Consider the following 114,785-nt stretch of genomic DNA (forward strand, 5'->3'; position numbering starts at 1 on the left):
GCTGAGCCCGTAGTGACGGGCCAGCTCGCTTTTGGAGTAGCTGCCTTGCAGCCAGTCGCCTATGAGTTTGATTCGTTGATCCATTGGGGACTCTCGATTCCAGGGCATGGTCAGGCACCTCCTGACCGTATTTCATACCTGTAAACGATGTCTCCGGTTTAAAACGTAAAGGATGTCTCCGGTTTCTACCCGAGCAAGCCCGCTCCCGCAGGGTTTTTGGTTTGCCTGAAAGAGGGTTATTGACCTCAAACCCTTGTCTCTTCAAGTAATCTCTTCTGGTTATATAAACATTCTTAAATAGTCTTTTTAAGAATATCCACACCTCTCTAGTATTGCTCCCAAGCCGCAAGCAGTGCCGACACTGCGAGGCAACCTCTTAGTTGAAGGAGCAGCAATATGAGCGCATCCCTGCGTAGCGTCGACGGTCAAGACGAAGCCACCATCCTGCGGGAAATCCAGAGTGCCCTGCGCGACCTGCGCTTTGGTGCCGTGGAAATCACCGTGCACAACGCCCAGGTGGTGCAGATCGAACGTAAAGAAAAATTCCGTTTGCAGCAGCCGGGCAACAAGCCGGGCTGAGGCGAAACAGGCATCGCGGTTCCCGTTATCCATAAGAAAAGCCAACACACCAAGAATTCCAGGAGCTTTCATCATGTCGTCGATTCGCCACTTCGCTTTGGCCGCCCTGGCCAGCGCCCTTTTTGCCGGTTCCGCGGTAGCCAAGGATTACGAGCTGCTCAACGTGTCGTATGACCCGACCCGCGAGCTGTACCAGGACTACAACGCCGAATTCATCAAGTTCTGGCAGAAGGATCATGCCGGCGACACCGTGAAAGTCCAGCAATCCCACGGCGGCTCGGGCAAGCAAGGTAGGGCAGTGATCGATGGCCTGCGCGCCGATGTCGTGACCCTGGCCCTGGCCGGTGACATCGACGAAATCGCCAAGCTCGGCAAGACCCTGCCGGCGGACTGGCAAAAGCGCCTGCCGGAAGCGAGCACTCCCTACACCTCGACCATCGTGTTCCTGGTGCGCAAGGGCAACCCTAAAGGCATCAAGGACTGGGGCGACCTGGTCAAGAATGACGTCTCGGTGATCACGCCGAACCCGAAAACCTCCGGCGGTGCGCGCTGGAACTTCCTCGCAGCCTGGGCCTATGGCCTCAAAGCCAACGGCGGTGATGAAGCCAAGGCCAAGGAGTACGTACAAACCCTGTTCAAGCACGTGCCAGTGCTGGACACCGGCGCTCGTGGCTCGACCATTACCTTCGTCAACAACGGTCAGGGCGACGTGTTGCTGGCCTGGGAAAACGAAGCCTTCCTGGCGCTGAAAGAAGAGGGCGGCGCCGACAAGTTCGAGATCGTCGTGCCTTCGCTGTCGATCCTCGCTGAACCGCCAGTGGCTGTGGTCGACAAAAACGCCGAGAAAAAGGGCAACGAGCAGATCGCCGAAGCCTACCTCAAGCACCTGTACAGCCCGGCTGGCCAGGAAATCGCGGCGAAGAACTTCTATCGTCCACGTGACAAGGACGTGGCCGCCAAGTACGCCCAACAGTTCCCGAAACTGGAACTGGTGAGCATCGACAAGGACTTCGGCGGCTGGAAAACCGCACAGCCAAAATTCTTCAATGACGGGGGTGTGTTCGATCAGATCTACCAGGCGCAATAACCTGGCTTAAGCTGCATAACATGTGGGAGCGGGCTTGCTCGCGAAGGCGGTGCGTCAGACGACATCAATGTTGACTGATGCACCCTCTTCGCGAGCAAGCCCGCTCCCACAAGGATGGGTTTAGTTGATCGCTTTTTAACCAAGGACTTTTATGTCGCGTCGTATCTCCCCCGTCATACCCGGCTTCGGGCTGACGCTGGGCTACACCTTGGTGTACCTCAGCCTGATTGTGCTCATACCACTGGCGGCGATGTTCGTGCATGCCGCTCAACTCACCTGGGATCAGTTCTGGGCAATCATCTCGGCGCCACGGGTGCTTGCGGCGTTGAAGCTCAGCTTCGGCACCGCCCTGTGTGCCGCGATCATCAACGGCATCATCGGCACGCTGCTGGCCTGGGTATTGGTGCGCTATACCTTCCCTGGACGAAAAGTGATCGATGCAATGATCGACTTGCCGTTCGCATTGCCCACGGCGGTGGCCGGTATTGCGCTGACAGCGTTGTACACCCCTACCGGCCTGGTCGGTCAGTTTGCAGCGGATCTGGGTTTCAAAATCGCCTACACCCCCTTGGGCATCACCCTTGCCCTCACTTTTGTGACACTTCCATTCGTAGTACGTACCGTACAGCCAGTATTGGCCGATATCCCTCGTGAAGTCGAAGAAGCGGCAGCGTGCCTGGGTGCAAAACCATTACAGGTTTTCCGCCATATCCTGCTGCCGGCACTGTTGCCAGCATGGCTGACCGGCTTCGCACTGGCCTTTGCCCGCGGGGTCGGCGAGTACGGTTCGGTGATTTTCATCGCCGGCAACATGCCGATGAAAACCGAGATCCTGCCGCTGCTGATCATGGTCAAGCTCGACCAATACGATTACACCGGCGCCACGTCCATTGGTGTACTGATGCTGGTGGTTTCCTTCGTCCTGTTGCTGCTGATCAACTTGTTGCAGCGACGCATCGAAACCCCATAAGGAGGCGCACCCATGTCCCAATCGTCTATTGCTGCCGCTTCCTCGAACGCTGCCCGCCGTGGCAGTGCGACTTCGCGGCGAGTCCTGATCGGCCTTGGCTGGCTGATTTTTGCCCTGTTCCTGCTGCTGCCGCTGTTCATCGTGGTGTCCCAGGGCCTGAAGCTCGGCCTCGGTGCGTTTTTCACCGCGATCTTTGAGCCGGACGCGCTGTCGGCGCTGAAGCTCACGGTCATCGCCGTACTGATTTCGGTGCCGCTGAACCTGGTGTTCGGTGTCAGCGCCGCCTGGTGCGTGAGCAAATACTCGTTCCGCGGCAAGAGCATGCTGGTGACACTGATCGACCTGCCGTTCTCGGTGTCGCCGGTGATCGCCGGTCTGGTCTATGTGTTGATGTTCGGTGCCCAGGGCCTGTTTGGCCCGTGGCTGCAGGATCACGACATTCAGATCGTCTTCGCCCTGCCGGGCATCGTGCTGGCGACGATTTTCGTCACGGTGCCGTTCGTGGCCCGAGAGCTGATCCCGCTGATGCAGGAACAAGGCACTCAGGAAGAGGAGGCTGCACGTCTGCTCGGGGCCAACGGCTGGCAGATGTTCTGGCACGTCACCGTACCCAACATCAAATGGGGCCTGATCTACGGCGTGGTGCTGTGCACCGCGCGGGCCATGGGTGAATTCGGTGCGGTATCGGTGGTTTCCGGGCACATTCGCGGGGTGACCAACACCCTGCCGCTGCACGTCGAGATCCTCTACAACGAATACAACCACGTGGCCGCGTTCGCCGTGGCGAGCCTGTTGCTGATCCTGGCGCTCTTCATCCTGCTGCTCAAGCAGTGGAGCGAAAACCGTATTAACCGCCTGCGCGCCAGCGCCGCGGAGGAATAATTCATGTCGATCGAAGTGCGTAACGTCAGCAAGAATTTCAACGCGTTCAAGGCGCTGGACAACATCAGCCTGGACATCCACAGCGGCGAACTCGTCGCGTTGCTCGGTCCGTCGGGCTGCGGCAAGACCACGCTGCTGCGGATCATCGCCGGCCTGGAGACTCCGGACCAGGGCAACATCGTATTCCACGGTGAAGACGTTTCCGGCCACGACGTGCGCGATCGCAACGTCGGTTTCGTGTTCCAGCACTACGCTTTGTTCCGCCACATGACGGTGTTCGACAACGTCGCGTTCGGCCTGCGCATGAAGCCGAAAAACCAGCGCCCGAGCGAAAGCCAGATCGCCACCAAAGTCCACGAACTGCTGAACATGGTGCAACTGGACTGGCTGTCGGACCGCTACCCGGAACAACTCTCTGGTGGTCAGCGTCAACGCATTGCCTTGGCCCGGGCGCTGGCGGTGGAACCGAAAGTGTTGCTGCTCGACGAACCCTTCGGCGCTCTCGACGCCAAGGTCCGTAAAGAACTGCGCCGGTGGCTGGCGCGTCTGCACGAAGACATCAACCTGACCTCGGTGTTCGTGACCCACGACCAGGAAGAAGCGATGGAAGTCGCCGACCGCATCGTGGTGATGAACAAGGGTGTGATCGAGCAGATCGGTTCACCGGGCGACGTCTACGAAAACCCGGCCAGCGATTTCGTCTATCACTTCCTCGGTGATTCGAACCGTCTGCATTTGGGGGAGGACAACCACGTGCTGTTCCGCCCGCACGAGGTGTCGCTGTCGCGCCATGAACTGGACGACCATCACGCGGCTGAGGTGCGCGATATTCGTCCGCTGGGGGCGACGACGCGAGTGACGCTGAAGGTAGAGGGCCAGACTGATTTGATCGAGGCCGAAGTGGTCAAGGATCACGACAGCCTGGTTGGTTTGGCGAAGGGTGAGACGCTGTTCTTCAAGCCGAAGGTCTGGCAGAAGGTCGCCAATATTTAAAGTCAAAAGCTTCGCGAGCAAGCCCGCTCCCACAGGTTTCGGGGTGATCACAACTTTTGTGTTCGGCGCCAATCCACTGTGGGAGCGGGCTTGCCCGCGAATGCGATCTAGACAGCTGCACGCTTCGGATTGACCCGCACACCCCCCGCTCGCGCCTCGATCTGCTCCTTGAGGTCATGGCGCATCCCCAGCATGAACGCCAGTTCAGCCACCACAAACAACGGCCCGATAATCAACCCGGTCACGTCATCGACAAATGCCGGCTTGCGTCCTTCGTAGTGATGGCCGACAAACTGGATCGCCCAGCCGATCACAAACATCGCCACGCCACTGCCCAGCCAGACCAGCGTGTTTTGCTGCGCCAGCGCATGGCCTGCCCACACGGACAGCCCGAGCAATACCGTCATCAGCACGCCAAGACGCAACTCCAGGCGCAGGTAAAACCACGCCGATGCCAGCGAGACGAGCACCGCCGGTGACAGCCACACGCCGCACAGCGACCATTCAGGCCGGGACAACAACACCGCGACGGCCACCACGATCAGCGGAATGCCGATAAAGTGCGAGGCGATGTTGCGCGGGTCACGGTGGTAAGCGGCGTATTGACTGAGGTGGTCGACGAGGCTTTTCATTGTTGTTCTCCTGTGGGGTGGTTGATCATGCCCCGGGGCCACTTCTCGCTCTGTCAGCCAGGCGACAATCTCTAGGAGTTTTCATGGATATGCAGGTCTGGCGTCCACGCCTGATGAGCGGTCAGTGGTTCAGCCATTTGCCTGTTTCCCTACAGGATAGCCTGCTGTCGACGGCCAGGCTGCGGCGCTTGACCCCGGGCCAGCGGCTGTTCAAACGCGGCGATCCGCCCTGTGGCCTGTACGCGGTACTGGAAGGCGCGGTGCGCGTCGGTGCCGTGAGCGAGCAGGGCAAGGAAGCGTTGCTGAGCCTGGTGGAGCCGCCGCACTGGTTCGGCGAAATCTGCCTGTTCGACGGTCAGCCGCGCACCCACGATGCCTACGGCGTGGGCCAGTGCACGCTGTTGCACATCCCCCAGAACACCTTGCTGGCGCTGCTCGACGAGCATCCGCAGCACTGGCGGCAATTGGCGTTGCTGATGAGCCAGAAACTGCGCATGACCTTCATCAACCTCGAACAACTGAGCCTGTTACCGGCCCCGGCACGGCTGGCGCACCGCTTGTTGATGATCGCCGAAGGCTATGGCGAACTCGACGAGCCACGCCGCGTCCTGCAACTGCCCCAGGAGCAGCTTGCCGCCATGTTGTCGCTGTCGCGCCAGACCACCAACCAGATTCTCAAGGAGTTGCAGGGGCAGGGGATCATCGGGCTGAGTTACGGCGAAATTGAAATCCTCGATGCTGCCCGATTGCGGGAACTGGCCACGATCTGACGGCGCTGACACGAACCAATGTGGGAGCGGGCTTGCTCGCGAACGCGTCAGGTCAGGTCAATCAATTTCAACTGACACACCGCTTTCGCGAGCAAGCCCGCTCCCACAGGGGATCTGCGTAAATCAGAGATTTGTGGTCACCGAAAAACCTGTAGGAGCGGGCTTGCCCGCGATGGGGCCAACTCACCATCTGGATCAATCAGCGCAACCCATCCCGAAACTGCCCAGGCGTCATCCCCGTCCAGCGTTTGAACGCGCGACTGAAGCTGCTGGTATCGGCAAACCCGAGCAGATAACTGATTTCGCTCAGCGACACCTGCGGGTCTCGCAGGTGTAGCAGCGCGAGGTTTTCGCGGCTTTCGTTGAGCAGCGTATCGAATCGGTAGCCTTCATCGGCCAGGTGCCGTTGCAGGCTGCGCAGGCTCAGGTGCAGGGCCTTGGCGATGTGTTCGGCGCTGGGTTCGCCTTCGGGCAGTTGTTCTTCAATGGCGTCGCGGACCTTGCGCTCCCACGTCAGCGGTTTGAGTTGCGCCAGGGTGCGCTTGAGCACGGTTTCGTTGTGTTCGGCCAGTTCCGGGTTGGCGTCGTCCAGATGGCTGTCGAAGTCGATGAGGGCGAACTCCAGTCGGTCTTCGTCGGTGCCGAAGTGCACGGGCGAGCGAAAAACTTTATGCCATTGGTGCGCGTCTTCCGGTTCCGGGCGGCGCAGGTAGGTCGCCAGCGGCGCATAGTCGCGACCCAGGCGATTGCGGCAAGTGCGCACGTAGATCGCCATGAAGGCATCGATGGCCTCGAAGGCCGGGGCCGGGTTGCTGGCGGGAATTTTCAGGCGGAAACAGTAGCGATCATCGGTGCGGGTCAGTTCCAGTTCCAGGGCATCGCTGACCACCTGGTGATAGCGCACGATGCGTTCGAACACTTCCCGCAGGCTGCCGCTGGCCACCAGCGCATAACCCAGCGCATGGAAGGTGGTCGGGCTGACGAAGCGCGAAACCCGTAAGCCAATTGCCGGGTCGCCGCTGGCCTGCACCGCCAGATTCCACAGGTGCGTGGTGCCCGACAACGGGTAGCGCGCATTCGGGTCGTCCATCAGTTGTGGGTCGAGCCCCGCTTGCTGGCACAGGGCGGTGCTGTCGATGCCCAGGGCATCGAGTTGCTTGCGCAGGGCGCGGGTCCAGCTGGCGAGGGAGGTCGGTTCAGTCATGCTGATTGGCGCTTCCGGTCAACAGGTTGGCGTTCTCGGCTACCGCGTTGCGAGGGTCCGCAAGGCAGGATGCAACCATCAATAACCAGAGGATGGAAGCATGAGCGGTACTTCTGCAAGCCCCCAGCGACTGAATGCATCACAGCGATCAGCCCATATCCGTGAAGTGGTACTGGCCAAAGGCGTCGAGTTGCGTGAGCGCTACCCGATTCTCAAGCGTCAGGACGCCATCGGCGCGGGTATTCTGACCTTCGCCATCGCCGGTATGGTCGGCTCGGCCGCGCTCTACATGACCGGGCACATGGTCTGGTGGGCATGCCTGCTGCTTAACGCATTTTTCGCCTCGCTGACCCATGAGCTGGAACACGACCTGATCCACAGCATGTACTTCCGCAAGCAGAAAGTGCCGCACAACCTGATGATGGGCCTGGTATGGCTGGCGCGGCCAAGCACCATCAATCCGTGGATTCGCCGTCACCTGCACCTCAACCACCATAAGGTCTCCGGCTCCGAAGCCGACATGGAAGAGCGCGCCATCACCAATGGCGAGCCATGGGGGTTCGCGCGATTGCTGATGATTGGCGACAACATGATGTCGTCGTTCATCCGCATGCTGCGGGCCAAGACCTGGGCCATGAAGTTCAGCATCATTTACCGCACGCTCAAGGTCTACGCACCGCTGGCGCTGATGCATTGGGGCGCGTGGTACGTGTTTCTCGGCTTCCACGCAGCGAACGGCGTTGCGCATCTGCTGGGCGCACCGATCGAGTGGTCGGCGACGACGTTGTCGGTGATGCAGGTGATCGACATCGCGGCAGTCGTGATCATCGGCCCGAACGTGTTGCGCACGTTCTGCCTGCACTTCATCAGCTCGAACATGCACTACTACGGTGACGTGGAACCGGGCAACGTGATGCAGCAGTGCCAGGTGCTCAACGCGTGGTGGCTGTGGCCGTTGCAGGCGTTCTGCTTCAATTTCGGCAGTAGTCACGGGATCCATCACTTCGTGGTGAAGGAACCGTTCTACATCCGCCAGTTGACCGTGCCGGTCGGGCACAGGGTGATGCGCGAGATGGGTGTGCGGTTCAATGATTTCGGCACGTTTGCGCGGGCTAACAGGTTTGTGCGCAAGGACGAGGCGGTAGGTATTAGGACACAAACCGCTCAAGTCTGACGCGTACTTGTGGCGAGGGAGCTTGCTCCCGTTGGGCTGCGCAGCAGTCCCCTTCGTTTTCGGGATAAGGGGGTCGCTTCGCGACCCAGCGGGAGCAAGCTCCCTCGCCACGGGGGGTAATGTTTAATCCGGCTGAAACGGCGACTCGCTCAAGATCACCCCGGTCTCATCCACATACTTCTGCCAATGCTCGATCAAGGCATTCAGCTTCTGCGGTTGGCTCAACGCCAGGTCATGAATCTCCCCCGGATCACTGCCCAGGTCATACAGCTGCCAGGTCGCCGGCCCTACCGGCCCCGGGATGTACACCGCCTTCCATTGCCCCTGCCGAATCGCCCGGCGTCCGAACAATTCCCACCCGGTGACGGTGTGCTCGTCATGCACCTGCGCCGTCTCGCCTGACAGGAACCCCAGCCACGATTTCCCGCGGACTTCCGCCACGGGTTTGCCATGCCATTGCTTGCCCGGGTGGCGCACGCCGGCAAGATCCAGAATGGTCGGCGTGATGTCCATCACCGTGCCGAAACCGTGGCTGATCTGTCCCTTGAGCGACAGCTGCGGGTAATGCACCAGCGCCGGCACGCGAATCCCGCCTTCGGTGGTGAAGGCCTTGAACAGCCGCGACGGCGCGGTCGCCACTTGCGCCCAGTTCGGCCCGTACCAGACGTAGGAATTGGCGCGGCCGATGTTGTCCAGGCTGTTGTCGTAATGCTGGTTGAGATAGGTCAGCAACTGCGGGCCGAATTTCGGAAAGGCCTCCAGCAGCGCCCCTTCGGCACCGTTATCGGACATGAACAGGATAAACGTGTTGTCCAGTTGCCCTTGCTGGCGCAGGTAGTCGACGACGCGGCCGATGTTCCAGTCCATGCGCTCGACCATCGCCGCATACACCTCCATGGCCCGTGCGGAAATCTGCCGCTGTTCGTCGCTCAAGGCATCCCATTGTGCGGTCAGCTGGATCAGTGGATGCGGCTCGACATCGGCTTCGATCAATCCCAGCGACTTGAGCTTTTCCAGGCGCTCAAGTCGCAGCACCTCCGGGCCTGCGTCATAGCGGCCACGGTATTTCTCGACCACATCGGCGGGTGCCTGCAACGGCCAGTGTGGCGCGGAAAAAGGCAGGTACGCGAAGAACGGCCGGGTCTGGTCGCGCTCCTTGAGGTATTGCAGCAGCTTGTCGCCAAAGGCATCGGAAGAATAGAAATCCTTGGGCAGTTCGTCGATGAACTGGTCGTCTTCGATGTACAGCGCAGGGGTGGATTTGAGCAGTCGTGGCGTCGTTTCATCGTAGGTCGGCTCGAAGCCGTAATGGTTGGCTGCGCCGGGCAACAGCGAAAACGAGCGCTCGAAACCCCGGGCGTGGGGCGCCAGTTCCGCGGTCAGGCCCAGGTGCCATTTGCCGCTCATCAATGTCTGGTAACCGGCCTCGCGCAGCAGTTCGGGCAGGGCGACCACACGGTCGTTCAAATGTCCTTCGTAACCCGGTTTGCCGATCAGGTCCGGGGTCAGTGCTTCGGCCATGGTGCCGATGCCGGCGATGTGGTGGTCGGTGCCGGTGAGCAGCATCGAACGGGTCGGCGAGCAGGTCGGTGCGGTGTGAAAATCGGTCAGGCGCAGGCCATTGTTGGCCAGGGCATCGAGGTTCGGCGTATTGATTTCGCCACCGAAGGCGCCGAGGTCGGAAAAGCCCAGGTCGTCGGCCAGGATCACGAGAAAGTTGGGACGTTGCGGCATCAATGATTTCCTTTTTCAGTAGGCAATGAAGGACAGCGGGAGATCGCGGACCTGCACCGGCACGGGGGGCTGGTAGTGATCGTCGCTGGTGAGTTCGTGAAGCAGTTCTTCGCGCAATTGGTGGAAGTCGAAACTGCTGCGCTGGCGTGGATGGGGCAGGGCGATGTCGACCACTTGCTTGATCCGACCCGGACGCGGCTCCATCACCACCACGCGGTCGGCGAGGAAGATCGCTTCCTCGACATCGTGGGTGACCAGCACGGTGGTGATTTTGGCCCGGGCGCGGATCGCCAACAGTTCGTCCTGCATCTGCTGGCGGGTCAGTGCATCGAGGGCGCCGAAGGGCTCGTCCAGCAGCAGAATCCGTGGGCTGGCCACCAGGCCGCGAGCGATGGCCACGCGCTGCGCCATGCCGCCGGAGAGCTGGTGTGGATAGGCGCGGGCGAAATCACCGAGGCCCACCAGTTCGATGAAGTCATGGATGCGCTTGTGCTTTTGCGCAGCGCTCAACGGCTCGTTGACCAGGCCTAGGCCGATGTTGTCGGCGACGCTCAGCCATGGGAACAAGCGGTGTTCCTGAAAGACGATGCCGCGCTCGCCGCCGATGCCGGTGACGGCTTTTCCGTCCACGCTGATCTGTCCACGAAACTGTGTATCGAGGCCCACCAGCAGCCGCAGTAAAGTGGATTTGCCGCAACCGCTGGAGCCGACGATGGCGACGAACTCGCCCTCAACGATGTCCAGGTTGAATTCGCGAATGGCCTCGAGTGTGAAGCCGTCGACGTCGAAGGTTTTGCCTACGTGATTGAAGCTGACAATGGGTGCGTTCATGCGTGTCTCCAGCGGGTGGCGCGGATTTCCAGGCGTTGGCCAATGAGGTTGAGCAGGGCGCCGGTCAGGCCCACCAGCAGCATGCCGGCCATGATCAGGTCCATGCGCAGCAGTTGCTGGGCGCCGATCATCTGGCTGCCGATGCCACCGTTGGACGGCATGAAATATTCAGCGCCGATGGTGCCGAGCCAGGCGTAGATCAGGCTCAGGCGAAGTCCTGCAAAAATCCCTGGTGCGGCCCCCGGCAACACCAGTCGACCGAGGCGCTGGCGCAGATTCAGGCGCAGCACCTGCGCGGCCTCGTTCAGTTGCGGCGACAGGTGGGCGACGCTGCGTTGGGTGGCGATGAACAGCGGGAAAAAGGCGGCGAGGGCAATGAACACCCACTTGGCCAGTTCACCCAGGCCGAACCACGCGGTGAGCAGTGGCACCCAGGCAAAAATGGCGATCTGGCGGATGGCGGCGAGGGTCGGGCCGAGCACGCGTTCACTGGTGCGCGACAACCCCAGCAGCAGGCCCAAGGCAAACCCGAGCCCGCCACCGAGCAGCAATCCGCCAAGGGTTCGGCCCAGGCTCAGGGCCATGCCGCCAAGCAGTGTGCCGTCGAGCAAGCCATCCCGGGTGGTCTGCAGGACGGCCAGCGGGCTGACCAGAATGTTCGCGTCAACCCACTGCTGATCCGAGGCCAGTTGCCACAACGCCAGCAGCGCCAACGGCAGCAGCCACGGTTGCACGCGCTGCCAACCTTGATAACGCGGCCCGCGACGGATTTCGGCGGTGGCCGGGTGCGGCCAGTGCACCAGTTTCCTGTCCAGAAGACCGATGCCGCGATCCATCGCCACGCCGATCAAGCCAATCACCACAATGCACACGAACACAATGTCTAGCATGAACAACTGCCGCGCCCAGACCATCAGGTAACCGATGCCTTCGCTCGATGCGAGCAGCTCGACAGCCAGCAGCGAGGTCCAGCCGGCGGCCAGCGCGAGGCGCACGCCGGCCATGAACGCCGGCAGCGCGGCTGGCAGCACCAGGCGGCGGATCAACAGGTGCCTGGGCAGGCGCAATACAGCGGCGGCTTCGCGCAGCCTGGGTTGTGCATCGCGTACACCGACCAGCGTATGCAGGGTCACCGGCACCACGATGGCCTTGATCAGCACCACCAGCTTCAGCACTTCACCGATGCCGAAAAACACCATGAACAATGGAATCCAGGCCAGGGTCGGGACTTGCGCCAATCCGGCGAAAGTTGGAAACACCAGGCGCTCCAGGCGACGACTGAAACCCAGTGCCGCCCCCAAGACAGCACCTGCGCTGATCCCGGCCAGCAGTCCCCAGAACAGGCGTTGCAGGCTGATCCACAAGTGGCTCCACAACTCGCCCTGGGACAGTTCGACCGCGCTGTTCCAGACCAGGCTCGGCGCCGGCAGGATCTGCTCGCTCATCCAGTGATTGCGGCTGGCGAGCCACCACAGCGCAAACAGGCCGACGGGTAAAAGCCAGGGCAAGAGCCGCTGGCTCAGCGTCGGCCAATGCCGTCGACCATCAAGCCGAGGTGCGGACAGCGGCAGGCTCAGAAGGGAAACACGGGCCATGGGTGACCTCCGTTGTCAGGTTGCAATACAGGCCTGCCTTTTGTGGGAGCGGGCTTGCTCGCGAAGAGGGCGTCACAGTCACTTCATCGTTGCCTGACACGCCGCTTTCGCGAGCAAGCCCGCTCCCACAGGGGGTTAAGGTGTATGCGAAATTGATCTATAAAAATTAAGATCAATGCTATTGGGAGATAAGCGAGACCATTTAAGGCCGCCATCCGCCGCTGTATCCAATGCATTCGAAGAATATTTTCGATGCTGCCAAGGCATACCTGGCGGAGAGGCCCGCCCGTGTTGATATAGATCCAAATGATCTAAAAATGTGAATTTATAGTATTTAAGTGCTGGTTCTACTTCAGCCTACTTTCGGCTCCTCAACGCCCGTTGCCCCAAGGAGCCGCACCCATGAACCTTCCCTTCAAACGTGTCATCAGCTTGTTCGCCGCACCGGCCCTGGCGGGCCTGTTGGCCTTCACGGCCAACGCTGGTGAGCTCAAGGAAATCCGCATCGCCGTGCCGGACCTGAGTGCCGGGACCCAGCACAGTGGTGGCGGTGTGGTGGATGTGCTGCGTGATCAACAGATCTTCGAAAAGGCGTTCGCCGATCAAGGCATCAAGATTCAGTGGAGCTTCTTCAAGGGCGCAGGCCCGGTGATCAACGAGGCGTTCGCCAACGGTCAGGTTGACCTGGCCTACTTGGGTGATCTGGCGGCCATCATCGGCAAGTCCAATGGCCTGGATACGCGGTTGCTCAGCGCTTCGGCGCGCGGGGTCAAGCATTACCTCGGTGTGGTGCCGGGTTCGGGGATCAAGACCCTGCAGGACCTCAAGGGCAAACGCGTGGCCATCTTCCGTGGCACCGCCAGCCAGTTGTCCTTCGACGCGGCGCTGGCCAGCCAGGGGTTGAGCGAGAAGGATGTGAAAGTCATCAACCTGGACTTCAACGCGGCGGTCGCGGCACTGGCGGCGAAGCAGATCGATGCTTCGTGGGGCGGTTCCGGGCTCACGGGCTTGCAGGCCAAAGGGTTGGCCGAGTTGCCACTGAGTACCAAGGACCTGAACGGCGCCGGTAGCGTGCAGGCGGTGTTGGTGGGGACCGGGAAGTTTGTCGACGAGCACCCCGAGGCCGTGGCGACATTGCTCAAGGCTCAGCAGCAGGCGGTGACCTGGCTGACCCAGGACAGCAACAAGGACGCCTACGTTCAGCTGGTATCGGGACTGGCGAGTTATCCGCCGGTGATTCTCAGCCAGGATTTGAAGGATCAGAAATTGAGCGAGGTGTTCCCTTCGACGCTTGATCCGGTGTTCCTGGGTAAATTGCAGGATGCGGTCGACCTGGCTTCGCAGCAGAAGCTGATTCGCAAGTCGTTCAAAGTCAGTGATTGGGTGGCGCCGGAATTGGCAGCGGCGAAGCTCTGAATTGTCGGCGCCTGAGCGGCGCCTCATCGCTGGTAAGCCAGCTCCTACAATGGTTCTGCGTCGTACACAAATTTTGTGTTCGCTGGAAATCAAATGTGGGAGCGGGCTTGCTCGCGAAGAGGCCCTAAACCGCGACGCTGACCTGCTGCCCGTCCACCGCCACCAACGTCTCGATCATCGCCCGCGCTGCCGGTGACAGCCGGAACCCGGTGCGGCTGACGATCCCGCACCGCGCATTCATGCTCTCGATGTTCTGCGGCAGATTGCGCCAGTGCAGCAGCACCAGCGAACCCTGGGCAATGTCCTCGATGAACGCCTCCTCCGTGCCCACGCCGATGGCGTTGGATTGCAGCACCACCTTCACCAGCGCCGGGAAATGTTCGGTCTGGATGCTCGGCGAAAAATCCACCCGGCCGCTGAGGTTTGCCAGCAGCTTGCGAATGCCTGGCGGGATCATCGTGGTCGCCAGCGGGTAATCGAACATGTCGTTGGTCGACAGGCTCTCCTTGGCCAGCAGCGGATGCCCGGGGCGGCAGAAAAACACGCCGCGCTTGGGCGTCAGGGCCTGGGTCTGGAAATTCGGGTCGGACTCGAAATGGCGGATGTCGGCGATGAAGAATTCGATCTCTTCACGGTTCAGGGCGCGGCTGAGTTTTTCCCAGTTATCCACCTCGAAGCAGGTGCGCACTTTCGGGTGCGCGTTGATGAATTGCGCCACCGCATCCGGCACCAGTTTCACTGCCGGGGCCGGGCCACAGCCGAAGCGCAGCTCACCGGCATCGAGCTTGGTCATCTGCGTCACTTCACTGCTGAGCAACGCCGCACCCTGCACCAGGCTGCGGGCATGTTGCAGCACCACCAGGCCTTCGGGGGTGGGGCGCAAATCCTTGTTGCCACGGTCCACCAGGACGCAGCCAAACTCGTGCTCAAGCCCCTGAATGCTGCGGCTGAAGGCAGGCTGGGTAATGCCCATGGCCTCGGCCGCGCGCACGAAACTGCGGTGTTCGTCGAGGGCGATGAAGTAACGCAACTGGCGAAGATCCATATGCTTTTCCGGCATCCTAAAAATAGCTCGAAGGCATTTGCGACGAGGGTTGACTGAGGTTTTAAATGCAACCTCTTATTCCGTCAACGAAGCATGTAGATATCTATTAGATCTAAATAGAATATAGATAGAGCAGTGTTTCGCGGCCGGTTCAACCGCAAGCAGTCTGATGAGGGTCTACCCATGAGCAATGCCGCTATCGCTGTAAAACCCGCTGTCCATGCGCTTGAAATCCACCCGGTGGCCGGTCGCATTGGTGCCGAAATCCGTGGTGTAGAGCTTTCCGGCGAGCTGGATGCCGCCACTGTTGAAGCCATTCAACAGGCACTGCTGCAATACAAAGTGATCTTCTTCCGCGAGCAGACCCAGCTCGACGATCAGCGCCAGGAAGCGTTCGCCCACCTGCTCGGCGAACCGGTGGCGCACCCGACCGTACCGGTGCGCGAAGGCACGCGTTTTCTGCTGGAACTGGACGGTGCCGAGGGCCAGCGCGCCAGCTCGTGGCACACCGACGTGACCTTCGTCGAGGCCTACCCGAAAGCCTCGATCCTGCGCTCGGTGGTGGCCCCGGCTTTCGGCGGCGACACCCTGTGGGCCAACACCGCCACCGCTTACAGCGGCTTATCCGAGGAGCTGCGCGAGCTGGCCGACAAACTGGTCGCGGTGCACAGCAACGAATACGACTACGCCGGCACCCGGCCTGACGTCTCGGCCGAGAAGCTGGAGCGCTATCGCAAGATCTTCACCTCGACCGTCTACGAGACCGAACACCCGGTGGTCCGCGTGCACCCGATCAGCGGCGAGAAGAGCCTGTTGCTGGGGCATTTCGTCAAGCGCATCAAGGGCTATTCCCAGGCCGATTCGGCGCACCTGTTCGGCTTGCTGCAAAGCCATGTGATCCGCCAGGAAAACATCGTGCGCTGGCGCTGGAAGGCTGGTGATGTGGCGATCTGGGACAACCGCTCCACCCAACATTACGCGGTGGATGACTACGGCACTCAGGACCGGATCGTGCGGCGGGTGACGCTCAAGGGCGAAGTGCCGGTGGGTGTGAATGGGCAGGTCAGCCGGACCGTGAAAGGGCCGGATATCGGCGGCGTCTGAGGCGACGCCTTCGCGAGCAAGCCCGCTCCCACACAGGTGGAGATCCCCTGTGGGAGCGGGCTTGCTCGCGAAGGCGGCCTGACAAGCAATAAAGAACTTCTTCTGATCGGGAACCCCGCCTTATGAGTCCGTTGCACCTTGCTCAAACCTCGTCACCCCAACGGCTCAAACGCCTGCCTCTGGCCCTGTTACTGGCAGGAAGCGCCGGTTGGACCCAAGGCTATGCAGCCGACAGCGCCACCCCTGCAACCACCCCCGTGAAATCCGCCACGGCCGACAGTGCGCAACTGGAAACCGTGACCGTGACCACCCGCCGCCGCGAAGAAAGTTCGCAGGACGTACCGACGCCCATGAGCGTGGTCAGTGGCCAGACCCTGGAAGCCCAGCGGGTTTATCGCATTCAGGATCTGCAGCAACTGGTGCCCAGCGTCAACGTCGCCTACATGCATGCGCGCCAGTCCAGCGTGTCGATTCGTGGCCTGGGCAACAACCCGGCCAGCGATGGCCTGGAAGGCAGTGTCGGCCTGTACATCGACAACGTTTACCTCGGCCGGCCGGGCATGGCCGTGTTCGACCTGATGGACATCGAGCAGCTCGAAGTGCTGCGCGGTCCGCAAGGCACCCTGTTCGGTAAAAATACCACCGCCGGTGTGATCAACATCAGCACGCGTGCGCCAACCTTTACCCCGGAACGCAGCATCGAATCTTCGGTAGGCGAGGACGGTTATTTCCAGACCAAGGGCACGATTTCCGGCCCGCTGAATGACGAACTGGCCGGGCGCTTTTCTGCGTATCGCACCCGCAGCGACGGTGACATCAAGAACGAATTCGACGGCCACGATTTGAACGGCGGCTCGCGCGATGGCTTCCGTGGCCAGTTGCTGTTCAAGCCCAACGAGTCATTCAACCTGCGCTGGATCGGCGACTACAACGAGGAGGATTCCAGCGCCGGCACCCGGGTGTTGTTCAACACCGGGCCGACCATCAATGGCACCAACCTTTACCAGGCCCGGGCCAATGCGGCTGGCGCAACCCTGGTTGACGGCACGCACCGCAAGGTCAACCTGAACAACGACCAGCACGTCACCGTGCATCAGGGCGGTACGTCAGTCGAGGCCAACTGGACGCTGCCGAGCGACTTCACCCTGACGTCCATCAGCTCCTATCGCTGGTGGAATTTCACCCCGCGCAATGATGACGGCCTGAACGCAACCGCCTTCTACAACGCCGGCGTTTCGGTGGAGGATAAGCAGTATTCCCAGGAGTTTCGCCTGGCGTCGCCTACCGGCGGATTCTTCGATTACGTGCTGGGCGCCTACTACTTCGGCTCCAACCTGGACAACAAATCCTTCACCTTCTACGGCCCGCAAGCGGACATCTGGAGTGGCACGCCCACCGGTGCGCTGAACAACATCGACAGTGTCGGCAACGGTCATATCGAAACCAACAGCTTCGCGCTGTTCGCCCAGGGCACCTGGCACCTGACCGAGCGCCTGGATTTCACCGCCGGCCTGCGGGGCACCTATGAAGAGAAAAACGCCTGGGTGACCCGCAATGCACCCGCCGGTGGTGTCGCGGTCACCGGTGCGGCGGCCGCGTCACGACGTGCGCGCGCGGGGGCCTACGATTCCGGCGATCTGAACCAGTACAGCTCCAGTCCCTCGGGCCTGCTGAACCTCAGCTACCGCCTCACCGACGACCTGCTCACCTACGCTACGTTGTCCCATGGCGAAAAATCAGGCGGGGTCAACCTGGCGGTCGGTACGGCGCCGGTGGCGGGTGCCGACTCACTGCTGATCGGCACCGAGCGCGCCAACAACGCCGAGCTCGGTTTCAAGAGCACCCTGTGGGACCGCCGCCTGCAACTCAACGCCAACGTCTTCTGGACCCAGGTCAACGGCTATCAGACCAACGCCTACGACGACGTCAACCGCGTGCAGTACCTGACCAACGCCGGCTCGGTGCGCTCCCGTGGCGTGGAGTTCGAAAGCACCCTGATCCCGCTGCGCGGCCTGACGCTGAACATCAACGGCTCGTACAACGATGTCAGCTACCTCTCGTACAAGGATGCGCCGTGCCCGCCGGAAGTCAGCCTGGCGCCGGGCGCTCCGGCGTCTTGCGACCTCAGTGGCCATCAAGTGGTCGGCGCCTCGAAATGGATCGGCAACGCCAACGGCGAATACAAGTGGAACCTGAGCAACGGCTTCGAGGAATACGTCACTGCCAGCTATGCGTTCCGCTCCAAAGCGGTGGGCACGGTGGAAGACTCCGACTTCGGGCAGATCCCGAGTTATGCGGTGGTCAACCTGTCCACCGGTTTGCGCGGCGACTTCAACCAGGGGCAGTGGGACGTTTCGCTGTGGCTGAAAAACGCCTTCGACAAAACCTACTACACGACGCTGTGGACGGCTGCCAACGGTGGTTATGAAGGCCTGCTCGGCACCCCCCGGACGCTGGGCGTGACCGGTCGATATGACTTCTGACGGCGAAAAAGCATGCCTCGAATGAATACTTTCAATGCAGGCAAGGCATTGGTTTTTCGCCATCGGGCCAGAGCCCTTGTATTGCGGGCTCTGGCGGTAGACGAAGGTTTCGCATATGCATTTATGGTCTAAGCATTAGATTAAAAATTACTTTAAGAACTAAGCGTTCCGGCCAATGATTTCTCCACCGCGATGTCGTCGGGGGGATGTTCAAGACGACGTTTCGGGTTATCCGCTAAGAGACCGCAGGGAGTGAAGCAATGGGCAATGTCCAGACCGTCGTCAGTGCACATGAAGTGCTGTGGCGCCAGGCACCCGGTGGCGAGTTGGTCGACCTCGGCCGACCGCACCGGTTGCCCTTGGGCCAGTTGCGTTTGCAGCGTGCACCCAAGGGCGTCCTGCGCCGACGGGAAGCGATCGTGCTCGGCGTGCTGGCGTTGCTGGTGCATGGCGCGGTGATTTATTGGGTCAATCAGCAACCGACCCCGGTGCTGCCGATCGTGCCGCCGGAAGTCCCGCCGATGACCATCGAGTTCTCGCGTCCGGCGCCACCGGTGGTCGAGCCGCCGCCACCGCAACCTGTCCAGCCTGTGGTGGAGCCACCACCGCCCGTGGAAGACGAACTGGCCGTGAAGCCGCCTCCACCGAAGCCGGTGCCCAAGCCCAAACCGGTCGCCAAACCGCAACCGAAACCGGCGCCAAAAGCAGTTGAGCAACCCCCTGCGCCAGCGAAACCGGCAGCACCCGTCGCGGCCCCGGCAGCACCTGCACCGCCGGCGCCCGCACCTGTGACACCGGCCTCCGCCACGGCCGGCTATTTGAAAAACCCGGCGCCGGAATACCCGTCGCTGGCCCAGCGTCGCGGCTGGGAAGGCACGGTGTTGTTGCGCGTGCATGTGTTGGCCAGCGGCAAGCCCGGTGAGATCCAGATCCAGAAAAGCAGCGGTCGCGATGCGCTCGACGAAGCAGCGCTGAACGCGGTGAAACGCTGGAGTTTCGTGCCAGCCAAGCAAGGCGATGTGGCCCAGGACGGCTGGGTCAGCGTGCCTATCGATTTCAAGATTCATTAAACCGAAACCAATTTCGCGCGAAACGTTTACACGAGGAATACACCATGACGTTACTGGCATCTCCACTTGAATCCATCGAAAGCGCGGTGATCTGGCTGCTGGTGGTTTTTTCCGTCGCGACCTGGGGTTTGGCATTGCTCAAGGGCGTGCAGTTCGGGCGCCTCAAGGCACAGGATCGAAAGTTTCATCAACAGTTCTGGGCCGCTTCGAGTCTCGATTCGGCGGCCGAACTGAGCGAAACCCGGCCCGGCGCGGCCGCCCGGGTTGCCCAGGCCGGTTACGCGGCCATCCAGGTGGGCGAGGCGCCGCAGGCGGCGGACTTGAGCCAGGCGATCAACCATCAGGATCGTCTGGAGCGGGCTTTGCGTCAGCAGATCGTGCGTGAGCGGCGGTCACTGGAAACCGGCTTGGCGGTGCTCGCGAGCATTGGCAGCACCTCGCCGTTCATTGGTTTGTTCGGCACGGTGTGGGGAATCATGGAGGCGTTGAAAGGCATCAGCGCGGCGGGCTCGGCAAGCCTGGAAACGGTCGCCGGGCCGATTGGCGCGGCACTGGTCGCCACGGGCGTAGGGATCGCTGTCGCGGTGCCGGCGGTACTGGTTTACAACTACTTTTTGCGCCGTTTGAAACTGACGGCGGCGGACCTGGATGACTTCGCCCACGACTTCTACAGCCTGGCGCAGAAGAGTTCGTTCCGCGTGCTGATCCACCCGACGGCGCACAAGGCAGCGGCCCAGGGCAGCGCGCCGAAAGTGAAGGAGGCGTCCTGATATGGCCTTCTCCACGCAAGACACCGATGAGGTGCTCAGTGAGATCAACGTGACGCCGTTGGTGGATGTGATGCTGGTGTTGCTGGTGGTGTTCATCGTCACCGCACCGCTGCTGACCAACGCCATTCCGATCAACCTGCCCAAGACCGAAGCGGTGGCGCCGGTGGAGCAGAAAGACCCGTTGGTGGTGAGCATCGACGGGGCCGGCAAACTGTTTATCAACAAGGACGAGATACAGCCGGACTTGCTGGAGTTCAACCTCAAGTCGGCGAAGGCCAAGGACCCCGAGGTGCGTGTGCAGCTGCAGGCAGACGATGGGGTGAATTACGGCGAAGTGGCGCGGGCCATGGCGTCGATCGAGCGGGCAGGGATTACCAAGCTGTCGGTGATTACTGCGCGTTAACAGATTTTCGTTTTCCGGGGCCGTCTCCTTGGCAGGGTGCGGCCCTTTTTTTTGCCTCGAATTCAGCAGCACCACAAACCCCCTGTGGGAGCGGGCTTGCCAGCGATAGCGGTGGGACAGGCAACATCTTCATCGACTGGAAGGGCGCCTTCGCTGGCAAGCCAGCTCCTACAGGTCGAAATTTGTTATTCGATGTAGATCTTAATAAATAGCTTCTTATTCCTTAACGAATATAAATCCTCTCCCTATACTCGACCGGGAACAGACACGCAGCAGGAGAGCTCCCCCATGCGCAACGAATCAATTCGCTACCTGATTGTGCCGGGCTGGCAAGGATCGCCGGAAGATCATTGGCAAAGCCACTGGCAGAACAGCCTGCCGAACAGTGCGCGGGTGGAGCAGGCCGATTGGCTGACGCCACGTCGAGAGGACTGGGTCGCAGCGCTGGCCGAGGCGATTGCCGCCGACAGCACGCCGGTCATCCTGATCGCCCACAGCCTGGGTTGCATTACCGTCGCCCATTGGGCAGCGACCGCTCCCGTGCAGTTTTTGCGGCAAGTGCGCGGCGCCCTGCTGGTCGCGCCGGCGGATGTCGAACGCCCGGCCTGCGCGCCGGCCCTGCGCAATTTCGCGCCAATCCCGACGGACCTGCTGCCATTCCCGAGTCAGGTCGTCAGCTCCGACAACGACAGCGCCGTCAGTGCACCGCGGGCCCTGGAACTGGCGCGCAACTGGGGTGCCGAAGCGGGGATCCTGGCGGGGGCGGGGCATATCAACGTGAAGTCCGGCCACCAGCGTTGGGAGCAGGGTTTTGCCTATCTCTATCGCTTGCAGAACCGCATGGAACACCACGCCCTGCGCCGCGCTTGAACACTTTCTTTATTTAACGCCCCCGTCTCCCGGCGGTTCTGGGCGGGAGTCTGCCATGAGCTTTGAAACCTTCGGCCAGCCGCTGCTGACCTTTCCCGATGCCGACAAAAGTCCCCTGAGCATCCGCGCCAAGGCGCTGGTGTTTGTCGATCCGCGTTCACGGCAATTACGTGAAGACCTTGAGCAACTGGCCACGCGTTCGGTGTCAGTGCTTATCCGAGGCGAAACCGGCACCGGCAAGGAATTGCTGGCGCGCCACATCCACCGCGCCAGTGATCGCGGCGGGTTATTCGTGTCGGTCAACTGCGGCGCGATCAGCCCGACTTACGCCGATGCCGAGTTGTTTGGCTATGCGGCGGGCAGCTACAGCGGCTCGGCGAGCAGTCGTGCCGGGTGGTTCGGCTCGGCCAACGGCGGCACGTTGTACCTGGACGAAATCGGCGACCTGCCGCTGCCGATCCAGATCAAACTGCTCGCCGCCCTGGAGAACCACGAAGTCATCCGCGTCGGTGCCCAGCAGCCGAGCCCGGTGGATGTGCGGCTGGTGGCGGCCACCAGCATCGATCTGGCCCAGGCGGTTGCCGCCGGGAAATTCCATGAGCGGCTTTATCACTACCTCAGCGAAGGCCCGCTCGAACTGCCGGCGCTGCGCGAGCGCCCGGGTGACATCCTGTCGCTGGCCGAATACTTCCTCGGCATCTACAGCCAGCGCCTCGACTTGCCGGTACCGCTGATCAGTGAAGCGGCGCAGCTTGTCCTGGAAGGTCACAGTTGGCCGGGCAATACCCGCGAGCTGGAGAACATCATTCACTTTGCGCTGCTGGTGAGCACGGGCGCCGAGATTCTGCCGGAGCATCTGAACCTGCCGGATTCGCTCACGCAAATTGCGCATCAGGTAACGCAGATTCTTGGCAGCGGATCTGCGAAGGAAAAAGACGCCTTGAAGCAACTCCTCAAAAACGCGGGAATCCTGTAGGAGCGAGCTCGCTCGCGAAGAACGTCAACGATGACACGGTTTTCCTGAATGTACGCGTTGCCCTTACGTCCATCGCGAGCGAGCTCGCTCCTACATAAAGGGAATGTACGAGTTAGAGCTGTATGAACAAAATGGAATATGAAGCTGAATAAAGGTTATTGTTCGGGAATAAAAAATCCCGGTATTGTCCGCTTCACGCCAGCGATAGCACTTCACTGGCACTCTCGTTTTCAAGCCGTCGCCACAAGCGACTGTGATTTTCGATAAGGACACTGCATGAAAAAGGTTCTGTTGTTCACCGCACTGGCGGCTGCCCTCTCCGCGGGCCTGGCCCAGGCTGGCGAAAAACTCGTGGTTGCGGCAACCCCGGTTCCACACGCCGAGATCCTTGAGCTGATCAAGCCAACCCTCGCCAAAGAAGGTGTGGACCTGGAAATCAAAGTCTTCACCGACTACGTTCAGCCGAACGTGCAGGTCGACCAGAAGCGCCTGGACGCCAACTACTTCCAGACCCTGCCGTACCTGAAAAGCTTCAACGAAGGCAAAGGTACCAACCTGGTCACCGTGATCGGCGTACACGTTGAACCTTTCGGCGGCTACTCGAAGAAAGTCAAAACCCTGGCTGAACTGAAAGACGGCGCGACCATCGCCATCCCGAACGAAGGCAGCAACAGCGGCCGTGCCCTGATCCTGCTGCAGAAGGCTGGCCTGATCGAGTTGAAAGACCCGAAAAACGCCCTGGCCACCCCGAAAGACATCGCCAAGAACCCGCACAACTTCAAGTTCAAGGAACTTGAGTCGGCCATGCTGCCGCGCGTGCTGGATCAGGTCGACCTGGACATGATCAACACCAACTACGCGCTGGAAGCGGGTCTGAACCCGGCTAAAGACGCACTGGTGATCGAAGGTGCCGATTCGCCTTACGTGAACTTCCTGGTGGCCCGTCCGGACAACAAGGACAGCGTTGCCATCCAGAAACTGGCCAAAGCCCTGACCAGCCCGGAAGTGAAAGCATTCATCGAGAAGAAGTACAGCGGCGCGGTACTGCCAGCGTTCTGATTCGCGAAGCAAACCCCTTCAAGGTTTCATACGCCGACGGCTGATTTAGCGTCGGCGTTTTTTTATGTGTGTTGGTTTGCCAGTGGCGAGGACGCTTTTGTGGCGAGGGGGCTTGCCCCCGTTCGAATGCGCAGCATTCGCCCGAGGTGCGTCATTAAGATTTTTGGGAGGTTACATGGGGCCGCTTCGCAGCCCAACGGGGGCAAGCCCCCTCGCCACAAGATCAAAAGCACTCAGGCCGGCTTGGCCTCCAAGGCCCTGCGCAACGCCATCAAGAGTTTCAGAATGTCCTGCGGATCCAGCCGTTGCGGCGTTTGTGCGTCTGCCATGTTCTCGTCCTTGTGAGGTTTTGGCCGGGAGTCTGGCCAAAAGTGGTTCGTCCTTGGAGTTGTGGTTCGAAAAAAAGATCCTTCCTACGTCGCAGGGGAAAATAGACGTCTTCCATCGTCCCGGCAAATCACTTGTCGTTCATTCCGGCCAATACCATGCCGGCTCATCCAGCATGCGTTGGCCGACAATCCCGGTTTGCCCGAGGTTCTTCTCCAGCACGATGCAGTTGCAATCCGGGTCTTGCTGCAATGCCGAAATCAAGCGCCGGGCATGAGATACCACCCACACCTGGCACTGCTCTGAGGCGCGGATGATCAAGCGTGCCAGTGCCGCCAGCAGGTCCGGATGCAGGCTGGTTTCCGGCTCGTTCAGCACCATCAGTGTCGGCGGCCGAGGTGTCAGCAGTGCCGCGACCAACAGCAGGTAACGCAAGGTTCCGTCCGACAACTCGGCGGCCGACAGTGGTCGTAACAAACCTTCCTGGAAAAACTCGATGGCGAAGCGACCTCCCGGCAGTGCTTCGATGTTCAGGCGCGCGCCGGGGAAGGCATCGCTGATGGCGGCCTGCAATGCCTCCTGATCGCCGATTTCGATGATCGTCTGCAAGGCCGCCGCCAGATCGCGTCCGTCGTGATGCAGCACCGGCGTGCGGGTGCCCAGTTGCGGTTGGCGCGCGGGTGCGTCGGCATCGCTGCGAAAGTGATCGTAGAAGCGCCAGCGGCGGATGAACTCGCGCATTTCCAGCACTTCCGGAGAGCTGCGCAGGCTGCCGACCTGGTCGAACAGGCTGTCGAACATCGGCGTGTGCTGCGCCAGTACATCCCACTTGCGGTTGGCGCGGGTACGGATCATCGGACCGTCACGGTCGACCAGCAGACTGGCCGGGCGATAGAACGCACCGGCCCACAGGCATTCGCGCTTGATCTGCGGGTCGAGGCTGAAACGGGAAGGAATCGGCCAGCGGTGCCCCGGCAGCATGAAATGACCATTGGAATCCGGCAGGCCGAGGCTGATCGAGTAACCGAAATCGTCTCCCGCAAACCCCAGGCGCAGGCGTTTGACGCCTTGGCTCACGGTGGGCTCGATGGGGACTTCGCCAGTGCGCATGCGCCGGGAAATGGTTTCCGGGCCGGCCCAGAAGGTCGAATCCAGACCGCCTTCACGGGCCAGGGCATTGACCACGCCGCCCTGGGCGGTTTCCGCCAGCAGGCGCAGCGCGCGGTACAGGTTGGATTTGCCGCTGCCGTTGGGCCCGGTAATCAGATTCAGCCGGCCCAGCGGGATCACCAGTTTGTTGATCGAGCGGTAATTGGCCACCGCGAGGGTTTTGAGCATGTGAGTTCCTGAGGCGGGATCGACCAGGACTCATTGTCAGGCATGCGCAGGTGTCTATTGCAACTGTTTCAAGGGTAACAAGGTGTGAATTTTTTCTTCATAAGACGCTCGTGCAAGGTTCCAATCCTGTTCTAAGCTCTCTGTCGTGTTGTACATGAAAAAGGCCAAGGAGATTGCATGGTGGTTCCCGGATTGAAAGTAGTAATGGCCTTGAGTGTCGTCACCCTGCTGACGGCTTGCGACGAGAAAAAGCCCGTGCAGGAATACCTGCCACGGGTTTTCGTGCAGGTCGTCAAGCCAGCGGATTACGCGGCCTCGGTCACCCTCACCGGTGATATCCAGGCGCGGGTACAGACGGAACTGTCCTTTCGCGTCGGTGGCAAGATCATCCAGCGCTCGGTAGACGTTGGCGATCGTGTGACCGCCAAGCAAGTGCTCGCCCGGCTCGACCCCAAGGATCTGCAGACCAACGTCGACTCGGCCCAGGCACAAGTGGTCGCTGAACAGGCGCGGGTTAAGCAGAGCGCGGCGGCATTCGTGCGTCAGCAAAAACTCCTGCCCAAGGGTTACACCAGCCAGAGTGAATACGACTCGGCCCAGGCCGCCTTGCACAGTAGTCAGAGTGCCTTGAGCGCCGCCCAGGCGCAGTTGGCCAACGCCAAGGATCAGTTGAGCTATACGGCGTTGATCGCCGATGCGCCGGGGATCATTACCGAGCGCCAGGCGGAAGTCGGCCAGGTGGTGCAGGCGACGATGCCGATCTTCAGCCTGGCCCGGGACGGCGACCGCGATGCGGTATTCAACGTCTATGAATCGCTGCTGGCGGAGAAGCCCAAGGATCAGACCATTGTCCTGAGCCTGCTCGACAACCCGGCAATCAAGACCACTGGCACCGTACGTGAAGTCACCCCGTCGGTGTCGGCACAATCGGGCACCGTGCAGGTCAAGGTCGGCCTCAACAGCCTGCCAGACGGCATGCAACTGGGCTCGGTGGTGAGCGCCACGGCCAGGGGATCGGGCAAGTCGGTCATCGAGTTGCCGTGGTCGGCACTGACCAAAAACATCAGTGAACCTGCAGTCTGGATTGTCGACGACAAGGGCAAGGCCCAGTTGCATTCGGTGACGGTCAGTCGCTACCTGACCGGCAAGATCATCGTCAGCGGCGGCTTGAAGGACGGCGACAAAGTCATCATCGCCGGTGGACAACTCTTGCACCCGGACATGGAAGTCGAGATTGCCGAAAACACTTACAAGGATCTGACGTGGGGAGCAAAGCCATGAAGCCTTTATGGGCGTTGTCCATCGGGCTGGTGCTGAGCGCCTGTTCCAAAAGCGAACCGCCGCCGGAGCCGGTGCGACCGGTGCTGTCGATCAAGGTCCAGGCCTTGAGCGAAGAGGACCTGGGCCGCTTTGCCGGCAGTATCCAGGCACGCTATGAAACCGATACCGGCTTCCGTGTGGGCGGGCGAATCGCCAGCCGTAACGTCGATGTCGGCACCGAGGTCGAGAAGGGCACGTTGCTCGCCACCCTCGATCCTTCGGATCAACAGAACCAATTGCGTTCGGCCCAGGGCGATCTGGCGAAAATCCAGGCGCAACTGATCAACGCCAAAGCCACCGCCCAGCGTCAGCAAGCCTTGTTTGACCGCGGGGTCGGCGCGCAGGCGCAACTGGATGAGGCCAACACGGACCTGAAAACCACCCAGGCCTCCCTTGATCAGGCCCGGGCGGCCGTCAACCAGAGCAAGGACCAACTGGGCTACACCGAGCTGCGCGCCGACCATAAAGCCGTGGTCACTGCGTGGAGCGCCGAGGCCGGGCAAGTGGTGTCGGCGGGTCAGCAAGTGGTGACCCTGGCGCAACCGGACATCAAGGAAGCGGTGATCGATCTTCCCGATACCCTGGTCGACCAACTGCCCAGCGATGTGGTGTTTTTGGTCGCGGCGCAACTCAATCCGAGCATCAACACCACCGCGATCATCCGTGAAATCGAGCCTCAGGCTCAAAGCGCCACGCGCACCCGTCGCGCTCGCTTGACCCTGGCCGAAACGCCAGAAGGCTTTCGCCTGGGCACGGCCATCAGCGTCACCCTGAGCTCGGCGATCAAGCCGCGCATCGAACTGCCGGTCACCGCGCTGCAGGTGGTCGATGGCAAGCCGCGCATCTGGGTGATCGATGCACAGAGTAAAACCGTCTCTCCCCGTGACATCACCGTGATCAGCCGCACCGACAGCACCGTGGTGCTGGCCGGCGGCGTGAAAAACGGCGAGCGGGTGGTCAGTGCCGGTGTGAACAGCCTCAAGCCGGGGCAAAAAGTGAAAATCGACGAGGACAGTCAATGAAAGGGCCTTTCAACCTCTCGGAATGGGCCCTCAAGCATCAGTCGTTCATCTGGTATCTGATGTTCGTCGCGTTGCTGATGGGTGTGTTCTCGTACTTCAACCTGGGTCGCGAAGAAGACCCTTCGTTCACCATCAAGACCATGGTGATCCAGAGCAAATGGCCGGGGGCGACCCAGGAGGAAACCCTCAAGCAGATCACCGACCGGATCGAGAAGAAGCTCGAAGAACTCGACTCCCTCGACTACGTGAAAAGCTACACGCGCCCCGGCGAATCGACGGTGTACGTGTACCTGCGCGACACCACCAGTGCCAAGGACATCCCGGAAATCTGGTACCAGGTGCGCAAGAAGATCAACGACATCAAGTACCAGTTCCCGCAGGGCATACAGGGGCCGTCGTTCAACGACGAGTTCGGTGACGTCTTCGGGTCGATCTACGCCTTCACCGCCGACGGCCTGACCATGCGTCAGTTGCGCGACTACGTGGAACAGGCGCGCATGGAAATTCGCGGCGTGCCGGGGCTGGGCAAGATCGAGATGGTCGGCCAGCAGGACGAAGTGCTGTACCTGAATTTCTCCACACGCAAACTCGCAGCGCTGGGCATCGATGAGCGTCAGGTGGTGCAGAGCCTGCAAACCCAGAACGCCGTGACCCCGGCGGGTGTCATCGAGGCCGGGCCGGAGCGGATTTCGGTGCGTACTTCAGGGAAGTTCGCTTCGGAGAAAGACCTCGCCGAGGTCAACCTCAAGCTCAACGACCGCTACTATCGTCTGGCCGACATTGCCGAAATCAGTCGCGGCTATGTCGATCCGGCCTCGCCGGAATTCCGCATCAACGGCAAACCGGCCATCGGCCTGGCGATTGCCATGCAGAAGGGTGGCAACGTCCAGGCGTTCGGCAAGGCGCTGCACACCCGTATCGAACAGTTGACCGCCGACCTGCCGGTGGGAGTCGGCATCTACAACGTTTCCGATCAGGCCGTGGTGGTAGAAGAAGCCGTGGGCGGCTTTACCAGTGCCTTGTTCGAAGCGGTAGTGATCGTGCTGCTGGTCAGCTTCGTCAGCCTCGGCGTGCGCGCCGGGCTGGTGGTGGCGTGCTCGATCCCACTGGTGCTGGCGATGGTGTTCGTGTTCATGGAATACAGCGGCATCACCATGCAGCGGATTTCCCTCGGTGCACTGATCATCGCCCTCGGCCTGCTGGTGGACGATGCGATGATCACTGTGGAAATGATGGTCACGCGCCTGGAAATGGGCGAGACCAAGGAGCAGGCGGCAACCTTCGCCTACACCTCCACGGCGTTCCCGATGCTCACCGGTACGCTGGTGACGGTCGCGGGCTTCGTGCCGATCGGCTTGAACGCCAGCTCCGCCGGTGAGTACACCTACACCCTGTTTGCGGTGATTGCCTGTGCGATGCTGGTGTCGTGGGTGGTGGCGGTGCTGTTTGCGCCGGTGATCGGCGTGCACATTCTCAGCACCAAGGTAAAACCCCACGAAGGCGAACCCGGGCGCATCGGCAAGGCGTTCAACGGCGGACTGCTGTGGTGCATGCGCAATCGCTGGTGGGCCATCGGCATTACGGTGCTGTGCTTTGTGCTGGCGCTGTTCAGCATGCGCTACGTGCAGAACCAGTTCTTCCCGTCTTCGGATCGCCCGGAAATCCTGGTGGACCTGAACCTGCCGCAAAACTCCTCGATCGACGAAACCCGAAGGGCGGTCGATCGTCTCGAAGCCACGCTCAAGGATGATCCGGACATCGTGCGCTGGAGTACCTACATCGGTCAGGGCGCCATCCGTTTTTACCTGCCTCTGGACCAGCAACTGCAAAACCCGTTCTACGCGCAGTTGGTGATCGTCAGCAAAGGCCATACCCGCGAGGCCATGATGCAGAAGCTGCGCGAGCGTTTGCGCAACGACTTCGTCGGCATCGGCGGTTATGTCCAGGCGCTGGAAATGGGCCCGCCGGTAGGGCGTCCGATCCAGTACCGGGTCAGCGGCAAGGACATCGACCAGGTGCGCCGACATGCCATCGACCTGGCCACGGAGCTGGACAAGAACCCGCACATCGGCGAGATCATCTACGACTGGAACGAGCCGGGCAAAGTCCTGCGTATCGACATCGCCCAGGACAAGGCGCGGCAGTTGGGGCTGTCTTCCGAGGATGTGGCCAACCTGATGAACGGAATCGTCAGCGGCCAAGCGGTGACCCAGGTCGATGACGACATTTACCTGATCAACGTGGTCGGTCGTGCGGTGGATTCCGAACGCGGTACGCCGGAAACCCTGCAGAACCTGCAAATCGTCACGCCGAGCGGCACGTCGATTCCGTTGCTGGCGTTCGCCACGGTGCGCTATGAATTGGAGCAGCCGTTGGTATGGCGTAGGGATCGCTTGCCGACCATCACCATCAAGGCGGCGATTCGTGACGAGATCCAGCCAACCGACCTGGTGAAAATCCTCAAGCCGTCCATCGACGCTTTCGCAGCCAAACTGCCGGCGGGCTACAAAGTCGCCACCGGTGGTACGGTGGAGGAAAGCGGCAAGGCCCAGGGGCCGATTGCCAAGGTTGTGCCGCTGATGCTGTTCATGATGGCGACCTTCCTGATGATCCAGCTGCACAGCGTGCAGAAGCTGTTCCTGGTGGCCAGTGTCGCGCCGCTGGGGCTGATCGGCGTGGTTCTCGCGCTGGTGCCTACCGGTACGCCAATGGGCTTCGTGGCGATCCTCGGGATTCTGGCGCTGATCGGTATCATCATCCGTAACTCGGTGATCCTGGTGACCCAGATCGACGAGTACGAGCAGAAGGGCTATACGCCGTGGGATGCGGTGGTGCAGGCGACCGAGCATCGACGTCGGCCGATCCTGCTGACCGCCGCGGCGGCAAGCATGGGGATGATCCCGATTGCCCGGGAAGTGTTCTGGGGGCCGATGGCCTACGCGATGATCGGCGGGATCGTCATCGCCACCTTGCTGACGCTGCTGTTTTTGCCGGCGCTGTATGTGGCCTGGTACAAGATTCGCGAGCCGAAGAAAGAGGTGCAGTAAAAGCGAGCGCTTCGCGCTCTATTCGCGGGCAAGCCCGCTCCCACAGGGAACCGAGTATTCCTGAACAACTCGGTCAACTGTGGGAGCGGGCTTGCCCGCGAAGACGTCAGAACAAACGCTGAAAATTTGTTGGCATTACACCTTACGCCAAACACTCGCCAACCAGGGCTGCTGCTCCCGCGGCAGCCCTGCCGGCCGGTAGTAATGTTCCAGCTCCACAAACCCCGCCTCGACCAACAAATGCTGCCAGGCCGCGAGGTCGTGATACGAGCCATAACGCGGCCCGTTCCAGCCTTCCTGATTCTCGCCACGGGGATTGGAACTGAACAACACCCCACCCGGTTTCAACGCTCCCCACAACTGCTTCAACACCCGCGGTAATTCCTGACGCGGAACATGAAACAGCACCGCATTGGCAAAAATCCCGTCGAAACGCTCGGTCGGCAGATCAAGCTTCAGGAAGTCCTGCTGCCACACCTCGCAACCGCTGTCGTCTCGCGCCATCTGCGCAAGTTTTTCCGAACCGTCGAGGCCGACCGCCATGTGCCCCATGCGGGTGAACGTCTGCAGATCACGTCCAGGCCCGCAGCCAAAATCGAGAATGTCGAAAGGCGCCTCACCTTGAATGTGCCGCAACAGGGCATCGATGTTCTGGCTGACATCGTGATCGCGCGTGCCTTCACGGAAACTTTCGGCCACCGAGTTGTAGTGGCCCAGGGTCGTGGTGGTGATCTGTTCGAGGTCGTCGGGTGTTTGTTTCATGGTCGGGCTGCGCAGGTCATGGGGATTTGCCGAATATACGCCAACAATTTCGGGGCTGCTTCGCAGCCATTCGCGAGCAAGCCCGCTCCCACATTTAACCGAGTCGAACAATTGGTTTGTGTTCGCCAGAGATCAAATGTGGGAGCGGGCTTGCTCGCGAAAGCTGCATCACTGACAACGGATGACTAAAGCCTGATTCAACCTTTTTTCATCCCCAAACACTCAATGGAGTGATCCACCATCGCCTTGGCAATCTCCAGCAAATGCCAGATCGAATACACCATCGCCCGGTCGGCGCCCTTGAGTTGATCGCCACACTGATACGCCGTGACCGAAGCACAACGCAGCAGGTCGGCGACATAGAGTTGGGTGTCTTCAAAACTCACGTCTTTGCTGACGTTGTAGAAGCGCATTTCATCGGGGGGTGTGGGTTGCTTGCCGGTGAGGTGGAAATCGATGGCTCGGTAGAGTGCTGATCGATCCCTGGGAGGGTCTTCAGTGCCGGTTTCGTTGGAGGGGTTTTCGGGGGGTGGATCGGGAACGGATTTTTTCATAGGTAAAACTCCTGACTATTAGTTGGAGCCAACCGATTTCGCGACTAAACGAATAGGGGGTGGCGGCTGCACACAGGTTAGTCGACCGGCCGCCAGGCAAAACCGGCGCACCACGAGGGTGCCCTGCGCACAGCCACCATAAAATTCAGGCAATAAATAACACCTGAAAAAAGGTGACGCTGTGCGCCCGGCGCGGATCCGGGCGACTAAACCCGATCACTGATTAGCAGTGACGGACCGAGACTAGCCACGGAATTCGGCAGGCGCAAGCGAGCGAAATGATCTAGGAAATTTCCTGCAAAGGAAAGGGAACAGGCCTGCGGAAAGGCTGATTTCCCTGTACGAAAACTTCCCTGTCAGGGGTGGTGATCACCTGTGGCGAGGGCGCTTTTGTGGCGAGGGGGCTTGCCCCCGTTCGACTGCGCAGCAGTCGTAAAACCAGCGGCCTCGTTTTTTCTGACACAGCTCATTGAATGGTTTTAGGGCCGCTTCGCGCCCCAACGGGGGCAAGCCCCCTCGCCACAAAAGCACGGTGACCTTCAGCTTGTCACCGTTTGTTCAACCCCCGCGCCAACCGATCCCCACCGAGTTGAATCACCGCCACCAACGCGACCAGCAACACAATCACCGTCAACATGATCTGGCTGTCAAACCGCTGATACCCATACCGATACGCAATGTCCCCCAATCCACCCGCACCAATCGCCCCGGCCATGGCCGATGAGTTGATCATTGTCACCAAAGTGATGGTGAACCCGCCGACAATCCCCGGCAGCGCTTCCGGCAACAACACATGCCAGACGATGTGCCCGCGCCGGCAGCCCATGGCTTGCGCCGCTTCGATCAGTCCATGGTCGACCTCGCGCAAACTGACCTCGGCAATGCGCGCAAAGAACGGCGTGGCGGCGATGGTCAGCGGCACCACGGCCGCCCAAACGCCGTAGGTGGTGCCGACGATCAATCGGGTGAACGGAATCAACGCCACCATCAAAATCAGGAAAGGAACCGAGCGAAACAGGTTCACGAACGCGCCCAGCGCACGGTTCAGCGCCGGGGCTTCGTAGATGCCACCCTTGGAGCTGGTGACCAGGATCACCGCCAGCGGGATGCCCGCCAACAGTGCAATCAACGACGACACACCGACCATCAAGAACGTGTCGATGAAACCCTGCAGCAAGCGATCAAACCACATAACCCAGTACCTCCACCTGTTGCGCCCATTGGGAGGCGCGTTGACACAACTCCTCGGCATCGAGGGACGAGCCGGTCACCGCCAGCAGCAGTTGCCCGAGCGCATGGCCCTGTATCCGTTCCACGCCGCCTTGCAGCAGTCGCACTCGGCCACCCAGGGCGCTGAACAGCGCGGCCAGGTCCGGTTCGTCGCGTTGACTGCCGGTGAACTGCAAGCGCAGGACTACGGCTGCGTCCGGGGACTTTGCCTGCGCCTGCAAACGGCTTTGCAGCTCTTTGGGCAATGCATGTTGCAACGGGGCCAGCAGTGTCTTGCTGACCTCATGCTGTGGATTGCCGAACACTTCCCACACCGGGCCTTGCTCGACGATGCGCCCGTGTTCCAGGACGACCACGCGATCACAGATCTCACGGATCACCGCCATCTCGTGGGTAATCAAAACGATGGTCAATCCCAGGCGCTGATTGATCTCGCGCAACAGGCCGAGAATCGACTGCGTGGTTTCGGGGTCCAGTGCCGAGGTGGCTTCGTCGCACAGCAGAATTTCCGGGTCATGCACCAGCGCCCGGGCAATGCCTACGCGCTGTTTCTGCCCGCCGGACAACTGCGCCGGATAAGCCTTGTGCTTGGCCTGCAAGCCGACCAGTTCCAGCAATTCACGGACTTTCTGCTCGCGTTTTTCCTTGGGCACGCCAGCGACTTTCAGCGGCAGTTCGACGTTCTGCCAAACGGTCTTGGCCGACATCAGGTTGAAGTGCTGGAAGATCATGCCGATGCGCCGACGCAGCGCCACCAGGCGGTCCTCATCGAACTCGCCGATGTCCACTTGGTCGATCAGCACCCGACCGCTGCTCGGCTGTTCCAGGCGGTTGATGGTGCGGATCAGCGACGACTTGCCGGCGCCGCTGCGACCAATGATGCCGAACACTTCGCCGCGCTGGATCGCCAGGTCGATGCCATGCAATGCGGCCACCGGTCCTTGCTGGCCGTTGTAGGTTTTGCCCAGGCCAATGAAGCGCACGTGGGCATGCTTGAGTTCGGGATGCAGCTCAGTGCGCTCGGCGCTTTGCGGCTCTGGAATCTCCAGTCGCCGTTGGAAGGCGGCGGTCATGCTCAGCTTTCCCAGCCGGCTTGATAGAGCTTGCCGTGGGCTTTATCCAACGCGGTGCGCACAGCGGGTGAGTGCTGGTAGATGTCGACGAACTTGATCAGGCGCGGGTCGGTTTTGCTCTTCGGCTGGATCACGAACTGGATCACGTACTCCTTGTGATCCAGGCCGTCGAACAGCAGCGCGGAACCGGCATCGAAGGTTTTCGCCAAGCGGATGTAGGCCGGGTAACCCTGCACCAGATCGGCGTCGTCATAGGCGCGCACCAGTTGCACCGCTTCGACCTGGAGGATCTTGATTTTCTTCGGGTTGGCGATGATGTCTTCTTCGGTGGCCTTGTAGCCGACGCCCGGCTTGAGGGTGATCAGGCCGGCCTTGGCCAGCAGCTGCAGGCCGCGACCGCTGTTGATCGGGTCGTTGGCGATGGCCACGCTGGCGCCTTGCGGCAGTTCGTCGAAGCTTTTGTATTTCTTCGAGTAGAGGCCGACGTTGTTGATGATCCCCGGCGCGAACGGCACCAGGTCGAAACCGGACGCAGCCTTGGCGTTTTCCAGGAACGGGATGTGCTGGAAGTAGTTCACGTCGATGTCGCCGGCGGCGAGGCTGACGTTCGGCGCGATCCAGTCGGTGAACTCCACCAGTTCGACTTTCAGGCCTTGTTTGCCAGCTTCTTCAACCGCTGCTTCCAGGGGGATGGCGAAGGCGGCGGTGGTGCCGATTTTCAGGGGGGCGTCGGCGGCGAAGGTCATCGAGCTGAACAGGCCGAGGGCCAGGGCCAGTGCTTTGACTGGGTGAGAGAGGTAGTGCTTTTTCATGATGAGTAATCCAGTCAGTGCATTAATTTTTTGGTGTCTGGTGGGGCCTCTTCGCGAGCAAGCCCGCTCCCACATTTGGAATGCATTCCCCTGTGGGAGCGGGCTTGCTCGCGAAGCTTTTAGCGGCGGTAAGCCGAACCGGTATGTTGCTCAGGCAAATGCGCTTCGCGCTGAAACAGCTTTTCGCGCAAGGTGCCGCTGTCGTACGCTGTCTTGTACGACCCGCGACGTTGCAACTCGGGGATCACCAGCTCGATGAAATCCTCATAGCTTTCCGGCGTGACGATGCGGGTCAGGTTGAAGCCATCCAGCCCGGTTTCGGCTATCCAGGATTCCAGCTCATCGGCCACCTGTTCAGGTGAACCGACCACGGTGATGTAGCGACCGCCGAGGGCGTGTTGCTCCAGCAACTTGCGTCGGGTCCAGTCGTTGTTTTGCAGGTGCTTGGTGGCGGACTGGATCGCGTTGCTCTTCACGTACTGGATCGGTTCGTCGATTTCATATTGGGAAAAATCGATCCCAGTGGACGCCGAGAAATGCGCCACGCCAGCTTCGGCACTGGCGTAGCTGAGGTATTCGGCGTGCTTGGCCCAGGCCAGCTCTTCGGTTGCGCCAACGATCACGTTCAAGCCCATGAACACCTTGATGTCCTCGGGGTTGCGCCCGGCTTCGATGGCGCTGGCGCGCACCTTGTCCACCTGCACCTTGGTCGACGCCTTGGTCTGGCCACTGATGAACACGCACTCGGCATGTCGCCCGGCGAACAACAGGCCGCGATCCGAGCTGCCGGCCTGGAACAGCACCGGCGTGCGCTGCGGCGAGGGTTCACTTAGGTGATAGCCCTCGACTTGATAGAACTCGCCCTTGTGCTCGACCTTGTGCACTTTCTCAGGCTGCGCGTAGATCCGCTGCTGAGGATCGTTCAACACCGCGCCGTTTTCCCAGCTGCCTTCCAAAAGTTTGTAGAGCACCTCCAGGTACTCGTCGGCCTGGTCGTAGCGCCGGTCATGTTCGACCTGTTCGTTCAGGCCCATGGCCTTGGCGGCGCTGTCGAGATAGCCGGTGACGATGTTCCAGCCGACCCGGCCACGGCTCAGGTGATCCAGGGTCGACAGGCGTCGGGCGAACAGGTACGGCGCCTCGTAGGTGAGGTTGGCGGTCAGGCCGAAACCGAGGTTTTTCGTCACCGCAGCCATCGCGGATACCAGTAGAAGCGGATCATTGACCGGCAACTGGATCGACTCTTTCAACGGCATGTCCACCGAGTTCTGGTAGACGTCGTAGACCCCGACGATGTCGGCGATGAACAGGCCGTCGAACAGCCCGCGCTCCAGCAACTGCGCCAGTTCGGTCCAGTATTCGATTGTGTTGTAGCGCGTTGACGTGTCGCGCGGGTGCGTCCACAAGCCATGGTTGATGTGCCCGATGCAGTTCATGTTGAAGGCATTGAGCAGGATTTTCTTTTTCGCGGCGGTCATCAAATGGTCCCCCGCAGTGGCGGGTTTTCATCGTTGAGGTAGTAATTGCCGACGGCGTGGTACTTCCAGCGCACCGGGTCGTGCAGGGTATGCACCCGGGCGTTGCGCCAGTGGCGGTCGAGGCCGTGTTCGATCAAGGTCGCCTGGCTTCCGGCCAGTTCGAACAGCGTGCTGCCGGCGGCCAGGGAAATTTCGGTGCTCAGGGCGCGGGCTTCGGCGACGGCAATCGATGCGGCCGCGACGGTCTCGGCATTCGTCTCGGCCTGGGCCTTGTCGAGGTACTCACCGGCCCGATCCAGAAGCGCTTCGGCGGCGTGCAGGCGAATGCTCAGGTGGCCGAAGCTCTTGAGGGTCAGTGGGTCGTCCGTGGCCTTTTCGTGGGTGGCGTCGATCCACGGCCGGGTTTTCGTGCGCACGAAGTGCAGCGCATCTTCATAGGCGGCGCGGGCGATACCGGTGTCGATGGCGGCATGGAGAATCTGCGCCAGCGGGCCGACCGGGGTCGGACGCTCGAAGGCACTTTGAAAGGGGATGACATCCTCGGCCGCGACGTAGACGTCTTCGAACACTACCGAACCGCTGCCGGTGGTGCGCTGACCGAAGCCGCTCCAGTCGTCGATCACGCTCAGGCCCTTGCTGTTGCGCGGGACGAATGCCAGTTGCTGCACGCCGTTTTCATCCACTACCGAAGTGGGAATGCGCTGGGCGTAGATCGCGCCCGTGGCGTAGAACTTGCGACCGTTGATGCGGTAGCCGCTGCCGTCGCGAGTCAGGCTGGTGACGCGATCGTGTGCGGTTTTGGTGCCGAGTTCGGCGAGGGCATTACCGAAGCGCTGGCCGGCCAGTACTTCGGCATAAAGACGTTTTTTCTGCTCGTGTGAGCCGTTCACGCGCAGCACTTCGAGGGCGTAGAAATGGTTCTGGGGGATCTGCCCGAGCGAGCCGTCGGCTTGAGCGATCAAGGCGATGACCTTGGCCAAAGTGACGTTGGAAACACCAGCGCCGCCGTATTCTTTCGGCACACTGATGCCCCACAGGCCCGAGCGGGAAAACACTTCCAGTTCCGGGTGCGGCAAACGGCGCTCGCGGTCGCGCAGGGCGCTGTCGCGTTTGAAGTCTTCGGCCAGGTCGCTGGCAATGATCAGGGCTTGCTCATCGCTGGTAATGACCGCGACGGGGTGAGAAATGCTCATATGCTTCTCCAGATGTCTGGTCGTTAAATCCAGGAATGGCGATTAGGCAGCGTGCCGTTGAGGCGATAGGCGCCGATGGCGTGGTACTTCCAGCGCACCGGATCGTGCAGGGTGTGCACCCGTGCGTTGCGCCAGTGGCGGTCGAGGTTGAATTCAGCGAGGGTCGCGCGGCTGCCGGCCAGTTCGAAGAGCTTTTCGCTGGCCTGCAACGAAATCTCTGTGGTCAGTACTTTGGCTTCGGCGACGGCAATCGAGGCACGGGCGGCCGACTCGGCGGTGAGCGGCGCGGCATTGACCTGATCGAGCACCTGCCCGGCCTTGCGCAGCAACGCTTCGGCGGCGTGCAATTCGATTTTCAGCTTGCCGATGTCGGCGATCACGTACAGGTCATCGCTGGCCCGTTCGACATTGGCGTCGATCCATGGACGGGCGCGGGTTTTCACGAAATCGATGGCGTCGTCGATGGCGCCTCGGGCGATACCGGCGTCGATGGCCGCTTGAATCAGCTGTGAGACGGCACCCTGGATGTTCGGCGTGTCGTTGATCTTCCAGTTATCCACAACCAGTTCGGAGTCGACCTGCACGTTGTTGAGCAAAATCGTGCCGCTGGCGGTGGTGCGCTGACCAAAGCCGGACCAGTCGTCGACAATGCGCAATCCCGGCGTGCCGCGACGGATGAATGCCAGCACTTGCTTGCCGTCGTCGTTCAATGCTTTGACCGCGACCCAATGGGCGAACAGTGCACCAGTAGAATAGAACTTCTGGCCGTTGAGGACGCCGTCAGCGGTGATGCGCGCCTTCAGTTCCAGGGTGTTTTTGGTGCCGCGTTCCGGTCCGGCATTGCCGATGCGCCAGCCCTCGAGGACGCTTTTGAACAGTTGTCTTTTCTGCGCTTCGGTGGCGCTGCCGAGTATCAGGTTGAGAATGCCGAACTGGTTTTGCGGGATCTGCCCGAGCGCCGGGTCGGCGGCGGAAATGATCGCGAAGACCTCGGCCAGGGTGACGAACGAAACCTGCGGGCCACCGTACTCGCGGGGAATGGAAATGCTGCCCAGGCCGCTGCGGGTGAACTGTTCGATTTCAGACCAGGGGAGCTTGCGCTGCCGGTCGCGTTTGCCCGCTTGCAGGCGCGCGACTTGCGCCAGTTCGTGGGCCGCCGTGATGGCTTGGGCATCGTTGCTCAAGACTTGTGCGGGCAACAACAACGGGGCGATGTCCAGGTCACTCTGGACGATTGCATCTGCCAGACTGGACATCAGTGCCGCTCCTTGGCTGCACGCAATGCCCTGGCGATCTGCACTGGGGTGATTGTGTTCCGGACCATACCTACCTCACATCTCATGGAAGCGCCGCTTGTGGCCGCGCAGGAAAACAAGAATGTCCGGTGGTCCGGTGCATATACCCTAAACGTGTATAAAAAATTTATGAACTAACTTTTAGGAATATGTATAGAAGGGTGTTCTCGGGGGGGAACGCAATCCCTGTGGCGAGGGGGCTTACCCCCGTTGGGGTGCGCAGCGCCCCCCATTTCTGCCACCGCGTTGTTTCAGATGAACCACGGTTACAGAATTTACGACTGCTGCGCAGCCGAACGGGGGCAAGCCCCCTCGCCCAGAAGCGGTGCTCATTGCTTGCGCGATTCAGCCGCTTTGAGACACTGCTTCGGGGGGACTCTCAGATAAGGATTGGCACATCCGATCTTCAGCGTACGGGCCGGTGCCCAGCGGGAGTTGTTGCCCACCCTGTCGAGAATGCAGTACGTCACTTCCAGCCGCAGGTCTTCGCCGGCTTCAAGAATGATGGCCGGTGGTATCCAGACCTGGATCGGCTGGCCCACATCGGCGGACTTGAGCCGTGGCAGATCCATGCGCACATCCCCCCAACGCAGGGTGATTTCGTCGTCGACGGCCATGTTCAGGTACGGCTCGATGGTCAAGGGAACGCCGCGTTTGATCTGATTCGGATTCACCCCATGACGGCGAATCGCGTCGGGTAAACCCACGGGTGCCAGGCACTGGTTTTCATCGCCGCATAGCGCGGAGGGTTGGCCGCCGGGACAGTCGAGTTTGATCTGCACGTTGCGGCTGGCCGATATCGCCGGACCCAGGCCAACCTGCATGACCCGGTAGTGAATGCGCGAAGTCCCGTTAGCGACAAAACTTTCAGGCACCCGCAGTTGTACCGATTGCCCGACATCATTGGCCGTCAGCACGCGCGAGGCCACGTAGCAGTTGTCCCAGAACAGCTCGATCAGGTCACCGGTGTCCATCGTGGGGTAGGGCGCCACGTCGATCAGCAGGTGCGCCGCGCAAGTGACGTTGATGCCGGTCTTGTTGGATTGCGCCAGGGTCGGGGCTGCAAGCCCGGATTTGTTCGGGGTGCTGTTCATGAAGTCTCCTTGAAGTCTTGCAACGAAGTCCGTTTCTGGAATATCAAAAACTAAATTCGAACAGAAAATTCAATCATTAGTTTGAGTTGAAATAATGATTGAAGCGTGATGAATGTCGCTGGCTGGAGACTAGATAAGAGTTAAGGAGATCAAGTGTCAACAGGATTTGTTAGTTGTGGGTGGTGTGTTGTGCTATTCAGAAAGTTCCTACGGCTTCAAGTAAGTAAACCATGCCTGCTTGTCGACTTTATCTGCTCAAAGCCGAGTGATACTGGCTGGTTTGTGCAAGTCTTCGGCTCCGCTCTGCGACAGATGATCTGATTTGATTAGCGCTGTTTAATTGTTGTGATGCATATATATGTAGCGCGCGTACGTACAAGACAGGTCTGTCGAACAGAAAAATTTAGTCTGGTACTAATGAGGGGTGTTTTGATGGTGGGGTAACTTCCATCCTTGGAAGTTTGCCGTTGTCGCGCAGGTTGTTAGTTATGAGCGTTATTCAGGAATTTGCTCAGGAACTGTTTGGTCCGTTCTTCTTTCGGGTTGGCAAACAACGCCTTCGCTTCGCCTTGCTCGACGATCACGCCTTTGTCGAAAAACACCACCCGGTTGGCCACGTCCCGGGCAAAACCCATTTCGTGGGTGACGATCACCATGGTGCGCTTCTCTTCGGCCAGGCCGCGAATGGTCGCCAGCACCTCACCCACCAACTCCGGGTCGAGGGCCGAGGTTGGCTCGTCGAACAGGATCACTTCCGGTTCCATCGCCAGCGCCCGGGCAATCGCCACGCGCTGTTGCTGGCCTCCGGAGAGGCGACGTGGGTAAGCATCCTCCTTGCCTGCCAGGCCAACCTTGGCCAAGAGCTTTTTACCCAAGGCAACGGCGTCGGCGTGTGGGGTCTTCTTGACCACGATCGGGCCTTCGATGACGTTTTCCAGCGCCGTGCGATGGGGGAACAGGTTGAAGTTCTGGAAGACGAAACCCACATGCTGGCGCAAACGGCGCACCAGGCTCTGTTGCTGGTTCAGGGGGCGGCTGGTATCGATTTCGATATCGCCGACCTTGATCCGGCCGCTGGTGGGTTCTTCCAGGAAATTCAGGCAACGCAGGAAGGTGGTCTTGCCCGAACCGCTGGGGCCGATGATCGCCACCACCTCGCCTTCCTTGACTTCAAGATCGATGCCGTTGAGCACGACTTGACCCTTGAACTGCTTTGTCAGTTTTTCCACGACAATCATTGGGTCAGGACTCCTGGTCGTGCCGATTGACCCGCGCTTCCAGCTGGTTCTGCAGGTGCGACAGCACCGTGGCCAGGATCCAGTAGATCAGTGCGGCGGCAAGATACATGGTGAAGATTTCGAAGGTTCGTGCGGTGATCAGTTGCGCCTGGCGGAACAGTTCCGGCACCTGGATGGTGGCGGCCAGCGCGGTGTCCTTGACCAGTGAAATGAAGCTGTTGCCCAGCGGCGGCAATGCGGTGCGCATCGCCTGCGGCAGGATGGCCCGGCGCAGGGTTTGCGCGCGGGTCATGCCGATACTGGCAGCGGCTTCCCACTGGCCGCGTTCGATGGAGCTGATCGCGGCACGCAGGATTTCACAGGCGTAGGCGGCCATGTTCAGCGAGAAGCCGATCAGGGCCGCCGGCAGCGGATCAAGTTCCAGACCCAATTGCGGCAAGCCGTAATAGATCACGAACAGTTGCACCAGCAACGGCGTGCCGCGAAAGAACGACACGTAGATGCGGGCGATCCAGCTCACCAGTTTGAAGCGCGACAGGCGCATCAGCGCCAGGCCGAACCCCATCACCAGGCCGAAGAACATCCCGCCCAGGCTGAGGATCACCGTGTAGTACGCGCCCTTGAGCAGAAAGGGCGCGGAGTCCAGCGCGAGTTGAAAAGCTTCTTCCATTATTGAGTGACGTCAGCGTTGAAGTATTTTTCCGAGAGCTTTTTCAGGGTGCCATCGGCGCGCAGCTTGTCGATTGCCTTGTTCACCGCGGCCAGCAGTTCAGGCTCGCCTTTGCGCAGGGCAATGCCGGCTTCCTGACGGGAGAACGCATCACCGGCGGCGGTGGTGTCCTTGGCTTTCTTGGCGTATTCCAGTGCGGCCAGGCGGTCGATCAGGATGGCGTCGATACGGCCGACACGCAGGTCCTGGAACTTGGTCGGATCATCTTCGTAGGTGCGGATGTCAGCGGTCGGCACATTGGCCTTGACCCACTCTTCGTAGTTGGTGCCCAGGCCTACGCCGACTTTCTTGCCAGACAGGTCAGCGGCGGACTTGATGTTCAGCTCGGCGGCCTTCTTCGTCAGCACCAGCGCCTGAATCCCGGAAACGGTGTAGGGCTCGGAGAAGTCATACTTCTTCTTGCGCTCTTCGGAGATGGTCACCTGGTTGATCACTGCGTCCAGGCGCTTGGATTCCAGAGCAGCGAGGATGCCGTCCCATTTGGTCGGTTGCAGCTTGACCTTCACGCCCAGCTCTTTGGCCAGGGCTTCGGAGAATTCGACTTCGAAGCCGGCCAGTTTGCCGTCGGCGTCGACGAAACTGAACGGTGGGTAGGTGCCTTCCAGGCCGACGTTGATCACGCCGGCGTCTTTGATCTTTTGCAGTTGCTCACCGGCAACGGCTTGGCCAATCAGGCCAGCGCTCAGTGCCAGGCCCAGCGAGCCCACCAGCAGATTGCGACGTAGTGCGGAAAAATTCATGACAAGCCCCTGTGTTTTCTTATGGAAGACGCTTAAGGAAAGTTGGCAAATTCGGGATTCGGACGACTGCGATATCCTGCCCTAATGCAGCTTATGCGTCTCGCTGCAAATTCGCCTGCGGCGTGACTATAAGATGGCGTCGTTAGATAGGAAAATAATAAATATTCTGTTTGTTATGCAATTACGGAATATACATGCGATCCTTTGTGGCGAGGGGGCTTGCCCCCGCTCGGCTGCGCAGCAGTCGTAAATTCTGAAACTACACAGTTGCAGGTTTCAGGGGCGCTTCGCACCCCAACGGGGGCAAGCCCCCTCGCCACAAAAGCCCCGCTCCACAAAAAGTGCGTCAGCCAGTCAGATAATCCTTATAGGCAAACAACGCCGGAGCCCCGCCGGTGTGCAGGAAGATAATCGGGCCTTCGTCGAAACGCTGACGCCCGATCCCGTCCAGCAATCCTGCCATGGCCTTGCCAGTGTAGACCGGGTCCAGCAGCAAGCCTTCCTGACCCGCCAGCAGCTTCACCGCCGCCAGTGTCCCGGCATTCGGTTCGCCATAGCGCGGGGCGAAATATTCATCCCACAACTCGACTTTGAATGCATCCGGCAGGCTCACACCCAGCAACTCGGCGGTGCGTTCGGCCAGGCCTTGAACTTTCGGTCGCTGGTCTTCATCGCTGCGCGAAACCGTCACGCCGATAACTGGCAGATCCGGCAGTGCTTCACTCAAGGCCAGTGCCAGACCGCTGTGGGTACCGGCGCTGCCCGAGGCCAAAACCACGGCGGCGAAGGTCAGGCCGGTGTCCTTGATCTGCTCGGCCAGTTCCAGCCCGGCGCGCACATAGCCCAGGGCGCCCAGCGCATTGGAGCCACCGATCGGTACCACGTACGGCTTCTTGCCGTTACTGCGCAGACGGCTGGCCAGGGCTTGCAATTGCTCGTCGGCGTTGTCGAGGTTTTCCACCAGTTCGACCTTGGCATCGAACAAGTCGAGCAGCAGTCGGTTGCCGTTGCCGGTGTAGTTGCTGTCATTGGTGCCGAGGGGGTTTTCCAGAAGGGCTACGCAGCCCAAGCCCAGTTTGGCCGCAATGGCCGCGGTCTGGCGCACATGGTTCGATTGCAACGCGCCGGCGGTAATCAAGGTGTCGGCGCCCTGGGCCAGCGCATCGGCGGCCAGGTACTCGAGTTTGCGCAGCTTGTTGCCGCCCATCGCCAGCGGCGTCAGGTCATCGCGCTTGACGTACAGGTCTCGGCCCAGCCAGGTCGACAGGCGTTCGAGTTTTTCCAGGGCGGTTGGCTGACCGAGCAGGTCGAGGCGGTTAAAGCGGGCGAGCTGTTGTTTGATCATGGGTCCGTACTGGCCGTTGAAGATCTCAGGACTATAGGCACGCCCCAAAGCCTGGGCAACCGCCAATCGCTTATAGCTAATCGTACTGAGTACAGCACTATTGGTTCTTAATTTGCCTCGCGACCCTTGCCGTAAAGTAATCGCCGTCAGTGCGGCCAGACAGTCCGGTCGCCCGTGAGGAGTTTTTTACCGTGAGTGAGCGTTCCAGCCATTGGCAATTGCAGAGCATCGTCAGCCAGCTGCGCACGGCACGTGAACAGTGGCGTGTACAAAATGGCCGTGCCAGTACCGAGCAGGGCGGTCGCGAGCTGCCCTCCCGGGCGGCGATGGCGGAGATTCTCGAAGCCTTGTGCGGCGCACTGTTCCCGATGCGCCTGGGGCCGGTTGACCTGCGCGAGGAGAGCGAAGACTTCTACGTCGGCCATACCCTGGATGTGGCGCTGAACGCGCTGTTGGCCCAGGCGCGACTCGAGTTGCGCTACGCCGCGCGCCACAGTGCCCAGGCCGAGACCGAGGTCGAAGCCAAGACCATCCAGATCATTCAAGACTTCGCCCTCGCCCTGCCGGGGTTGCGCAGCCTGTTGGACACCGACGTGTTGGCGGCTTATCACGGTGACCCGGCGGCGCGTAGTGTCGATGAAGTGCTGTTGTGCTACCCGGGGATTCTGGCGGTGATTCATCATCGCCTGGCCCACCATTTGTACCGCGCCGGGCTGCCGTTGCTGGCGCGGATCAGTGCGGAAATCGCCCACTCGGCCACCGGCATCGACATCCACCCCGGCGCGCAGATTGGCCGCAGTTTCTTCATCGACCACGGTACAGGTGTGGTGATTGGCGAGACGGCGATCATCGGCGAGCGCGTGCGGATTTATCAGGCGGTGACCCTGGGTGCCAAGCGCTTCCCGGCGGACGAAGACGGTCAGTTGCAGAAAGGCCAGCCGCGACATCCGATTGTCGAGGATGACGTGGTGATTTATGCCGGTGCGACGATTCTGGGGCGGATCACCATCGGCCAGGGCTCGACCATCGGCGGCAACGTCTGGCTGACCCGCAGCGTGCCGGCGGGCAGTAACCTGACCCAGGCGAACCTGCAGCATGATGATGGGGCTCAGAAGTAGGTTTCTGACTCTTCACTGACTGTACTGGCCTCTTCGCGAGCAAGCCCGCTCCCACATTGGAATGCGCTCCCCTGTGGGAGCGGGCTTGCTCGCGAAGCTTTTATATCCACCAAATTTCCTCCCTTGAGCTAGCGTACAACCAGTACCGCCGAGCCCTGCGATTAGTCCTTAGCCCCCTATCCATGTTTAACTTGAACGTTCATTCAAGTTAAACCGGTGGTTCGCTGCCCGCTCACAACAGGAGGCTTGCCTTTGCTGAGTCCGATTTCTACAGCCACGTTTTTCCCCTTCGAGGTGCACCGTACATGAGTGCATCGTCCATCCCTCCAAGCGGTCTGGTCCGCATGAATCCGCCAGTGTTCTGGTTCTCGGCGAGTTTCATTCTGTTGTTTGGTGTCGTTGTCATCGCCATGCCCGAGCAGGCCGGTGCCTGGTTGCTGGCGGCGCAAAACTGGGCGGCCAATACGGTCGGCTGGTATTACCTGCTGGCGATGACCCTGTATCTGGTCTTCGTGGTGGTCACCGCCTTGTCTGGCTACGGCAAGATCAAACTCGGTGCCGACCACGACGAACCCGAATTCAGTTATCTGTCCTGGGCCGGCATGCTGTTCGCCGCCGGGATCAGCATCACCCTGTTTTTCTTCTGCGTGTCCGAGCCCCTGACCCACATGCTGCAACCGCCCCAAGGCGAGGCCGGGACGGCGGATGCGGCGCGCCAGGCGATGCAGATTCTGTTTCTGCACTGGGGCCTGCATGGCTGGGGCGTGTTCGCCTTTGTCGGCATGGCGCTGGCCTACTTTGCCTACCGGCATAACCTGCCACTGGCCCTGCGCTCGGCGCTGTATCCGCTGATCGGCAAGCGCATCAATGGTCCCATCGGTTACGCGGTGGACGGCTTCGGCATCATCGCCACGGTGTTCGGCCTCGGTGCCGACATGGGCTTTGGCGTGTTGCACCTCAACTCGGGCCTGGACTACCTGTTCGGCATCGCCCACACCCAATGGATTCAGGTCGGCCTGATCACCTTGATGATGGGTGCGGCGATCATCGTTGCCGTATCCGGCGTCGACAAGGGCGTACGGGTCATGTCCGACATCAACATGCTGCTGGCCTGCGCGCTGTTGCTGTTCGTGCTGTTCGCCGGCCCTACCCAGCACTTGCTCAATACCCTGATCCAGAACCTCGGCGATTACCTCGGCGCCTTGCCGATGAAGAGTTTCGACCTGTACGCCTACGACAAACCCAGCGACTGGCTGGGCGGCTGGACGGTGTTCTACTGGGCCTGGTGGATCGCATGGTCGCCGTTCGTGGGCTTGTTCATCGCACGGATTTCCCGTGGCCGCACCATCCGCGAATTCGTCTTCGGCGTGCTGCTGATTCCGCTCGGCTTCACCCTGGCGTGGATGTCGATCTTCGGCAACAGCGCCATCGACCAGGTACTCAATCACGGCATGAGCGCGCTTGGCATGTCGGCCATCGACAACCCGTCGATGACGCTCTACCTGCTGCTGGAAACCTACCCGTGGAGCAAAACCGTGATCGCGGTCACGGTGTTCATCAGCTTCGTGTTCTTCGTCACCTCTGCCGACTCCGGCACCGTGGTGCTCTCGACGCTGTCCGCCAAGGGCGGCAATCCCGATGAAGACGGACCGAAATGGCTGCGGGTGTTCTGGGGCGCAATGACTGCGCTGGTGACCAGCGCGCTGCTGTTCTCCGGCAGCATCGATGCGTTGAAGTCGGCGGTGGTGCTGACCTCGCTGCCGTTCTCGCTGATTCTGTTGTTGATGATGTGGGGGCTGCACAAGGCGTTTTATCTGGAATCGCAGAAGCAGATTGCACAGATGCATTCCCTGGCGCCGGTGTCCGGATCACGGCGCGGCGGTTGGCGGCAACGCTTGAGTCAGGCCGTGCATTTCCCGTCGCGGGACGAGGTTTATCGTTTCCTCGATACGACGGTGCGCCCGGCGATTGACGAAGTGTCTGCGGTGTTCCGCGAAAAGGGCTTGCACGTGGCCCTGCACCCGGACCCGGCCCATGACAGCGTCAGCCTGGAAATCGGCCACGGTGATCAACATCCGTTTGTTTATCAGGTGCAGATGCGCGGTTATTTCACGCCATCGTTTGCCCGTGGCGGCATGGGTTCCAAGCAGCTCAACAATCGCCGTTACTACCGGGCCGAAGTGCACTTGAGCGAGGGCAGTCAGGACTACGATCTGGTGGGCTACACCAAGGAGCAGATCATCAACGACATCCTCGACCAGTACGAACGGCACATGCAGTTCCTGCATCTGGTGCGTTGATCGCGGGCAGGGCGCCGGGGCTTTTCAGCTCTCGGCGCTCAGCACCATGAACAACACCAGCGCCGCCACCGGAATGCTGAACACCATCGTGCCTATCCCCAGTTCCGTACTCAGCGACTGACCGGCGGACACGATGCCGATGGCGCCGTTGATCACCGTCAACGCCAGCCACAGGATCACGAAACTGTAGGTGAGGGTCTGACGGCTGAAGCCGATTTTCTCGCCGATGAACAGCATCATCGCGAGCAGGACCAGGCCGAAGGTGATGATGATTGTGGTATGCATGGCTTACTCCATCCCTGCGATCGGTGTCGCCTCTTCGTTGCTTTTGCGACTTTGTTCCTGCCGTGCCTGATCACGCAAGCCTATCGTTGATTTGTTGAATTCCGCGCACCGATCAAATTTTTGTGAAACGTTTCAGCATTTAGTCGAATCCCGGGTTTTTTGGCCTCTGTCCGGGCGTATGCTGGGCGACTGGCGAAGCAGTCGATACCAGATTCAAGACCGACAAGAGAGGATTCGATGACTTACACCGCTGCCGAAAACCGCTACGACTCCATCCCTTACCGCCGCGTGGGCCGCAGCGGGCTGGTGCTGCCGGCGCTGTCGTTGGGCCTGTGGCACAACTTTGGCGACAGCACGCCGATCGATACCCAGCGCGCATTGCTGCGCACGGCGTTCGACCAGGGCATCAACCATTTCGACCTGGCCAACAACTATGGCCCACCGTACGGCAGCGCCGAGATCAACTTCGGCCGTTTGCTGCGCGAAGACTTCAAGCAGTACCGCGACGAATTGATCATTTCCAGCAAGGCCGGTTGGGACATGTGGCCCGGCCCTTACGGTCAGGGCGGCGGTTCGCGCAAATACGTGCTGGCCAGCCTCGACCAGAGCCTGCAACGCCTGGGCGTGGACTACGTCGACATCTTCTACTCCCACCGTTTCGATCCGGACACGCCACTGGAAGAAACCGCCAGCGCACTTGCCACAGCAGTGCAGCAGGGCAAGGCGTTGTACATCGGCATCTCGTCCTATTCCGGGGTGAAAACCAGGGAAATGGCGGCATTGCTCAAAGAGTGGAAAGTGCCGTTGCTGATTCACCAGCCGGCCTACAACCTGCTCAATCGCTGGGTGGAAAAAGACCTGCTGGATACCACCGACGAACTCGGCACCGGCGTGATTGCCTTCACACCGCTGGCGCAGGGGCTGCTGACCGACAAGTACCTCAACGGCGTGCCGGCGGATGCGCGGGTCAACCGTCCGGGCGGCGCTTCGTTGCAGGCGTCGCACTTGTCCGAGGCGAACATCGCCCAGGTGCGGGCACTCAATGAAATCGCCAAGCGCCGTGGCCAGAGCCTGGCGCAACTGGCGCTGGCCTGGACCCTGCGCGATCCACGGGTGACCTCGGCACTGATCGGCGCGAGCCGGCCGGAGCAGATCATCGAGAACGTCGGGGCGTTGAAGAACCTGAGCTTCAGTGCAGAGGAACTGGCGGAGATTGACCGGTTTGCCCAGGAGGGCGGGATCAATCTTTGGGAGAAGCCTTCAACGGCTGAGTGAGTGTTAGGCGGCAGATTTTTTGCGCCTTTCAGATCGCTTTCGCGAGCAAGCCCGCTCCCACATTGGAACGCATTCCAAATGTGGGAGCGGGCTTGCTCGCGAAGAGGCCAGTCCTGACAGCAAAGATTTCAGGATTCAGCGAAAAAACGGCACATCCCCCAACACTGTCGCCCGCTGCATCACCCGCCGCGCCGGCCGGTAATCATCGACCGCGTAATGCTGGGTCACGCGGTTATCCCAGAACGCAATGTCGTCCTGCTGCCAGCGCCAGCGAATGGTGAATTCCGGGCGCGTTGAATGGGCGAACAGAAACTTCAGAATCGCCTCGCTCTCGGTTTCCGACAGCTCGTTGATCTTCGAGGTGAAGCCTTCATTGACGAACAGCGAGCGGCGCCCGCTGACCGGGTGTGTGCGGATCACCGGGTGCGACAGCGGTGGATTCTTGCGCCGTGCTTCTTCCCACTGGGCCAGCGCCTCGGGCGTGTTGCCATAGCGCTCCAGCGGGAATGAGCGGGTGAAGTCGTGGGTGGCGGTCAGGCCTTCGAACAAGGTTTTCATCGGCGCCGACAGGGCTTCATACGCCGCAATCCCGCTGGCCCACAACGTATCGCCGCCAAACTCTGGCAGCAGCTTGGCGCTGAGCACCGCGCCCATGGCCGGGGTCGGCAGGAAGGTCACATCGGTATGCCAGATCGCGTTGTCGCGCACGTCGGTGACGGCGGTGTCGAGGATCAGCACTTCCGGCTGTTCCGGCACATTGGGGTAGATCGGGTGAATGTGCAGGTCGCCAAAGTTCGCCGCGAATCGCGCCTGTTGTTGTGGCGTGATGGGTTGGTCACGGAAGAACAGAACTTGATGTTTGAGCAGCGCTTGTTCGATGGTGTCGCGTTGTTCCGCACTCAGCGCCTGGCTGATGTCGACGCCGCTGATTTGCGCGCCGAGGGCGGAGCTTAAGGGGACGATGGTCAACTGGCTCATGGTGGTTCTCTTAAAATTCCGAGGCCGTGCTTTTTGTGGGAGCGGGCTTGCTCGCGAAAGCGGTGTATCAGTCACAGCAAAGTTGCCTGACACTCTGTATTCGCGAGCAAGCCCACTCCCACATGTTGAATATTCAGTGGGCCTGGCCGTGCCACGGCACCAGCTTGCGTTGCAGGGCACGCAGGCCCAATTCCATGGCGAAGGCGATCAGTGCGATCACCAGAATCCCCAGGACCACCACATCGGTGACCAGGAACTGCGCGGCCGACTGCACCATGAAGCCCAGGCCGCTGGTGGCGGCGATCAATTCGGCGGCGACCAGCGTCGACCAACCCACACCAAGACCAATACGCACGCCGGTCAAGATATCCGGCAAGGCACTCGGCAAAATGACGTGGCGAATCAACTGTGCGCGAGTAGCACCCAACGACTGCGCGGCGCGCAATTTGGCCGGGTCGACCGTGCGCACACCAGTGGCGGTGGCGATGGCAATCGGGGCGAAGATCGCCAGGTAGATCAGCAGGACTTTCGACAATTCGCCAATACCGCACCAGATCACGATCAGTGGCAAGTAGGCCAACGGCGGAATCGGCCGGTAGAACTCGATCAGCGGATCGAGCACACCACGGGCAATACGATTGGCGCCGATGGCGATACCCACCGGCACGGCGGTGAGAATCGCAAAACCGAGGCCCAGGCCGATGCGGCTAAGGCTCGCGCCGAGGTGCTGCCACAAGGTTGAGTCCATGTAACCCGAAGTCGCCAGCAGCCAGCCTTTTTGCAGCACGGCGGAGGGCGGCGGCAGGAACAGCGGCTCGATCAAACCGGTCGCGGTTACGGCCCACCAAATAACAATAAGAGCGACCAGCGTCAGTACACTGATCCAACGAGTGCTCAAGCTGCGTCGTGCCGGTGTCAGGGAAGTGCCTGTCTTGATCGCGGCGACGGGGATTTCGTAACTGCTCATGCGCGCTCCTGCCGCTGGGCGGCGCTGCGTTGGGAGAACACTTTGGCGAGTACGTGTTCGCGGGTTTCGATAAAGCGCGGGTCGGACTTGATCGAGCGAGCCGACTCACCGGCGGCATAACGCTGACCGAAATCGAGGCTCAGGCGCTCGACGATTTGCCCTGGGTTGGGCGCCAACAGAATCAGGTCGGTGGCGAGGAACACGGCCTCTTCGATGTCGTGGGTAATGAGGAACACCGGTTTGGCGGTGCGTTGCCAGATTTGCAGCAACAGTTCCTGCATCTGTTCGCGGGTGAAAGCGTCGAGGGCACCGAACGGTTCGTCCATGAGCAACACGCGCGGGTCGGCGGCGAGGGCGCGGGCCAGGCCGACGCGCTGCTTCTGGCCACCGGAAAGCTGCCAGATGCGGCGCTGTTCAAAACCGGAAAGATCGACCAGGGCGAGCATCTCCCTGGCGCGAGCTTCGCGTTTGTTCCGGGCGATGCCGGCCAGTTCCAGGCCGAAACCGACGTTGGCCAGCACGTCTTGCCACGGCAGCAGCGCGTCGTCCTGGAACACTACGCCGCGCTCGGCACTCGGGCCTTTGACGGGCACGCCGTCGAGGGTGATGCGCCCGGCGCTGGGTTCGACGAAACCGGCAATCAGGTTCAACAGCGAAGTCTTGCCACTGCCGGACGGGCCGAGGGCGACCAGCAATTGCCGGGGCCCAAGGCTCAGGGAGATATCCGCCAACACCGGTTCCGGGTTGCCGGGGTACTGTGCGCTGATGCGCTCCAGCTGTAGCAAAGCCATCGCGTTGACTCCCGATCAGTTGGTGATGAACTTGGCGCTGACGTACGGCGCGTAGTCCGGCAGTACCGCCTCGACCTTGCCTTGCTCCTTGAGGAACGCCGCAGTGTCGGTGATGGCCTTGGTGGTCGGTGCACCGAGGGTGATGACCTGATCAGCCGCCAACGGGTAGACGTTGCCTTGCAGCAGCAGTGGAATGTCGCTGGCCTTGGCGCCGGACAGTTTTACCAGCTTGTCGACGTTGCCCTGGTTGGCGAGCCAGGCTTGCGGGTCTTTGCGGTAATCGGCGTAGGCGTCCAGGGTCACTTTGGCGAACGCGGTGACGATCTCCGGGTGCTTCTCGGCGAAATCCTTGCGCACGATCCAGGCATCGAAGGTCGGTGCGCCGAACTTGGCCAGTTCGCCGGAGGTGATCAGTACCTTGCCGTTTTCCTTGGCGACGCCGAGAGCCGGGTCCCAGACGTAAGTGGCGTCGATATCGCCGCGTTTCCAGGCGGCAATGATCGCTGGCGGGGCGAGATTGAGTACGGTGACTTTCGATGGATCGATGTTCCAGTGCTTGAGCGCGGCGAGCAGGCTGTAGTGACCGGTGGACACGAATGGCACGGCGATCTTCTTGCCGATCAGGTCTTGCGGGGTCTTGATCCCGGAACCGTCGCGGGCGACCAAGGCTTCGGCGGCGCCGATCTGGGTGGCGATGAGGAAGGTTTCTACCGGGACTTTGCGAGTGATGGCGGCGGTCAGGGGGCTGGAGCCGAGGTAGCCGATCTGTACGTCACCGGAGGCGATGGCGGCGATGATATCGGCACCATTGTCGAATTTGCGCCAGCTGATATCGGCCTTGGTGGCCTTTTCGTAGGCACCGTCGGCCTGGGCGACTTTCGCCGGGTCAACGGTGGTCTGGTAGGCGACGGTGAAGTCGGCCGCCTGGGCAAAAAAGCTCGCGGTAGCCAAAGTAGCGGCCGCCAGCAAGCGTAGAGGGAAAGTCAGTTTCATCAGAAAGCTCCTTGTCAGGCGACCGGGTGTGGGCGTGATAAGGAGACTAAATGATATAAGAATTCGAAAATAAATAACTTTTTCGAATTAGCTTATGAGGGGAATACTTGAAGAGCGACTCTTGTGGCGAGGGGGCTTGCCCCCGTTCGACTGCGCAGCAGTCCCAGATCCGACACCGCAGTATTTCGGGTAAACCAGTCGCCTGCATTACGACTGCTTCGCAGCCGAACGGGGGCAAGCCCCCTCGCCACAGGGGACCTGCTTTGGCTGCTTAGTTACTGATCGCCAGAATGCTCGCCTGGTACGCCCCGACGAACACATCGAAATCACCGACTTCGTTCTGCTCCAGCTCAGCCTGCTGAGCCAACGACGAACGCGCCCGCTCTTCAAACTTCGCCTGTTCCTCAGCCGCCAACGGCTCGCTGCGGAAGAACTCGGCATGGGCCTGGCTCTGGCGCAGGGAAAACTGGGCAAAGCTCTCCTTGTGCTCGGCCATGGCCGCCAACACCTGTGCCGATGGCGTCAGGGACGGGTCCTGGACCTTGGCCAACTGGGCGTCCAGCGCCTTGCTGTGGGCATCGCCGCCATGGCTCTGATCGAGCATCGCCGCCAGTGGGGCAATATTTTCCAGCAGCTCAGCGGCCCATTCCTTCAGGTCAACCGGCTGGCCTTCCCGTTGCAGTTGCAGGCCCGGACGACGACCTTCCTTGACCACGCTGAGGAAGTTCGAGGTCGCGTTGCTGCAACTGGTGTTGGTCAGCAGCGGGCTGTCATTGAGCGCGCAATACAACAGGAACGCGTCGAGGAAGCGCGACTCGGTGAGGTCGATACCCATCGGCAGGAACGGGTTGATGTCCAGGCAGCGCACTTCGACGTACTGGATGCCGCGGGCCACCAGCGCCTGGATCGGGCGTTCACCGGTGTAGGTCACGCGTTTCGGGCGGATGTTGGAGTAGTACTCGTTTTCGATCTGCAGGATGTTGGTGTTGAGCTGCACCCACTCGCCATCCTGGTGGGTGCCGACTTCGACGTACGGCGGATACGGCGTGGCCACCGCTTTGCGCAAGCTGTCGGTATAGCTGTTCAGATCGTTGTAGCACGGCGTCAGGCCGGCCTGGGCGTTGCTCTGGTAACCCAGGTCGCTCATGCGCAGGCTGGTGGCGTACGGCAGGTACAAGGTTTGCGGGTCCAGCTGTTCCAACTGATGCGAACGACCGCGCAGGAAGCCGGCGTCCAGTGCCGGCGAGGCACCGAACAGGTACATCAGCAGCCAGCTGTAGCGGCGGAAGTTGCGGATCAGCGCGATGTAGGACGACGACTGGAAATCGCGGTCGGTGCCGACAAAGCCCTCGGCCTGCCTGAGCAATGGCCAGAGTTTTTCCGGCAGGGAAAAATTGTAGTGGATGCCGGCAATGCATTGCATGGTCTTGCCGTAACGCAGGGCCAGGCCCTTGCGGTACACGTACTTGAGTTGCCCGATGTTGGACGTGCCGTAGTAGGCGATCGGGATGTCCTCCTCGGCCGGCAACGGGCACGGCATCGACGGACTCCACAGGTACTCGTTGCCGAGCTTGCTGTAGGCAAAGCGGTGAATGCTGTCCAGGCTCGCCAACGTGTCCGCCGGGTCGGGCAGGGCCGGAGTGATGAACTCCAGCAGCGACTCGGAGTAGTCGGTGGTGATCTGTTCGTTGGTCAGCGCGGAACCCAATTCTTCCGGGTGCGGCGTTTGCGCCAGGCGACCTTCGCCGGTCACGCGCAGGCATTCACGTTCGATGCCGTGAAGGCACTGTTCGAGCAGAGATAGGTTAGCGCGCTCGCCGAGCAGGGCCAGGCGGCGGTTGAGAAGTTCGCTCAAGTTGGATTCCTTCACGCGTCAGTCGCCCCAATATGGGGGTGGGCAAGACGGTCTACAAGGGTGAAGTTAAAACTGGCGTTTTCGCCTGGTTTTTCGGGCTGTCAAAGCCCTTTTGGAACCGCCGACTTCAATCCTTGAATCTGGCAGATGCACGCGAAGGATACGCAATCCCTGTGGGAGCGGGCCTGTGGCGAGGGGGCTTGCCCCCGTTGGGCTGCGAAGCAGCCCCAAAACCTCTGATGTTCCAAGATATTGTGAGTGCTACGCACTCAAACGGGGGCAAGCCCCCTCGCCACAGGCGCTCCCACAGAAAAGCTCGACGCTGCGATCACAACGCCGAAATTAACTCAAATCGATGACGTCTAGCTACAGGACAGCGAACGTGCCTTGTGCTTTTACGACCAGTTTGTCGCCCTGCATCACATCGGCCTCGACCACCAATGTGCGGCGGCCCGGGTGGATCACCCGCGCCGTGCACATCACCTCGCCGTCAGAGACGGCGCGGATGTAGTTGATCTTGCACTCGATGGTCGCGCTCTGCTGGTCAAAGCCGTGGGTGCTGGAACAGGCCAGCCCCATGGCAATGTCCACCAGGCTGAACAAGGCCCCGCCGTGCATCTTTTCGGCGCGATTGCGCAGTTGCGGCTCCAGCCCCAGGGCGACTTGCGCCACCCCGGTTTCCAGGCTGTGCAAGCGACACCCCAGCAGCTTGAAAAAGGCGCTTTCGGTGTAACCGGCAGGGATGTCCATCAGCGTTTCTTCAACTGCTTGGCATTGGCGAACAGCGACGCCATGGCGTTGTTGCTCGGCGCGGCCGCGGTGGTTTCCTTGCGCGGTACAGTGTTCTGGGACTGGCGTGGCGCCGACCCCGGACGCGCGCCGCGAGCACCGTCGATTTTCTCGCCCGGGGTGTCGCTCATGCGCATCGACAGGCCCACGCGTTTGCGCGGGATGTCGATTTCCATGACCTTCACTTTCACCACGTCACCGGCCTTCACCGCTTCTCGTGGGTCCTTGATGAACTTCTCCGAAAGCGCGGAGATATGCACCAAACCGTCTTGATGCACGCCGATATCGACGAAAGCACCGAAGTTGGTCACGTTGGTCACGACGCCTTCGAGGATCATGCCCAGTTGCAGGTCCTTGAGGTCTTCGACGCCTTCCTGGAACTCGGCGGTCTTGAACTCGGGACGCGGGTCGCGGCCGGGCTTGTCCAGTTCCTGAAGGATGTCGGTGACAGTTGGCAAGCCGAAGGTTTCGTCGGTGAATTTTTTCGGGTCCAGGCGCTTGAGGAAACCACTGTCGCCAATCAGCGAGCGAATATCGCGGTCAGTCTCGGCGGCGATACGCTGCACCAGTGGATAGGCTTCCGGGTGCACCGCTGAGGCGTCCAGGGGATTGTCGCCGTTCATCACGCGCAGGAATCCGGCGGCCTGTTCAAAGGTTTTTTCGCCCAGGCGCGGGACTTTCTTCAACGCGGCGCGGGTCTTGAACGCGCCGTGCTCGTCACGGTGGCTGACGATGTTCTGCGCCAGGGTCGCGTTGAGGCCGGAGATTCGCGCCAGCAACGCCACGGAAGCGGTATTCACGTCCACGCCGACGGCGTTCACACAGTCCTCGACCACTGCATCCAGGCCTCGGGCCAGTTTGAGCTGCGATACGTCGTGCTGGTACTGGCCGACGCCGATGGACTTCGGATCGATCTTCACCAGTTCGGCCAGCGGGTCTTGCAGGCGACGGGCAATCGACACGGCGCCACGGATCGACACGTCGAGGTCCGGGAATTCCTTGGAAGCCAGCTCCGACGCAGAGTAAACCGAAGCCCCGGCCTCGGAAACCATGACCTTGGTCATTTTCATGGCCGGGTATTTTTTGATCAGCTCGGCGGCCAGCTTGTCGGTCTCGCGGCTGGCGGTGCCGTTGCCGATGGCGATCAGGTCCACCGAATGCTTGGCGCACAGGGCGGCGAGCACGGCGAGGGTCTGGTCCCACTTGTTGTGCGGCACATGCGGGTAAACCGTGGCGTGATCCAGCAGCTTGCCAGTGGAGTCGACCACGGCGACCTTGCAACCAGTACGCAGGCCCGGGTCGAGGCCCAAAGTGGCGCGCGGGCCGGCCGGGGCCGACAGCAACAGGTCGTGCAGGTTGTGGGCGAAAACGTTGATCGCTTCGGTTTCCGCGCCATCGCGCAGCTCGCCCAGCAGGTCGGTTTCCAGATGGGTGTATAGCTTGACCTTCCAGGTCCAGCGCACCACCTCGCCCAGCCATTTGTCGGCGGCGCGGTTCTGGTTCTGGATGCCGAATTGCTGGCCGATCATGCCTTCGCACGGATGCATGGTGCCCGGCAGTTCGTCGCCGACTTTCAGCGCGGAGCTGAGAATGCCTTCGTTGCGGCCACGGAAAATCGCCAGCGCGCGGTGCGACGGCATGCTTTTCAGTGGTTCGTCGTGTTCGAAGTAGTCGCGGAACTTGGCGCCTTCCTCTTCCTTGCCGGCGATCACGCGGGCACTGAGGGTGGCTTCCTGCTTGAGGTAGTTGCGCAGTTTGTCCAGCAGGCCGGCGTCTTCGGCGAAGCGTTCCATGAGGATGTACTTGGCGCCTTCGAGGGCGGCCTTCACATCGGCCACGCCTTTTTCCGCGTCGATGAAACGCGCGGCTTCGGTTTCCGGACTCAGGGACGGGTCGTTGAACAGGCCGTCAGCCAGTTCGCCGAGGCCGGCTTCCAGGGCGATCTGGCCCTTGGTGCGGCGCTTTTGCTTGTACGGCAGGTACAAGTCTTCGAGACGGGTCTTGGTGTCGGCGAGCTTGATGTCGCGTTCAAGTTGCGGAGTCAGCTTGCCTTGCTCTTCGATGCTGGCAAGGATGCTGATACGCCGTTCGTCGAGTTCTCGCAGGTAGCGCAGGCGCTCTTCCAGATGACGCAATTGCGTATCGTCGAGGCTGCCGGTCACTTCTTTACGGTAACGGGCGATGAAGGGAACGGTAGAGCCTTCATCGAGTAGCGCGACGGCCGCTTCGACCTGTTGTGGGCGTACACCGAGTTCCTCGGCGATGCGGCTGTTGATGCTGTCCATAAAACCACCTGACAAATTGTGAAAGCAGGCTCGCAGGCGCGGAATAGGGCCTTCGCGAGTCTGGTTGAGCGGCCTGGCCAGCGCCGCTGCCTGGGTCAACAGGCATTGCGTTGACCCGTGAAATCGAACAATTACTGCTGACGCGATAAAAATAATTCGCGTCCGCCTGTAGTACCTGTCTGATGTTGCCTGACACAAAAGGCCGCGCATTATAACCAGCGTTACGGCATTCGGGGGCATCACGGATTGCCAGTGCAATGGCCGGTTTTCTGGCACTAAAGGAAAAATCTGCTAACAATGCACACGGTGCGTATAACGGCAGCTACGCCATAATGCGCGCCGAGATCAAAGGAGCATCCAATGAGCAGCACTGCACAAACTGCTGAAGGCGAGAAAATTCTTATCGTTGACGACGATCCGGGGCTGAGTAGCCTGCTGGAACGTTTTTTCGTCAGCAAGGGCTACCGCGCCCGCGCCGTACCGAACACCGAGCAAATGGATCGCCTGCTGGCACGCGAAGTGTTCAACCTGGTCGTCCTCGACCTGATGTTGCCCGGCGAAGACGGCCTGACCGCCTGCCGCCGCCTGCGCAACGCGAACAACCAGATTCCGATCATCATGCTCACCGCCAAGGGCGACGAGCTTAGCCGCATCAAGGGCCTGGAACTGGGCGCCGACGATTACCTGGCCAAGCCGTTCAACCCGGATGAGCTGATGGCTCGCGTCAAGGCGGTCCTGCGTCGCCAGTCGGCTCCGGTGCCGGGCGCCCCGGGTAGCGAAGACGAAAGCGTGACCTTCGGTGACTACGAGTTGTCCCTGGCTACCCGCGAGCTCAAGCGCGGCGAAGAAGTGCACATGCTCACCACCGGCGAGTTCGCGGTACTCAAGGCCCTGGTAATGAACGCGCGTCAGCCGCTGACCCGCGACAAATTGATGAACCTGGCCCGTGGCCGCGAGTGGGATGCCCTGGAGCGTTCCATCGATGTGCAGATTTCCCGTCTGCGCCGGATGATCGAGCCCGATCCGTCCAAACCGCGTTACATCCAGACTGTCTGGGGCGTGGGTTACGTGTTTGTTCCAGATGGTACCGCCACCAAGTGATTGGCGATTTGTAGGAACGGGCCATGCGGACAGCGGATCAATTGATCCTGTCCGCAGACTCGCGATCCGCAATGTGCGAGCATCGCTCGCTCCTGCAAGTGTTTAACGGTTATCCATGAAAACCCCCGTTTGGTTCCCCCAGAGCTTCTTCTCCCGCACCCTTTGGCTGGTGCTCATCGTCGTTCTCTTCTCCAAGGCGCTGACCCTGGTTTATCTGCTGATGAACGAAGATGTTCTGGTGGATCGCCAGTACAGCCATGGTGTCGCCCTGACGCTGCGTGCCTATTGGGCTGCCGATGAAGAAAACCGTGACAAGATCGCTGGTGCCGTGCCCCTGATACGAGTGGTGGGGGCCGGGGTGCCGGAGGGCGAACAACACTGGCCCTACAGTGAGATCTATCAGCGGCAAATGCAGGCTGAGCTGGGGGCTGACACCGAAGTGCGATTGCGCATGCATGCGCCGCCAGCGTTATGGGTTCGAGCGCCAAGCCTGGGTGAAGGCTGGCTCAAGGTTCCGCTGTATCCGCATCCACTGCGCGGTCAGAAAATCTGGAATGTGCTTGGCTGGTTCCTCGCTATTGGATTGCTGTCCACTGCGGCGGCATGGATCTTCGTCAGCCAGCTCAACCAGCCGCTAAAACGCCTGGTGTACGCCGCGCGGCAACTCGGTCAGGGTCGCAGCGTGCGCCTGCCGATCAGCGATACACCGAGTGAGATGACCGAGGTCTACCGCGCCTTCAACCAGATGGCCGAAGACGTCGAACAGGCCGGCCGCGAGCGTGAACTGATGCTGGCCGGGGTTTCCCATGACTTGCGCACGCCGTTGACCCGCTTGCGCCTGTCCCTGGAATTGATGGGCGATCGCACCGACCTGACCGACGACATGGTGCGCGACATCGAAGACATGGACGCGATTCTCGATCAGTTCCTGGCGTTCATTCGCGACGGGCGCGACGAGTCGGTGGAAGAAGTTGACCTGAGCGACCTGGTCCGCGAGGTCGCTGCGCCCTACAACCAGAATGAAGAAAAAGTACGGCTGCGCCTGGAGCCGATCCAGCCGTTTCCGTTGCGTCGTGTGTCGATGAAACGACTGCTGAACAATCTGATCGGCAATGCGTTGCATCACGCGGGCAGCGGTGTGGAAGTGGCGGCCTATGTCTCGGGTGACACCGCCGCGCCATACGTGGTGCTGAGCGTCATGGACCGTGGCGCCGGGATTGATCCCTCGGAGCTGGAGGCGATTTTCAACCCGTTCACCCGTGGTGATCGTGCACGCGGTGGCAAGGGCACCGGGTTAGGGCTGGCGATCGTGAAGCGGATTGCTTCGATGCATGGCGGCAATGTTGAGTTGCGCAACCGTTCGGGTGGTGGGCTGGAGGCGCGGGTGCGCTTGCCTTTGGGGTTGATGTTGCCGCGGGATGCCGTTTAGAAAACACAGAGGCCTTTGTGGCGAGGGAGCTTGCTCCCGTTCGGCTGCGCAGCAGCCGCAAAACCAGACAACCGTGTCTGAAGTACAAGAACACGATTGTGGGATTTGGGAGTCCTTCGGCCTCCAGCGGGAGCAAGCTCCCTCGCCACAGTAGATGAGCCTCAGCCCTTTCCCTTGGTCCGAGTCATATTCGGCCCACCATTCTTTTCCAGATGCTCAATGATGATCCCCGCCACATTCTTCCCGGTGGTGGTCTCAATCCCCTCAAGCCCCGGCGACGAGTTCACTTCCATCACCAACGGCCCGTGATTGGAGCGCAGGATATCCACACCCGCCACCGCCAGGCCCATGACCTTCGCCGCACGCAACGCCGTCATACGCTCTTCCGGGGTGATCTTGATCAGGCTCGCGCTGCCACCGCGATGCAGGTTGGAACGAAACTCACCGGGTTTGGCCTGGCGCTTCATGGCTGCAATCACCTTGTCACCGACGACGAAGCAGCGAATGTCCGCACCACCGGCTTCCTTGATGTACTCCTGAACCATGATGTTCTGCTTGAGGCCCATGAACGCCTCGATCACCGACTCTGCCGCCGTCGCGGTTTCGCACAGCACCACGCCGATGCCCTGGGTGCCTTCCAGCACCTTGATCACCAACGGCGCGCCGTTGACCATTTCGATCAGGTCGGGAATATCATCGGGGGAGTGGGCAAACCCGGTCACCGGCAAACCGATCCCCCGACGGGACAGCAATTGCAGCGAGCGCAGCTTGTCTCGCGAACGGGCAATGGCCACCGATTCGTTGAGCGGGAACACCCCCATCATTTCGAACTGGCGCAGGACCGCGCAGCCATAGAACGTCACGGACGCGCCGATCCGTGGAATCACCGCATCGAAACCTTCCAGTGGCTTGCCGCGGTAGTGGATCTGCGGCTTGTGACTGGCGATGTTCATGTAGGCGCGCAGGGTATCGACCACCACCATTTCATGACCACGTTCGGTACCGGCTTCGACCAGACGACGGGTGGAATACAGACGCGGATTCCGCGACAGCACAGCGATCTTCATGCAACACCTGTGGAGGAGGTAGATACCGGGAACACCGGCTTGTCTTGTACATACTTGATGCCCGGATTGACCACCAACTGGCCGTCGATCAGGGCTTTGGAACCGAGCAGCAGGCGATAGCGCATGGATTTGCGGCAGGCGAGTGTGAACTCGACCCGCCAGACCCGATCACCAAGGGCCAGGGTGGTGCTGATCACATATCGCACCTGCGCGTGACCGTTAGAGCTTTTAATGGTTTTCATCGTCACCAGCGGTGCTTCGCAGCGTCGGTGGCGCAGTTGGACGACGGAACCCAGGTGGGCGGTAAAGCGCACCCACTGCTCACCATCGCGCTCGAACGGCTCGATTTCAGTAGCGTGGAGGCTTGAGGTGCTGGCACCGGTGTCGATTTTTGCCCGAAGGCCCGCGACTCCCAGATCCGGGAGCGCTATCCACTCGCGCAGACCGACAACGGTCAAATGGTCAAATGTCTTCAAAAGTGCTCAACCGGTAGAAACCGCTCGGGCCGCACGCGGCCGGATTCGCGGTATTCACGCAGAATAATGATTAAAAGGCGACAGATATCTACGGCCCGGATTTCCAGCCCCGCCAGGAGGTTATGGAATGTCAGCATTGTAGTCCGAGCCGGGGAAATTCTTGGTACGACAGAAACGGTAGTACAGTTCACCAATATTTCAGAATGAGGAAATTCCATGGCACAAAAAAACGAAGAGGACGACAAAGTCCGCCTCGATAAATGGTTGTGGGCTGCGCGATTTTACAAAACCCGCGCCTTGGCCAAGGCGGCGATTGAAAGCGGCAAGGTGCATTGCCGGGGCGAACGCTGCAAGCCGGGCAAAGAGCCACGCGTCGGCGATGAGTTTGTGATCCGCACCGGTTTCGAAGAGCGCACGGTGGTGGTTCAGGCGTTGTCGATTGTACGTCGTGGCGCGCCGGAAGCGCAGACCTTGTATGCCGAGACCCAGGCCAGCATTGCCAAGCGCGAAGAGGCCGCGGCGCAAAGAAAGGCCGGGGCCCTGGGCGTGAGCACCGACGGCAAGCCGAGCAAGAAGCAGCGGCGGGATTTGTTCAAGTTTCGTGGCAGCAGCAATGACGAGTAAGGCAGATATTGCTCGAGTGATTGGTAGGCCGTCTTCGCGGGCAAGCCCGCTCCCACAAGGGGTTGTACTTATCCTGTGGGAGCGTGGCTTGCCCGCGAACGAGTGCGCAGCACTCGCCAGGCCCCACCGCATCTTCAGCTGAACACTTGCAATTGCTGGGGCGCGCACCCATATCGCGTGGATCGCCCGGGCCGCATCAAGTTGATCAAACCGCCGCTCGTCGAAAATCACACACAGTCTTTGACCTGTAGGCCATAACCACATTGCCAGCAGTGCAGAGCGGGAAACGACCCGGACTCCGTCAGCGCTTGTTCCACCTTGCTTGGATCAGGCCCGGATTGTTCATAAAATGCCTTTTATGGCTGAACATTGCGCACCCGCGGGGTGGCGCAAGGCAAATTTTTTGTTTCCTGTAACCATTTTCACTACTTAGATACCCAGACCTATGACCGATCATGCGGATAACGACTTCACCCAACGCTTCATCTTCGATGACAGCGACACCCGTGGCGAACTGGTCTCGCTGGAGCTCAGCTACGCCGAAGTCCTGGCCAAACACGCCTACCCGCAGCCGGTCGCGCAACTGCTCGGCGAGCTGATGGCGGCCGCATCGTTGCTGGTCGGCACATTGAAGTTCGACGGCTTGCTGATCCTGCAGGCCCGCTCCGAAGGCCCGATCCCGCTGCTGATGATCGAATGCTCCAGCGAGCGCGACATCCGCGGCCTGGCCCGTTATGACGCGGACCGGATTGCCCCCGATGCTACCCTGGCGGACTTGATGCCGGATGGTTCGCTGACATTGACTGTCGACCCGAAACAGGGCCAGCGCTATCAGGGCGTCGTCGATCTGGATGGCGAAACATTGTCCGACTGCTTCACCAACTACTTCGTCATGTCCCAGCAGATTGGCACCCGCATCAAGCTCTGCGCCGACGGCCGTCGTGCCCGTGGCCTGTTGCTGCAACAACTGCCTGCCGACCGCTTGAAAGACGATGACGAGCGTGCCGCCAGCTGGCAGCACATCACCACGCTGGGCAATACGCTGACCGCCGATGAGCTGTTGAGCCTGGACAACGAAACCGTGCTGCATCGCCTGTACCACGACGAGCAGGTTCGTCTGTTCGATGTGCAGAAGTTGCGCTTCCGTTGCAGCTGCTCGCGCGAACGTTCGGCCAATGCGCTGGTCAGTCTGGGGATGGAAGATGCGCAACAATTGGTGGTCGAACACGGTGGAAACATCGAAGTCGATTGTCAGTTCTGCAACCAGCGCTATCTGTTCGACGCGGCTGATGTCACTCAATTGTTCGTTGGTGCGGGCATCGAGACGCCGTCAGATACCCGTCACTAAAACGGTTCAGCGCAGGTAAATTCACTGCGTTGCGCCGGATTAACGCCGTTACGACAGGAGGGGCCTACTCTTTTTGGGCTTTTCTGGCATAATCCGGGCCACTTTTTTCGCGGTAGTAGTGCACGACTTTCTACTACAAAAACGTTTGGAGCACTCGGCCACTGGCCGACGGGGAACCTCATGACGCAAGCCAATAACGCCGTGTACACTGATCTGAGTGTTGATGATCTGGTTAAAGAAGCCCTCAACCGCGGTGAAGGCGAGCTTGCCGATACCGGCGCACTGGTTGTTCGTACCGGTCACCGTACCGGCCGTTCGCCAGTCGATCGTTTCATCGTTGATGAGCCGAGCACCACGGGCGCCATCGCCTGGGGCCCGATCAACCGCAAGTTCCCGGCCGACAAGTTCGACGCCCTGTGGGCTCGCGTTGAGGCATTCAACAACGCGCAAGAGCATTTCGTTTCCCACGTGCATGTAGGTGCGGCTTCCGAGCACTACCTGGCCGTGAAGATGACCACCCAGACCGCTTGGCAGAACCTGTTCGGCCGTTGCCTGTTCATCAACCCGGCCCAGTACAACCCGGCTGGCCGTGATGAGTGGCAAGTGCTCAACGTTGCCAACTTCGAGTGCGTGCCAGAGCGTGACGGCACCAACTCCGATGGTTGCGTGATCCTCAACTTCGCACAGAAGAAAGTGCTGATCGCCGGCATGCGTTACGCCGGTGAGATGAAGAAAGCCATGTTCTCGGTGCAGAACTTCCTGCTGCCGGCCGCTGACGTGCTGCCAATGCACTGCGCCGCCAACATCGGCGAAGAGGGCGACGTGACCCTGTTCTTCGGTCTGTCCGGCACTGGCAAGACCACCCTGTCCGCCGATGAAAGCCGTTACCTGATCGGTGACGACGAACACGGCTGGGGCGAAGGCGTGGTGTTCAACATCGAAGGCGGTTGCTATGCCAAGTGCATCGACCTGTCCGAGAAGAACGAGCCGGTTATCTGGAAAGCCATCAAGCACGGCGCGGTATTGGAAAACGTTGTAATCGACGACGCCAAGCACGCCGACTACGCCGATGTCAGCCTGACCCAGAACAGCCGCGCAGCCTACCCGCTGGAGCACGTTGCCAAGCGTTCCGAGAAGAACCTGGGTGGCGAGCCGAACGCTGTGATCTTCCTGACCTGCGACCTGACCGGCGTTCTGCCGCCAGTGTCGATCCTCAACGAAGAGCAAGCGGCCTACCACTTCCTGTCCGGCTACACCGCTTTGGTTGGCTCGACTGAAATGGGTTCGGGCAGCGGCATCAAGTCGACCTTCTCTACCTGCTTCGGCGCACCGTTCTTCCCGCGTCCGGCCGGCGAATACGCTGAACTGCTGATCAAGCGCATCCGCGGCTTCGGCTCCAAGGTCTACCTGGTCAACACCGGCTGGACCGGCGGTGGCTACGGCGTCGGCAAGCGCTTCAACATCCCGACCACCCGCGCAGTGATCGCAGCGATCCAGAGCGGCGCGCTGATCGGTACCGAGACCGAGCACCTGGACACCATCAACCTCGACGTGCCACTGGCCGTACCGGGCGTTGAGACTGGCCTGCTGAACCCACGCAACACCTGGGCTGACAAAGCCGCTTACGACGAAGCCGCCAAAGCACTGGCCGGCCTGTTCATCGAGAACTTCAAGAAGTTCGAAGTGAGCGACGCGATCAAGGCTGCTGGTCCTAAGTTGTAAGTGCTGGATTGAGCTAACGAAGAAGCCGCCCCTTGGGGCGGCTTTTTTGTGCGCGAGATTCAGTTTTTCGCGGACAAGTCAGAATGCGTCGGGCCGTTACAGGCCTTCGAGTTCATCCGTGTCCCAGCGTTGGGCCTTGATAGCCCGGTAGAGCATGCCGATGGTCAAAGGCATCTTCTCACCGCGCCCCTTGGCCTTGCGCTTTAGATTCACGTCAAAACCGTCGGGCTGGAAATAGCGATAACTGTCGAAATCCACGAAGTCGATGGCGAAGTGGTCTTCCAGGGTTTCGATCAAATGCCGGGCGTCTGCACCGTTGCAGCCCAGGTCGAAGTTGATCGAGGTGCCGAGGTTGATGGTTTTACGTTCGGGGAAGCCGAGTTCTTCATGCAACAGTTGCATGAGTTGCTGCATCAAGTGGTCGTCGGGGAGGTTGGGGGCGAGGTTCATTGCGGGGTGTCCGGTTGGGCTTAGCCGAATCTTAGAGGTCGTCGGGTTTGGAGGAAAGACTTGGGGGGAGTGGCAGAGCACTGAACCTGTGGCGAGGGAGCTTGCTCCCGTTGGACTGCGCAGCAGTCCTTGTTTTCAGGGTCGCTTCGCAACCCAGCGGGAGCAAGCTCCCTCGCCACAGTTATGCTTTGTTTCCCTTTTCTTTTAACTGACCCAAGTAAAGGTCGCCCCCATGGATGCCACCAAGCCTGCACCCATGGAGAGTGCGGCTTGTCTATCGACGCCAGGCGTCAGGCTGGGGCTTTCCAGTTCAACATGCGTTGCTGGGCGACTTTGAGCAGGTCGCAGCCGTCCTGGGTCAGCAGGTAGAGCGCGTGGGTGATGTGCGGGATGTCTTCGATGTCGCCGTCTTTGAAGCATTGGCAGTGCAGGGTTTGCAGCAATTCGCTGGAAGCCCGGATGCGCTGGAGGGCGGCTTCGAGGATGTCTTGGGGGTTGGCTTCTGTGTCGATGATCAGGGGCGGAGAATCGGTGAGGTTGGTGTGGAGTGGTAGATAGCGTTCGTTGGTGAACGGGTTCCATTTGTTCATGATGTGCAATCTCGGATGTGCCAGAAAGGACCGCCATCATCGTGACCAATCGATGGGAGGCGACTGTGTTCGGGTTGGTCAACCGGTGAGATCTACGCACAGAACCGGCATGCCCGAAGGCATCCCAAACACAGCCGCCATATAGCGTGCAGACACAAAAAAGCGTCGGCAGCATACAACGGGTGCGTACGTAGATCTAATTCGAGTGACCAAGCCCGAGTCGCTGATTTGGCAGCGACACTGCGGACTATAGGAGTGAGTTACTGGTGATCGATAGCCGACAAGTTGGCTTCTTTTGTAGGACCGTGCCGAAGCTTTTATAGGGCGTTGCTGACGGAGTTATCCACAGTGCACCGCATAATCGTTCATCGCTGGCAAGCCAGCTCCTACAGGGGGAATGGGTGCGGCTTCAGAGGGTGAGTTTCGGCAAGCGCTGCCGGGCGATGTCGAGCATGTCGTTGCCGTCCTGGGTCAGCAGGTACAGGGCGCTGATAATCTTGGGGATGTCGCTCGCTTCGGCCTGTTTGAAGCATGTGCAATAAAGGGTTTCGAGCAGGTCGCTGGCGGCGCGGATGCGTTGTCGGGCGGCGTCGAGGATCTCGTAGGGGTCGGCCTCGGTATCAATGACCAGCACCGGGGTTTCGCTGTAGCGGGTCTTGAGTGGGTGGTAGCGGTTTGTCAGTGAGTCGGGGTTTTTCATTGATTGAGTCCTGTGCGAAATCGGCAAGTGTTCCCGGCAGGCCGAGACACTGTTTTCAGCCGCGCTGGAAACTATAGGAGGGTATGGCGTTGCGGAACAAGACGGCTGAGATCGACACGCGTTGTAAGGGTTTTGTCATATTTTGAGGAAGGGGACTACACGCTGGAAGTGGGTTTTCAACGTGAAAGGGCGAGAGGTAAAAATGCCTACAGCGTTTTCAGTCGCTTCTCGCCAAGTCTCGGCAGAGGGGGGCTCGGACAATGTCGGGTGTTTCGAGTTTTGTGGTGGGTGTACTTGCTCTTCGCGGGCAAGCCCGCCCCCACAGATCTGAGTCGTACTCAAGTCTGTGGACGGCATAGATCCGTGTGGGAGCGGGCTTGCCCGCGAAGGCGATCTGACAGTCCCATCATCTCTGAAGCCGTGGATTGCCGTCCCGCCATTCGCTGTATCATCCAGTATCGTTTTTGCCCCCGACCTTTTCTCGATTCGCTGTGATTGCCGGCTAGGCTTTTGACTCCGCAGCGGTCAACGGAGTGACAGCTTATGCACAACACCCTGGAACAGGTTTTCGGTTATCCACAGTTTCGACCCGGTCAGGAGGCGGCCATCAGCGCTGTGCTGGCCGGGCGCTCGGCGGCGGCGATTTTCCCCACCGGATCCGGCAAATCCCTTTGCTACCAATTGCCGGCACTGTTGCTGCCGCACCTGACGCTGGTGGTCTCACCCTTGCTGGCGTTGATGCAGGATCAACTGGCGTTCCTGCAACGCCACGGCATCTCGGCGGGCAGCATCGATTCGGCGCAGAGCCGCGATGACGCCAGCGATGTCATGGCCCGTGCCAGGTCCGGCGAGTTGAAGATTCTGATGATCTCGGTGGAGCGCCTGAAGAACGAGCGGTTTCGCCATTTCTTGCAGCAAGTACCGATCTCGCTGCTGGTGGTGGACGAGGCGCACTGCATTTCCGAATGGGGGCACAACTTTCGCCCGGACTACCTCAAGCTTCCCGACTATCAACGCCAGTTCAACATCCCGCAGGTGTTGCTGCTGACCGCAACGGCGACGCCCAAGGTCATCGCCGACATGCAGGCGAAGTTCGCCATCGCCGCCGAGGATGTAGTGACCACCGGTTTCTATCGACCGAACCTGAATCTGCTGGTGGAGCCCGTTCGCGGAGCGGACAAACGCAGGCGCCTGGTCGAATGGATGAGCCAGCGTCCAGACCAGCCGAGCATCGTTTATGTCACCCTGCAGAAAACCGCAGAGCACATCGCCGAACACCTGAACCGCAACGGCATTCAGGCCGAGGCCTATCACGCGGGTTTGCCCCATGAGCAACGGGAAGCGATCCAGCGTCGCTTCATGGGCGGGCAGTCCAATTGCATCGTCGCCACCATCGCTTTCGGCATGGGCATCGACAAAAGCGACATCCGCAATGTGGTGCACTTCGACCTGCCCAAATCCATCGAAAACTACAGCCAGGAAATCGGCCGCGCCGGGCGTGACGGGCAGCCGTCGGACTGCCTGGTGCTGGCGAACCGCGACAGCCTCAATGTGTTGGAGAATTTCGTCTACGGCGACACGCCGGAGCTGGATGGCATCCGTTGCGTGCTTGACGAGATGCAGGCCGCGGCACCCGAAGGGCAGTGGGAGTTTCTGCTGGGGCCTTTGGCGGATCAAAGCAACATTCGTCAGTTACCGCTCAAGACCTTGCTGGTGCAACTCGAATTGCGCGGGTTGATCGCCCCGCGCTACGCCTACTACGCCGAATACCGTTTCAAGTATGTGCAGGAACCAGAGGCGCTGCTGGCCCACTTCGAGGGCGAGCGCAAGGATTTCGTCGCCGCCATTATCCAGACCTCCAGCCGCGCCAGGACCTGGGCAACGGTGAATTTCGAGGCGCTGTACGAGCAGCATCAGGCCGAGCGCAGTCGGGTGGTCAAGGCGCTGGATTATTTTCAGGAGAAGGGCTGGGTGGAGCTCGAAAGCAAGCAGATGACCGAGGTCTACAGCGTGCTGCAAAGCGGTTTCGACAGCGTCGCGGTGAGCGAGGAGCTGCACGGTTATTTCACTCGGCATGAGCACACCGAGATCGCGCGGATTCACGCGATGCTGGATCTGTTCGCCACCGACCGATGCCTGGGTTATCGCCTCGCCGAGTATTTCGGCGATCACGATGCCCCGCAGCAATGTGGACATTGTTCGGTGTGTCACGGACAGGTGGCGCGGCTACCGGCACCACCGGAGTTGCCGGCGCTTGTGGATAAGAATTTCCAGGCGCTGGGTGGTGATTTTATCCACAGGCACGAGCAGCACACGGGCAACGTGCCCTCGGCTGAACGCGTGACACGGTTCCTGTGCGGGATCAGCGTGCCGTTGTTCACAAAACTCAAGGCACGCTCGATTTCCGGGTTTGCCGCGCTGGAAGATTATCCATATGCCTCGGTGCGGGAGTGGGCTGAACAACATCTACCCGGTTGAAACACGGTCAATGTGTGTGTGGGCTTGCTCGCGAAGGCGGTGGGTCAGGCACCATCACTGTTGAATGGTTGATTGCCTTCGCGAGCAAGCCCGCTCCCACAGGGGGGGGCGGTGTACTCAAGGGGGCTACATCCATCCGCTGAATGTTGCTCATCACAGGAATAAATTTCAAAAAACCCCGGTGGCTGACTATGGTGGTGGCTGTCTTCGGATCGCCAACAAGAGAACAAAACATGAGCCAGACACCGTCGAATATTCAGCGCGCCGCCGTCATCGGCGCGGGCACCATGGGCCGTGGCATTGTCATGTGCCTGGCCAACGCCGGAGTGGCCGTGCAGTGGGTTGATAACAATCCGCAGATGCTTGAACAGGCACTGGCTACCGTCGCCGATACCTACGCGCATAACGTGCGCCAGGGTCGCATTGATCAGAGTGACGCCGATGCCCGTATCGCGCGCGTAACGGCGGCAGATGGTTATGTGGCCATCCGCGATGTCGACCTGGTCATTGAGGCGGTGTACGAAAACCTTGAACTCAAGCAGAGAATTTTCCGCGAGCTCGATGGCCTGCTCAAACCTGAAGCGATTCTGGCCAGCAATACCTCGGCGCTGGACATCGACGCCATTGCTGCGGTGACGCGGCGCCCGCAGCAGGTCCTGGGCCTGCACTTCTTCAGTCCGGCGCACATCATGAAGCTGCTGGAAGTCGTCCGTGGTGCGCAGACGGCTCCGGCCGTTCTCGACGCGGCACTGGCGCTCGGCCAGCGCATGGGCAAGGTCAGTGTGGTGGCGGGCAATTGCGATGGTTTCATCGGCAACCGCATGCTCAATACCTATGTGCTCGAAGCGCGAAAAATGCTGCTCGAAGGCGCGTATCCCTACCAGGTTGACGCGGCACTGCAAGGGTTCGGTTTCGCCATGGGACCGTTTCGCATGTTCGACGTGGTGGGCGTCGACCTGCAGTGGCGCGCCCGGCAGCTGTCCGGTGTCGGGCAGGACGCGCCAGAGGTTCAGGTGGACAATCGACTTTGCGAGATGGAGCGCTTTGGCCAGAAGAGTGGCAACGGCTTTTACCACTATGAACCGGGCAGCCGTCAGGCCGAACACGATCCTCAGGTAGATGCGCTGGTGCTGGAAGTCAGCGAAGGGTTGGGGTTTCAGCGCCGCGAGCTTGGGCCGGAAGAAATTCTCGAGCGCTGCTTGCTGGCATTGGTCAACGAGGGCGCGAAGATCCTTCAGGAAGGCATCGCCGGGTCAGCTCATGACATCGATCTGGTTTACCTCAACGGCTATGGTTTCCCGGCGGACAAGGGCGGCCCGATGGCCTGGGCGGATCAGCAAGGGTTGGCGGACATTCACCGGCGCTTGATGGAACTTGAGACGCGTCAGGGCGATCACTGGAAACCGGCGCGGTTGATCGGTGAACTGGCGGCGGCCGGCAAGGGCTTTGCTGACAAGTGATCGATGCGGCGCCTGTGAGGGCGCCTTCGCGAGCAAGCCCGCTCCCACACCTGACCGGGTTAAACCCCATCAAAATGTGGGAGCGGGCTTGCTCGCGAAGAACGATAACGCGGTTTTCGCCGTAGACTTGGCGAACCCACTCAGGAATCAACGCCAATGCCCCAGCGCACCGACTACCCCCACTTCCAGCCCATCACCACCCGCTGGCACGACAACGACGTCTACGGTCACATCAACAACGTCACTTACTACAGCTTCTTCGATACGGCAGTGAACACTTACCTGATCGAAGTCGGTGGCCTGGATATCCATGACGGTGAGGTAGTGGGATTCGTGGTGAGCTCGGCCTGTGATTACTTTGCCTCCATTGCTTTCCCGGACCGTATCGAGATCGGTCTGCGGGTAGGCAAGCTGGGCAACAGCTCGGTGCAATACGAACTGGCCGTGTTCAAGCAAGGGGAAGACGAAGCCTGCGCGGCAGGGCGCTTTGTGCATGTGTTTGTCGATCGCGCATCGAATCGGCCCGTGGCGATTCCGGCAGGGTTGCGCGGGGCGCTGGAGCGTCTAGTGGCTCAGTAAGAAAAAAAATCGCAGCCCAAGGGCTGCGATTTTTGTTGTACCTGCCAGCGAGGCGCTCGAGGCCTTAGTCGCGGTAGTACTTGTGGTGCTTGCGATGGCCATAGGCATGGCCGCGGTGACGGTGGTCGTCGCGGTAGTAGCGACGATCGTCATGGCCGCGATACGAACGGCGATCGCCGTCTTCATCATCGTACTCTTTGCCCATGTAGTTACCCAGCGCGCCACCGGCGCCGCCGCCTGCTGCAGCGCCGATCAGGCTGCCGGTGGTGCCGCCCATGTTGCGGCCGACCACGTTACCGCCCGCTGCACCCAACGCACCACCAAGGGCTGCTTCGCCACGGCTATGCTTGTTTGCGCCGACGGCGCTACCACCCGCGCCACCCAGGGCTGCGCCGATGGTGGAACCTGTACTGCCGCCTAACGACTGACCGACGACCGAGCCTAGAACCCCGCCCAATGCGCCGCCTACACCGGCTTCGGTAGTGCCGCCAGCAGACGCAATACCGCTGACCAGGCCAAGGGACAACAAGAGAATCGAGGAGAACTTCATGGGGGAACCTCAAGGGGATGACGGCGCGATCCTGAGGCTCTGGAATAGGCGTGACAATCGAAATCCGACGAATAACACGACCTGTATACAATATTGCAAGTTACTGTTTTTTGGGCGGAACTTAACGTTTTTTTGCCGGTCTTTTACTTATTCGCAAAGGCCGTTTTCGTGAGGAAACGGCCTTTTTTGTGGGCGAAAGAAAAGTACTGAATCTGGAATGTTTGTTGTTTGATCTACCGTATTCGCGAGCAAGCCCGCTCCCACAGGGGATCGCATTCCGATGTGGGAGCGGGCTTGCTCGCGAAGAGGCCAGTTCAGACGCTGAGAGTTTACGCCGACCTGGCCATGATCAAGCCAGTCTCACTCGCCGCTTCCAGGCGGATCGCCACGAACTTCGATGTCGGTGTATGGCTGCCATCCCCAACGCTTTCCAGCGGCACCAACGGGTTCACTTCCGGGTAGTACGCGGCCGCTTGCCCGGCCGGGATATCAAACGCCAGCAGCGTGAAGCCTTTTACCCGACGTTCGACGCCATCGTCCCACAGCGAAACGATGTCCGCCTTCTGCCCCGGCTTGAAACCCAGGCGAATGATGTCGGCCTCGTTGACGAACAACACGTCGCGTTGACCCTTCACTCCGCGATAGCGGTCATTCAGGCCATAGATCGTGGTGTTGTACTGATCGTGGGAACGCATTGATTGCATGATCAGGTCCGGCAGCACACCGGTGGCGCGGGTGCGTTCGTGCACCAGGTCTTTGGGCAGCGCGTTCGGACGGAAATTGGCCCGGCCCGAGGCGGTGCTCCACTTGCGCGCACCGGCGCTGTTGCCGAGGTAGAAACCGCCAGGGTTCTTGATCTGTTCGTTGAAGTCCTTGAAGCCGGGAATGGTGTCGGCGATCAGGTCGCGGATGCGGCTGTAATCGGCCACCAGCCAGTTCCAGTCCACCGGGTGGCTGCCCAAAGTCGCGGCGGCGATGCCGGCCAGGATCGCCGGTTCCGAACGCATCTGGTTCGACAACGCCTGCAACTGGCCGTTGGAGGCGTGGACCATGCTGAACGAATCTTCGACGGTCACCGCTTGCGGGCCTTCGGTCTGGATATCGATGTCGGTGCGGCCCAGGCACGGCAGGATCAGCGCGTCCTTGCCATGGGTCAAATGGCTGCGGTTGAGCTTGGTGCTGATCTGCACGGTCAGGTCGCAGTTTTGCAAAGCCTGGAAGGTGCGTGGGCTGTCCGGCGTGGCTTGGGCGAAGTTGCCGCCCAGGCCGATGAAGACTTTCGCCCGGCCTTCCGCCATCGCATGAATGGCCTCGACCACGTTGTGCCCGTTGTGACGTGGCACCTTGAACTGGAAGCGGCGCTCCAGGGCGTCGAGGAGCGCCACCGGCGGACGTTCGTTGATGCCCATGGTCCGGTCGCCCTGCACGTTGCTGTGACCGCGCACGGGGCACAGGCCGGCACCGGGCCGGCCGACGTTGCCACGCAGCAGCATCAGGTTGGCGATTTCCTGGATGGTCGCCACCGAATGGCGATGCTGGGTGATGCCCATGGCCCAGCACATGATGACGTTCTTGCCCTTGACGTACATGCGCGCCGCTTGCTCGATTTCCACCAGGGTCAGGCCGGACTGCTCGACGATCTGCTCCCACGGCGTTTCATCGATGGTCGCCAGGTACTCCAGCACATTGGCGCTGTGCTCATTGAGGAAGTCATGGTCGAACACCGCCGGCGCCCCGGTTTTCTGTGCGTCGCGTTCCCACAGCAGGAGAAATTTCGCCATGCCGCGCATGATCGCCATGTCACCGCCCAGGGCCGGGCGGAAGAATGCGGTGTTGGTCGGCTCGGAGCCGTTCATGAGCATTTCGATCGGGTGCTGTGGATGCTGGAAGCGCTCCAGGCCGCGCTCCTTGAGCGGGTTGATGCACACCACTTGCGCGCCGCGTTTCACCGCTTCACGCAATGGCTCGAGCATGCGCGGGTGGTTGGTGCCGGGGTTCTGGCCCCAGACGAAAATCGCATCGGCGTGTTCGAAGTCGTCGAAAGTCACGGTGCCTTTGCCGACACCAACGCTTTGCGACAGCGCGACACCGCTGGCCTCGTGGCACATGTTCGAGCAATCGGGGAAGTTGTTGGTGCCATAGGCGCGCACGAACAGCTGATAGAGGTACGCCGCTTCGTTACTGGCGCGGCCCGAGGTGTAGAACTCGGCCTGATCCGGGCTCGACAAGCCGTTCAGATGCTTGGCGATCAGCGCGAAGGCATCGTCCCAACTGATCGGTTTGTAGCGGTCGGTCTCGGTGTCATAGCTCATCGGCTCGGTCAGCCGACCCTGATACTCGAGCCAATAGTCGCTCTGCTCCAGCAGCGCGGTGACGCTGTGTTTGGCGAAGAACTTTGCATCGACACGGCGTTTGGTCGCTTCCCAGTTCACCGCCTTGGCGCCGTTCTCGCAGAACATTACCATGCCCTTTTCCGGAGAGTCGCCCCAGGCGCAACCCGGGCAATCGAAGCCTCCGTTCTGGTTGGTCTTGAGCATGATGCGCAGGTTCTTCAGCGCGTTGTCGCTGGTCAACCAGGCCTGGGCGACGCTGATCAGTGCGCCCCAGCCACCGGCCGGACCTTTGTAAGGCTTGTAGCGAGGGACAGGTGTCTGGTCGGCTTGACGGTGTTGACTCACGCTTGTTTCTCCAACGTTGGGCTGTAGACCCGCGGCGCATTCTTCTGTGGCAGATGGATGAGGTTGAGGTTGTGGCGACGGGCCCATTGCACGGCAAGGCCCGTGGGGGACGACAGGCTGACCAGGGTCTGGATGCCGGCGCGCAGGACTTTCTGGATCAATTCAAGGCTGCAGCGGCTGGTGACAATCACCAGGCCACCCGCAGTCGGGATGTTTTGGCGCACAAGGCCACCGATCAGCTTGTCGAGGGCGTTATGTCGGCCGATGTCTTCGCGGCCCAGCAGTAACTCGCCCTGGTCGTTCATGAACACTGCCGCGTGCACCGCGCCGCTGTGCTGCCCCAGCGGCTGGAACGCGCCGATGCGCTGGCGCAGGCCTTCGAGCCAGGCGGCGGGCGGCAAAGGTGCGCCGGGCAACACCTTGAGGTCCGGCAGTGCCTGCTCGACTGCTTCCACGCCGCACAACCCGCAACCACTGGTACCGGCCATTTGCCGACGTTGCTGCTTGAGGTTCCAGAAGGCGCGGTTGGCGATGGTCACTTGCGCGTACTGCGCCGACCCTGAGCCACTCAGTTGCAGGTCATAAATGTCCGTGGCGTCCTCGATGATGCCGCTGCCCAGGCTGAAACCGACAATGAAGTCTTCCAGGTCCGTCGGCGTCACCAGCATGACCGCCTGGCTGATGCCGTTATAGGCAATCGCCAGCGCGACTTCCTCGGCCAGCGCGGTGCTGTCCGATTCCAGGTATTCAAGGTTGCTATAGCTGTACGTCTGGCTGGCGGCGGGCGCGGGCGTTTCGAGGGCAGGCGCCGCGCAGGCAGGGCGCTTGGTGTTCATGGCATCACCCACGGTTTGATCAGCTTTAAGACTAGGCGCGGCAAACGGTCGCGTCTAATTGCTATTACTGATCTACCGATAGATGCCGTCGATCAAGAGTTCATTAGTGATTGTTGGTAAATCGCGAAACAGGCCTCCGCCAAGGCCGAGCGTGGCGCGCTGCGCCGCATGATCAGCCCCAGGCGGCCAAGGGTCTGGGCGTTCTCGATCGGTTGCAGGCGCAAGTGTTCGGTCAGTCCTTCGAGGCCGCCGTCCAACGGCATTACGGCGCAACACAGGCCGCCGTGCACCGCTTGCAACAGTTGATGGACTGCGTCGGTCTGCAGCAAGGGTTGTGGGGTCAGGCCACGGCTGTGGAAGTTATGGTCGATGGATTGGCGAAAGTGCATGCCGCTGGTGAGCATGCCCAGTGGCAGTTCGATCAATGACTCCCAGCTCAGCGGCGCCTCGCCAAAGGTGAAGAAGCGTTGATCGTAGAGCAGGCCCATGCGGGTTTCGCTGAAAGCCAGGGAGTCGAAATGGTCGGTGTCCAGGCGTTCCAGGTAGGAAACACCGAGGTCCAGGCGATTGTTTGCCAGTTGTTCGAGGATCTGCTCGGAGCTCAGTGCCGAGAGTTCGAAACGCAGGTTTGGATGCTCCCCATGCAGGCGTTGCAGCAGCGGCAGCGGATCGAAGCTCGACAGCGGCACCACGCCCAGGCGCAACGTACCGACCAGATTGCCACGACAGGCGGCGGCCTCGGCGTACAAGCCGTCGTAGGCCGCCAGTACCGTGCGCGCCCAGGCCAGCACCCGCTCGCCTGGCGCGGTGAAGCCTTCGAAGCGCTGGCCGCGATTGACCAGCGGCAAGTCGAGTTCTTCTTCGAGGCTGCGCAGGCGCATGGACAGGGTCGGCTGGGTGATGTGGCAGCGTGCGGCGGCCTGGCCGAAATGGCGGGTTTCGTCGAGCGCGATGAGGAATTTCAGCTGCTTGATGTCCATCTTCGCTCCTGGGCGCGGGAAGGGGCGGATTCTATCGCAAGCGGGGTCATTGGTCGGGTTGGATTCGCAAGTGACGGCCGTGGTCTAGGCTTTTGCGTCTGGAACCCAAAACCCAAGGAGAGTGCACCATGAGTCTTTTGAGCTTTGTGAAAGAGGCAGGCGAAAAACTGCTGGATCTGCTGACGCCAGGCAACGCCAATGCCAGTGAGCAGTTGAAAGAACACATCAGCAAGGTCGGCCTGGGTAATCCGAATGTGCAGGCGACGGTCGATGGCGACAAGGTCACGGTGACCGGTGAAGTGGCGAGCCAGGAAGAGAAGGAAAAAATCCTGCTGGCGGTGGGCAATATTGCCGGGGTTGGTAGCGTTGATGATCAGATTACGGTGACCGGGCCGGTAGTCGCTGCTGCGGTGTTTGTCACCGTCGTGAAGGGCGACACCCTCAGCGCGATTTCCAAGCGCGTGTACGGCGATGCCAACAAGTACAACAAGATTTTCGAGGCCAACAAGCCGATGCTGTCGCACCCGGACAAGATCTATCCGGGGCAGTCGTTGCGGATTCCTGAGTAACACAAAACCTGTGGCGAGGGGGCTTGCCCCCGTTCGGCTGCGCAGCAGTCGTAAAAAATTTGGGGCCGCTACGCGACCCAACGGGGGCAAGCCCCCTCGCCACAATGACCGCGCCGGTTCTAGAGCCCTGCAATCAAATCCCGGTAATCCCCGACCGCCGCAAACTCCGCCGTGTCCTTCGGCCCCTTGCGGCTGTCCGGCTCACGCACGGCCAGCAAATGCGCGACGCCAAAGTCCCGTGCGCTGCGCAGGATCGGCAAGGTGTCGTCGATGAACAGGCTGCGCGCCGGGTCGAAATCGATATCGGCTTGCAACGCATCCCAGAACTGCAGGTTTTCCTTGGGGAATCCGTAGTCGTGGGAACTGATCAAACGCTCGAAGTACGGCGCCAGTTCGATTTTTTCCAGCTTCAACGACAACGCATCCCGATGGGCGTTGGTGATCAGCACCACGCGCTTGCCGGCCCGCTTGATCGCCGCCAGAAAGGTATCGGCATCCGGACGCAGGGCGATCAGATGCGCGGTCTCCAGTTTCAGTTCGCGCACCGACAGCTTCAGTTCGGCGCTCCAGAAGTCCAGGCAGTACCACTGTAACTGGCCGGCATTGCGCTCGAACAACGGCTGCAATTCCATTTCGGCCATGGCCCGGCTGACCCCGTGCAGTTCGGCGTAACGTTGGGGCAGGTGCTCCATCCAGAAGTGGTTGTCGAAATGCAGGTCCAGCAGCGTGCCGTCCATGTCCAGCAGAACGGTATCGATGTCGGACCAGGGTAATGAAGGCATGGCAACGTCTCGGGCAGTAGAAAGATTTCTGGCGTAAACAATCGGGGAAGCCGCGTTATAGTAGCGCGTTCACGCCAAGGAGCTTTGCATGCGCCAGAAACCCACGATACTCGCCCGCGAGATTGTCGCCACCAGTCGATTGTTCTGCGTCGAAGAGCTGAAATTGCGCTTTTCCAATGGCGTGGAGCGCACCTATGAACGCCTGGTCGGCAAGGGTGCCGGGTACGGCGCGGTGATGATCGTGGCGATGCTCGATGCCGAGCATGCGGTGCTGGTCGAGGAATATTGTGGCGGCACGGATGAATATGAAATGTCGCTGCCCAAGGGCTTGATCGAACCGGGCGAAGACGTGCTGGCGGCCGCCGAGCGTGAACTCAAGGAAGAGGCCGGTTTCGGCGCGCGGCAACTGGAGCACCTGACCGAGCTGTCGCTGTCCCCCGGTTACATGAGCCAGAAGATTCAAGTGGTGCTGGCCACCGACCTCTACGAAGCGAGTCTGGAAGGCGACGAGCCCGAGCCGATGCGGGTGGACAAGGTCAATCTGCGTGAACTCTCGGCGCTGGCGCAAAACCCGCAATTTACCGAAGGCCGTGCCTTGGCGGCGCTGTACCTGGCCCGAGACCTGTTGACTCAGCGCGGAGCGTTCCAGTCATGAATTTCCCGCATCCGTTGATGGCCCCGGTCATCGAGCTGGCCTTGCAGGCCGGTAACGCGATCCTGCCGTTCTGGCGCACAGGCACGGCCGTCACGGCGAAGGCTGATGATTCGCCGGTGACCGCTGCTGACCTGGCCGCGCACCACCTGATTCTGGCCGGGCTGACGGCGCTCGATCCGGGCATCCCGGTGCTCTCCGAAGAGGACGCCAACATTCCCCAAAGCGTGCGGGCCGGATGGCAGCGCTGGTGGCTGGTCGATCCGCTGGACGGCACCAAGGAATTCATCAACGGCAGCGAAGAGTTCACCGTCAACATCGCCTTGATCGAAAATGGTCGAGTAGTGTTCGGTGTGGTGTCGATGCCGACCAACGGTCGTTTCTATGTCGGAGGCGCCGACCTCGGTGCCTGGCGTGGCGATAAAGGTGGCACGCCGGTGGCGATCAAGGTGCGTGATGCGCTGGTGCTAGGTGAGTCGTTCACCGTGGTCGCCAGCCGTCGCCATTCCAGCCCGGAGCAGGAGCGTTTGCTGGCGGGGCTGAGTGCAAGCCTTGGCGAGCTGCAACTGGCCAATATCGGCAGTTCGCTGAAGTTTTGCCTGCTGGCCGAAGGGGCGGCGGATTGCTATCCGCGCCTGGCTCCGACTTCGCAGTGGGACACGGCGGCGGCACAAGGCGTGCTGGAAGGTGCCGGCGGCGAGGTGCTGGAGTTGAGCGGTGAACCGTTCAGCTATCCGGCGCGGGAGTCACTGTTGAATGCATTCTTCCTGGCGTTGCCGGCGAAGGCGGCGTGGCGGCAGAAGCTGCTGGAATTGGCCCGCTCCTGAAATTCACACCTTTTTGTGGCGAGGGAGCTTGCTCCCGCTCGGCTGCAAAGCAGCCGCACATTCGCGAGCTACGCGGTGCCCGGTTTTGGGGCCGCTTCGCGACCCAGCGGGAGCAAGCTCCCTCGCCACAGGGTTTCTTGCCGATCTGAAGTTCAGCGGTGCAGCACATACTGCCCGACAAACCTCACCGCATCCTCATCACGGCCTTCATTGACGACCCGCGTATGCAGGGTCAACCGCGCTCGGCTGTAGCGCTGGAAGGTGGTCAGGAATTTCTTCCAGATCACCGGATCCGGCGCCTGGCAAATGGCGTTGGCATCGCCCGTCACCGGCAGCGGATAGCTGATCTGCCCTTCCTGAATCACGATGTGCCCGTCGGTAATGCCTTCTTCCTTGAGGCGCAGATGCAGCCAGCCCCAACCGGCCAGGACCGCGCCGCAATACAGGCTGCCGCCGAACATGGTGCTCTTGTGGTTGACGTTGGCTTCCAGCGGCAAGTGCAGGCGCAGTTGCTGGTCATGCCAGTCGAGCACTTTGAGGCCCATGTCCCGGGTGAGGGGAATGTCGTGATGGAGGACTGATTCCAGTTGTCGACTGTCGCGGCTCATTCAGGGGCCTCTAGCGTGAAGTGGATGATTGGACGTTAGCTCAGTCGAGGTCGTCAGGGTGGGCCGAGGCGCCACTGTCGGTGAAACTCAGACCGTGTTTGCGCAGTTTGTCGTGCAGGGTCTTGCGCGGAATGCCAAGGGCTTCGGCAACGCTGCGCACGGAGCTGTGCGAGCGTGCCAGTTCGGCGGCGATTAGGGTTCTTTCGAAGTTCTCCACTTGCTCGCTCAAACCGCCGCTGACGACTTCGACCCTGTTGTCAGCGTTGCCATCCGACGCGCTGTTGTCGAGGGCCAGTTCCAGCCCGAGGGCAAAACGTTCGGCGGCATTTTGCAGCTCGCGCACGTTGCCGGGCCAGGTGTGGCGCAGCAGCAAGGCACGTTGCCCCGGTTGCAGTTCATGGGGCGGCAAACCGTGGCGGGCACTGGCTTCATCGGCAAAATGCTGGAACAGCATCAGCGCATCTTCGCCCCGTTCGCGCAGTGGTGGAATCCGTAGCGGTGCGACGTTCAGGCGGTAATACAAGTCGGCACGGAAACGCCCTTGATCCGCCGCCTGGCGCAGGTCTTCCTTGGTCGCGGCGATGATGCGGATGTCCAGTGGGATCAGCTGGTTGCCGCCCAGGCGTTCGACCACCCGCTCTTGCAGCAAGCGCAGCAGTTTTACCTGCACATCCAGGCTCATGCTTTCGATTTCATCGAGGAACAGCGTGCCGCCATTGGCGAATTCGAACTTGCCGATACGGCGTTTCTGCGCGCCGGTGAAGGCTCCGGGCTCGTGGCCGAACAGCTCGCTTTCGACCACCGATTCGGCCAGGGCACCGGCGTTGATCGCCACGAACGGTCCGTTGCGACGGTTTGATAAATCGTGCAGCGCCCGGGCCACGACTTCTTTGCCGGCGCCAGTTTCGCCGAGGATCAGCACATCGGCCCTGGTCGCGGCCAGGGCGCCGATCTGCTCGCGCAGGCGCAGCATCGAAGGTGAGTGGCCAACCAGACGGGTGCTCAGTTCATTGCGGTCGCTCAAGGCCAGTCGCAGGCTGCGGTTGTCCAGCACCAGTCGGCGCAGGGCTAACGCGCGACGCACGCTGTCGAGCAGGGCGTCGCTGGCAAACGGCTTTTCCAGGAAATCATAGGCGCCGGCGCGCATGGCCTGCACCGCCAGCGGCACATCGCCGTGGCCGGTGATCAGCAGCACCGGCAGCTCCGGGTCCTGGGCGTGCAGTTCGCTCAGCAGTTCCAGGCCATCCATGCCGGGCATGCGGATGTCGCTGACCACCACACCCGGCCAGTCACGCTCCAGTTGCGCGGCCAGGCCCTTGGCTTCGGCCAGCGGCAGGATTTTCAGGCCGGCCAGATCCAGCGTCTGGCTCAGGGCCTGGCGCAGATGGGGATCGTCGTCGATCAACACGACCTGAATGCGGTTGTCGATGGTCATGCACTTCGGTCCTCGGACGGTTGCAGGCTCACGCCCGGTGCGCCTGGGCGCAGCTTCAGGGTAATCAGGGCGCCGCCCTCCTTGTGGTTGGCGAACGACAGTTCACCGCCGAAGGCGCGCATCAGGGTTTCGCAAATCGCCAGCCCCAACCCCAGGCCCTGGGTGCGGGTCTTGGTGGTGTAGAACGGCTCGCTGGCGCGCCCAAGGGCTTCCATGCAAAAGCCGGGGCCATTGTCGCGAATGTACAGGTTGACGCCATCGGCCGTGGATTGGGCACTTAGCCAGAGTTTACGTGGCGGGCCTTTTTCCGTCAGGGCATCCAGGGCGTTGGCCAGTAGATTACCGAGTACCTGGCGCAGGCGGGTTTCCCCGGCCTCGACCCACAGGGTGGCGGCTGGCAGATCTCGGATCAGCTCGACGTCCATGCTGCGTCGGCGCTTGGCCAGCAAGGCCAGGGCATCGTCTAGCGCCGGTTGCAGGGCGACGCTTTCCGGGGCGTGGCGGTCGCGTCGGGCGAAGGCGCGCAGGTGGGCGATGATCGAGGCCATGCGCCCGGTCAGTTCGCTGATCAATTTGAGGTTGCCGCGGGCATCGTCGGTGCGCTGGTGATCGAGCAGCACCTCGGCGTTTTCCGCGTAGCTGCGAATCGCTGCCAGCGGCTGATTGAGTTCGTGGCTGATGCTCGCCGACATCGTACCCAGTGCCGACAATTTGCCGGCCTGCACCAGGTCATCCTGGGCGCGTACCAGTTCCTGCTGGGCTTGTTCGCGTTCCAGCACTTCCTGTTTCAGGCGCCGGTTCAGGCCCTCGAGATCGCTGGTGCGCTCGGCGACCCGACCTTCCAGCTCGCGGCGGGCCTTGCCTTCAAAGGCAATGCGTTCGAGGTAATGGCGACGGCGCTGCATCATCAGGCCGAGCAGCAGCATCAACACCAGCAGCGTTGCACCGCCGATGGCCACCACCGTGCGCACCGGGCGGTCGATCAAGGTGCGCGGGGCGAGGATGCTGACGTCCCAGCCGGTTTCGGCGATTTGCTGGGTCTGGGTCAGCCAGGCATTGGGATTGAGCTTCAGCGGTTTTGGATCGCGGGTTGGATAGGGTTGGATCGCAGTGATGGCCTTGCTTTCTTCCTCGTTCAACGGGCGGGTCGAGCGGAATCGCCACTCTGGTCGCGAGGTGAGAATGACCACGCCGTTGTGGTCGGTCAGCAGCAGTTGTTCCGGGGTTTTGCCCCAGAGGCTTTCGGTGTGGTCGAGGTCGACCTTGACCACCAGCACGCCGACGATTTTCTCGCCATCGCGTACGCCGGCGGCGAAGAAGTAACCGCGTTTGGCGGAGGTAGTGCCCAAACCGAAAAAGCGCCCGAGTCGCCCGGCCATGGCCTCGCTGAAATACGGCCGGAAGGAAAAATTGCGCCCGACGAAACTGTCGTGCTTGTCCCAGTTGGAGGCGGCCAGGGTCTTGCCGGTGGCGTCCATCAGGTACATGACTTCGGCGCCGGTCTGGGTGGCGATGTTTTTCAGCAGGCGGTTGGCGTTGCCCTGGGTGACGCCATCGTCCGGTGCACCGAGCACGGCGCGCAGGGCTGGCAGGTCGCCGAGGATCTGCGGCAGCACTTCATAGCGGTGCAGGGTACCCAGCAGGTTGGCGACATAGAGGTCGAGGGTCTGGCGATTCTGACTGGCCAACTCGCTACGGTAGTAACGCTCGGCCAGATGCTCCAGCGGCCACAGCAAGGGCGCCAGGCACAGTGCCAGCAGGGCCAGGCTGCGCCAACGGGGTCTGGGGGGAAGGGTCGGGGTCATGAGCATCAGGCGCCTGTGGGTACAGGCGCATTATGCCTAGGCTTGCACGCCTTGGGTCAGCGGCATCTTGATGGGCGAACGTCAGGCAAAGACGTCGGCATCCTTGAAAAATACCCCGGCCTGATCTTTCGCCGACAGCTGCGGCGTGCCTTGCAGTTGCCAGTCGATGGCCAGGTCCGGGTCGTCCCAGCGAATGCTGCGCTCGGCCGATGGCGTGTAGTAGTCGGTGGTTTTGTACAGGAACTCGGCAAATTCGCTCAATACCACGAACCCGTGGGCGAAACCTTCCGGCACCCAGAGCTGACGATGATTGTCGGAGGACAGGCGCACGGCGACCCATTTACCGAAATGCGGCGAGCTGCGACGGATGTCTACGGCGATGTCCAGCACTTCACCGACCGTGACGCGGACCAGTTTTCCCTGGGTATTTTCCAGCTGGTAATGCAGGCCGCGCAGCACGCCCTTCTGCGAACGGGAGTGGTTGTCTTGAACGAATTCAGTGTCCAGTCCGGTGGCCTCCTTGAAGGCCCTGGCGTTGAAGCTTTCGTAGAAGAAACCACGTTCGTCACCAAAGACCTTGGGTTCGAGGATCAGAACACCGGGCAGGTCGGTGGTCACTACATTCATGGTGGCTCTCCAGAAGCATGCGTTTAATGGCCGCCATTCTTGCGCAAAGTGCTGATCGAGGCGAGTACCAGAACAAAACCTGTGGGAGCGGGCTTGCTCGCGAAGGCGGTGTGTCAGCCGACATCGATGTTGCTGATACACCGCTTTCGCGAGCAAGCCCGCTTTCACCAAATGGCGCCATGCGAGCCCCGGGGGGTTGCGTATCGCCCGAAGCGGTGGCGATATAGGCGCCTAATAAAATTTCAGGGGTCGTTGTATGCCGCTCGCCACGTTGATTCATCGCGCCAGTTTGCCTAGCCCGCAGGTGTCTGCGGAGCAGGCGCTAGAGCTGCTGGAAGAGCATTACGGGTTCAGCGGGCGGTTGCAGGCTCTCGGCAGCCAGCAAGACCTCAACTACCGCGTCGACAGCGAGCAGGGACGTTTCGTCCTGAAAATCTGCCGTGGCGACTACGCGGTACTGGAGCTCCAGGCACAACATGCCGGGCTCAAGCACCTGGGCGCGCACCCCGATGTCCAAGTGCCGCGTGTTATCTCGGCGAAAAACGGCGCAGACCTGCTGTCTCTGGACGTGGGTGGCCAGGCGGTGCACGTTCGCCTGCTCGACTACATCGAAGGCCAGCCGCTGACCAGCCTCGATTATTTCAACCCGACGGTGGTGTCCGGCTTCGGTCGCCTGTGCGGCGAGATGGACCTGGCCCTGGCTGATTTCGACCATCCGGGCCTGGTGCGAACCCTGCAGTGGGACGCCCGCCATGCTCACGCCCTGATCGCGCACTTGCTGCCGGTGATCAAGGATGAAGCCCTGCGCAAACTGATCGTCGAAGCGTCCGAACAAGCCGAACGACATTTGCAGCCGCTGGAAGCCAAGCTGCCGGTGCAGGCCATTCACATGGACATCACCGACGACAACGTGGTTTGGCAGCGCGATGCGCAACGCCATTGGCAGTTGCAAGGCGTGATCGATTTCGGCGACCTGGTGCGCACCTGGCGCATTACCGATCTGTCGGTGACCTGCGCCGCGCTGCTGCATCATGGCGAGGGCGATCCGTTCTGCATTTTGCCGGCAATCCAGGCCTATCACGCAGTCAACCCGTTGCAACACGAGGAGTTGCTGGCGCTGTGGCCGCTGATCGTCGCCCGCGCGGCGGTGCTGGTACTCAGTGGCGAACAGCAGGTCAGCATCGATCCGGGCAATGCCTACAGCCGCGATAACCTGGTCCATGAGTGGGAAATCTTCCGTGTGGCCACGTCGGTGCCGTTGGCGTTGATGGAAGCGGCGATCCTCACGGCCGTCGGCCACAACCTGCCCACCATCGGCAGCGAAGGCTTTGCACCGCTGTTGCCGAGCCTGGTGGGACGTGAGTTCGCCTTGATCGACCTGGGTGTGCTCAGCCCGCATTTCGAGGCCGGGAACTGGGAACAGGAGGGAGTCGATCAGCGCCTGCTGGATGAAGCGGCCGCGGCACACGGCCTGGCGGCCAGCCGCTACGGACAATACCGCCTGTCCCACACCCGCCCGGACAGCGCCACTGAACCGGACACTTGCCCGTTGCACGTCGAGTTGCGCGTGCCTCAGGGCACGGCGGTCGAAGCGCCGTTTGCCGGGGTGGTGCATCACCCGTTGGCGGGTGTGTTGCAGCTGGACGGCCCGCAATTGAGTGTGCGGCTTTGGGGCGTCACGCCGTCGCTGCACAGCGGCGCGGCACTGGTCAAAGGCCAGGTATTGGGTTCGGTCAGCGGGCCTTTGCTCGTGCAGTTGTGCCGTGGCGCGTCGATCGATGCGCCGTTGTTCTGTGCACCTTCGCGCGCAGCGGCCTGGCAAGTGTTGTGCCCATCACCGGCAGCCATGTTGGGCTTGGCCTGTGATGCCGAAGCCGAGCTCGATGGACCGACCTTGCTGGCCCGGCGCGATGCCAGCTTCGCCCGCACGCAAAAACACTATTACGTCGACCCGCCGCGCATCGAGCGTGGCTGGCGCAACCATTTGATCGACATGCAGGGCCGTTCCTACCTCGACATGCTCAACAACGTCGCGGTGTTGGGTCACGGCCATCCACGCATGGCGGCGGTCGCCAGTCGCCAGTGGTCATTGCTCAACACCAACTCGCGCTTCAACTACGCAGCCGTGGCTGAGTTCTCCGAACGGTTGCTGAAGTTGTCCCCTGACGGCATGGACCGCGTGTTCCTGGTCAACAGCGGCAGCGAGGCCAATGACCTGGCGATTCGACTGGCGTGGGCCTACAGCGGCGGGCGCGACGTGCTCAGCGTGCTGGAGGCCTATCACGGCTGGACGGTTGGCGCGGACTCGGTGTCGACCTCGATCGCCGACAACCCCAAGGCCTTGAGCAGCCGCCCGGACTGGGTGCACCCGGTAACAGCGCCGAACACCTATCGCGGTGAGTTCCGTGGACCTGACAGTGCGCCGGACTACGTACGCAGCGTCGAACACAACCTGGCGAAAATCGCCGGGCAGAAACGCCAGCTGGCCGGTTTCATCTGCGAACCGGTGTACGGCAATGCCGGCGGTATCTCGCTGCCACCGGGCTACTTGCAGCAGGTCTATGGCATGGTCCGGGCGCAGGGCGGCGTGTGCATCGCCGACGAAGTGCAGGTCGGCTACGGGCGCATGGGCGATTTTTTCTGGGGCTTCGAAGAGCAGGGCGTGGTGCCGGATATCATCACCATGGCCAAGGGCATGGGCAACGGCCAGCCACTGGGCGCGGTCATCACTCGCCGGGAGATCGCCGAGGCGCTGGAGGCCGAGGGTTACTTCTTCTCGTCCGCCGGCGGCAGCCCGGTCAGTTGCCAGGTCGGCATGGCCGTGCTGGATGTAATGGAAGAGGAAAAACTCTGGGAGAACGCCCAGGTCGTTGGCGGGCACTTCAAGAAGCGCCTCGAAGCGTTGATCGATATTCATCCGTTAGTGGGCGCGGTGCACGGTTCCGGTTTCTACCTGGGCGTCGAACTGATCCGCAACCGCGAAACCCTGGAGCCGGCCACCGAAGAAACCACCGCGCTGTGCGATCGCTTGCGTGAACTGGGGATCTTCATGCAGCCGACCGGCGATTACCTGAACATCCTCAAGATCAAGCCACCGATGGTCACTTCGCGCCAGAGCGTGGATTTCTTCGTGGACATGCTGTCGAAGGTGCTCACAGAGGGGTTGTAACTACATCCCCCTGTAAATGCGGGCCAATGTGGGAGCGGGCTTGCTCGCGAAGAGGCCGGTACATCCGACGCAAATATTGCGTCTGGAATGCCGCTTTCGCGAGCAAGCCCGCTCCCACAGGGACAGTGGTGTTAATTCGATTGTTATCGGCTTTTTATTGATTGTTTTTGTATTGCTGGATGTATGGTGCTTTAAAAGCCGATATTTATCGGATATAAAGTGACACAGTCCACGGCGTGTACCACTGCGCTTTCCATTTCTGTCAGGTATCAATGCCACTCCGGAGTCCTGAGCCATGACCACGTTGAACAGCACCCCTCGCGCCGACGGCTTCTACATGCCGGCCGAATGGGCACCCCAAACCCAGACCTGGATGATCTGGCCCGAGCGCCCGGACAACTGGCGCCTGGGTGGCAAGCCGGCGCAAGCCGCGCACGTGGCAGTGGCCAAGGCCATCGCCCGTTTCGAACCGGTGACCGTGGCGGTTTCCGCCGGCCAGTACGAAAACGCCCGTGCCCGCCTGGACGTGCCGAATATTCGTGTGGTGGAAATGTCCAGCGACGACGCCTGGGTCCGCGACACCGGCCCGACTTTCGTCATCAACAACAATGGCGAAGTCCGTGGCGTGAACTGGGACTTCAATTCGTGGGGCGGTTTCGACGGCGGCCTGTATTCGCCGTGGAACCGTGACTCCCAGGTCGGTGGCAAGATCCTCGAGATCGAGCGCAGCCCGCGCTACCGCACCGAAGGTTTCGTGCTGGAAGGCGGCTCGATTCACGTCGATGGCGAAGGCACCCTGATCACCACCGAAGAATGCCTGCTCAACCGCAATCGCAACCCGCACATGAACCGCGCGGAAATCGAAGCGATCCTGAGTGTCAACCTGGCTGTGGATAAAATCATCTGGTTGCCGGACGGCTTGTTCAACGACGAAACCGACGGCCATGTGGATAACTTCTGCTGCTACGTGCGCCCGGGTGAAGTGCTGCTGGCCTGGACAGATGATCCGCAGGACCCGAACTACCCACGTTGCCAGGCCGCGATGAAAGTGCTGCAAAGCAGCACCGACGCCAAGGGTCGCCCGTTCACGGTGCACAAGATGCCGATTCCGGGTCCGTTGTTTGCGACTGAAGAAGAGTGCGCCGGTGTCGATCCGGTCGATGGCACTCAGGAACGTAACCCGACGGTTCGTCTGGCCGGTTCCTACGTGAACTTCCTGATCGTCAACGGCGGCATCATCGCGCCGTGCTTCGACGACCCGCAGGACGGCCCGGCCAGGGAGATCCTGCAGAACCTGTTCCCACAGCATGAAGTGGTGATGGTGCCTGGTCGCGAACTGTTACTGGGGGGTGGCAATATTCACTGCCTTACCCAGCAGCAACCCGCGCCACACAAGGAGTGAGTGAGGTTGTAACAGCTTGAGTTGATTGCAAAATCCCACAAGCTGTCGATCAGCCTGCTGCTTTGCACAGAGCCCGCAGCCCTCAAGGGTTGCGGGCTTTTTTGTATCCACTTGCCCACACCTCCGAAACCTTGGCACAGCTCTTGTATCACTGCTGTTGTTACTCGGGGAGGGGAGGACTTCGATGTTCTGTCATAAACCTTGGATAAGTTAGCCGCTCACAAACCGGGAGAGAGCGCTGAAATGAACGCCGAAGTGAACGTAGTGAGCGACAAGGCGTTGCATCCCCTGGCAGTAAACAGCGAATCGCTCCAGATTCTGGCGCACTGGTTCAAGTCCAATGGAATGCGTCAGATCAGCGAAACTGATCCGCGCCGGACGATGATCGAGCGTTACCCTGCTGGCTTGTTCAGCGAGGCGGAACTGGATGCGTTGTGGGATGTGATGGAAGGATAAGAAGAATAACAACGGATTGATCAGAAAAAGCGCTGCCGGGATGGCAGCGCTTTTTTTTTCAACGCGCTAAACCTTGTGGGAGCGGGCTTGCTCGCGAAAGCGGTGTATCAGCAAAGTTGATATCGGCTGACACGACGCCTTCGCGAGCAAGCCAGCTCCCACAGGTTTTTGTGTTGCGGTCAGAAACTGTAGGTCCCCGTCACCACCAGGCTACGCGGTGCCCCCGGCTGGATCTGGAATGCACTGGTCGCCGAGGAGTAATAGGTCTTGTCAGTGATATTGTTCAGCGCCGCGCGCACATCCCAATCCTTCTGACGGAAACCGGCCAACGCATCCCAGCGGCCATAGCCCGGCAACACGGTGGTGTTGAGGTTGTCGGCATAGCGGTCGCCGACCAGGGTCAGCCCGGTTTCGGCGTACCAGCCCATTTCCGGTTTCCAGGTCAGGAACAGGCTGGCGTTGTGCTTGGCCACGTTGTTGATGCGCTTGCCTTCCAGGCCGTTGTTGTCCTTCTCGATCGTCGCGTCCTGCAGACCCACGCCACCGCGCATGTACCAGTTGCCGGTAATCTTGCCGGCAGCAGTCAGCTCGATCCCGCGAGAGCGTTGCAGCCCGGACAGCAGGGTAATGGTCGGGTTGTTCGGGTCGCTGGTGCGGCGGTTGTAGAGTTCCAACTCATAGATCGCCAGCGTGGTGCTCAAGCGATCGTCGAGCCAATCACTCTTCACGCCGATTTCCTTCTGCTTGGTCAGCTCGGGGCTCAGGTCGTTACTGTTGCCGGCCGCACCCGGGGTGATGCCGATCAAGCCACCGCCGACCGGCGAGAATGTCTTGCTCCAGGAGGCGTAGAAGGAGTGATTTTGCAGCGGTGTCCAGACCACGCCAACGCGGGGGCTGGTGCTGTGGCTGTCACTGTCTTCGGAAATATTGCGCACCTTGTTGGTCGACTCGATATCGAACGTGTCGTAGCGCAGGCCGGCGAGCAATTGCCATTGGTCGTTCAGGCGCAGTTGATCCTGCACATACACCGCGCGGCTCTCGACCTCGGTGTGGGTGTTGCTCGACACCACCATGCGCCCGGTATGGCGCAAATTGCGGTCGGGGGTGTACAGGTCCAGTGCTGGCACCGCTGAACTGCCCGGCCCGGAAGTGGCGGCGTTGTACAGCAGCGGGTCGCGGCGCTGGCTGCCGATTTCGATGCCGGTGAGCAGGCGGTGCTCCAGGCCGAAGGTATCGAAGCCACCTTCGAGCTCGACGTTGTTGTAGACGTTGCGGGTGTTCAGGTCCTGCTGCCAGTGCTGGCGTGTGACCTTGTTGGTGGCCGGGACGTAGCCGGTCAGGTAGGTATTGTCGAAATCGCTGTCGAGCTTGAATACGCCCAGGGTCTGGCGCAGTTGCCAGTTGTCGCTCAGTTCATATGTGAGTTTCGAGCGCAGGGATTGCGCCTTGTCGTCGATGAAATCGTTTTCGCTGCCGTAGGTGGTATCACGTCCCACGTCGGCCGGGCGACCGTTTACGCCGGGGATGCCACGATCAGGCGTGCGGTTGTAGCGGCTGTATTCGTACTGCACCAACCAGTTCAGGTCAGGTGTCAGCTGCCAGCTCATGGAGGGTGCGAACAATTGGCGATTGCCGCTCACGCCATCGCGGAAGCTGTTCTCGTCCATGTTGCCCATGTTCAGGCGCAGGCTGATGTTCTCAGTAGGGTCGGTGCTGAGGTCGGCATAGAGGCTGCGTAAGTCTTCGCTGCCACCTTGGGCTTCGATGGTCGAGCGGCGACCGAACTCGGGCAGCTTGCTCACTCGGTTGACGATCCCGCCCTGGCTGCCACGGCCATACAACACGGCGGCGGGGCCTTTTAAAACGTCGATGCGTTCGATGTTGTGCAGGTCGCGCACGTACTGGCTGTCGTCGCGGATACCATCGAGATAGAAGTCGTTGCTGGCGTCGAAACCACGGATGCGCAAGCTATCGAAGCGAGTGTCGGCGCCGCTGCTGACGTTGGGGATGCCACTGAGTGCGGTGCCCAGATCGTTGCTGCCGTAATCCATCACGTTCGAGGTTTTGATCGAGTCGATGGCTTGTGGCACGTAGCGCACCGGTGTAGCAGTCCGGGTCGCCGTGCTGGTTTGGGTCACGCGCGGGTCGTCGGCTTCAGCTTCGGCGCTGATCGATGTGGCAGGTAGGGTGGTCGGTGCAGCGTAGGAAAAACCGGCAGACAACAAGGCAGAGAGCCCAAGACTGTAGGGCGCAAGGCGAAAAGGGGCAGGCATTGAAGAGCGCATCCGTAGGATTTTTAGGTTGAAACGTGCAGGAAGCGCGAATAGTAATGCTTGTCATTTGCCGTCGTTAGTTGTTATTGATAATTAGTCTCATTTGATTGTTTCTATTTGTGTCTGAATCAATACAAAGGGTTTACGCAATCATTCGACCGATTCAAGCAACAGACTGAAAGCCAATCCGGCGTTTTTCCGGGACCGTTGTGGCACTAACCTGCCGATATCGAATTTTCCCCAATTTCTGTCGGAGCTTTCCCATGATCCTGCATTACATCTACGACCCCTTGTGCGGTTGGTGCTACGGCGCAAAACCGCTGGTGCAAGCTGCCCAGGCTGTGCTGCCCGTGATTGCCCACGGTGGCGGCATGATGACCGGTGCCAATCGGCAAAAGGTTTCGCCGCAACTGCGCAGCTACGTCATCCCCCATGACCGGCGCATTGCCGAATACAGCGGGCAGCCGTTCGGCGAGGCCTATTTCGAAGGTTTGCTGCGTGATCACACCGCCGTGTTCGACTCGGCGCCACCCATCGCCGCGGTGCTGGCTGCCGAGCAAATGGCAGGTCGCGGGCTGGAGTTATTGGGGCGTTTGCAAAGTGCTCACTACGTGGAAGGGCGCCGCATTGCCGACGAATCGGTCCTGTTTGAACTGGCCCACGGCATGGCGCTGGACCCTCAAGCGTTCGAAAGCGCCTTCAGGGCGGCCGACACCGAAGGTCATATCAGGAACAGCCGGGCTTTCCTGGCAAAAGTGGGCGGTCAGGGTTTTCCGACCCTGGTGCTTGAGCACAATGACCAATTCACCCTGGTCGATATCGGGCCATGGCTGGACAAACCCCAGGCATTTGCACAGTGGCTGGGTCAGTCGCTTGCGGATCGGGACTCATCCAGTTCCGTAGTGGCCTGCGGGCTCGAAGGGTGCGTCGATTGAATATTCCTGCCGCGTAAAGCAGATTCTTAGACGTTTTTTGCCTATTTGTAGAAGATTCATGAAATTGACACACCGTTAAGGGCGCGGCTACGATTCGGCCCAACGCCTGTGGCCGACCGCCACGACTCAAAAACAATAAAAGGCCCGCCGCGAGAAATCGTGGGCGGGCCTTTTTGTTTTCGCTTTGAAATAAGAGCGCGATAGCGCCATTTCGGCCGTTCGACACAGCGCGTATCAACCGTACTTAGGAAAAAAACAAAATGTTGAACAAGCGAATCAGCCTGATCGCTCTGGGGATTTTGAGCGCTTCACAGGCCATGGCGAACGACCAGGCCGAATCCAAGGGTTTTGTTGAAGACAGCAGCCTCAAAGTGCTGCTGCGCAATGCCTACATGAACCGTGATTACAAAGACGGCAACCCGGACAAATCCGAGTGGGGCCAGGCGGCCATCGGTACGTTCTCGTCCGGCTTCACCCAAGGCACCGTGGGTGTGGGTGTGGACGCTTTCGGCCTGTACGCGCTGAACCTGGAGCGCAGCGAAGACCGTAGCGGCGCGCAAGGCATCGACTTCTTCAAGAAGGGCGACAGCGGCCAGCCGGCTGACGACCTGTCCAAGGGCGGCGCGGCGATCAAGTTCCGCCTGTCCAGCACCACCCTGACCTACGGCGACCAGATGCCGGCCCTGCCGGTGCTGAACTACGACAACTCGCGCCTGCTGCCGGAAAGCTACACCGGTACTTTGATCACCTCCAAGGAAATCAAAGGCCTGCAACTGGACGCCGGTCGCTTCACCGCCGAATCGCGCAAAAGCGCTGAAGGCCGTGACAGCGGTGGCTTGAAGTCGATCAACGTATTGGGCGGTAGCTACCAGTTCACCGAACAATTCAAGGCCGCGCTGTACGCTTCCGACGTCGAAGACGTGCTGAAGAAGCAATACGTAAACGCCAACTACGTGTTCCCGATCGACAAGGATCAGTCCCTGACCCTGGACTTCAACGGCTACCGCACCAAGCTGGACGATTCCTACGTCCGCGACAACGGTATCACCGGCGACGACAACAAGATCTGGAGCCTGGCCGCCACCTTCATCACCGGCCCGCACTCGTTCACCCTCGCGCACCAACGCAGCACCGGCGACAGCAACCTGGGCTACGCCTACGGCGGCTACCAGAAAGATCAAGGTCGCGTCGGCGACGGTGGCAACACCATCTACCTGGCGAACTCCTACTGGTCCGACTTCAACGCCGAAGACGAACGCAGCTGGCAGCTCGGCTACGGCCTGGACTTCAGCACCTTCGGTGTGCCGGGCCTGAGCTACAACTTCGCCTACGTGCGCGGTGACAACATCACCACCTCCACCAGCGAAGGCGGCACCGAACGCGAGATCTTCAACCAGATCAAATACGTCGTCCAAAGCGGCCCGGCCAAAGACCTCAGCGTGAAACTGCGCAGCTCGGTCCTGCGCGTGTCGCAGAAGTCGAGCGAGTACAACGTCAGCGGTAACGAAGTGCGTGTGTTTGTGGATTACCCGATCAATATTTTCTGATGATGGGTTGCGGGGTTGAGGCCTGATGCAAGGCTGAGAAAAAAGAAGAAGCCCCGACTGGTTCGGGGCTTTTTTGTGCTATTGATTTTCTCATGTCGCCGAAAATCGATTTCGGTAACACGTCTTTTGAACGTGTCGTCCGCGGCGACATGTTCGGAAGACGTGTCGCAAAAAGTGAAAAATTGCGACACGTTAAGGCCTCATGTCTACACTAGCGACATGAGAGAAGCCTTCTTCTGCTCAAAAAACATACAAAATGATCAGGGTCGCATCCATGAATGAACCGCTGCTGCCATGGCAGGCTGACAGGCCATATAACCAACTTCCGCTGCTGCCACCAGGAACTGAGCTGGAAACACGTGCAGTTCTCAAGAAATGTATTGAGGCACGCACCGCATTGGCCGAGTTGAAACAGGCAGCAGAGTTGATTCCGAACCAGACGGTCTTGATCAATACAATTCCCCTGCTGGAAGCCAAAGACAGCTCGGAAATAGAAAGCATCGTTACCACCACGGATTTGCTGTTTCAGCATGCCCAAGACACGGAAAACCATGCAGACCCTGCGACCAAGGAAGCGTTGCGCTATCGAACAGCGCTCAATCAAGGCTTCCGGTCTCTAACGGAAAGACCGCTATCGACTAACACCGCTGTAGAAATCTGCCGCACGCTGAAAGGGGCGCAACTGGATATCCGCCGTACGCCGGGAACACAGCTTGCGAATGACCGAACGGGTGAAGTCATCTACACCCCGCCTGAAGGGGAAGAACATCTGCGTAACCTCCTGGCCAACTGGGAGCGTTTTCTGCACAACGAAACCGATCTCGACCCCCTCGTTCGTATGGCAGTCGGACACTACCAATTTGAGGCCATTCATCCTTTTGTCGACGGCAACGGCCGGACGGGGCGGGTCCTCAATACTTTGTTCTTGATCCAGGAAGGTCTGCTGAACCTGCCGATCCTCTACCTCAGTCGCTACATCATTGCCCAGCGTGCTGATTACTACCGGCTCCTGCTGGAGGTGACGACTAAACAGGCGTGGGAGCCATGGTTGCTGTTTATGTTGAGTGCAGTAGAAGAAACTGCTCGGTGGACCACAGCCAAGATTGCCGCAATCCGAGCATTGTCTGAACACACCACTCAATTCGTACGTGATCAGCTACCCAAAACCTATTCGCGCGAGTTGGTAGATGTCATCTTCGAGCAGCCCTACTGCCGCATCAGTAACGTGGTCGACAAGAAAGTTGCACAACGGCAGGCTGCATCACGTCACCTCAAAGAACTGGTCGCCATTGGAGTTCTGGAAGAGATTCAGGTGGGCAAGGAGAAACTTTTCATTCATCCGAAGCTGATGCGGTTACTCACACGTGACGATAATGAATTCAAACACTACGTCGGCTAAAGCACGTGAGCCGATACGAGAAAGCCCCGAACGAATCGGGACTTTTTCTTTTTCGCGCACCGGGTTTTCGTGACGACGTTACTGACAGCGATTGTTCACCGGCGCATCCAACACCTTCACCACATCATCGATGATCGCCTTACTCATATCCTGCAAAAAATGCGACGCCCAGGCGTGCCGATCAGTATCGCGAACCATGGCCGCGTCTGATGCGAGCAGCTTGGCAACGTGGAGTAGATCGGAAGCGTGGTAGAGAGCCTGGATAACCGGAACGCCAGCGTTGACGCGAAACAGCGGTTCGTTGGCGTGGAAGGAGAAGTGGGTGAGACCGATGGTTTTCAGATCTTGGGGATTGGTCATTGGGCACCTCCGCTGATTGGGAGGAATTGAGTATTTGCATGCCTTCGAAGAAGGGGCGGCGTTGATACAAAGAACGTGAAAACACAGATTTTGGACGAATCAATTTTATACATGGTCGAGCTCCTATCGTTGAGGAACTGCCACGAACCGTCGCCAAACGATTATGGGTGGCAGCTGTGCGCAGGTTGGCGAACCGGGACAATAGGAACCCGGCAGACCCGAAGGTCTCCCGCGCACAGCTACCATAACGGGAAAATACGAGCGAAAAAAAACGCCAGCAATCGTTATGGTGGCGCCTGTGCGCCTATTGTTTGGGTCGGGTCGCCAAACCCGGTCGCTGATTTTGCAGCGATGTGGGCAGCCTAGCGTGGGGCAGGGCGATTCGCAACCTAGGATCTTGGCCAACAGGGCTTGTCAACTCATTACACCACGTAACGAATGAAGTTCCCGCCCCCACCTTTATCCCCTCCCGCCAACCCCATACATTCATCTCCAACGCCTCTCCCATCATCCCGACGGGAAGGTCACTGGAGTTTCCCTCATGCCTTTCGTAACCGTACGCATCACCCGCGATGGTGTTACCACTGAGCAGAAAGCTCAGGTGATTGCCGAAATCACTGAAACACTGGAGCGCGTCCTCAATAAACGCCCTGACCTGACACACATCGTGATCGAGGAAGTCGACACCGATAACTGGGGCTACGCCGGTATCACCACCACCCAGTACCGCAAGCAACTGGCCGAGGCGGAGGGCAAGTCATGACGTCCTCCGTCACCATTGATTTCATTTCCGATGTGGTGTGCCCCTGGTGCGCGCTGGGAGCGACGGCGCTGGAGCAGGCGATCGAGAACGTGGCCGGGGAAGTATCGGTCGCGCTGACCTACAAGCCGTTCGAGCTGAACCCGAACATGCCGGCCGAAGGTGAGCAAGCGGTCGAGCACTTGATGCGCAAGTATGGGAGAACGGCCGACGACGTCGCCGCTGGCAAGGCCATGCAAATCGCTCGCGGCGAGGCCATCGGCTTCAAGTTCGATCTGGAGAAGCGCACGCACTTCTACAACACCTTCGATGCGCACCGTTTGTTGCTGTGGGCGTTGCAGGAAGGCCGGCAAGTCGAGCTGAAGAAGGTGCTGCTTCGGGGCTATTTCAGCGAAGGCCAGAACCCGAGTGATCACCAGGCGCTGGTGCGTCTGGCGACTGACGCGGGGCTGGATGGGGCAAGTGCACAAGAGGTGCTGGCATCCGGTGCGTTCGCCGATGAGGTTCGGGAACTTGAAACCTACTACCAGCAGCACGGCATCAACTCGGTCCCGGCCATGGTGCTGAACGGTCGCCACCTGGTGTCCGGTTCGCAATCGGTCGAGTACTACGAACAGATGTTGCGACAAATGGCGAACGCCTGATTACAGATTTCCTACCCCATTCTTTATTGTCAGAGGTCTTCATCATGAGCATTTCGAAAAAAGTCATCGTAATCACCGGCGCATCCCAAGGTCTCGGCGACGGAATGGTCAAAGCCTTTCGTGAGCTCGGTTACCGGATCGTCGCCACTTCGCGCTCGATCAAACCATCCACCGATCCGGACATCCACACCGTTGCCGGTGACATCGGCGAGCCGGAAACCGCCCAGCGTGTCATCCGTGAAGCGATGTCCCGCTTCGGTCGCATCGACACCCTGGTCAACAATGCAGGAATCTTCATCGCCAAGCCGTTCACTGCGTACACAGCAGAAGACTACGCCAATGTGTTGTCGGTGAACGTCAATGGCTTCTTCTACATCACCCAACTCGCCATCGCCGAGATGGAAAAGCAAGGCAGCGGCCACGTCGTCAACATCACTACCAGTCTGGTAGACCATGCCATCGACGGCGTGCCATCGGTGCTGGCTTCGCTGACCAAAGGCGGCCTCAACGCAGCAACCAAATCCCTGGCCATCGAATACGCCAAGCGCGGGATCCGGGTGAATGCGGTCAGCCCGGGCATCATCAAGACCCCGATGCACGGCGAAGAAACCCACGCAGCACTGGGCAATCTGCACCCGGTCGGGCACATGGGCGAGATCGATGATATTGCGCAAGCGGTCGTGTATCTGGACGGCGCCAAGTTCGTGACCGGCGAAATCCTGCACGTGGATGGTGGGCAGAGCGCGGGACATTAAAAGCGCTTTTCCAGACCCCGGAAACAACAAAGCCCCTGCATTTCTGCAGGGGCTTTGTTTTGTATGGTGCGGCACCAGACGAACGGTATGTTTCGGCGAGACTAGGTTTTTCGGGCATCTGGAGTTCGCTGGAAAATTCGGCGTACCCCAACTAGTAACTATAAACAAATCAGCTAGTTATGGCGTTCGGTGGAATCGAACTCGGGATTTTTTAGATGTCAGCACGTTGTCGGTCTGCAAGTAATTCAGAGCCGCATACGGAATGGTAAACCTCCCGAATTCGAACGTTGTTGATCATCCCCTCCGTCGAGAATAGGTAGGAACCGCCAAAAGCTGCCGTGGGACGGCCAGAAGCGGACATACTCAGTCATTGGTAAAAGAGAGCTGTTGACTATGCCCTATGGGGCGCAATATCGGGAAACATGCCGGGGCTAATTAGGGGGCGCTGCATTGGATGTATTGAACATCGAAAGTACTTCACCCCAATATCTAACACACTACCTAAGCGTGACAAGTTAATAAAAGGTCGCTAGCAATAAAAACAGCGACCGTTATATTAACCCGAGATGCTTAAATATTTAAGGGGTCACCGGGTGTTACGACTTTTCGTGCCTGATGCAGGCTCTTGTTTCTCATTAGAGTCACGAACAATAAAACTGACGGAACTTTCAAGTCTCAGCCCAGACCTAATTGACTCGGGCCATTCTTGCATGGCTTGTTGAGCTTTGATGACCTGCTGCGCCAATACACTTGACTTTTTCATGTTCCCCGCTCCGTATTCAGTCTGCTGAGAGTTTAACATCCAGTTTCGCAAGAAGGTTTGGAATTTCACGACCGACTATCAGTTGTTCAAGCTGAAGGTAGGTGTCGATATACCGAACGATACGGGGCTGATGACCCATTTCCCGCCAGTCTACGGCCCTCCCATCGTCATCTTTACGCGGCCGACTCGGCTCAAAAATTTCTTGATACTGACGTGGGGCGATGCCTTGGAACGGCTCAAAATTCACCTGGGTTCTCGATGCGGTCGGGGCATCAATGCTAATCGAGTCCTGATGTAACTGCTTGGCTTTGCTCTTCGGATACGGCTCGATATAAACGACACGCTTGATACCACTCGCCACAATATGCCGAGCACACATATGGCAGGGAAATGTCGTGCAGTACAGCGTCGCTCCAGCGACGGACACCCCTAAGCGTGCGGCTGACATCAGCGCAGCCATTTCAGCGTGAACGCTCCTGCCGAACTCTAGAATATTCATTATCCTACTGTTTTTAAGTATTTTTTTGTCTGTCCCGGAAATCAAATTTTGTACCAGTGAGCTAATATCTTTTTCTGTTGCCTTGGCGGAAAGTAAGCCATTTGTATTTAGGCGCTCGAGCATTTCTCCCAAAACCTGTACCCGCTCGTCTGCCATTGAGTCGACACCTTTTTGGAAATCACGAGCGTCATCTTTATCCCCCGGCCAATACAAATCGCCTCCGGACTTAGGGACGTCGTTGCATCCTACTGCGATAATATCTCCCTCTGGTTTTAAGATAGCAGCACCAACTTGTCGGTTTAGATCTGCTGACCGCAGCGCGGCAGATCTAGCGTGATATATGCCATGCTCGTCGCGTGAGGGTGTGAGGAAGGAATTCCCAAATATGAGTTGTAGAAAACGACCTATCTGAAAATCTATGGTTGATTTGTTCCTCCCGTCAACAAAAAGGTCAGCTAAGGGAAAAGCATCTTTTACATCTTGGCCGAGAGGGATGCTTTCTTCCTGTTCGTCCTTTTGAACTAACGCCTCGGCAATGGCACGTGGGTTAGTTCCCACTCCAAACTGGGATCTGCTTATTTTTTCAGATAAGGCGGTTACGCGGACATCGCGAGGTGAGTAGACCGAAATAAGAAAAAATCCTTTTCCATACACGGCCCGGAGCATTTCAACTTCTTTAGGATGCTTCAATGACCTCAAAATAAACGCGTGTCTTGAGGGCTTCCCACCGCTGTGGTCATCTCGAAGTTGGCGGATTGCTGCTAATCCCAGCATCGCTACTGCGGCGCCCTCGTTACCCTCAACCCTGAGTCTCGTTCCCGCGTCCATGAGCGCAGTTATGCGTTCAGCTTCAGGCTTCGAGTTGTGAGAAATATCAAAAAAGCTTTCTATCTGTTCGCTGAGCCTCACGACATGAGGAGTGTACTCGAGGCCATTAAGCTGGCTTTTCAATACCGCGATAACGGGGTCAAGGTTTACGCCAATCGGCCCTACTAACCCAAAGACCAGTTCGGGGTCTTTCTTGGGAGTTAAAGAGGAGACCTCCACTTCGGCGGGCGAGCCCTGATCAAGTTTTCGCCGATTTCGGCTTCTGCCTCCTGTGGATTTTTCGGCCATCACATCACCAAATTTTTGGTTTTATCGGTCTGAAGGATGCGTCAAAGGAGAGCAGGATGACTTATCGGTTTACGGCGCCTGTGTCTCCAACCTTTACCTTAGCTAGTTTTTCTCAAATATCCTGTTGCCGGAAGGCGAATTACCATCGGCTGAGAGATTCTTTCGCTTCGGTGCTTCCAAACCTCGAAAGCACTCAGTTATGAACGGCTGCTACCGGCCGAGGCTGTGTAAAAACGGTTTTCAGCGCGATTGGAGCCCAGTGTTGGACTGAAAATCGCATTTCTACGCAAAATCCAGATCGGCTGAGCAGCCGATAATTTTCAGATTTCGCATAGACGCGCAAACTTCAATTTTGACGAAGCGTTTTTACACACTCTGGGCCATAAGCGGTCAATCACGACAAGCAGAGTCAACCTGATAGCTTACGTCCAACATCAATATCACCCCTAGAGGAGGGTGGAGTTACGGAGAATCCGGAATGGGGGATACGGTGCAAAATGATGAGTCCAATTTGCAAAACCAACTTGGATTGGTTATTGAGCGCGTGACCGAAGTGGATGGCCAGGATCAGGGGGGAGGTATCCCTCCCCCCATCAGCCTAGGAAACAAATCTGTCTAAAAGACCGTTAGCAATAAATGCTAGCGCCCAAAGACTGACTTCCACCTGTACCGCTTTTGTCTGCAACTTGAACATGGCAAAAGCCCTGCGAAGTGCTGACAGCGCTGCCAACTTTTAAGGGTTGGTTATTTATAAAGCGCCTTGCCGGGCGCTTGCTTTTGGCTTACCGCGAATGGCCGCAAGCATCGGCTCCAGTGTTTGAGGTATCCGATCGGCACCGCCGGGAACGGGCTCGTACACAATCACCTTAAGCGGCCTGACGGGGTCGCAGTCAGAGGAGTCACCCCCCTAAGACGTCCTGGCTTAGCGAGGATCGCCCTAATTCAATCCTACCCTAGGAAGTTGAGTTAGAGCGCGAAATTTCACAACCCTTTAAAATATATGGAAACGCACGTATCCGCCTCCCGCTGAAACACCTCGAGAAAGAAGCGGGACAGATTTTTTTCTCCTGCTCTTAGCGTCCACTTCTGGCCGTTTTCTGCCTGTGGTGACCGGCTGAAAACGGCCAAAAGCGGCCAAAAGCGGCCAAAAGCGGCCTGCGGATTGGTTGCCCAAAACATTGAACTGCGGAATATTTTTTGCGCATTTTTCCTACACCAGATTCTCGATTAAAATACTATAGCAAGCGCAGAAGCCTGATAATCCAACCATACCGAAACCATCCCTTGCCGCCGCGCTTGACTGTACTATTAAATGAATGATATATAATGGCGAATTGACATGTTAAGATAGTTCATCTTACATAATCCACATGGCCCATGTGCATATCTATAAGTTGGAAGGAACCATGCTTGAGTCAATTCGAGTTAGAAATTTAAGAAGTTTAAAAGATACGGATAGAGTATTGCTGCGTCCTCTCACGATTCTGCTAGGCGAGAATAGTTGCGGCAAAAGCACTTTCTTGCGCACGTTTCCGCTGCTTAGACAAAGTGCTGAGTCAAGTACAAGAAGCTCTATTCTTTGGTTTGGGAAATATGTCGATTTCGGCGATTTTGATGAAGCGTTAATCCGGGAGGAAGGCGCCAAAGAAATCGCCTTTGAGTTTGGATTGACAGTTCCATCCGGTATATATTACGGCCCTGCAAGACATATGTTCCGGAGCAAATCTCATTTCGAATCAAAAATTTATATTTCACTCCGGCTAGCGTCCCTTGGCAAGGACGGTCTTACACGAACTGCGGGAGTGGATCTTGAAATTGACGGGAATTCAATTAAAATTGATATTTCCGAAGCCGGGAAAATCTCATCTATAACTGTAAATGACAATACTTATAATGACTATTGCGATTCGTTTGATTATCAGCCCGCATCTAAGATTTTTCCCATTATCGGGCCTCGGCAAAGCTTAGGTAAAGACAGAATTTACAGTGGTTGGTGGGGTTCGATCACAAGCCAACGCGTAAGTGATCGACTGCTAAGCATTCTCTCTCGATACTCCCATAAACGGAGTAGTAAAGAAAAGCTCCTGGCGCATACTCATGTTGCTCGAATCGGCAGTAACGAAGACATGTTTATTGGATTTAGGGCGCTGGATGATACAGTTACTTGGAGAAACAAAACAGCTCAAGTAGACATTAGCGACTCGAGCTATATTGAATATCGAGATTTACTACTGCTCAGCAAGCTATCACTGTTGCTGCACAATATTGATGATGTCTTGGATTATACTTTTCGCAGGGTGAGTTATATTGAGCCTGTGCGCGCCTCCGCTCAGCGGTATTACAGATCTCAGGATTTAGCCGTTTCGGAACTTGATTCTAAAGGCGAAAACCTGGCAATGTTTATCCGTAATCTGTCTGATCGCGACCGTTTGTCGTTAGAAAGCTGGATGATGTCTGAACTAGGATTGAAAATTTCGGCGGCTTTCGATGGAGGGCATGTAAGTCTCCGCATCACTTTCTCACAGTCTAATCAAACTTATAATCTGGCGGATATGGGTTTTGGATTTTCCCAAGTCATGCCTGTACTCGTTCAGCTATGGACGATTTTAAATAAAGCTTCAAAACCGATGATGCAGATATACTCAGTGCCCCACATCTGTGTCATCGAGCAACCAGAGCTTCATTTACATCCACGCTTCCAAGCTAAGTTGGCTGAGATCCTCGTGAGGGCATCCCAGCTAGCAAAGAAAAACCAGACGCAATTATTAATAATTCTCGAGACGCACAGCGAAGTCATTATAAATAAAGTTGGACTGATGACCTCTGACGGTGCAATCCCTAAAGAAGATTCGAGCATTATTTTATTTTCAAAATCATCAAGTACTTCTAATACTCAAGTAGAGTTCAGTCGTTATGACAACTCGGGATCGCTACTGAACTGGCCGTTTGGCTTTTTTGATTTCGAGGTGTAATTTGTTAATTCATCTTGATGATACTATAAGTCAGTTGGGCGATGATCTGACGCCAGGGATAATCGGTTCTTTAGAGGATGTGGCGGCAGTTGTTAGGGCGGGAACACACATTGTTACGGGCAACATCAGCACCCTTAGATATTTAACTAGCCTGGACTGCTTGGGCATTTCTGCTCGATCAGCATTCAGAGGGTTAGCGAATAGGTACGCTCAATTTGCATCGATAAAAAGCATGGTGACAACTTTCGCTGAGATTGTTCTATCTGAAAATACACCTACTACAAGTCGGCGTGGCGATGTGGATGTAATTTCAATCCCTCTCGCATACGTTGCGCAGCTTAATCTCCGAAGCCCGACAGAAATCATATATGAAGAGATTCAGGATGATTTTATCTATGAGATAATCTCACGCTGGTATATCCAAGAAAAATTAAGCCCAGGTTTTTTGAATAGAAACTACCGTCCGGTTCACGGTGGTGGAGGAAGAACTCATGCAGTTTACGCTGAGGCTCAGCAGCGCAACAATCAGTTTTGCCTTTGTGTTACTGACTCAGATAAAAAGTTCCCTACAGACATTTCCGGCACTACTAGCACCGAAGTAAGGGCTGTAAATGATATCCATCAAGCATTATCATCCCACCTAGACTTAGATTTCCATGAAGTAGAAAATTTGGTTCCTTTGAGTTTTCTTAAAGAAAAATGCACATCGCCAACCTCTCAAGCGATTGCTGAGCAAATCAAAGGCGTAGACGCTGCCGGCTTTCCTGAAGCTAAACTTTTTTGGGATTATAAGAAAGGTTTCTCTGTGGGTGGCCTGAAACAGCTGAATGGTGGCTGGGATTACTGGCGTGTGGCACTAGGCTTGGCAAACTTGCCATGCCCTGATACCTGCACTCCACAACGATGCCAATGTGAAGTTTTGAAGCCTTGGCCTGAGAAGAGAGCCGTTAAAGAACAAATTCATCAATACGCGAAAATGGATCCGTCCGAATGTGAATTATTGTCGAGTCTGTGGGCTGATATTGGAGGATCGCTGGTTAGTTGGTGCGTGTCAGCCATGCCAAAGCCCGCATAAAGAAAATAATTTTTTTGGCCTTGATCTTGATGCCGATCTAATTTCGATACCCGAGAACGACAACAGGTCTACTTTGGTAACGCTTTGATTAATCGTTACCAGGGGGCAGAGCGAGAAGGTAGATTGACATCGCAGTTTTGACTTCGGCATGGATGCCATACGAACAGAGCAATCCAGGCTCTATGGAAGCGCCCCAGGTTTCTAGATACATCCGACTGACTTCTTTTGGCCGATTCTGTTGAAAAAGTCGGCCGTGTCTTCAACGACAGAAAAGTACGCGCTTGAGATTGAAATCTTTACTTTGAACAGACGATTCCGGGTTCGGATTTCGCGTAGCGGCGCGCAAAAAAGGCGTTTTTAGCGATCAGTATGCGGGCAGTCTGGAAGAACCGACTTTTTCAACAGAATCGGCCGTTTTCTGACCTTCGTTTAGAGGTTGAACCGCCAGGATTTTCCTAAGCGATGAGTGAGTAATTGCATGGTCAGCAAATAGTAATAGCGCGTTGATTCAGTGTGCTGGTTTAGGTGGTGATTCAAAAACCACGCAAGGTGTTTTCTCTGCCAAGTCCATGGATTGTCACGTTGCCAGCGCTCCGCGATCGCTATTTGGATAGCCTTCGCCTGACGAAGGTGGCGTTTGCGTGTGGTATGCGACCCGGTCAGGACGCCTGACAGGAACAGCTCCATATCGAATGGCTTGTTCATGCGCGACCACCAATATAAGCCGACACCACGTCGATTCGACCGTGCCCCAGCTCATAGCTGATTTGTGCTCGTGCATCCTGATCCAGGCGTCGGTCGAGTTGATAGCAATGGCCACCGTTGATGGGTGCGGGATGGTGGGTGATTTGCTCATAGCGTTCGCACGCATAGGCTGCCCGCAATTCGTGGAAGCCTTTGAGGTCGTGCTGATGGAGGATGTCCCGTGCGGGGCGGACGATTCCCTGCAAGAAATCGAGGTAGCTTTCGTTCGGTGCGAGCAGGTTGCAGCTACCGTCGAACGAGACCTGTTCGGCAAGCCTCAGTGCGTCAAGAATATGATCATCTACCGTAATCCAGCGAGGTGCTGACGCGCCTGAACGGCCACCTTTGGTGCCGTCCTGGATGTTGATTTTGCCAAGTTGCTCTGCTTCACGTTGCAATCGGGGCAGGTTGGCCAAAATGGCCTCGCGCATGCGCATGCCGGTGGTTCGCGCCAACGGCACGATGGCCCCGGCGCGCGGCAGCTGATGTTCGCAAAGCACGTCGACGATCCGCTTTACCTGTTCGCGGTCTTGGCCTTGCGGAACCGAGCAACGAACATTGGTGCGCCGCATTCCCAACGCCTCACTCTGATTCGGCACTTTCACATACTGATCACCGCGAAGCGCAGCGAGGGTTCGGTTGACGCTGGACAACCGGTTTTGCGCGGTCGCGATGGCTAGCGCACCTTGTTCGACTTGGTTTCGGAGATGGCTGACGTAATCCAACAACGTCTGCCGATCTATCTGCCGCGCATCATTGAACCCCGGCCCTTCCTCTGACCGACACCAGCGTACAAACGCCAGCCAGCGATCACTGTGCGCCTTGACCGTCGCGTAATGCCCACCGCAAACAAGTCTTTCAATGCCAGCGGTCCTGCATAGCTCAGTTGCCGGCCATAGCCAAAATTGCGCCCATCTCGCCTACCCACCAATCCCATGATCGAACTCCTCTTCAAGTCAAACCTTTGAAGCCTTTCCCCACGTCATCCCGCCAAGAATGCTGAGTGTTATCAGGGATCAAGGCCCCTGCGACCTGTGAGGGTTGTCCACTGACGCGGGACTGGCGGCTCTTTACGACCGGGAGCTTGGGCACCTCATGACCTGGCCTCCTGAACACTTCAGATGAAGTGGGCGGGTGGAGGCTGCACTGGCTGACGAGACCAGCGCCGCGAGATCCTGAGTCGGGTGAAGGCAGTGACGCGATGACCGGGGCATGCCTGACTGTCAGTCAGGTGCAGTCCATTCCCTGGTCTGCGGCATCATCATCTGCATCGCTGTTGCTGGTGACTTCGGTGTTTGTCACGCCGATTGTCACGAGGGGGAATGCCGCAAAGCCTTGTACGAGGTGGGCTGCAGCAGCGGTAGGAGCGCCCGTCTCTTTCCAGGAGAAAGAGACGGGCGCAGGTTGGCGCAGTGAAATGGCCAAGCGGATAGGTTGCTGCAGGGCAGCTATGAGAGGGGGAAGTTGCCGCAGTGGGCACACTGGTAAAAGTAGGCATCCATCACATCGCTGTGACCGTGCGAGCCGCCGGACGCTAATCGCACTTTGGGAGAACCACCACGGTGTGGCGTAGCCTTAAAGGTTCTGGCTACCTGGGTTGCTGTCAAAGACAGAGCTTTGCCCGATCTTTTCTACGCCTGTGGATAATTTGGGTCAAGGCTCGAATTTTCGGGAATTCTGCGGCTGTGGATGAAATTATCCACCGGTGGAAATCTATGGTTTTCCACAGACAATTTGCGTGGGCTTTAGATTTTTTAAGGGAGGTCCATCCAAGCAGGGCGGCTTTGCAGCCCCGCTTGGATGGACCCGCGTTGAAGGGCGGACTGCGGTGATCTTATTGGCTTACCCACGTTTGGATGCGCCACGGCTATTTTGTAGGGCGGTAATGTTGTCGCCGACCGGGTGAGCGAATTCGTGGGGCGTCACATGCCCATGGCGGTTGGCGTCGATGTAGTTGCTCCACCACGCCATGATCAGCCTGCGCTGTTCGAGGAATTCGGCCTTGTGGATATAAGCGGCGCGCACGCGGTTGCGTTCCTTGTGACTCATTTGTCTTTCGATGGCTGCGTCCGTCCATAACCCGGACTCAAGCAGGGCGCTACAGGCCATGGTCCTGAAGCCGTGGCCGCACACGTCCTTACTGGTGTCATAGCCGACGTTGCGGAGCATGGTGTTCACCGTGTTCTCGGACATGGGCTTCCAGTACTTGTGGTCGCCCGGTAGCACCAACTCTGAAAAGCGACTCAGGCTGCGCAGGCGCTCCAGTATTTCGATGACCTGCGGCGATAGCGGAACCATTTGAATGTCGCCGTTCATCTTGGTCCCGCGCGTAGAGTTGCGTACCCCTTCGATCGGTGCGCGCGTATCGGGGATTTCCCACATGGCGCGTTGGAAGTCGAACTCGCTCCATCGAGCAAAGCGCAGCTCGCTGGAGCGGACGAACACATGCAGAGTCAGGAGCACGGCAAGACGCGTCAGCTCGCGGCCGTTGTAGTTGTCGATACGGTGTAGCAGTTCGGGTAGGCGGTTGAGAGAGAGGGCCGGGCGATGGACTGTGCGCGGCGCGTGAAGCGAGCCTGCCAGATCCAGTGCAGGATTCATGGTGATCTGCCGGGCTCTTTTGGCCCCGCGCATGATGGTGGATAAGTAATTCTGTACCCTTAACGCCACATCCATGGTGCCGCGTTCCTTGATGCGCTGAGTGATCTCTAGCAGGTCGTGGGTATCGAGTTCAGCGATGGGGCGTTGGCCGATCAGTGGGAAGACGTGGGTACGCAGTCGGCTCATCACGGTTTTTGCGTGTCCTTCGGTCCAGCGACGGGACATGTCGGCGTGCCACTCCAGAGCAACGGTTTCGAAAAGCAGTGCCGCCCTCTGGGCTACGATCTTGGCCTTCTTCTTTTCTTCCATTGGGTCGAGATTGTCGAGCAGCAACGCCTTGGCTTCGTCTCGCTTACGTCGTGCGACGGAAAGGGTAACGATGGGGTAATTGCCGATGATGAGCGTACCTTCCTTGCCGCTGGGCTTGGTGTACTTCAAGCGCCAGGTCTTCACGCCATTGGGTTTGACGAAAAGGTACATGCCGCCGCCGTCGAACAGTTTGTAGGCGCGTTCGCGGGTTTTGGCCGTGCGGCATTGCAGGTCGCTGAGAGGGATCGCTAGACGTGGCATAGGGGTACGCGCTCCTGACCGGAAAATCGCAGTACCCCTAACATACCCTCGGGGAAGGGGGATTTTATTGGATCCCGACAGAGGGTCCTGGAACGAAAAAACCCGCCAAAGGGCGGGTTTTCGGGGCTTCCAGAGCATTCGATGGAATGCAATGGAGCCTAATGTGGTGCCGGCACCAGGAATCGAACCCGGGACCTACTGATTACAAGTCAGTTGCTCTACCATCTGAGCTATACCGGCGTGTCAGGGCGACGATTATAGCGATTGGATAGGTTCTGTAAACCCCTGAATTCTGACTATTTTTGCGTGAGCTTCAGGTCAGGCGCGCAGTAGGGTTTTCTTGAGTTTCTGAATGGCTTGCCAGGTACGGCTGTTTTGCATTGCGCGCAGCTGTGCTTCGGCCTGTTCGGCGCGTTGCAGGGCAGCGGCGAGCTGGTGTTCGGCGTCGCTGACGGGGTGGCTGAAGTTGTGGCCTTTGCAGAACTGGAACTCGTCCAGGTTGCATGGCGGGATGTCGAAGGCGGGTTTGAGGTTCAGGTGTTCTTCGGCGAGGTAATAGGTGTTGATGCCGTCGAACAGGATCGAGTGGTAGCCGGCGTCGGTGACGAGGGTTTCCCAGGCCTGGTCGCGGGCCCAGGGGGTTTCGATGAGGATTACCCATGGCCGCCATTGGTTGAAGTCCATGCCGCGCAGGACGGTTTCTTCGTGGCCTTCCACGTCGATTTTCAGGAAGTGGATGGCGCGGTCCCGGGCGTGTTCTTCGCAGATGGAGCTCAGGGTGCGGGACTTGATCGTCTGGCTGCGCACGTCCATGCCGGCGTCTTCGTGCATTTTCGCCATGGCCGGGTCGAGGGTCGAGAGGCCGGTGTCGGCGATGCCGTAGAAGGTCAGTTCGTCCGCACTTTCCCCGGCCGCACATTGCAGGTTGGTGTCTTTGGGGCGTTTCTGGCACAGGGCTTCGAAGTAGTTGGGCATCGGTTCGACGTTGATGCCGGTCCAGCCGTTGTCGTAGAACGCCTTGGTGACCGAGTCATGCGTGGGATCGTTGGCCCCGACGTCGATGTAGAAGCCGTTCTCGACGGTTTTGAGGGCGCGCCACAGGCGTATGTCTTCAAAATTCTGTGCGTAAGAAATGAACGTCACTGGCGCATCCTGTCGGAAGAATGTTCTTGTTCGTGGCCGCACTGCTGGCGCCCTGATGTTTGTGTATATCAAGAGAAGTGCAGCGGTGCAATTTCCCCCGTCAGCGGTCCCGGATTAGGCGTTTATGTCGTTTTCATTAAATGCTTATGCACAATGCCATTGGCCGCGCACTGGGTTTAGGCCGAAATTGTGGATCCGTTCTCATTTGTTCGCAAATGCCTGTTTTTTCGATTTTTTATGCTCTGTACAAAAATTGAACAGTTTGCTTTCGCCCATGAAACAGGCGTGGATATTGGATCCACGATAATTTCATCAACAGAGTTATCCACAGGCTGGGTGTGTTTAAGCGCGTTCGGCCAGGAGCAGGAAATTACGCGGCGTGAGCGGCGTTTCGCAGAAAGTACCGACTCGGACGCTGTAGCCCTGCTCGGCGAGGAAAAGTGCCCGGTCAAGGACCAGCCAAAGCTCCAGCGGACGTCGGAAAAGTCCGCGTAGCAGCTCAAGGTTGCGCACCTCGGCCAGTCGCTGCCAGCCGGCGGCTTCCAGGGCTGGCCAATCTTGCGGGCCGATTGTGGATAACTCTTTGAGTGCGGCCAGGTGATGGCAGTAGTCGGCGAAGGATTTGTCCAGCCAGGCGCTGGGCAGGGATGGGGTTGGCAGGTACTCGTCCATGCCGCGCAGTTGCCGTTGCAGCAAGTCGAAGCCCAGGCGCCGGGCCATGGAGGTGTCACGTTGCCGCCGCACACGGGCGCCGGCTGTGACCGTTTCGCTCATTGGCAGCGCAAGATCGTCGAGGGAAAGCTGTAAGCCGGAGCCTTGGGCGGCCGAGGAAATCGGCAAGTATTGGGCAAGACTGATCCGGTTGTAGCAACACGGCGCAATGGCGAGTTGTTTGCAGCCTGTGGCGCTGGCGAGTTGAATCAGCCGCACATGCAAATCACCGCAGGCGTGAAGCGCGACGGGTGTGTGATGCGCACTTAGTAAAGTGGCTGCGTCCGCCGCGAGCACATCCTGTTCGATATGCAGCGCATGCAGGTGATGACGCTGGCTGAGTGCCTGGCCGCTGGTAACCAGAGCCGGGTCGTACTCCAGGCACGTCAGTTGCTGCCCCGGTTGCAGCAGGCGGCGCCCCAGATGTCCCTTGCCCGAGCACCAGTCCAGCCAATGCCGCGGTGCCTCGGTAAACTGCAATCGGCTGGAGAAGGCTTCGATCTGCTGCCATTTACGCCCCGGTACATCGACGTTCAATCGATGGCCGGGCGCTTCGAGCATGCGGGCGGGCAATTCATCCACGGCACTCAAGGCAATGGACATCATTGCCAAGGAAGCAAAGGGTTCTGGTGCATTGAGAAGGGCAGGCTGGTTGTGAGCGTTTTCTGCGTCTTCCAGTGTCCGCTCACGTAACCATGCGGCCAGCTCCGGGTAGGAAGCTTCCCAGGGAAGCCGCAGATGAGTGAACGGCCGAGGTTTCCACAGCGCCTGATGCTCTGTCAGAAAAGCATCTAGCGCGGTGAAACGGGCGAGTAGGGCCTCGCCCGTCAACACGCAATCCTCAACGCCCCTGGCAGGCATCGACGCGCAACCAGCGCTCCAGCAGCTTGAAGCCGCGTACCAGCACGTAGGCCATCACCAGGTAGAACATGCCCGCGGCGAAGAAGATCTCCACCGGCAGGTAGGTCCGGGCAATGATGGTGCGGGCCATGCCGGTCAGTTCCAGCAAGGTCACGGTGCTGGCCAGGGCACTGGCCTTGAGCATCAGGATCACTTCGTTGCTGTAGGCCGGCAAGCCGATGCGCGCGGCGCGCGGCAGCATGATGTAGAACAGCGCCTTGGGTTTGGACATGCCCAGTGCTCGCGCCGCCTCAATCTCGCCCGGTGGAATCGCCTGGATGGCGCCCCGCAGGATCTCCGCGATGTAGGCCGCCGTGTGCAGGGTCATGGTCGCCGTGGCGCACCAGAACGGATCGCGCAGGTATGGCCACATCGAGCTGTTACGGATCGCGTCGAACTGTGCCAGGCCGTAGTAGACCAGGAACAGTTGAACCAGCAACGGCGTGCCACGGAAAAAGAAGATGTAGCCGTAGGGAAATGCCCGCACCCACCACAGGCGCGATGAACGGGCGATGCCCAGCGGAATGGCCAGCAGCAAACCGGCGATCACGGCGATGGCCACCAGCTCCAGGGTCAGGGTCGCGCCCTGGGCCAGTTTCGGCAGCCACTTGATGATGACTTCCCAGTTCATTGGGTGCTCCTCGCGAAGCCGCGGGCGGCGCGTTTTTCCAGGAAGTACATGCCGGTCATCGCCAGCACCGTCAGGCCCAGGTACATGAATGCGGCGACCATATAGAAGGTGAACGGCTGTTTGGAGACGGTCACGCCGATTTGCGCGTGTCGCATGATTTCTTCCAGGCCGATCACCGACACCAGCGCGGTGTCTTTCATCAGGATCATGAACAGGTTGCCCAGACCCGGCAGGGCGATGCGCCACATCTGCGGCATGATCAATTTGGTGAAGATGCGCCATTTCGACATGCCCAGGGCCACGCCGGCTTCACGATGGCCTTTTGGAATGGCGAGGATCGCACCGCGAAACACTTCCGTGGCGTAGGCACCGAAGCACAGGCCCAGCGCAATCACGCCGGCGGCGAAAGCGCTGAGTTCGAGGTCGGGGTTGCCGAAAAACTCGCCCAGGGCACGCATCAGGTTGACCGTGCCGAAGTAGATCAACAGCACCCAGAGCAATTCCGGGATGCCGCGAACCAGGGTCGAATAGGTGCCGCCAAGCCATTGCAGCGGCTTGTATGGGGAAGTCTTGGCCAAGGCGCCGAGCAGACCGAGCACCAGCCCCAGGCACAAGGCCGAGAGTGCCAGTTTCACAGTCATCAGCGCGCCAGCGGCGAGCGCCGGGCCGAATCCGTAGAGGTCGATAATCATGGATTTCTTTTCAAATCGCGGCAGGCAAGGCCGGGGACCGGCGCCGTCAGAGGAGGGCGTCGGTCCGGCAGGTCAGAATCAGTAGATGCTGAACGGGAAGTACTTGTCGTTGATCTTCTTGTAGGTGCCATCAGCGACGATTTCTTTCAGCGCGCTGTTCAGCTTCGCGCGGATCGGATCGTTTTTACGTACGGCGATACCGATCTTGTCGCTTTCTTCCACAGGGTCGCCCTTGAATTCGTAAGGACGGCCGGCGTCGCTTTTCAGCCACTCGTAGTTGACGTACTTGTCGGCCAGGATGCCGTCCAGACGGCCGGAAGTCAGGTCGAGGTAGGCGTTTTCCTGGGTGTCGTAGAGTTTGACTTCAACGCCTTCCATATTGTCTTCCAGCCAGGTGCCAGCGAGGGTCGCACGTTGTGCGCCGATCACTTTGCCTTGCAGGGAAGCCTTGTCGGTTTTGAAGTCGACGTCTTTCTTGGCGATGAATTGCAGCTTGTTGGAGTAGTACGGGTCGGTGAAGTCCACCGCTTGCTTGCGCTCGTCGGTGATCGACATCGAGGAGATCAGGAAGTCGAACTTCTTGGCGTTCAGGGCCGGGATGATGCCGTCCCAGTCGGAGGTCACGACGGTGCACTCGACTTTCATCTTGGCGCACAGGGCGTCGCCGATCTCTTTGTCGAAGCCGACGACATTGCCACTGGCATCTTTATTGTTGAACGGCGGGTAAGCCGCTTCGATGCCCATCTTCAGGGTTTCGGCCATGGCACCGGCGCTGAACGCCAGGGTGACGGCGGCAGCCAGGAAGACCTTTTTGTAGTTCTGCATGTGGGTAGCTCCGTTAGCGGTTGCTGGACATGAATTGTTTGCAGCGCGCCGAAAGCGGGTTTTCAAATACCTGCTGTGGCGATCCTTGCTCTTCTACCAAGCCCTGGTGAAGGAACACCACTTCGCTGGAGACCTGACGGGCGAAGCCCATTTCATGGGTCACGAGCAGCATGGTGCGGCCTTCTTCGGCCAGTGCGCGGATGACATTAAGTACTTCCTGGACCATTTCCGGGTCAAGCGCCGAGGTGGGCTCGTCGAACAGGATGACCTTGGGCTGCATGGCCAGGGTGCGGGCGATGGCTGCCCGTTGTTGCTGACCGCCGGACAACTGCGCCGGGTAGGCGTGGCGTTTGTCGGCGATGCCGACCTTGGCCAGCAGGGCTTCGGCGACTTCGATGGCTTCGGCCTTGCTCTGGCCGAGTACGCGGCGCGGGGCTTCGATGATGTTGTCGAGCACGCTCATGTGCGGCCAAAGATTAAAGTTTTGAAACACAAAACCGATTTCGCTGCGCAGGCGATTGATCTGCTTGCCGTCGGCGGCAACCAGTTCACCGTTCTTCGCGGCCTTGAGCTTGAGTTCTTCGCCGGCGACCAGGATCTGGCCCTGGTGCGGGTTTTCCAGCAGGTTGATGCAACGCAGGAACGTGGACTTGCCGGAACCGGAAGAACCCAGGATCGAGATCACGTCGCCGTCGCGGGCGGTCAGCGAGATACCTTTGAGCACCTCCAGCGAACCGTAGCGTTTGTGCAAGTTGCGGATTTCAAGCGCGGGCGTGGCCTCAGCCATGTGCGTTCCTCATATATGTTGCGCTCCTGCTGTTGGTGGCCTTCCTGGCGAGGCGGCCAACCTAGCATAGCGTTTCAATGGCAGCCAACAGCGCTACGGGCGGTAAACGGCTGGCGTGTGGCAGGTTGTCGCATCGGCGCAGCAGACTGTCGCCCCATCAACAACCGAACAGCCGTTTGAACCTTGCCTGTCGATAAAAAGCGCGGTGGCTGTCGCAAAAAAAGGCGCGATGTTGCCAGCTTTGACAGGGTGTTGGAAGCGCTATCCGGCCAAATGCACTGGTTGTGCACTTTTAATGTGCGCAGAGCCATTTTCAAGTGTGTTTCCAGTGCGCGGATTTGCCCCGCAATGTGGGTCGCAGGGTAACGCTCTGGCAAAGTGCCATTAAATTCAATGGGTTGCGATGACCATCCGGTCAAAGCGAGATCGCCGGACTAGAGGGATTTGAAACATTTTGGCGCAATTATTGCGTGCAGAATCCAGAACGCCCCGTTGGCTTCTTTTTACGAGAAGGATCGCCGAACGGGATGCATGCATTCGCTTCTCCTTACAAAGGTAGTTTCAATGAGCAGTACCCAAAGCTCTAATGGCCTCGAACAGGGGCTCAAACCGCGCCACGTGACCATGCTGTCGATTGCCGGGGTTATCGGCGCCGGCTTGTTCGTTGGCTCGGGTCACGCCATCGCCGCCGCAGGTCCGGCTGTACTGTTGGCTTACGCCGCCGCCGGCATGTTGGTGGTATTGGTCATGCGCATGCTCGGCGAAATGGCCGTTGCCTCGCCGGACACCGGTTCGTTTTCGA

At 59.5% G+C, this 114,785-nt stretch carries 99 protein-coding genes, 1 tRNA gene and 2 pseudogenes (1 of these 102 running past the window's edge); 45 read left to right on the top strand and 57 right to left on the bottom strand.

Annotated elements, in window-relative coordinates; translation table 11 throughout:
• Positions 1-108, bottom strand: a pseudogene (locus KGA88_RS31690) (IS481 family transposase); the annotation flags it as partial.
• Positions 109-396: 288 nt separating this feature from the next.
• Here KGA88_RS31690 and oscA point away from each other — a divergent pair.
• The 5 genes from oscA to KGA88_RS03040 all read left to right on the top strand — a co-directional run bounded on the left by oscA (position 397) and on the right by KGA88_RS03040 (position 4,511).
• Positions 397-579, top strand: a complete 183-nt coding sequence (oscA, locus tag KGA88_RS03020) for a sulfur starvation response protein OscA (protein WP_007975618.1) — start codon at positions 397-399, stop codon at positions 577-579.
• A 73-nt stretch (positions 580-652) separates the two neighbouring features.
• Positions 653-1,666, top strand: a complete 1,014-nt coding sequence (locus tag KGA88_RS03025) for a sulfate ABC transporter substrate-binding protein (RefSeq protein ID WP_103396806.1) — start codon at positions 653-655, stop codon at positions 1,664-1,666.
• Positions 1,667-1,817: 151 nt separating this feature from the next.
• Complete coding sequence (gene cysT / locus KGA88_RS03030) at positions 1,818-2,636, top strand: sulfate ABC transporter permease subunit CysT (RefSeq protein WP_007972956.1); 819 nt, start codon at positions 1,818-1,820, stop codon at positions 2,634-2,636.
• Positions 2,637-2,648: 12 nt separating this feature from the next.
• Positions 2,649-3,518: a sulfate ABC transporter permease subunit CysW gene (gene cysW / locus KGA88_RS03035; RefSeq protein WP_008068643.1), complete on the top strand. Its 870-nt coding sequence runs from the start codon at positions 2,649-2,651 to the stop codon at positions 3,516-3,518.
• 3 nt (positions 3,519-3,521) lie between these two features.
• Positions 3,522-4,511, top strand: coding sequence for a sulfate/molybdate ABC transporter ATP-binding protein (locus KGA88_RS03040; protein WP_223588860.1), 990 nt, complete (start codon positions 3,522-3,524; stop codon positions 4,509-4,511).
• Positions 4,512-4,618: 107 nt separating this feature from the next.
• Here the strand turns inward: KGA88_RS03040 and KGA88_RS03045 are convergent, their stop codons facing one another.
• Positions 4,619-5,143, bottom strand: coding sequence for a DUF962 domain-containing protein (locus KGA88_RS03045; RefSeq protein WP_223588862.1), 525 nt, complete (start codon positions 5,141-5,143; stop codon positions 4,619-4,621).
• Positions 5,144-5,226: 83 nt separating this feature from the next.
• Here KGA88_RS03045 and KGA88_RS03050 point away from each other — a divergent pair, with 83 nt between their 5' ends.
• Positions 5,227-5,913 carry a Crp/Fnr family transcriptional regulator gene (locus KGA88_RS03050; protein WP_223588864.1) on the top strand — a complete coding sequence of 229 codons (687 nt, stop codon included), beginning with the start codon at positions 5,227-5,229 and terminating at the stop codon, positions 5,911-5,913.
• A 199-nt stretch (positions 5,914-6,112) separates the two neighbouring features.
• Here KGA88_RS03050 and KGA88_RS03055 read toward each other — a convergent pair whose 3' ends face one another.
• Complete coding sequence (locus KGA88_RS03055) at positions 6,113-7,117, bottom strand: AraC family transcriptional regulator (RefSeq protein ID WP_110660489.1); 1,005 nt, start codon at positions 7,115-7,117, stop codon at positions 6,113-6,115.
• A gap of 100 nt (positions 7,118-7,217) precedes the next feature.
• On the opposite strand from KGA88_RS03055, the gene KGA88_RS03060 reads away from it, so the two are divergent.
• Positions 7,218-8,291, top strand: a complete 1,074-nt coding sequence (locus KGA88_RS03060) for a fatty acid desaturase (protein WP_110660488.1) — start codon at positions 7,218-7,220, stop codon at positions 8,289-8,291.
• A gap of 123 nt (positions 8,292-8,414) precedes the next feature.
• Here KGA88_RS03060 and KGA88_RS03065 read toward each other — a convergent pair whose 3' ends face one another.
• From KGA88_RS03065 to KGA88_RS03075, 3 genes are read right to left on the bottom strand one after another with little or no spacing between them, the layout of a single operon-like run.
• Positions 8,415-10,025: an arylsulfatase gene (locus tag KGA88_RS03065; protein WP_110660487.1), complete on the bottom strand. Its 1,611-nt coding sequence runs from the start codon at positions 10,023-10,025 to the stop codon at positions 8,415-8,417.
• A gap of 15 nt (positions 10,026-10,040) precedes the next feature.
• A complete protein-coding gene (locus tag KGA88_RS03070; RefSeq protein WP_223588867.1) occupies positions 10,041-10,856 on the bottom strand; it encodes an ABC transporter ATP-binding protein in 816 nt (271 codons plus the stop codon).
• Positions 10,853-12,451, bottom strand: a complete 1,599-nt coding sequence (locus KGA88_RS03075; RefSeq protein WP_223588870.1) for an ABC transporter permease — start codon at positions 12,449-12,451, stop codon at positions 10,853-10,855. Before KGA88_RS03075 ends, KGA88_RS03070 begins: the two co-directional genes overlap by 4 nt.
• Positions 12,452-12,853: 402 nt before the next feature.
• Between KGA88_RS03075 and KGA88_RS03080 the strand changes: the two genes are divergently transcribed.
• Positions 12,854-13,867: an ABC transporter substrate-binding protein gene (locus KGA88_RS03080; protein WP_110660485.1), complete on the top strand. Its 1,014-nt coding sequence runs from the start codon at positions 12,854-12,856 to the stop codon at positions 13,865-13,867.
• 124 nt (positions 13,868-13,991) lie between these two features.
• On the opposite strand, the gene KGA88_RS03085 is transcribed toward KGA88_RS03080, so the two are convergent.
• Positions 13,992-14,912, bottom strand: coding sequence for a LysR family transcriptional regulator (locus KGA88_RS03085; RefSeq protein WP_223588873.1), 921 nt, complete (start codon positions 14,910-14,912; stop codon positions 13,992-13,994).
• A gap of 183 nt (positions 14,913-15,095) precedes the next feature.
• Here KGA88_RS03085 and KGA88_RS03090 point away from each other — a divergent pair, with 183 nt between their 5' ends.
• The 8 genes from KGA88_RS03090 to KGA88_RS03125 all read left to right on the top strand — a co-directional run bounded on the left by KGA88_RS03090 (position 15,096) and on the right by KGA88_RS03125 (position 23,647).
• Positions 15,096-16,016 carry a TauD/TfdA dioxygenase family protein gene (locus KGA88_RS03090; RefSeq protein ID WP_110660779.1) on the top strand — a complete coding sequence of 307 codons (921 nt, stop codon included), beginning with the start codon at positions 15,096-15,098 and terminating at the stop codon, positions 16,014-16,016.
• A 122-nt stretch (positions 16,017-16,138) separates the two neighbouring features.
• On the top strand, positions 16,139-18,499 hold the full coding sequence (locus KGA88_RS03095; RefSeq protein ID WP_110660780.1) for a TonB-dependent receptor: 2,361 nt from the start codon (positions 16,139-16,141) through the stop codon (positions 18,497-18,499).
• Between the two features lie 260 nt (positions 18,500-18,759).
• Entirely contained in the window at positions 18,760-19,569 is an 810-nt protein-coding gene (locus KGA88_RS03100; RefSeq protein ID WP_110660781.1) for an energy transducer TonB, read from the top strand.
• A 44-nt stretch (positions 19,570-19,613) separates the two neighbouring features.
• Positions 19,614-20,339 carry a MotA/TolQ/ExbB proton channel family protein gene (locus KGA88_RS03105; RefSeq protein ID WP_223588875.1) on the top strand — a complete coding sequence of 242 codons (726 nt, stop codon included), beginning with the start codon at positions 19,614-19,616 and terminating at the stop codon, positions 20,337-20,339.
• Position 20,340: 1 nt separating this feature from the next.
• Entirely contained in the window at positions 20,341-20,742 is a 402-nt protein-coding gene (locus KGA88_RS03110; protein ID WP_007972930.1) for an ExbD/TolR family protein, read from the top strand.
• A 288-nt stretch (positions 20,743-21,030) separates the two neighbouring features.
• Positions 21,031-21,612 (top strand): alpha/beta hydrolase, encoded by a 582-nt coding sequence (locus KGA88_RS03115; protein ID WP_007972928.1) that lies wholly within the window; start codon positions 21,031-21,033, stop codon positions 21,610-21,612.
• A 55-nt stretch (positions 21,613-21,667) separates the two neighbouring features.
• A complete protein-coding gene (locus KGA88_RS03120; protein WP_223588877.1) occupies positions 21,668-22,588 on the top strand; it encodes a sigma 54-interacting transcriptional regulator in 921 nt (306 codons plus the stop codon).
• 276 nt (positions 22,589-22,864) lie between these two features.
• Entirely contained in the window at positions 22,865-23,647 is a 783-nt protein-coding gene (locus tag KGA88_RS03125; protein ID WP_110663217.1) for a MetQ/NlpA family ABC transporter substrate-binding protein, read from the top strand.
• 468 nt (positions 23,648-24,115) lie between these two features.
• Here the strand turns inward: KGA88_RS03125 and KGA88_RS03130 are convergent, their stop codons facing one another.
• Entirely contained in the window at positions 24,116-25,312 is a 1,197-nt protein-coding gene (locus tag KGA88_RS03130) for an AAA family ATPase (RefSeq protein ID WP_223588880.1), read from the bottom strand.
• A gap of 177 nt (positions 25,313-25,489) precedes the next feature.
• Between KGA88_RS03130 and KGA88_RS03135 the strand changes: the two genes are divergently transcribed.
• Genes KGA88_RS03135 through KGA88_RS03145 form a run of 3 tightly spaced genes read left to right on the top strand, consistent with a single transcriptional unit; the run spans position 25,490 to position 30,701 of the window.
• Positions 25,490-26,593: an efflux RND transporter periplasmic adaptor subunit gene (locus KGA88_RS03135; protein ID WP_223588882.1), complete on the top strand. Its 1,104-nt coding sequence runs from the start codon at positions 25,490-25,492 to the stop codon at positions 26,591-26,593.
• Complete coding sequence (locus KGA88_RS03140) at positions 26,590-27,654, top strand: efflux RND transporter periplasmic adaptor subunit (RefSeq protein ID WP_223588884.1); 1,065 nt, start codon at positions 26,590-26,592, stop codon at positions 27,652-27,654. Before KGA88_RS03135 ends, KGA88_RS03140 begins: the two co-directional genes overlap by 4 nt.
• Complete coding sequence (locus KGA88_RS03145; protein ID WP_223588886.1) at positions 27,651-30,701, top strand: efflux RND transporter permease subunit; 3,051 nt, start codon at positions 27,651-27,653, stop codon at positions 30,699-30,701. Before KGA88_RS03140 ends, KGA88_RS03145 begins: the two co-directional genes overlap by 4 nt.
• 135 nt (positions 30,702-30,836) lie before the next feature.
• Here KGA88_RS03145 and KGA88_RS03150 read toward each other — a convergent pair whose 3' ends face one another.
• From KGA88_RS03150 to KGA88_RS03210, 13 genes are all read right to left on the bottom strand, one after another.
• Positions 30,837-31,463 (bottom strand): class I SAM-dependent methyltransferase, encoded by a 627-nt coding sequence (locus KGA88_RS03150; protein ID WP_223588888.1) that lies wholly within the window; start codon positions 31,461-31,463, stop codon positions 30,837-30,839.
• Between the two features lie 197 nt (positions 31,464-31,660).
• A complete protein-coding gene (locus KGA88_RS03155; RefSeq protein ID WP_223588890.1) occupies positions 31,661-32,017 on the bottom strand; it encodes a DUF6124 family protein in 357 nt (118 codons plus the stop codon).
• Between the two features lie 547 nt (positions 32,018-32,564).
• Positions 32,565-33,209 carry a methionine ABC transporter permease gene (locus tag KGA88_RS03160; protein ID WP_223588893.1) on the bottom strand — a complete coding sequence of 215 codons (645 nt, stop codon included), beginning with the start codon at positions 33,207-33,209 and terminating at the stop codon, positions 32,565-32,567.
• On the bottom strand, positions 33,199-34,320 hold the full coding sequence (locus tag KGA88_RS03165) for a methionine ABC transporter ATP-binding protein (RefSeq protein WP_223588896.1): 1,122 nt from the start codon (positions 34,318-34,320) through the stop codon (positions 33,199-33,201). Before KGA88_RS03165 ends, KGA88_RS03160 begins: the two co-directional genes overlap by 11 nt.
• 2 nt (positions 34,321-34,322) lie before the next feature.
• On the bottom strand, positions 34,323-35,132 hold the full coding sequence (locus tag KGA88_RS03170) for a MetQ/NlpA family ABC transporter substrate-binding protein (protein ID WP_223588899.1): 810 nt from the start codon (positions 35,130-35,132) through the stop codon (positions 34,323-34,325).
• A gap of 119 nt (positions 35,133-35,251) precedes the next feature.
• Positions 35,252-36,610, bottom strand: coding sequence for an LLM class flavin-dependent oxidoreductase (locus KGA88_RS03175; protein ID WP_223588901.1), 1,359 nt, complete (start codon positions 36,608-36,610; stop codon positions 35,252-35,254).
• Positions 36,610-37,803 (bottom strand): SfnB family sulfur acquisition oxidoreductase, encoded by a 1,194-nt coding sequence (locus KGA88_RS03180; RefSeq protein ID WP_223588903.1) that lies wholly within the window; start codon positions 37,801-37,803, stop codon positions 36,610-36,612. The genes KGA88_RS03175 and KGA88_RS03180 overlap by 1 nt, the downstream gene beginning before the upstream one ends.
• 23 nt (positions 37,804-37,826) lie before the next feature.
• A complete protein-coding gene (locus tag KGA88_RS03185) occupies positions 37,827-39,059 on the bottom strand; it encodes an SfnB family sulfur acquisition oxidoreductase (protein ID WP_110662418.1) in 1,233 nt (410 codons plus the stop codon).
• 368 nt (positions 39,060-39,427) lie between these two features.
• Positions 39,428-40,192 (bottom strand): hypothetical protein, encoded by a 765-nt coding sequence (locus tag KGA88_RS03190; protein WP_110662676.1) that lies wholly within the window; start codon positions 40,190-40,192, stop codon positions 39,428-39,430.
• A gap of 482 nt (positions 40,193-40,674) precedes the next feature.
• Positions 40,675-41,430 carry an L-cystine ABC transporter ATP-binding protein TcyN gene (tcyN, locus tag KGA88_RS03195; RefSeq protein ID WP_110662675.1) on the bottom strand — a complete coding sequence of 252 codons (756 nt, stop codon included), beginning with the start codon at positions 41,428-41,430 and terminating at the stop codon, positions 40,675-40,677.
• Positions 41,431-41,434: 4 nt separating this feature from the next.
• Positions 41,435-42,100, bottom strand: coding sequence for a cystine ABC transporter permease (tcyL, locus tag KGA88_RS03200; RefSeq protein ID WP_223588905.1), 666 nt, complete (start codon positions 42,098-42,100; stop codon positions 41,435-41,437).
• Positions 42,100-42,900, bottom strand: a complete 801-nt coding sequence (gene tcyJ / locus KGA88_RS03205; protein WP_060543969.1) for a cystine ABC transporter substrate-binding protein — start codon at positions 42,898-42,900, stop codon at positions 42,100-42,102. Before tcyJ ends, tcyL begins: the two co-directional genes overlap by 1 nt.
• A 346-nt stretch (positions 42,901-43,246) precedes the next feature.
• Positions 43,247-44,245 (bottom strand): D-cysteine desulfhydrase, encoded by a 999-nt coding sequence (locus KGA88_RS03210; protein WP_223588907.1) that lies wholly within the window; start codon positions 44,243-44,245, stop codon positions 43,247-43,249.
• 191 nt (positions 44,246-44,436) lie between these two features.
• On the opposite strand from KGA88_RS03210, the gene epsC reads away from it, so the two are divergent.
• Both epsC and betT read left to right on the top strand, forming a co-directional pair.
• Positions 44,437-45,363 (top strand): serine O-acetyltransferase EpsC, encoded by a 927-nt coding sequence (epsC, locus tag KGA88_RS03215; RefSeq protein ID WP_103396840.1) that lies wholly within the window; start codon positions 44,437-44,439, stop codon positions 45,361-45,363.
• 344 nt (positions 45,364-45,707) lie between these two features.
• Positions 45,708-47,663, top strand: a complete 1,956-nt coding sequence (gene betT, locus KGA88_RS03220) for a choline transporter BetT (protein WP_181432081.1) — start codon at positions 45,708-45,710, stop codon at positions 47,661-47,663.
• Positions 47,664-47,687: 24 nt separating this feature from the next.
• Here betT and KGA88_RS03225 read toward each other — a convergent pair whose 3' ends face one another.
• Positions 47,688-47,948, bottom strand: coding sequence for a hypothetical protein (locus KGA88_RS03225; protein ID WP_103396842.1), 261 nt, complete (start codon positions 47,946-47,948; stop codon positions 47,688-47,690).
• A 237-nt stretch (positions 47,949-48,185) separates the two neighbouring features.
• On the opposite strand from KGA88_RS03225, the gene mgrA reads away from it, so the two are divergent.
• A complete protein-coding gene (gene mgrA, locus KGA88_RS03230; RefSeq protein WP_223588910.1) occupies positions 48,186-49,223 on the top strand; it encodes an L-glyceraldehyde 3-phosphate reductase in 1,038 nt (345 codons plus the stop codon).
• Positions 49,224-49,358: 135 nt separating this feature from the next.
• Here mgrA and tauD read toward each other — a convergent pair whose 3' ends face one another.
• The 7 genes from tauD to KGA88_RS03265 form a co-directional block, all read right to left on the bottom strand.
• On the bottom strand, positions 49,359-50,201 hold the full coding sequence (gene tauD, locus KGA88_RS03235) for a taurine dioxygenase (RefSeq protein ID WP_110660829.1): 843 nt from the start codon (positions 50,199-50,201) through the stop codon (positions 49,359-49,361).
• A gap of 133 nt (positions 50,202-50,334) precedes the next feature.
• Positions 50,335-51,168 (bottom strand): taurine ABC transporter permease TauC, encoded by an 834-nt coding sequence (gene tauC, locus KGA88_RS03240; protein ID WP_110660830.1) that lies wholly within the window; start codon positions 51,166-51,168, stop codon positions 50,335-50,337.
• The gene (gene tauB / locus KGA88_RS03245) at positions 51,165-51,959 is read right to left on the bottom strand and encodes a taurine ABC transporter ATP-binding subunit (RefSeq protein ID WP_223588915.1); all 795 of its coding nucleotides are present in this window, start codon (positions 51,957-51,959) and stop codon (positions 51,165-51,167) included. The genes tauC and tauB overlap by 4 nt, the downstream gene beginning before the upstream one ends.
• Positions 51,960-51,974: 15 nt before the next feature.
• On the bottom strand, positions 51,975-52,952 hold the full coding sequence (tauA, locus tag KGA88_RS03250; protein ID WP_223588917.1) for a taurine ABC transporter substrate-binding protein: 978 nt from the start codon (positions 52,950-52,952) through the stop codon (positions 51,975-51,977).
• Positions 52,953-53,223: 271 nt separating this feature from the next.
• On the bottom strand, positions 53,224-54,807 hold the full coding sequence (gshA, locus tag KGA88_RS03255; RefSeq protein ID WP_223588919.1) for a glutamate--cysteine ligase: 1,584 nt from the start codon (positions 54,805-54,807) through the stop codon (positions 53,224-53,226).
• A gap of 366 nt (positions 54,808-55,173) precedes the next feature.
• Complete coding sequence (locus KGA88_RS03260) at positions 55,174-55,557, bottom strand: PaaI family thioesterase (protein ID WP_223588922.1); 384 nt, start codon at positions 55,555-55,557, stop codon at positions 55,174-55,176.
• Positions 55,557-57,881: a Tex family protein gene (locus KGA88_RS03265; RefSeq protein WP_223588924.1), complete on the bottom strand. Its 2,325-nt coding sequence runs from the start codon at positions 57,879-57,881 to the stop codon at positions 55,557-55,559. Before KGA88_RS03265 ends, KGA88_RS03260 begins: the two co-directional genes overlap by 1 nt.
• Positions 57,882-58,241: 360 nt before the next feature.
• Here KGA88_RS03265 and ompR point away from each other — a divergent pair, with 360 nt between their 5' ends.
• Together ompR and KGA88_RS03275 are read left to right on the top strand one after the other, a co-directional pair.
• The gene (gene ompR, locus KGA88_RS03270; RefSeq protein WP_007972873.1) at positions 58,242-58,982 is read left to right on the top strand and encodes a two-component system response regulator OmpR; all 741 of its coding nucleotides are present in this window, start codon (positions 58,242-58,244) and stop codon (positions 58,980-58,982) included.
• A 115-nt stretch (positions 58,983-59,097) separates the two neighbouring features.
• A complete protein-coding gene (locus KGA88_RS03275; RefSeq protein ID WP_110661829.1) occupies positions 59,098-60,411 on the top strand; it encodes an ATP-binding protein in 1,314 nt (437 codons plus the stop codon).
• A 161-nt stretch (positions 60,412-60,572) separates the two neighbouring features.
• Here the strand turns inward: KGA88_RS03275 and rimK are convergent, their stop codons facing one another.
• Together rimK and KGA88_RS03285 are read right to left on the bottom strand one after the other, a co-directional pair.
• Positions 60,573-61,478 carry a 30S ribosomal protein S6--L-glutamate ligase gene (gene rimK, locus KGA88_RS03280; RefSeq protein ID WP_007972871.1) on the bottom strand — a complete coding sequence of 302 codons (906 nt, stop codon included), beginning with the start codon at positions 61,476-61,478 and terminating at the stop codon, positions 60,573-60,575.
• Entirely contained in the window at positions 61,475-61,936 is a 462-nt protein-coding gene (locus KGA88_RS03285) for an ATP-dependent zinc protease (protein WP_177409066.1), read from the bottom strand. The genes rimK and KGA88_RS03285 overlap by 4 nt, the downstream gene beginning before the upstream one ends.
• A gap of 234 nt (positions 61,937-62,170) precedes the next feature.
• Between KGA88_RS03285 and KGA88_RS03290 the strand changes: the two genes are divergently transcribed.
• The 3 genes from KGA88_RS03290 to KGA88_RS03300 all read left to right on the top strand — a co-directional run bounded on the left by KGA88_RS03290 (position 62,171) and on the right by KGA88_RS03300 (position 65,648).
• Positions 62,171-62,578, top strand: coding sequence for an RNA-binding S4 domain-containing protein (locus KGA88_RS03290; protein WP_223588926.1), 408 nt, complete (start codon positions 62,171-62,173; stop codon positions 62,576-62,578).
• Positions 62,579-63,023: 445 nt separating this feature from the next.
• On the top strand, positions 63,024-63,926 hold the full coding sequence (gene hslO / locus KGA88_RS03295) for an Hsp33 family molecular chaperone HslO (RefSeq protein ID WP_110661923.1): 903 nt from the start codon (positions 63,024-63,026) through the stop codon (positions 63,924-63,926).
• 180 nt (positions 63,927-64,106) lie between these two features.
• Complete coding sequence (locus tag KGA88_RS03300) at positions 64,107-65,648, top strand: phosphoenolpyruvate carboxykinase (protein ID WP_110661924.1); 1,542 nt, start codon at positions 64,107-64,109, stop codon at positions 65,646-65,648.
• 96 nt (positions 65,649-65,744) lie between these two features.
• Here the strand turns inward: KGA88_RS03300 and KGA88_RS03305 are convergent, their stop codons facing one another.
• From KGA88_RS03305 to KGA88_RS03315, 3 genes are all read right to left on the bottom strand, one after another.
• Positions 65,745-66,098, bottom strand: coding sequence for a DUF1493 family protein (locus KGA88_RS03305; RefSeq protein WP_223588928.1), 354 nt, complete (start codon positions 66,096-66,098; stop codon positions 65,745-65,747).
• Positions 66,099-66,388: 290 nt separating this feature from the next.
• Complete coding sequence (locus KGA88_RS03310) at positions 66,389-66,688, bottom strand: hypothetical protein (protein ID WP_223588930.1); 300 nt, start codon at positions 66,686-66,688, stop codon at positions 66,389-66,391.
• Between the two features lie 409 nt (positions 66,689-67,097).
• Entirely contained in the window at positions 67,098-67,388 is a 291-nt protein-coding gene (locus tag KGA88_RS03315) for a hypothetical protein (RefSeq protein ID WP_110659373.1), read from the bottom strand.
• A 543-nt stretch (positions 67,389-67,931) separates the two neighbouring features.
• Here KGA88_RS03315 and KGA88_RS03320 point away from each other — a divergent pair.
• The 3 genes from KGA88_RS03320 to KGA88_RS03330 all read left to right on the top strand — a co-directional run bounded on the left by KGA88_RS03320 (position 67,932) and on the right by KGA88_RS03330 (position 71,905).
• Positions 67,932-69,866, top strand: coding sequence for an ATP-dependent DNA helicase RecQ (locus KGA88_RS03320; protein ID WP_223588932.1), 1,935 nt, complete (start codon positions 67,932-67,934; stop codon positions 69,864-69,866).
• Positions 69,867-70,099: 233 nt separating this feature from the next.
• Positions 70,100-71,326: a 3-hydroxyacyl-CoA dehydrogenase gene (locus KGA88_RS03325; RefSeq protein ID WP_223588934.1), complete on the top strand. Its 1,227-nt coding sequence runs from the start codon at positions 70,100-70,102 to the stop codon at positions 71,324-71,326.
• A gap of 156 nt (positions 71,327-71,482) precedes the next feature.
• Positions 71,483-71,905: an acyl-CoA thioesterase gene (locus tag KGA88_RS03330; RefSeq protein WP_110659376.1), complete on the top strand. Its 423-nt coding sequence runs from the start codon at positions 71,483-71,485 to the stop codon at positions 71,903-71,905.
• A 64-nt stretch (positions 71,906-71,969) separates the two neighbouring features.
• Here KGA88_RS03330 and KGA88_RS03335 read toward each other — a convergent pair whose 3' ends face one another.
• From KGA88_RS03335 to KGA88_RS03350, 4 genes are all read right to left on the bottom strand, one after another.
• Positions 71,970-72,455 (bottom strand): glycine zipper domain-containing protein, encoded by a 486-nt coding sequence (locus tag KGA88_RS03335; RefSeq protein WP_110659377.1) that lies wholly within the window; start codon positions 72,453-72,455, stop codon positions 71,970-71,972.
• Positions 72,456-72,784: 329 nt separating this feature from the next.
• The gene (locus tag KGA88_RS03340) at positions 72,785-75,133 is read right to left on the bottom strand and encodes an FdhF/YdeP family oxidoreductase (protein ID WP_223588937.1); all 2,349 of its coding nucleotides are present in this window, start codon (positions 75,131-75,133) and stop codon (positions 72,785-72,787) included.
• On the bottom strand, positions 75,130-75,969 hold the full coding sequence (gene fdhD / locus KGA88_RS03345) for a formate dehydrogenase accessory sulfurtransferase FdhD (RefSeq protein ID WP_110659380.1): 840 nt from the start codon (positions 75,967-75,969) through the stop codon (positions 75,130-75,132). The genes KGA88_RS03340 and fdhD overlap by 4 nt, the downstream gene beginning before the upstream one ends.
• A 92-nt stretch (positions 75,970-76,061) precedes the next feature.
• On the bottom strand, positions 76,062-76,949 hold the full coding sequence (locus KGA88_RS03350; RefSeq protein WP_110659379.1) for a LysR family transcriptional regulator: 888 nt from the start codon (positions 76,947-76,949) through the stop codon (positions 76,062-76,064).
• A gap of 128 nt (positions 76,950-77,077) precedes the next feature.
• Here KGA88_RS03350 and lysM point away from each other — a divergent pair, with 128 nt between their 5' ends.
• Entirely contained in the window at positions 77,078-77,518 is a 441-nt protein-coding gene (gene lysM, locus KGA88_RS03355; protein WP_046040810.1) for a peptidoglycan-binding protein LysM, read from the top strand.
• A 119-nt stretch (positions 77,519-77,637) separates the two neighbouring features.
• Here lysM and yrfG read toward each other — a convergent pair whose 3' ends face one another.
• The gene (gene yrfG / locus KGA88_RS03360; RefSeq protein WP_110662902.1) at positions 77,638-78,300 is read right to left on the bottom strand and encodes a GMP/IMP nucleotidase; all 663 of its coding nucleotides are present in this window, start codon (positions 78,298-78,300) and stop codon (positions 77,638-77,640) included.
• An 88-nt stretch (positions 78,301-78,388) separates the two neighbouring features.
• Here yrfG and nudE point away from each other — a divergent pair, with 88 nt between their 5' ends.
• Both nudE and cysQ read left to right on the top strand, forming a co-directional pair.
• Positions 78,389-78,955 (top strand): ADP compounds hydrolase NudE, encoded by a 567-nt coding sequence (gene nudE / locus KGA88_RS03365; protein ID WP_160390738.1) that lies wholly within the window; start codon positions 78,389-78,391, stop codon positions 78,953-78,955.
• Positions 78,952-79,779, top strand: coding sequence for a 3'(2'),5'-bisphosphate nucleotidase CysQ (cysQ, locus tag KGA88_RS03370; RefSeq protein ID WP_223588941.1), 828 nt, complete (start codon positions 78,952-78,954; stop codon positions 79,777-79,779). Before nudE ends, cysQ begins: the two co-directional genes overlap by 4 nt.
• Positions 79,780-79,931: 152 nt before the next feature.
• Here the strand turns inward: cysQ and KGA88_RS03375 are convergent, their stop codons facing one another.
• The 4 genes from KGA88_RS03375 to rfbC form a co-directional block, all read right to left on the bottom strand.
• The gene (locus tag KGA88_RS03375; RefSeq protein WP_008003181.1) at positions 79,932-80,387 is read right to left on the bottom strand and encodes a YiiD C-terminal domain-containing protein; all 456 of its coding nucleotides are present in this window, start codon (positions 80,385-80,387) and stop codon (positions 79,932-79,934) included.
• Positions 80,388-80,427: 40 nt separating this feature from the next.
• Positions 80,428-81,822 carry a sigma-54-dependent transcriptional regulator gene (locus KGA88_RS03380; protein WP_223588945.1) on the bottom strand — a complete coding sequence of 465 codons (1,395 nt, stop codon included), beginning with the start codon at positions 81,820-81,822 and terminating at the stop codon, positions 80,428-80,430.
• Positions 81,819-83,627, bottom strand: a complete 1,809-nt coding sequence (locus KGA88_RS03385; protein ID WP_223588949.1) for an ATP-binding protein — start codon at positions 83,625-83,627, stop codon at positions 81,819-81,821. Before KGA88_RS03385 ends, KGA88_RS03380 begins: the two co-directional genes overlap by 4 nt.
• 81 nt (positions 83,628-83,708) lie before the next feature.
• A complete protein-coding gene (rfbC, locus tag KGA88_RS03390; protein ID WP_110659327.1) occupies positions 83,709-84,254 on the bottom strand; it encodes a dTDP-4-dehydrorhamnose 3,5-epimerase in 546 nt (181 codons plus the stop codon).
• Between the two features lie 256 nt (positions 84,255-84,510).
• Here rfbC and KGA88_RS03395 point away from each other — a divergent pair, with 256 nt between their 5' ends.
• From KGA88_RS03395 to KGA88_RS03405, 3 genes are all read left to right on the top strand, one after another.
• The gene (locus tag KGA88_RS03395) at positions 84,511-87,423 is read left to right on the top strand and encodes an aminotransferase (protein WP_223588954.1); all 2,913 of its coding nucleotides are present in this window, start codon (positions 84,511-84,513) and stop codon (positions 87,421-87,423) included.
• A 295-nt stretch (positions 87,424-87,718) separates the two neighbouring features.
• A complete protein-coding gene (gene aguA, locus KGA88_RS03400; RefSeq protein ID WP_223588957.1) occupies positions 87,719-88,825 on the top strand; it encodes an agmatine deiminase in 1,107 nt (368 codons plus the stop codon).
• Between the two features lie 243 nt (positions 88,826-89,068).
• A complete protein-coding gene (locus KGA88_RS03405; protein WP_007972820.1) occupies positions 89,069-89,281 on the top strand; it encodes a hypothetical protein in 213 nt (70 codons plus the stop codon).
• A gap of 179 nt (positions 89,282-89,460) precedes the next feature.
• Here the strand turns inward: KGA88_RS03405 and KGA88_RS03410 are convergent, their stop codons facing one another.
• Positions 89,461-91,554 (bottom strand): TonB-dependent receptor, encoded by a 2,094-nt coding sequence (locus tag KGA88_RS03410; protein WP_223588962.1) that lies wholly within the window; start codon positions 91,552-91,554, stop codon positions 89,461-89,463.
• Between the two features lie 263 nt (positions 91,555-91,817).
• Here KGA88_RS03410 and KGA88_RS03415 point away from each other — a divergent pair, with 263 nt between their 5' ends.
• From KGA88_RS03415 to fic, 3 genes are all read left to right on the top strand, one after another.
• On the top strand, positions 91,818-92,489 hold the full coding sequence (locus KGA88_RS03415; RefSeq protein ID WP_223588965.1) for a DsbA family protein: 672 nt from the start codon (positions 91,818-91,820) through the stop codon (positions 92,487-92,489).
• A 260-nt stretch (positions 92,490-92,749) separates the two neighbouring features.
• Positions 92,750-94,036, top strand: coding sequence for an OprD family porin (locus KGA88_RS03420; RefSeq protein WP_110659322.1), 1,287 nt, complete (start codon positions 92,750-92,752; stop codon positions 94,034-94,036).
• Between the two features lie 274 nt (positions 94,037-94,310).
• Positions 94,311-95,435 (top strand): protein adenylyltransferase Fic, encoded by a 1,125-nt coding sequence (gene fic, locus KGA88_RS03425; RefSeq protein ID WP_317851654.1) that lies wholly within the window; start codon positions 94,311-94,313, stop codon positions 95,433-95,435.
• Positions 95,436-95,513: 78 nt separating this feature from the next.
• On the opposite strand, the gene KGA88_RS03430 is transcribed toward fic, so the two are convergent.
• Complete coding sequence (locus KGA88_RS03430; RefSeq protein ID WP_110663193.1) at positions 95,514-95,795, bottom strand: DUF3077 domain-containing protein; 282 nt, start codon at positions 95,793-95,795, stop codon at positions 95,514-95,516.
• Between the two features lie 541 nt (positions 95,796-96,336).
• Between KGA88_RS03430 and KGA88_RS03435 the strand changes: the two genes are divergently transcribed.
• Genes KGA88_RS03435 through KGA88_RS03445 form a run of 3 tightly spaced genes read left to right on the top strand, consistent with a single transcriptional unit; the run spans position 96,337 to position 97,954 of the window.
• Complete coding sequence (locus KGA88_RS03435; protein WP_007972813.1) at positions 96,337-96,558, top strand: tautomerase family protein; 222 nt, start codon at positions 96,337-96,339, stop codon at positions 96,556-96,558.
• Positions 96,555-97,199 carry a DsbA family oxidoreductase gene (locus KGA88_RS03440; protein WP_223588969.1) on the top strand — a complete coding sequence of 215 codons (645 nt, stop codon included), beginning with the start codon at positions 96,555-96,557 and terminating at the stop codon, positions 97,197-97,199. Before KGA88_RS03435 ends, KGA88_RS03440 begins: the two co-directional genes overlap by 4 nt.
• A 44-nt stretch (positions 97,200-97,243) precedes the next feature.
• The gene (locus tag KGA88_RS03445) at positions 97,244-97,954 is read left to right on the top strand and encodes an SDR family NAD(P)-dependent oxidoreductase (protein ID WP_046040831.1); all 711 of its coding nucleotides are present in this window, start codon (positions 97,244-97,246) and stop codon (positions 97,952-97,954) included.
• Between the two features lie 586 nt (positions 97,955-98,540).
• Here KGA88_RS03445 and KGA88_RS03450 read toward each other — a convergent pair.
• Together KGA88_RS03450 and KGA88_RS03455 are read right to left on the bottom strand one after the other, a co-directional pair.
• A complete protein-coding gene (locus KGA88_RS03450; RefSeq protein ID WP_223588973.1) occupies positions 98,541-98,717 on the bottom strand; it encodes a hypothetical protein in 177 nt (58 codons plus the stop codon).
• Between the two features lie 16 nt (positions 98,718-98,733).
• Positions 98,734-100,332 carry an anti-phage dCTP deaminase gene (locus KGA88_RS03455; RefSeq protein WP_223588976.1) on the bottom strand — a complete coding sequence of 533 codons (1,599 nt, stop codon included), beginning with the start codon at positions 100,330-100,332 and terminating at the stop codon, positions 98,734-98,736.
• 1,406 nt (positions 100,333-101,738) lie between these two features.
• Between KGA88_RS03455 and KGA88_RS03460 the strand changes: the two genes are divergently transcribed.
• Together KGA88_RS03460 and KGA88_RS03465 are read left to right on the top strand one after the other, a co-directional pair.
• Positions 101,739-103,304 carry an AAA family ATPase gene (locus tag KGA88_RS03460; protein ID WP_223588979.1) on the top strand — a complete coding sequence of 522 codons (1,566 nt, stop codon included), beginning with the start codon at positions 101,739-101,741 and terminating at the stop codon, positions 103,302-103,304.
• A 1-nt stretch (position 103,305) separates the two neighbouring features.
• Positions 103,306-104,379, top strand: coding sequence for a hypothetical protein (locus KGA88_RS03465; protein WP_223588984.1), 1,074 nt, complete (start codon positions 103,306-103,308; stop codon positions 104,377-104,379).
• A gap of 429 nt (positions 104,380-104,808) precedes the next feature.
• Here KGA88_RS03465 and KGA88_RS03470 read toward each other — a convergent pair whose 3' ends face one another.
• From KGA88_RS03470 to KGA88_RS03515, 10 genes and pseudogenes are all read right to left on the bottom strand, one after another.
• A complete protein-coding gene (locus KGA88_RS03470) occupies positions 104,809-105,084 on the bottom strand; it encodes a hypothetical protein (protein ID WP_223588988.1) in 276 nt (91 codons plus the stop codon).
• Positions 105,081-106,060: pseudogene (locus KGA88_RS03475) on the bottom strand (integrase domain-containing protein). Before KGA88_RS03475 ends, KGA88_RS03470 begins: the two are co-directional and overlap by 4 nt.
• Before the next feature lie 905 nt (positions 106,061-106,965).
• Positions 106,966-108,294 carry a tyrosine-type recombinase/integrase gene (locus tag KGA88_RS03480; protein ID WP_223588992.1) on the bottom strand — a complete coding sequence of 443 codons (1,329 nt, stop codon included), beginning with the start codon at positions 108,292-108,294 and terminating at the stop codon, positions 106,966-106,968.
• Positions 108,295-108,458: 164 nt separating this feature from the next.
• Positions 108,459-108,534 (bottom strand) — tRNA-Thr (locus tag KGA88_RS03485).
• 78 nt (positions 108,535-108,612) lie between these two features.
• Positions 108,613-109,437, bottom strand: coding sequence for an FkbM family methyltransferase (locus tag KGA88_RS03490; protein WP_223588995.1), 825 nt, complete (start codon positions 109,435-109,437; stop codon positions 108,613-108,615).
• A 342-nt stretch (positions 109,438-109,779) separates the two neighbouring features.
• On the bottom strand, positions 109,780-111,009 hold the full coding sequence (locus KGA88_RS03495; RefSeq protein ID WP_223588997.1) for a methyltransferase: 1,230 nt from the start codon (positions 111,007-111,009) through the stop codon (positions 109,780-109,782).
• Complete coding sequence (locus KGA88_RS03500; protein WP_057712426.1) at positions 110,990-111,679, bottom strand: ABC transporter permease; 690 nt, start codon at positions 111,677-111,679, stop codon at positions 110,990-110,992. Before KGA88_RS03500 ends, KGA88_RS03495 begins: the two co-directional genes overlap by 20 nt.
• The gene (locus KGA88_RS03505; RefSeq protein WP_110660005.1) at positions 111,676-112,371 is read right to left on the bottom strand and encodes an ABC transporter permease; all 696 of its coding nucleotides are present in this window, start codon (positions 112,369-112,371) and stop codon (positions 111,676-111,678) included. Before KGA88_RS03505 ends, KGA88_RS03500 begins: the two co-directional genes overlap by 4 nt.
• A 78-nt stretch (positions 112,372-112,449) precedes the next feature.
• Positions 112,450-113,196: an ABC transporter substrate-binding protein gene (locus KGA88_RS03510; protein ID WP_223589000.1), complete on the bottom strand. Its 747-nt coding sequence runs from the start codon at positions 113,194-113,196 to the stop codon at positions 112,450-112,452.
• Between the two features lie 13 nt (positions 113,197-113,209).
• Positions 113,210-113,983: an ABC transporter ATP-binding protein gene (locus KGA88_RS03515; RefSeq protein ID WP_007972784.1), complete on the bottom strand. Its 774-nt coding sequence runs from the start codon at positions 113,981-113,983 to the stop codon at positions 113,210-113,212.
• A 564-nt stretch (positions 113,984-114,547) separates the two neighbouring features.
• Here KGA88_RS03515 and gabP point away from each other — a divergent pair.
• Positions 114,548-114,785, top strand: partial view of a GABA permease gene (gabP, locus tag KGA88_RS03520; RefSeq protein WP_110660007.1) — the 5' end (the start) only. 1,154 nt of this gene lie beyond the right edge of the window; only the first 238 of its 1,392 coding nucleotides appear in the window; its start codon is at positions 114,548-114,550; its stop codon lies off the right edge, out of view.

This window comes from Pseudomonas sp. A-R-19, from assembly GCF_019956575.1.
Lineage (GTDB): Bacteria > Pseudomonadota > Gammaproteobacteria > Pseudomonadales > Pseudomonadaceae > Aquipseudomonas.

Excerpts from the sequence above, each read along its gene's own strand:
- KGA88_RS03135 (WP_223588882.1), top strand. The coding sequence starts at position 25,490 with ATGGTGGTTCCCGGATTGAAAGTAGTAATGGCCTTGAGTGTCGTCACC.
- KGA88_RS03495 (WP_223588997.1), bottom strand. The coding sequence starts at position 111,009 with ATGCCTGCCAGGGGCGTTGAGGATTGCGTGTTGACGGGCGAGGCCCTA.
- nudE (WP_160390738.1), top strand. The coding sequence starts at position 78,389 with ATGCGCCAGAAACCCACGATACTCGCCCGCGAGATTGTCGCCACCAGT.
- KGA88_RS03125 (WP_110663217.1), top strand. The coding sequence starts at position 22,865 with ATGAAAAAGGTTCTGTTGTTCACCGCACTGGCGGCTGCCCTCTCCGCG.
- rfbC (WP_110659327.1), bottom strand. The coding sequence starts at position 84,254 with ATGAATGTAGTGACCACCGACCTGCCCGGTGTTCTGATCCTCGAACCC.
- KGA88_RS03040 (WP_223588860.1), top strand. The coding sequence starts at position 3,522 with ATGTCGATCGAAGTGCGTAACGTCAGCAAGAATTTCAACGCGTTCAAG.
- KGA88_RS03415 (WP_223588965.1), top strand. The coding sequence starts at position 91,818 with ATGATCCTGCATTACATCTACGACCCCTTGTGCGGTTGGTGCTACGGC.
- KGA88_RS03300 (WP_110661924.1), top strand. The coding sequence starts at position 64,107 with ATGACGCAAGCCAATAACGCCGTGTACACTGATCTGAGTGTTGATGAT.
- KGA88_RS03440 (WP_223588969.1), top strand. The coding sequence starts at position 96,555 with ATGACGTCCTCCGTCACCATTGATTTCATTTCCGATGTGGTGTGCCCC.
- KGA88_RS03315 (WP_110659373.1), bottom strand. The coding sequence starts at position 67,388 with ATGAAAAACCCCGACTCACTGACAAACCGCTACCACCCACTCAAGACC.
- KGA88_RS03155 (WP_223588890.1), bottom strand. The coding sequence starts at position 32,017 with ATGAAAAAATCCGTTCCCGATCCACCCCCCGAAAACCCCTCCAACGAA.
- KGA88_RS03375 (WP_008003181.1), bottom strand. The coding sequence starts at position 80,387 with ATGAGCCGCGACAGTCGACAACTGGAATCAGTCCTCCATCACGACATT.
- KGA88_RS03445 (WP_046040831.1), top strand. The coding sequence starts at position 97,244 with ATGAGCATTTCGAAAAAAGTCATCGTAATCACCGGCGCATCCCAAGGT.
- KGA88_RS03070 (WP_223588867.1), bottom strand. The coding sequence starts at position 10,856 with ATGAACGCACCCATTGTCAGCTTCAATCACGTAGGCAAAACCTTCGAC.
- KGA88_RS03385 (WP_223588949.1), bottom strand. The coding sequence starts at position 83,627 with ATGACCCCGACCCTTCCCCCCAGACCCCGTTGGCGCAGCCTGGCCCTG.
- KGA88_RS03510 (WP_223589000.1), bottom strand. The coding sequence starts at position 113,196 with ATGCAGAACTACAAAAAGGTCTTCCTGGCTGCCGCCGTCACCCTGGCG.
- KGA88_RS03050 (WP_223588864.1), top strand. The coding sequence starts at position 5,227 with ATGGATATGCAGGTCTGGCGTCCACGCCTGATGAGCGGTCAGTGGTTC.
- hslO (WP_110661923.1), top strand. The coding sequence starts at position 63,024 with ATGACCGATCATGCGGATAACGACTTCACCCAACGCTTCATCTTCGAT.
- KGA88_RS03065 (WP_110660487.1), bottom strand. The coding sequence starts at position 10,025 with ATGCCGCAACGTCCCAACTTTCTCGTGATCCTGGCCGACGACCTGGGC.
- KGA88_RS03310 (WP_223588930.1), bottom strand. The coding sequence starts at position 66,688 with ATGAACAAATGGAACCCGTTCACCAACGAACGCTATCTACCACTCCAC.
- yrfG (WP_110662902.1), bottom strand. The coding sequence starts at position 78,300 with ATGCCTTCATTACCCTGGTCCGACATCGATACCGTTCTGCTGGACATG.
- ompR (WP_007972873.1), top strand. The coding sequence starts at position 58,242 with ATGAGCAGCACTGCACAAACTGCTGAAGGCGAGAAAATTCTTATCGTT.
- tcyN (WP_110662675.1), bottom strand. The coding sequence starts at position 41,430 with ATGATTGTCGTGGAAAAACTGACAAAGCAGTTCAAGGGTCAAGTCGTG.
- KGA88_RS03455 (WP_223588976.1), bottom strand. The coding sequence starts at position 100,332 with ATGGCCGAAAAATCCACAGGAGGCAGAAGCCGAAATCGGCGAAAACTT.
- KGA88_RS03405 (WP_007972820.1), top strand. The coding sequence starts at position 89,069 with ATGAACGCCGAAGTGAACGTAGTGAGCGACAAGGCGTTGCATCCCCTG.
- KGA88_RS03115 (WP_007972928.1), top strand. The coding sequence starts at position 21,031 with ATGCGCAACGAATCAATTCGCTACCTGATTGTGCCGGGCTGGCAAGGA.
- KGA88_RS03260 (WP_223588922.1), bottom strand. The coding sequence starts at position 55,557 with ATGGACATCCCTGCCGGTTACACCGAAAGCGCCTTTTTCAAGCTGCTG.
- KGA88_RS03290 (WP_223588926.1), top strand. The coding sequence starts at position 62,171 with ATGGCACAAAAAAACGAAGAGGACGACAAAGTCCGCCTCGATAAATGG.
- fdhD (WP_110659380.1), bottom strand. The coding sequence starts at position 75,969 with ATGAACACCAAGCGCCCTGCCTGCGCGGCGCCTGCCCTCGAAACGCCC.
- cysT (WP_007972956.1), top strand. The coding sequence starts at position 1,818 with ATGTCGCGTCGTATCTCCCCCGTCATACCCGGCTTCGGGCTGACGCTG.
- tauA (WP_223588917.1), bottom strand. The coding sequence starts at position 52,952 with ATGAAACTGACTTTCCCTCTACGCTTGCTGGCGGCCGCTACTTTGGCT.
- tcyL (WP_223588905.1), bottom strand. The coding sequence starts at position 42,100 with ATGGAAGAAGCTTTTCAACTCGCGCTGGACTCCGCGCCCTTTCTGCTC.
- KGA88_RS03515 (WP_007972784.1), bottom strand. The coding sequence starts at position 113,983 with ATGGCTGAGGCCACGCCCGCGCTTGAAATCCGCAACTTGCACAAACGC.
- KGA88_RS03085 (WP_223588873.1), bottom strand. The coding sequence starts at position 14,912 with ATGGATCTTCGCCAGTTGCGTTACTTCATCGCCCTCGACGAACACCGC.
- KGA88_RS03100 (WP_110660781.1), top strand. The coding sequence starts at position 18,760 with ATGGGCAATGTCCAGACCGTCGTCAGTGCACATGAAGTGCTGTGGCGC.
- betT (WP_181432081.1), top strand. The coding sequence starts at position 45,708 with ATGAATCCGCCAGTGTTCTGGTTCTCGGCGAGTTTCATTCTGTTGTTT.
- KGA88_RS03120 (WP_223588877.1), top strand. The coding sequence starts at position 21,668 with ATGAGCTTTGAAACCTTCGGCCAGCCGCTGCTGACCTTTCCCGATGCC.
- KGA88_RS03380 (WP_223588945.1), bottom strand. The coding sequence starts at position 81,822 with ATGACCATCGACAACCGCATTCAGGTCGTGTTGATCGACGACGATCCC.
- KGA88_RS03140 (WP_223588884.1), top strand. The coding sequence starts at position 26,590 with ATGAAGCCTTTATGGGCGTTGTCCATCGGGCTGGTGCTGAGCGCCTGT.
- KGA88_RS03185 (WP_110662418.1), bottom strand. The coding sequence starts at position 39,059 with ATGTCCAGTCTGGCAGATGCAATCGTCCAGAGTGACCTGGACATCGCC.
- KGA88_RS03275 (WP_110661829.1), top strand. The coding sequence starts at position 59,098 with ATGAAAACCCCCGTTTGGTTCCCCCAGAGCTTCTTCTCCCGCACCCTT.
- KGA88_RS03410 (WP_223588962.1), bottom strand. The coding sequence starts at position 91,554 with ATGCCTGCCCCTTTTCGCCTTGCGCCCTACAGTCTTGGGCTCTCTGCC.
- rimK (WP_007972871.1), bottom strand. The coding sequence starts at position 61,478 with ATGAAGATCGCTGTGCTGTCGCGGAATCCGCGTCTGTATTCCACCCGT.
- lysM (WP_046040810.1), top strand. The coding sequence starts at position 77,078 with ATGAGTCTTTTGAGCTTTGTGAAAGAGGCAGGCGAAAAACTGCTGGAT.
- KGA88_RS03435 (WP_007972813.1), top strand. The coding sequence starts at position 96,337 with ATGCCTTTCGTAACCGTACGCATCACCCGCGATGGTGTTACCACTGAG.
- KGA88_RS03430 (WP_110663193.1), bottom strand. The coding sequence starts at position 95,795 with ATGACCAATCCCCAAGATCTGAAAACCATCGGTCTCACCCACTTCTCC.
- KGA88_RS03480 (WP_223588992.1), bottom strand. The coding sequence starts at position 108,294 with ATGCCACGTCTAGCGATCCCTCTCAGCGACCTGCAATGCCGCACGGCC.
- KGA88_RS03500 (WP_057712426.1), bottom strand. The coding sequence starts at position 111,679 with ATGAACTGGGAAGTCATCATCAAGTGGCTGCCGAAACTGGCCCAGGGC.
- KGA88_RS03175 (WP_223588901.1), bottom strand. The coding sequence starts at position 36,610 with ATGACCGCCGCGAAAAAGAAAATCCTGCTCAATGCCTTCAACATGAAC.
- KGA88_RS03190 (WP_110662676.1), bottom strand. The coding sequence starts at position 40,192 with ATGAACAGCACCCCGAACAAATCCGGGCTTGCAGCCCCGACCCTGGCG.
- KGA88_RS03330 (WP_110659376.1), top strand. The coding sequence starts at position 71,483 with ATGCCCCAGCGCACCGACTACCCCCACTTCCAGCCCATCACCACCCGC.
- tcyJ (WP_060543969.1), bottom strand. The coding sequence starts at position 42,900 with ATGAATTTTTCCGCACTACGTCGCAATCTGCTGGTGGGCTCGCTGGGC.
- KGA88_RS03210 (WP_223588907.1), bottom strand. The coding sequence starts at position 44,245 with ATGATCAAACAACAGCTCGCCCGCTTTAACCGCCTCGACCTGCTCGGT.
- oscA (WP_007975618.1), top strand. The coding sequence starts at position 397 with ATGAGCGCATCCCTGCGTAGCGTCGACGGTCAAGACGAAGCCACCATC.
- tauB (WP_223588915.1), bottom strand. The coding sequence starts at position 51,959 with ATGGCTTTGCTACAGCTGGAGCGCATCAGCGCACAGTACCCCGGCAAC.
- KGA88_RS03470 (WP_223588988.1), bottom strand. The coding sequence starts at position 105,084 with ATGAACAAGCCATTCGATATGGAGCTGTTCCTGTCAGGCGTCCTGACC.
- tauD (WP_110660829.1), bottom strand. The coding sequence starts at position 50,201 with ATGAGCCAGTTGACCATCGTCCCCTTAAGCTCCGCCCTCGGCGCGCAA.
- cysW (WP_008068643.1), top strand. The coding sequence starts at position 2,649 with ATGTCCCAATCGTCTATTGCTGCCGCTTCCTCGAACGCTGCCCGCCGT.
- aguA (WP_223588957.1), top strand. The coding sequence starts at position 87,719 with ATGACCACGTTGAACAGCACCCCTCGCGCCGACGGCTTCTACATGCCG.
- KGA88_RS03130 (WP_223588880.1), bottom strand. The coding sequence starts at position 25,312 with ATGCTCAAAACCCTCGCGGTGGCCAATTACCGCTCGATCAACAAACTG.
- KGA88_RS03105 (WP_223588875.1), top strand. The coding sequence starts at position 19,614 with ATGACGTTACTGGCATCTCCACTTGAATCCATCGAAAGCGCGGTGATC.
- KGA88_RS03160 (WP_223588893.1), bottom strand. The coding sequence starts at position 33,209 with ATGTGGTTTGATCGCTTGCTGCAGGGTTTCATCGACACGTTCTTGATG.
- KGA88_RS03060 (WP_110660488.1), top strand. The coding sequence starts at position 7,218 with ATGAGCGGTACTTCTGCAAGCCCCCAGCGACTGAATGCATCACAGCGA.
- KGA88_RS03045 (WP_223588862.1), bottom strand. The coding sequence starts at position 5,143 with ATGAAAAGCCTCGTCGACCACCTCAGTCAATACGCCGCTTACCACCGT.
- KGA88_RS03180 (WP_223588903.1), bottom strand. The coding sequence starts at position 37,803 with ATGAGCATTTCTCACCCCGTCGCGGTCATTACCAGCGATGAGCAAGCC.
- fic (WP_317851654.1), top strand. The coding sequence starts at position 94,311 with ATGAATGAACCGCTGCTGCCATGGCAGGCTGACAGGCCATATAACCAA.
- KGA88_RS03450 (WP_223588973.1), bottom strand. The coding sequence starts at position 98,717 with ATGAAAAAGTCAAGTGTATTGGCGCAGCAGGTCATCAAAGCTCAACAA.
- KGA88_RS03075 (WP_223588870.1), bottom strand. The coding sequence starts at position 12,451 with ATGGCCCGTGTTTCCCTTCTGAGCCTGCCGCTGTCCGCACCTCGGCTT.
- KGA88_RS03170 (WP_223588899.1), bottom strand. The coding sequence starts at position 35,132 with ATGAAAAAGCACTACCTCTCTCACCCAGTCAAAGCACTGGCCCTGGCC.
- KGA88_RS03080 (WP_110660485.1), top strand. The coding sequence starts at position 12,854 with ATGAACCTTCCCTTCAAACGTGTCATCAGCTTGTTCGCCGCACCGGCC.
- KGA88_RS03090 (WP_110660779.1), top strand. The coding sequence starts at position 15,096 with ATGAGCAATGCCGCTATCGCTGTAAAACCCGCTGTCCATGCGCTTGAA.
- KGA88_RS03055 (WP_110660489.1), bottom strand. The coding sequence starts at position 7,117 with ATGACTGAACCGACCTCCCTCGCCAGCTGGACCCGCGCCCTGCGCAAG.
- KGA88_RS03505 (WP_110660005.1), bottom strand. The coding sequence starts at position 112,371 with ATGATTATCGACCTCTACGGATTCGGCCCGGCGCTCGCCGCTGGCGCG.
- KGA88_RS03265 (WP_223588924.1), bottom strand. The coding sequence starts at position 57,881 with ATGGACAGCATCAACAGCCGCATCGCCGAGGAACTCGGTGTACGCCCA.
- KGA88_RS03395 (WP_223588954.1), top strand. The coding sequence starts at position 84,511 with ATGCCGCTCGCCACGTTGATTCATCGCGCCAGTTTGCCTAGCCCGCAG.
- KGA88_RS03305 (WP_223588928.1), bottom strand. The coding sequence starts at position 66,098 with ATGAACCTCGCCCCCAACCTCCCCGACGACCACTTGATGCAGCAACTC.
- KGA88_RS03325 (WP_223588934.1), top strand. The coding sequence starts at position 70,100 with ATGAGCCAGACACCGTCGAATATTCAGCGCGCCGCCGTCATCGGCGCG.
- KGA88_RS03335 (WP_110659377.1), bottom strand. The coding sequence starts at position 72,455 with ATGAAGTTCTCCTCGATTCTCTTGTTGTCCCTTGGCCTGGTCAGCGGT.
- KGA88_RS03145 (WP_223588886.1), top strand. The coding sequence starts at position 27,651 with ATGAAAGGGCCTTTCAACCTCTCGGAATGGGCCCTCAAGCATCAGTCG.
- KGA88_RS03460 (WP_223588979.1), top strand. The coding sequence starts at position 101,739 with ATGCTTGAGTCAATTCGAGTTAGAAATTTAAGAAGTTTAAAAGATACG.
- KGA88_RS03320 (WP_223588932.1), top strand. The coding sequence starts at position 67,932 with ATGCACAACACCCTGGAACAGGTTTTCGGTTATCCACAGTTTCGACCC.
- KGA88_RS03110 (WP_007972930.1), top strand. The coding sequence starts at position 20,341 with ATGGCCTTCTCCACGCAAGACACCGATGAGGTGCTCAGTGAGATCAAC.
- KGA88_RS03420 (WP_110659322.1), top strand. The coding sequence starts at position 92,750 with ATGTTGAACAAGCGAATCAGCCTGATCGCTCTGGGGATTTTGAGCGCT.
- KGA88_RS03095 (WP_110660780.1), top strand. The coding sequence starts at position 16,139 with ATGAGTCCGTTGCACCTTGCTCAAACCTCGTCACCCCAACGGCTCAAA.
- KGA88_RS03025 (WP_103396806.1), top strand. The coding sequence starts at position 653 with ATGTCGTCGATTCGCCACTTCGCTTTGGCCGCCCTGGCCAGCGCCCTT.
- tauC (WP_110660830.1), bottom strand. The coding sequence starts at position 51,168 with ATGAGCAGTTACGAAATCCCCGTCGCCGCGATCAAGACAGGCACTTCC.
- KGA88_RS03350 (WP_110659379.1), bottom strand. The coding sequence starts at position 76,949 with ATGGACATCAAGCAGCTGAAATTCCTCATCGCGCTCGACGAAACCCGC.
- mgrA (WP_223588910.1), top strand. The coding sequence starts at position 48,186 with ATGACTTACACCGCTGCCGAAAACCGCTACGACTCCATCCCTTACCGC.
- KGA88_RS03225 (WP_103396842.1), bottom strand. The coding sequence starts at position 47,948 with ATGCATACCACAATCATCATCACCTTCGGCCTGGTCCTGCTCGCGATG.
- KGA88_RS03165 (WP_223588896.1), bottom strand. The coding sequence starts at position 34,320 with ATGACCGCCGCCTTCCAACGGCGACTGGAGATTCCAGAGCCGCAAAGC.
- KGA88_RS03150 (WP_223588888.1), bottom strand. The coding sequence starts at position 31,463 with ATGAAACAAACACCCGACGACCTCGAACAGATCACCACCACGACCCTG.
- cysQ (WP_223588941.1), top strand. The coding sequence starts at position 78,952 with ATGAATTTCCCGCATCCGTTGATGGCCCCGGTCATCGAGCTGGCCTTG.